Source organism: Acidiphilium sp. MT5 (genome assembly GCF_054767495.1).
Genome location: NZ_BAABMR010000004.1, coordinates 57672 through 171449 on the forward strand (window position 1 = coordinate 57672; position 113778 = coordinate 171449).

Annotated in this window: 104 protein-coding genes and 4 tRNA genes (2 of these 108 running past the window's edge); 53 read left to right on the top strand and 55 right to left on the bottom strand. The window is 61.3% G+C overall.

The window, feature by feature from the left end; all coding sequences use genetic code 11:
- From ACYUCQ_RS05760 to thiE, 9 genes are all read left to right on the top strand, one after another.
- A protein-coding gene (locus tag ACYUCQ_RS05760) for a hypothetical protein (RefSeq protein WP_460253561.1) crosses the window boundary here: on the top strand, window positions 1-1316 show its final stretch. The gene continues 1369 nt to the left of window position 1, outside the view; 1316 of the gene's 2685 nt are visible here — the last part of the coding sequence; its start codon lies off the left edge, out of view; the stop codon is at window positions 1314-1316.
- A gap of 183 nt (window positions 1317-1499) precedes the next feature.
- Window positions 1500-3821 (top strand): xanthine dehydrogenase family protein molybdopterin-binding subunit, encoded by a 2322-nt coding sequence (locus ACYUCQ_RS05765; protein WP_460253562.1) that lies wholly within the window; start codon window positions 1500-1502, stop codon window positions 3819-3821.
- Window positions 3818-4240: a DUF1489 family protein gene (locus tag ACYUCQ_RS05770; RefSeq protein WP_460253563.1), complete on the top strand. Its 423-nt coding sequence runs from the start codon at window positions 3818-3820 to the stop codon at window positions 4238-4240. The genes ACYUCQ_RS05765 and ACYUCQ_RS05770 overlap by 4 nt, the downstream gene beginning before the upstream one ends.
- Before the next feature lie 9 nt (window positions 4241-4249).
- A complete protein-coding gene (locus ACYUCQ_RS05775) occupies window positions 4250-5098 on the top strand; it encodes a S49 family peptidase (protein ID WP_460253564.1) in 849 nt (282 codons plus the stop codon).
- Window positions 5099-5307: 209 nt separating this feature from the next.
- Window positions 5308-6669, top strand: a complete 1362-nt coding sequence (locus ACYUCQ_RS05780; RefSeq protein ID WP_460253565.1) for an ammonium transporter — start codon at window positions 5308-5310, stop codon at window positions 6667-6669.
- 141 nt (window positions 6670-6810) lie between these two features.
- Window positions 6811-9225 carry a DNA translocase FtsK gene (locus ACYUCQ_RS05785; protein WP_460253566.1) on the top strand — a complete coding sequence of 805 codons (2415 nt, stop codon included), beginning with the start codon at window positions 6811-6813 and terminating at the stop codon, window positions 9223-9225.
- A gap of 31 nt (window positions 9226-9256) precedes the next feature.
- Window positions 9257-9652 (top strand): hypothetical protein, encoded by a 396-nt coding sequence (locus ACYUCQ_RS05790; RefSeq protein ID WP_460253567.1) that lies wholly within the window; start codon window positions 9257-9259, stop codon window positions 9650-9652.
- A gap of 146 nt (window positions 9653-9798) precedes the next feature.
- Window positions 9799-10713 (top strand): class I fructose-bisphosphate aldolase, encoded by a 915-nt coding sequence (locus ACYUCQ_RS05795; protein ID WP_460253568.1) that lies wholly within the window; start codon window positions 9799-9801, stop codon window positions 10711-10713.
- On the top strand, window positions 10710-11342 hold the full coding sequence (thiE, locus tag ACYUCQ_RS05800; protein WP_460253569.1) for a thiamine phosphate synthase: 633 nt from the start codon (window positions 10710-10712) through the stop codon (window positions 11340-11342). The genes ACYUCQ_RS05795 and thiE overlap by 4 nt, the downstream gene beginning before the upstream one ends.
- On the opposite strand, the gene ACYUCQ_RS05805 is transcribed toward thiE, so the two are convergent.
- The 11 genes from ACYUCQ_RS05805 to ACYUCQ_RS05855 form a co-directional block, all read right to left on the bottom strand.
- The gene (locus tag ACYUCQ_RS05805) at window positions 11320-12450 is read right to left on the bottom strand and encodes an NAD(P)/FAD-dependent oxidoreductase (RefSeq protein ID WP_460253570.1); all 1131 of its coding nucleotides are present in this window, start codon (window positions 12448-12450) and stop codon (window positions 11320-11322) included. The genes thiE and ACYUCQ_RS05805 overlap by 23 nt on opposite strands.
- 61 nt (window positions 12451-12511) lie before the next feature.
- Window positions 12512-13219: a methyltransferase domain-containing protein gene (locus tag ACYUCQ_RS05810; RefSeq protein WP_460253571.1), complete on the bottom strand. Its 708-nt coding sequence runs from the start codon at window positions 13217-13219 to the stop codon at window positions 12512-12514.
- Window positions 13220-13245: 26 nt separating this feature from the next.
- Window positions 13246-14328, bottom strand: coding sequence for a type III polyketide synthase (locus tag ACYUCQ_RS05815; protein ID WP_460253572.1), 1083 nt, complete (start codon window positions 14326-14328; stop codon window positions 13246-13248).
- A gap of 127 nt (window positions 14329-14455) precedes the next feature.
- The gene (locus tag ACYUCQ_RS05820; protein WP_460253573.1) at window positions 14456-16318 is read right to left on the bottom strand and encodes a beta strand repeat-containing protein; all 1863 of its coding nucleotides are present in this window, start codon (window positions 16316-16318) and stop codon (window positions 14456-14458) included.
- A gap of 94 nt (window positions 16319-16412) precedes the next feature.
- Window positions 16413-17378, bottom strand: coding sequence for an agmatinase (gene speB, locus ACYUCQ_RS05825; protein ID WP_460253574.1), 966 nt, complete (start codon window positions 17376-17378; stop codon window positions 16413-16415).
- Window positions 17375-18751: a glycosyltransferase gene (locus ACYUCQ_RS05830; RefSeq protein WP_460253747.1), complete on the bottom strand. Its 1377-nt coding sequence runs from the start codon at window positions 18749-18751 to the stop codon at window positions 17375-17377. Before ACYUCQ_RS05830 ends, speB begins: the two co-directional genes overlap by 4 nt.
- 16 nt (window positions 18752-18767) lie before the next feature.
- The gene (locus ACYUCQ_RS05835) at window positions 18768-19637 is read right to left on the bottom strand and encodes a hypothetical protein (RefSeq protein ID WP_460253575.1); all 870 of its coding nucleotides are present in this window, start codon (window positions 19635-19637) and stop codon (window positions 18768-18770) included.
- Window positions 19638-19725: 88 nt separating this feature from the next.
- Window positions 19726-22608, bottom strand: a complete 2883-nt coding sequence (locus ACYUCQ_RS05840) for a glycosyltransferase (protein WP_460253576.1) — start codon at window positions 22606-22608, stop codon at window positions 19726-19728.
- A gap of 5 nt (window positions 22609-22613) precedes the next feature.
- Window positions 22614-24413: a tetratricopeptide repeat protein gene (locus ACYUCQ_RS05845; RefSeq protein WP_460253577.1), complete on the bottom strand. Its 1800-nt coding sequence runs from the start codon at window positions 24411-24413 to the stop codon at window positions 22614-22616.
- A gap of 37 nt (window positions 24414-24450) precedes the next feature.
- Window positions 24451-25956, bottom strand: coding sequence for an HlyD family type I secretion periplasmic adaptor subunit (locus tag ACYUCQ_RS05850; protein WP_460253578.1), 1506 nt, complete (start codon window positions 25954-25956; stop codon window positions 24451-24453).
- Window positions 25922-28150, bottom strand: a complete 2229-nt coding sequence (locus ACYUCQ_RS05855) for a peptidase domain-containing ABC transporter (protein WP_460253579.1) — start codon at window positions 28148-28150, stop codon at window positions 25922-25924. Before ACYUCQ_RS05855 ends, ACYUCQ_RS05850 begins: the two co-directional genes overlap by 35 nt.
- 343 nt (window positions 28151-28493) lie before the next feature.
- Between ACYUCQ_RS05855 and ACYUCQ_RS05860 the strand changes: the two genes are divergently transcribed.
- Window positions 28494-28994: a GNAT family N-acetyltransferase gene (locus tag ACYUCQ_RS05860; RefSeq protein WP_460253580.1), complete on the top strand. Its 501-nt coding sequence runs from the start codon at window positions 28494-28496 to the stop codon at window positions 28992-28994.
- A 25-nt stretch (window positions 28995-29019) separates the two neighbouring features.
- Here ACYUCQ_RS05860 and ACYUCQ_RS05865 read toward each other — a convergent pair whose 3' ends face one another.
- A complete protein-coding gene (locus tag ACYUCQ_RS05865; protein ID WP_460253581.1) occupies window positions 29020-29700 on the bottom strand; it encodes a YqgE/AlgH family protein in 681 nt (226 codons plus the stop codon).
- Window positions 29701-29841: 141 nt separating this feature from the next.
- Here ACYUCQ_RS05865 and ACYUCQ_RS05870 point away from each other — a divergent pair, with 141 nt between their 5' ends.
- From ACYUCQ_RS05870 to panB, 7 genes are all read left to right on the top strand, one after another.
- Window positions 29842-30327, top strand: coding sequence for a redoxin family protein (locus ACYUCQ_RS05870; RefSeq protein WP_460253582.1), 486 nt, complete (start codon window positions 29842-29844; stop codon window positions 30325-30327).
- Window positions 30324-31445, top strand: a complete 1122-nt coding sequence (locus ACYUCQ_RS05875) for a glycosyltransferase (RefSeq protein WP_460253583.1) — start codon at window positions 30324-30326, stop codon at window positions 31443-31445. Before ACYUCQ_RS05870 ends, ACYUCQ_RS05875 begins: the two co-directional genes overlap by 4 nt.
- On the top strand, window positions 31400-32878 hold the full coding sequence (locus ACYUCQ_RS05880; RefSeq protein ID WP_460253584.1) for a glycosyltransferase family 39 protein: 1479 nt from the start codon (window positions 31400-31402) through the stop codon (window positions 32876-32878). Before ACYUCQ_RS05875 ends, ACYUCQ_RS05880 begins: the two co-directional genes overlap by 46 nt.
- Window positions 32879-32971: 93 nt before the next feature.
- Complete coding sequence (locus tag ACYUCQ_RS05885; RefSeq protein ID WP_460253585.1) at window positions 32972-34096, top strand: flagellar motor protein MotB; 1125 nt, start codon at window positions 32972-32974, stop codon at window positions 34094-34096.
- 15 nt (window positions 34097-34111) lie between these two features.
- Window positions 34112-34981, top strand: a complete 870-nt coding sequence (gene motA, locus ACYUCQ_RS05890) for a flagellar motor stator protein MotA (RefSeq protein ID WP_460253586.1) — start codon at window positions 34112-34114, stop codon at window positions 34979-34981.
- Between the two features lie 197 nt (window positions 34982-35178).
- On the top strand, window positions 35179-35382 hold the full coding sequence (locus tag ACYUCQ_RS05895; protein WP_460253587.1) for a hypothetical protein: 204 nt from the start codon (window positions 35179-35181) through the stop codon (window positions 35380-35382).
- Window positions 35379-36167 (top strand): 3-methyl-2-oxobutanoate hydroxymethyltransferase, encoded by a 789-nt coding sequence (panB, locus tag ACYUCQ_RS05900; RefSeq protein WP_460253588.1) that lies wholly within the window; start codon window positions 35379-35381, stop codon window positions 36165-36167. Before ACYUCQ_RS05895 ends, panB begins: the two co-directional genes overlap by 4 nt.
- Before the next feature lie 93 nt (window positions 36168-36260).
- Here the strand turns inward: panB and rpsD are convergent, their stop codons facing one another.
- The 3 genes from rpsD to ACYUCQ_RS05915 form a co-directional block, all read right to left on the bottom strand.
- Window positions 36261-36875, bottom strand: a complete 615-nt coding sequence (rpsD, locus tag ACYUCQ_RS05905; protein ID WP_460253589.1) for a 30S ribosomal protein S4 — start codon at window positions 36873-36875, stop codon at window positions 36261-36263.
- A 168-nt stretch (window positions 36876-37043) separates the two neighbouring features.
- Complete coding sequence (locus ACYUCQ_RS05910) at window positions 37044-41504, bottom strand: Hint domain-containing protein (protein WP_460253590.1); 4461 nt, start codon at window positions 41502-41504, stop codon at window positions 37044-37046.
- Between the two features lie 134 nt (window positions 41505-41638).
- Window positions 41639-42841 (bottom strand): pyridoxal phosphate-dependent aminotransferase, encoded by a 1203-nt coding sequence (locus ACYUCQ_RS05915; protein WP_460253591.1) that lies wholly within the window; start codon window positions 42839-42841, stop codon window positions 41639-41641.
- 148 nt (window positions 42842-42989) lie between these two features.
- Between ACYUCQ_RS05915 and ACYUCQ_RS05920 the strand changes: the two genes are divergently transcribed.
- From ACYUCQ_RS05920 to ACYUCQ_RS05930, 3 genes are all read left to right on the top strand, one after another.
- Window positions 42990-43064, top strand: a tRNA-Gln gene (locus tag ACYUCQ_RS05920).
- A 51-nt stretch (window positions 43065-43115) separates the two neighbouring features.
- Window positions 43116-44042, top strand: coding sequence for a patatin-like phospholipase family protein (locus tag ACYUCQ_RS05925; protein ID WP_460253592.1), 927 nt, complete (start codon window positions 43116-43118; stop codon window positions 44040-44042).
- Entirely contained in the window at window positions 44032-45459 is a 1428-nt protein-coding gene (locus ACYUCQ_RS05930; protein ID WP_460253593.1) for an ATP-binding protein, read from the top strand. The genes ACYUCQ_RS05925 and ACYUCQ_RS05930 overlap by 11 nt, the downstream gene beginning before the upstream one ends.
- A gap of 40 nt (window positions 45460-45499) precedes the next feature.
- On the opposite strand, the gene ACYUCQ_RS05935 is transcribed toward ACYUCQ_RS05930, so the two are convergent.
- The gene (locus ACYUCQ_RS05935) at window positions 45500-46729 is read right to left on the bottom strand and encodes an NADP-dependent isocitrate dehydrogenase (RefSeq protein WP_460253594.1); all 1230 of its coding nucleotides are present in this window, start codon (window positions 46727-46729) and stop codon (window positions 45500-45502) included.
- Window positions 46730-46826: 97 nt separating this feature from the next.
- On the opposite strand from ACYUCQ_RS05935, the gene ACYUCQ_RS05940 reads away from it, so the two are divergent.
- Window positions 46827-47555: an orotate phosphoribosyltransferase gene (locus ACYUCQ_RS05940; protein WP_460253595.1), complete on the top strand. Its 729-nt coding sequence runs from the start codon at window positions 46827-46829 to the stop codon at window positions 47553-47555.
- 62 nt (window positions 47556-47617) lie between these two features.
- On the opposite strand, the gene ACYUCQ_RS05945 is transcribed toward ACYUCQ_RS05940, so the two are convergent.
- The 13 genes from ACYUCQ_RS05945 to ACYUCQ_RS06005 all read right to left on the bottom strand — a co-directional run bounded on the left by ACYUCQ_RS05945 (window position 47618) and on the right by ACYUCQ_RS06005 (window position 58636).
- Window positions 47618-48265 carry a hypothetical protein gene (locus ACYUCQ_RS05945; protein ID WP_460253596.1) on the bottom strand — a complete coding sequence of 216 codons (648 nt, stop codon included), beginning with the start codon at window positions 48263-48265 and terminating at the stop codon, window positions 47618-47620.
- A 130-nt stretch (window positions 48266-48395) separates the two neighbouring features.
- Window positions 48396-49358, bottom strand: a complete 963-nt coding sequence (locus ACYUCQ_RS05950) for a hypothetical protein (RefSeq protein ID WP_460253597.1) — start codon at window positions 49356-49358, stop codon at window positions 48396-48398.
- Between the two features lie 300 nt (window positions 49359-49658).
- Entirely contained in the window at window positions 49659-50252 is a 594-nt protein-coding gene (locus tag ACYUCQ_RS05955; RefSeq protein ID WP_460253598.1) for an RloB domain-containing protein, read from the bottom strand.
- A complete protein-coding gene (locus ACYUCQ_RS05960) occupies window positions 50249-51481 on the bottom strand; it encodes an AAA family ATPase (protein WP_460253599.1) in 1233 nt (410 codons plus the stop codon). Before ACYUCQ_RS05960 ends, ACYUCQ_RS05955 begins: the two co-directional genes overlap by 4 nt.
- Before the next feature lie 163 nt (window positions 51482-51644).
- Window positions 51645-52130, bottom strand: coding sequence for a hypothetical protein (locus ACYUCQ_RS05965; RefSeq protein ID WP_460253600.1), 486 nt, complete (start codon window positions 52128-52130; stop codon window positions 51645-51647).
- 2 nt (window positions 52131-52132) lie between these two features.
- The gene (locus ACYUCQ_RS05970; protein WP_460253601.1) at window positions 52133-52549 is read right to left on the bottom strand and encodes a GFA family protein; all 417 of its coding nucleotides are present in this window, start codon (window positions 52547-52549) and stop codon (window positions 52133-52135) included.
- Window positions 52546-53046: a PaaI family thioesterase gene (locus ACYUCQ_RS05975; RefSeq protein WP_460253602.1), complete on the bottom strand. Its 501-nt coding sequence runs from the start codon at window positions 53044-53046 to the stop codon at window positions 52546-52548. The genes ACYUCQ_RS05970 and ACYUCQ_RS05975 overlap by 4 nt, the downstream gene beginning before the upstream one ends.
- Before the next feature lie 34 nt (window positions 53047-53080).
- Entirely contained in the window at window positions 53081-54343 is a 1263-nt protein-coding gene (locus ACYUCQ_RS05980; RefSeq protein ID WP_460253603.1) for a glycosyltransferase, read from the bottom strand.
- Entirely contained in the window at window positions 54306-54641 is a 336-nt protein-coding gene (gene grxD / locus ACYUCQ_RS05985; protein ID WP_460253604.1) for a Grx4 family monothiol glutaredoxin, read from the bottom strand. The genes ACYUCQ_RS05980 and grxD overlap by 38 nt, the downstream gene beginning before the upstream one ends.
- Before the next feature lie 36 nt (window positions 54642-54677).
- On the bottom strand, window positions 54678-54911 hold the full coding sequence (locus ACYUCQ_RS05990; protein ID WP_460253605.1) for a BolA family protein: 234 nt from the start codon (window positions 54909-54911) through the stop codon (window positions 54678-54680).
- A 36-nt stretch (window positions 54912-54947) separates the two neighbouring features.
- The gene (gene purL, locus ACYUCQ_RS05995) at window positions 54948-57146 is read right to left on the bottom strand and encodes a phosphoribosylformylglycinamidine synthase subunit PurL (RefSeq protein ID WP_460253606.1); all 2199 of its coding nucleotides are present in this window, start codon (window positions 57144-57146) and stop codon (window positions 54948-54950) included.
- Window positions 57143-57838 carry a phosphoribosylformylglycinamidine synthase subunit PurQ gene (purQ, locus tag ACYUCQ_RS06000; protein WP_460253607.1) on the bottom strand — a complete coding sequence of 232 codons (696 nt, stop codon included), beginning with the start codon at window positions 57836-57838 and terminating at the stop codon, window positions 57143-57145. Before purQ ends, purL begins: the two co-directional genes overlap by 4 nt.
- A 63-nt stretch (window positions 57839-57901) precedes the next feature.
- Entirely contained in the window at window positions 57902-58636 is a 735-nt protein-coding gene (locus ACYUCQ_RS06005) for an isochorismatase family protein (protein ID WP_460253608.1), read from the bottom strand.
- 77 nt (window positions 58637-58713) lie between these two features.
- Here ACYUCQ_RS06005 and ACYUCQ_RS06010 point away from each other — a divergent pair, with 77 nt between their 5' ends.
- Together ACYUCQ_RS06010 and ACYUCQ_RS06015 are read left to right on the top strand one after the other, a co-directional pair.
- Window positions 58714-59496, top strand: coding sequence for a COG4705 family protein (locus tag ACYUCQ_RS06010; protein WP_460253609.1), 783 nt, complete (start codon window positions 58714-58716; stop codon window positions 59494-59496).
- 94 nt (window positions 59497-59590) lie between these two features.
- A complete protein-coding gene (locus ACYUCQ_RS06015; protein WP_460253610.1) occupies window positions 59591-61000 on the top strand; it encodes an APC family permease in 1410 nt (469 codons plus the stop codon).
- Window positions 61001-61023: 23 nt separating this feature from the next.
- Here the strand turns inward: ACYUCQ_RS06015 and ACYUCQ_RS06020 are convergent, their stop codons facing one another.
- On the bottom strand, window positions 61024-61644 hold the full coding sequence (locus tag ACYUCQ_RS06020; protein ID WP_460253611.1) for a class I SAM-dependent methyltransferase: 621 nt from the start codon (window positions 61642-61644) through the stop codon (window positions 61024-61026).
- Window positions 61645-62004: 360 nt separating this feature from the next.
- On the opposite strand from ACYUCQ_RS06020, the gene ACYUCQ_RS06025 reads away from it, so the two are divergent.
- From ACYUCQ_RS06025 to ACYUCQ_RS06035, 3 genes are read left to right on the top strand one after another with little or no spacing between them, the layout of a single operon-like run.
- Entirely contained in the window at window positions 62005-63000 is a 996-nt protein-coding gene (locus ACYUCQ_RS06025) for a helix-turn-helix domain-containing protein (RefSeq protein WP_460253612.1), read from the top strand.
- Window positions 62993-63289, top strand: a complete 297-nt coding sequence (locus tag ACYUCQ_RS06030) for a hypothetical protein (protein WP_460253613.1) — start codon at window positions 62993-62995, stop codon at window positions 63287-63289. The genes ACYUCQ_RS06025 and ACYUCQ_RS06030 overlap by 8 nt, the downstream gene beginning before the upstream one ends.
- A gap of 5 nt (window positions 63290-63294) precedes the next feature.
- On the top strand, window positions 63295-63792 hold the full coding sequence (locus ACYUCQ_RS06035) for a hypothetical protein (RefSeq protein WP_460253614.1): 498 nt from the start codon (window positions 63295-63297) through the stop codon (window positions 63790-63792).
- A gap of 130 nt (window positions 63793-63922) precedes the next feature.
- Here ACYUCQ_RS06035 and glnA read toward each other — a convergent pair whose 3' ends face one another.
- Both glnA and ACYUCQ_RS06045 read right to left on the bottom strand, forming a co-directional pair.
- Window positions 63923-65353, bottom strand: a complete 1431-nt coding sequence (glnA, locus tag ACYUCQ_RS06040; RefSeq protein WP_460253615.1) for a type I glutamate--ammonia ligase — start codon at window positions 65351-65353, stop codon at window positions 63923-63925.
- Between the two features lie 167 nt (window positions 65354-65520).
- Window positions 65521-65859 carry a P-II family nitrogen regulator gene (locus ACYUCQ_RS06045; RefSeq protein ID WP_460253616.1) on the bottom strand — a complete coding sequence of 113 codons (339 nt, stop codon included), beginning with the start codon at window positions 65857-65859 and terminating at the stop codon, window positions 65521-65523.
- 341 nt (window positions 65860-66200) lie between these two features.
- Between ACYUCQ_RS06045 and ACYUCQ_RS06050 the strand changes: the two genes are divergently transcribed.
- The 8 genes from ACYUCQ_RS06050 to ACYUCQ_RS06085 all read left to right on the top strand — a co-directional run bounded on the left by ACYUCQ_RS06050 (window position 66201) and on the right by ACYUCQ_RS06085 (window position 70849).
- Complete coding sequence (locus ACYUCQ_RS06050) at window positions 66201-67409, top strand: aminotransferase (RefSeq protein ID WP_460253617.1); 1209 nt, start codon at window positions 66201-66203, stop codon at window positions 67407-67409.
- A gap of 13 nt (window positions 67410-67422) precedes the next feature.
- Window positions 67423-67498, top strand: a tRNA-His gene (locus tag ACYUCQ_RS06055).
- A gap of 18 nt (window positions 67499-67516) precedes the next feature.
- Window positions 67517-68104, top strand: coding sequence for an NTP transferase domain-containing protein (locus tag ACYUCQ_RS06060; RefSeq protein WP_460253618.1), 588 nt, complete (start codon window positions 67517-67519; stop codon window positions 68102-68104).
- A 1-nt stretch (window position 68105) separates the two neighbouring features.
- Window positions 68106-68741: a MarC family protein gene (locus ACYUCQ_RS06065; RefSeq protein ID WP_460253748.1), complete on the top strand. Its 636-nt coding sequence runs from the start codon at window positions 68106-68108 to the stop codon at window positions 68739-68741.
- Between the two features lie 125 nt (window positions 68742-68866).
- Window positions 68867-69202: an integration host factor subunit beta gene (locus ACYUCQ_RS06070; protein WP_460253619.1), complete on the top strand. Its 336-nt coding sequence runs from the start codon at window positions 68867-68869 to the stop codon at window positions 69200-69202.
- An 11-nt stretch (window positions 69203-69213) separates the two neighbouring features.
- Complete coding sequence (locus ACYUCQ_RS06075; RefSeq protein ID WP_460253620.1) at window positions 69214-69501, top strand: lipopolysaccharide assembly protein LapA domain-containing protein; 288 nt, start codon at window positions 69214-69216, stop codon at window positions 69499-69501.
- Window positions 69501-70220 (top strand): orotidine-5'-phosphate decarboxylase, encoded by a 720-nt coding sequence (pyrF, locus tag ACYUCQ_RS06080; RefSeq protein WP_460253749.1) that lies wholly within the window; start codon window positions 69501-69503, stop codon window positions 70218-70220. Before ACYUCQ_RS06075 ends, pyrF begins: the two co-directional genes overlap by 1 nt.
- Complete coding sequence (locus ACYUCQ_RS06085; RefSeq protein WP_460253621.1) at window positions 70217-70849, top strand: phosphoribosylanthranilate isomerase; 633 nt, start codon at window positions 70217-70219, stop codon at window positions 70847-70849. Before pyrF ends, ACYUCQ_RS06085 begins: the two co-directional genes overlap by 4 nt.
- Here the strand turns inward: ACYUCQ_RS06085 and mutM are convergent.
- The gene (gene mutM / locus ACYUCQ_RS06090; RefSeq protein ID WP_460253750.1) at window positions 70825-71652 is read right to left on the bottom strand and encodes a bifunctional DNA-formamidopyrimidine glycosylase/DNA-(apurinic or apyrimidinic site) lyase; all 828 of its coding nucleotides are present in this window, start codon (window positions 71650-71652) and stop codon (window positions 70825-70827) included. The genes ACYUCQ_RS06085 and mutM overlap by 25 nt on opposite strands.
- A 28-nt stretch (window positions 71653-71680) precedes the next feature.
- On the opposite strand from mutM, the gene ACYUCQ_RS06095 reads away from it, so the two are divergent.
- Genes ACYUCQ_RS06095 through ACYUCQ_RS06110 form a run of 4 tightly spaced genes read left to right on the top strand, consistent with a single transcriptional unit; the run spans window position 71681 to window position 74288 of the window.
- Window positions 71681-72433, top strand: a complete 753-nt coding sequence (locus tag ACYUCQ_RS06095; RefSeq protein WP_460253622.1) for a class I SAM-dependent methyltransferase — start codon at window positions 71681-71683, stop codon at window positions 72431-72433.
- Window positions 72421-73638, top strand: coding sequence for a bifunctional phosphopantothenoylcysteine decarboxylase/phosphopantothenate--cysteine ligase CoaBC (coaBC, locus tag ACYUCQ_RS06100; protein ID WP_460253623.1), 1218 nt, complete (start codon window positions 72421-72423; stop codon window positions 73636-73638). Before ACYUCQ_RS06095 ends, coaBC begins: the two co-directional genes overlap by 13 nt.
- Window positions 73635-74102 carry a dUTP diphosphatase gene (gene dut / locus ACYUCQ_RS06105; protein WP_460253624.1) on the top strand — a complete coding sequence of 156 codons (468 nt, stop codon included), beginning with the start codon at window positions 73635-73637 and terminating at the stop codon, window positions 74100-74102. Before coaBC ends, dut begins: the two co-directional genes overlap by 4 nt.
- A 60-nt stretch (window positions 74103-74162) precedes the next feature.
- Entirely contained in the window at window positions 74163-74288 is a 126-nt protein-coding gene (locus ACYUCQ_RS06110; RefSeq protein WP_460253625.1) for a hypothetical protein, read from the top strand.
- Window positions 74289-74360: 72 nt separating this feature from the next.
- On the opposite strand, the gene thrS is transcribed toward ACYUCQ_RS06110, so the two are convergent.
- From thrS to ACYUCQ_RS06125, 3 genes are read right to left on the bottom strand one after another with little or no spacing between them, the layout of a single operon-like run.
- Window positions 74361-76283: a threonine--tRNA ligase gene (thrS, locus tag ACYUCQ_RS06115; RefSeq protein ID WP_460253626.1), complete on the bottom strand. Its 1923-nt coding sequence runs from the start codon at window positions 76281-76283 to the stop codon at window positions 74361-74363.
- A gap of 11 nt (window positions 76284-76294) precedes the next feature.
- Window positions 76295-77233 (bottom strand): glycosyltransferase family 9 protein, encoded by a 939-nt coding sequence (locus ACYUCQ_RS06120; RefSeq protein ID WP_460253627.1) that lies wholly within the window; start codon window positions 77231-77233, stop codon window positions 76295-76297.
- Complete coding sequence (locus ACYUCQ_RS06125) at window positions 77230-78369, bottom strand: glycosyltransferase family 4 protein (RefSeq protein ID WP_460253628.1); 1140 nt, start codon at window positions 78367-78369, stop codon at window positions 77230-77232. Before ACYUCQ_RS06125 ends, ACYUCQ_RS06120 begins: the two co-directional genes overlap by 4 nt.
- Window positions 78370-78424: 55 nt before the next feature.
- Between ACYUCQ_RS06125 and ACYUCQ_RS06130 the strand changes: the two genes are divergently transcribed.
- From ACYUCQ_RS06130 to ACYUCQ_RS06160, 7 genes are all read left to right on the top strand, one after another.
- The gene (locus ACYUCQ_RS06130; RefSeq protein ID WP_460253629.1) at window positions 78425-79165 is read left to right on the top strand and encodes an alpha/beta hydrolase; all 741 of its coding nucleotides are present in this window, start codon (window positions 78425-78427) and stop codon (window positions 79163-79165) included.
- Window positions 79166-79251: 86 nt separating this feature from the next.
- Window positions 79252-79920 (top strand): hypothetical protein, encoded by a 669-nt coding sequence (locus ACYUCQ_RS06135; RefSeq protein WP_460253630.1) that lies wholly within the window; start codon window positions 79252-79254, stop codon window positions 79918-79920.
- Between the two features lie 252 nt (window positions 79921-80172).
- Window positions 80173-81426 (top strand): ABC transporter substrate-binding protein, encoded by a 1254-nt coding sequence (locus tag ACYUCQ_RS06140; RefSeq protein WP_460253631.1) that lies wholly within the window; start codon window positions 80173-80175, stop codon window positions 81424-81426.
- 101 nt (window positions 81427-81527) lie between these two features.
- The gene (locus ACYUCQ_RS06145; RefSeq protein WP_460253632.1) at window positions 81528-82412 is read left to right on the top strand and encodes a branched-chain amino acid ABC transporter permease; all 885 of its coding nucleotides are present in this window, start codon (window positions 81528-81530) and stop codon (window positions 82410-82412) included.
- 13 nt (window positions 82413-82425) lie between these two features.
- Window positions 82426-83370, top strand: a complete 945-nt coding sequence (locus tag ACYUCQ_RS06150; protein ID WP_460253633.1) for a branched-chain amino acid ABC transporter permease — start codon at window positions 82426-82428, stop codon at window positions 83368-83370.
- Window positions 83360-84067, top strand: coding sequence for an ABC transporter ATP-binding protein (locus tag ACYUCQ_RS06155; RefSeq protein WP_460253634.1), 708 nt, complete (start codon window positions 83360-83362; stop codon window positions 84065-84067). Before ACYUCQ_RS06150 ends, ACYUCQ_RS06155 begins: the two co-directional genes overlap by 11 nt.
- Window position 84068: 1 nt before the next feature.
- Entirely contained in the window at window positions 84069-84770 is a 702-nt protein-coding gene (locus tag ACYUCQ_RS06160) for an ABC transporter ATP-binding protein (protein ID WP_460253635.1), read from the top strand.
- Between the two features lie 148 nt (window positions 84771-84918).
- Here the strand turns inward: ACYUCQ_RS06160 and ACYUCQ_RS06165 are convergent, their stop codons facing one another.
- On the bottom strand, window positions 84919-86166 hold the full coding sequence (locus tag ACYUCQ_RS06165; RefSeq protein WP_460253636.1) for a beta strand repeat-containing protein: 1248 nt from the start codon (window positions 86164-86166) through the stop codon (window positions 84919-84921).
- A gap of 363 nt (window positions 86167-86529) precedes the next feature.
- Window positions 86530-87558: an NAD(P)H-quinone oxidoreductase gene (locus ACYUCQ_RS06170; protein ID WP_460253637.1), complete on the bottom strand. Its 1029-nt coding sequence runs from the start codon at window positions 87556-87558 to the stop codon at window positions 86530-86532.
- A 56-nt stretch (window positions 87559-87614) separates the two neighbouring features.
- On the opposite strand from ACYUCQ_RS06170, the gene ACYUCQ_RS06175 reads away from it, so the two are divergent.
- Window positions 87615-88808, top strand: a complete 1194-nt coding sequence (locus ACYUCQ_RS06175) for an ABC transporter substrate-binding protein (RefSeq protein ID WP_460253638.1) — start codon at window positions 87615-87617, stop codon at window positions 88806-88808.
- On the opposite strand, the gene ACYUCQ_RS06180 is transcribed toward ACYUCQ_RS06175, so the two are convergent.
- On the bottom strand, window positions 88792-89511 hold the full coding sequence (locus ACYUCQ_RS06180) for a c-type cytochrome (protein WP_460253639.1): 720 nt from the start codon (window positions 89509-89511) through the stop codon (window positions 88792-88794). The genes ACYUCQ_RS06175 and ACYUCQ_RS06180 overlap by 17 nt on opposite strands.
- A 32-nt stretch (window positions 89512-89543) precedes the next feature.
- On the bottom strand, window positions 89544-90200 hold the full coding sequence (locus ACYUCQ_RS06185; protein ID WP_460253640.1) for a DUF1345 domain-containing protein: 657 nt from the start codon (window positions 90198-90200) through the stop codon (window positions 89544-89546).
- A gap of 65 nt (window positions 90201-90265) precedes the next feature.
- Here ACYUCQ_RS06185 and ACYUCQ_RS06190 point away from each other — a divergent pair, with 65 nt between their 5' ends.
- Window positions 90266-91327, top strand: coding sequence for an ABC transporter ATP-binding protein (locus tag ACYUCQ_RS06190; protein WP_460253641.1), 1062 nt, complete (start codon window positions 90266-90268; stop codon window positions 91325-91327).
- Here ACYUCQ_RS06190 and pyc read toward each other — a convergent pair.
- Window positions 91307-94771 (bottom strand): pyruvate carboxylase, encoded by a 3465-nt coding sequence (gene pyc / locus ACYUCQ_RS06195; RefSeq protein ID WP_460253642.1) that lies wholly within the window; start codon window positions 94769-94771, stop codon window positions 91307-91309. The two genes, ACYUCQ_RS06190 and pyc, sit on opposite strands and share 21 nt — an antisense overlap.
- A gap of 120 nt (window positions 94772-94891) precedes the next feature.
- On the opposite strand from pyc, the gene ACYUCQ_RS06200 reads away from it, so the two are divergent.
- Both ACYUCQ_RS06200 and ACYUCQ_RS06205 read left to right on the top strand, forming a co-directional pair.
- A tRNA-Arg gene (locus tag ACYUCQ_RS06200) sits at window positions 94892-94968 on the top strand.
- A gap of 148 nt (window positions 94969-95116) precedes the next feature.
- Complete coding sequence (locus ACYUCQ_RS06205; protein WP_460253643.1) at window positions 95117-95647, top strand: DUF4142 domain-containing protein; 531 nt, start codon at window positions 95117-95119, stop codon at window positions 95645-95647.
- Window positions 95648-95725: 78 nt separating this feature from the next.
- Here ACYUCQ_RS06205 and ACYUCQ_RS06210 read toward each other — a convergent pair whose 3' ends face one another.
- From ACYUCQ_RS06210 to ACYUCQ_RS06240, 7 genes are all read right to left on the bottom strand, one after another.
- On the bottom strand, window positions 95726-96208 hold the full coding sequence (locus tag ACYUCQ_RS06210; protein ID WP_460253644.1) for a MaoC family dehydratase: 483 nt from the start codon (window positions 96206-96208) through the stop codon (window positions 95726-95728).
- Window positions 96209-96211: 3 nt separating this feature from the next.
- A complete protein-coding gene (locus tag ACYUCQ_RS06215; protein WP_460253645.1) occupies window positions 96212-97717 on the bottom strand; it encodes an MFS transporter in 1506 nt (501 codons plus the stop codon).
- Window positions 97718-97840: 123 nt separating this feature from the next.
- Window positions 97841-98812: a transporter gene (locus ACYUCQ_RS06220; RefSeq protein ID WP_460253646.1), complete on the bottom strand. Its 972-nt coding sequence runs from the start codon at window positions 98810-98812 to the stop codon at window positions 97841-97843.
- Between the two features lie 140 nt (window positions 98813-98952).
- Window positions 98953-100425, bottom strand: coding sequence for an ATP-binding cassette domain-containing protein (locus ACYUCQ_RS06225; protein WP_460253647.1), 1473 nt, complete (start codon window positions 100423-100425; stop codon window positions 98953-98955).
- A complete protein-coding gene (locus ACYUCQ_RS06230) occupies window positions 100422-101342 on the bottom strand; it encodes a branched-chain amino acid ABC transporter permease (RefSeq protein WP_460253648.1) in 921 nt (306 codons plus the stop codon). The genes ACYUCQ_RS06225 and ACYUCQ_RS06230 overlap by 4 nt, the downstream gene beginning before the upstream one ends.
- Window positions 101342-102217, bottom strand: coding sequence for a branched-chain amino acid ABC transporter permease (locus ACYUCQ_RS06235; RefSeq protein WP_460253649.1), 876 nt, complete (start codon window positions 102215-102217; stop codon window positions 101342-101344). The genes ACYUCQ_RS06230 and ACYUCQ_RS06235 overlap by 1 nt, the downstream gene beginning before the upstream one ends.
- A gap of 73 nt (window positions 102218-102290) precedes the next feature.
- Window positions 102291-103532 carry an ABC transporter substrate-binding protein gene (locus tag ACYUCQ_RS06240; protein WP_460253650.1) on the bottom strand — a complete coding sequence of 414 codons (1242 nt, stop codon included), beginning with the start codon at window positions 103530-103532 and terminating at the stop codon, window positions 102291-102293.
- A 123-nt stretch (window positions 103533-103655) separates the two neighbouring features.
- Here ACYUCQ_RS06240 and paaI point away from each other — a divergent pair, with 123 nt between their 5' ends.
- Window positions 103656-104159: a hydroxyphenylacetyl-CoA thioesterase PaaI gene (gene paaI / locus ACYUCQ_RS06245; RefSeq protein ID WP_460253651.1), complete on the top strand. Its 504-nt coding sequence runs from the start codon at window positions 103656-103658 to the stop codon at window positions 104157-104159.
- Here the strand turns inward: paaI and thpR are convergent.
- A complete protein-coding gene (gene thpR / locus ACYUCQ_RS06250) occupies window positions 104129-104677 on the bottom strand; it encodes an RNA 2',3'-cyclic phosphodiesterase (RefSeq protein ID WP_460253652.1) in 549 nt (182 codons plus the stop codon). The genes paaI and thpR overlap by 31 nt on opposite strands.
- A gap of 96 nt (window positions 104678-104773) precedes the next feature.
- A complete protein-coding gene (locus ACYUCQ_RS06255) occupies window positions 104774-106483 on the bottom strand; it encodes an aminopeptidase P family protein (protein WP_460253653.1) in 1710 nt (569 codons plus the stop codon).
- Window positions 106484-106629: 146 nt separating this feature from the next.
- On the opposite strand from ACYUCQ_RS06255, the gene ACYUCQ_RS06260 reads away from it, so the two are divergent.
- A complete protein-coding gene (locus tag ACYUCQ_RS06260) occupies window positions 106630-106908 on the top strand; it encodes a DUF1127 domain-containing protein (protein WP_460253654.1) in 279 nt (92 codons plus the stop codon).
- 11 nt (window positions 106909-106919) lie between these two features.
- On the opposite strand, the gene ACYUCQ_RS06265 is transcribed toward ACYUCQ_RS06260, so the two are convergent.
- Genes ACYUCQ_RS06265 through metF form a run of 3 tightly spaced genes read right to left on the bottom strand, consistent with a single transcriptional unit; the run spans window position 106920 to window position 110847 of the window.
- Entirely contained in the window at window positions 106920-107816 is an 897-nt protein-coding gene (locus tag ACYUCQ_RS06265) for a 50S ribosomal protein L11 methyltransferase (protein ID WP_460253655.1), read from the bottom strand.
- On the bottom strand, window positions 107813-109984 hold the full coding sequence (locus tag ACYUCQ_RS06270) for an ATP-dependent helicase (protein ID WP_460253656.1): 2172 nt from the start codon (window positions 109982-109984) through the stop codon (window positions 107813-107815). Before ACYUCQ_RS06270 ends, ACYUCQ_RS06265 begins: the two co-directional genes overlap by 4 nt.
- A complete protein-coding gene (metF, locus tag ACYUCQ_RS06275) occupies window positions 109981-110847 on the bottom strand; it encodes a methylenetetrahydrofolate reductase [NAD(P)H] (RefSeq protein WP_460253657.1) in 867 nt (288 codons plus the stop codon). The genes ACYUCQ_RS06270 and metF overlap by 4 nt, the downstream gene beginning before the upstream one ends.
- Before the next feature lie 321 nt (window positions 110848-111168).
- Between metF and rpoN the strand changes: the two genes are divergently transcribed.
- Together rpoN and hpf are read left to right on the top strand one after the other, a co-directional pair.
- Window positions 111169-112614, top strand: a complete 1446-nt coding sequence (rpoN, locus tag ACYUCQ_RS06280; protein WP_460253658.1) for an RNA polymerase factor sigma-54 — start codon at window positions 111169-111171, stop codon at window positions 112612-112614.
- A gap of 64 nt (window positions 112615-112678) precedes the next feature.
- Complete coding sequence (gene hpf, locus ACYUCQ_RS06285; RefSeq protein ID WP_460253659.1) at window positions 112679-113290, top strand: ribosome hibernation-promoting factor, HPF/YfiA family; 612 nt, start codon at window positions 112679-112681, stop codon at window positions 113288-113290.
- Between the two features lie 37 nt (window positions 113291-113327).
- Here hpf and ACYUCQ_RS06290 read toward each other — a convergent pair.
- Together ACYUCQ_RS06290 and ACYUCQ_RS06295 are read right to left on the bottom strand one after the other, a co-directional pair.
- A tRNA-Leu gene (locus tag ACYUCQ_RS06290) sits at window positions 113328-113414 on the bottom strand.
- Window positions 113415-113471: 57 nt separating this feature from the next.
- On the bottom strand, window positions 113472-113778 hold the end of the coding sequence (locus tag ACYUCQ_RS06295; protein WP_460253660.1) for a tetratricopeptide repeat protein. Its footprint extends 551 nt past the window's final position; 307 of the gene's 858 nt are visible here — the last part of the coding sequence; the start codon falls outside the window, past its right edge — the gene reads right to left on this strand; its stop codon occupies window positions 113472-113474.

Here is a 113778-nt window from a genome sequence, read left to right on the forward strand (position 1 = left end):
TGCCGATCGTCCCATTGATCGTGGCCTGGTATCATGCGGCACCAGACTTGCTGGGATTTGGCATGATCGCCTGTTCGATTGATCTAATCAGCGCGGTCCTGGTGCTCCGATTGCTGACCCGCGCGCCCAGCCCGGCTGGACGCAGCCTGATGGCCGCCATCATGATTGGCGATGCGATGTTAGGACTTGGGTCGGGCCAACTCTCGGCGGTTCATGATGCGCATTTGCATCAGACTGGCGTGGCGTGGTTGAAAAAACATCAAGGTTTGTCAAGAATTTTTACCACATTACCGTTCGCCGCGAATTATCCGTCGGCCTATCGCATCGCTTCGATTAATTCCAATCAGTTGCCGATTGATCAAGCTTGGATGAATTTTGTTTTTAACCAGCTTGGCTCGCCCAAAGATATGGTGCCGACGGTTGGGCAGCTCAATCGCTATGTGCGGCAGCGGGAGGCGGCCTATCAGTCGGTGGGAGTGCGCTATGTGCTGACATTGCCGGGTAGCGACCCGTTCCGCCGCAAACCAACCCCGAGCTTTGTTGCGAATGCCACGCACGCCTCGTTGCTCATCGGTCATCACAGTTTACGCGGTATTGCGCCCATCGCCGCAATACCCAAGAGACCCATCATTGCGGTTGATGTGCTGATCGGCACCTATGCAGGCGCCTCGACCGGCCCACTTTCACTGACCCTTTGCGCCGGAACGGACTGTGCCCAGGGCAAGCGCGATCTTGCCGGGGTTCCTGACGACCAATTTTTGAGAATAACGCTTAATCATCCGCTCCAAATGCACCCACCCGATCGTCTTAGCTATAAACTTCAACATCAAACGGGCAACGCTGTCGCGATCTGGACCGGCTCCACCACAACCGGGCCTCTCGCGGATCTGCGCTTAATCAGCGCACCAGCTTCTGATCATGTGCAAACGGTCTTTCGCGGCAAGGCCATGACGATCTATCAACTCCCGCACCCGGCGGCCATTTTTGCCGCTCGTGAATGCCAACTCACACCCGATGGCTGGAATAGCGTGTCGGCCCAATGCCGAGCACCCAGCTTGTTGATCCGACGGGTCGCATGGTTCGCCGGTTGGCATGCCAGGATCAACGGATTGGTCGCGCCAGTCGGACGCCATGGACCTTTGTTTCAATCGGTCGCACTGCCTGCCGGACCCAGCCATGTGCGGTTTTTTTATCGGCCACGCGGCACCATTCCGTCCGTTATGATCGCGCTCGCTGCTCTGGTGCTCCTGTTGTTGGCATATCGACCGAGGACTCAAGCATTTTCCATCCGTATGGGTTCACGGACGAAGCTCTAATCCATTGTTCTGGCGCGTGTTTTGGCGCGTAACTATATCGGAACAGATGATCCCATCGGATGAAATGTTGCTTGGCGACACCACCATGGGCGCCGATGGGCCAACCGGCCAGCCTCCATGACCCAGCTTGTATTTTCCTGATCAACGCATATCCTGGAGAGAGAAATAATGGGGATTGCAAACATGGTAAAATTTGGAATGGCGCAGCCGGTCAAGCGCGTTGAGGATGTACGGTTGCTCAAAGGTCATGGCACCTACACGGATGATGTGAACCAGCCCGGTGCTTTGCATGTGGTTATTTTGCGCTCGCCGCATGCGCATGCCACGATCAAGGCGATTAATACCAAAGCTGCTTTGGCGCTGCCGGGGGTGGTGGCGATTTACACGGCGTCTGATCTGGATGCGGACAAGGTGGGGCCAATCCCCTGCATGGTGCCGATTACCAATCAAGACGGCTCCGCGCGCGCCGATGCGCCGCGACCGATTCTCGCCAAGGGCACGGTGCGCCATGTGGGCGAGGCGGTGGCCATGGTGGTGGCCGAAACCGCCAGCGCCGGGCGCGATGCTGCCGAGGCGATCATGGTCGATTACGACACCAAACCCTCAATCACCGCCCTCGCCCAAGCGCGCGATCCGGCAGCACCGCAGGTGCGTGCGGATGTGCCCCGCAACACGGTGTTTGATTGGGCCACCGGCGATAAAGACCAAGTTGACGCCCTGTTCGCCCAAGCCGCGCATGTGACCGCGATCAAAATTGTGAATAACCGCATCGTGGTCAATGCCATGGAGCCACGGGCGGCCTTGGCCGATTTTGACACCGAAACCCAGCGCTGGACCCTGACCTCGAACACGCAGGGCGGCTGGCTGCTGAAAAATATTTTGAGCCAGGCGGTGTTTCAGGTGCCCGCAGATCGGTTCCGAGTGATCACGCCGGATGTGGGCGGTGGTTTTGGGATGAAATTATTCGTCTATCCGGAACATGCGATGGTTTGTTTTGCTGCACGCAAGCTGGGCCGCCCGGTGAAATGGACGGCGGAGCGCGGCGAATCGTTTCTCTCGGACACTCATGGCCGCGATCACGTTACCGAGGCCGAATTGGCCTTGGACGCCGATCATAAATTCCTCGCGATGCGGGTGCGCAATATCGCCAATATGGGTGCCTATTTATCGAATTTCGCGCCTTATATCCCGACCATGCTCGGCACCAAGGTTCTCGCCTCGGTCTATGATTTCAAGGCGATCCACGCGCAGGTGTTTGGCGTGTTCACCCATACCGTGCCGGTCGATGCGTATCGCGGGGCGGGGCGGCCCGAGGGGAATTATCTGGTCGAACGGCTCATCGATGCGGCGGCGCGTGAGCTGGGCGTTGATCGGGCGGCGTTGCGGCGCGCCAACATGGTGCCAGCCAGCGCCATGCCATACTTGACCGCGATGCAGCAAAATTATGATTCCGGTGACTTCATCCAGGTGATGGATCGCGCCTTGGAAATGATTGACTGGGCGGGATTCCCGGCCCGCAAGGCGGCATCACGGGCGGCGGGCAAGCGGCGCGGCATTGGCATGGCCTATTATTTGGAAGCGACCGGCGGCGCGCCGGAAGAGCGTGCGGAAATTTGCTTCACCCGCGATGGCTATGCGGATGTGTATGTCGGCACCCAATCGAGCGGTCAGGGCCACGAGACCGCCTATGTGCAAATCACCGCCGACCGGCTTGGCATCGATCCTGACCGCATCCGGATCAAGCAGGGCGACACCGACCGGATTCCGGTGGGCGGCGGCACCGGCGGCGCGCGCAGCCTCTATTCCGAAGGCCAGGCGATTTTGGTGACCACCACCAGCCTGATCGAAAAAGCCAAAAAGGCGGCGGGCGAGGCGCTGGAAGCGGCTTCAGCCGATATCGAATTTGCCGATGGTGCCTTCAAAATCATCGGCACCGACCGTTCGATCACGCTGATGGATCTGGCCGCGACGCTGCATGATGACGCGACCGACGGCAACGCGCTCGATACCGCCGAAATCGCCACCATCGCGCATCACACCTTCACCAATGGCTGCCATATCGCCGAAGTCGAGATCGATCCGGAGACCGGCACGATTGCGGTGCAGCGCTATTTGGTCTGCGATGATGTCGGAAAAATCGTGAACCCGATGATCGTGCGCGGTCAGGTCCATGGCGGCGTCGCCCAAGGGTTGGGGCAGGCGCTGATGGAAAACACCGCCTATGATCCGGAATCGGGCCAGCTCATTGCCGGCAGCTTCATGGATTATGCCTTGCCACGTGCGGATGACATGCCCGATATTGAGGTTGAGTTCCTCGAAATCCCCTGCACCACCAATCCGCTCGGGGTGAAGGGTGCGGGCGAGGCCGGGGCGGTTGGCTCGCCGCCGGCATTGATTAACGCGGTGCTCGACGCGTTGGCCGAGGATGGCGTGCGCCATATCGACATGCCTGCGACCCCTGAGCGCGTGTGGTCAGCCATTGCTGAGGCGCGCCAGGCGGCATGATCCATCTGGTCAAACTCGCCGTCGGCGTGCGCGATATTGGCCATCTGGCTGAAATCCAACGCCGACGGATGGAGAATGACCCGCCTTTGCGCCATCAGACGCGCTCAATGCCCAAGCGCGCCGAGGAACTGACCCAAGGCGGCTCGCTCTATTGGGTGATTACCGGCGCGATTTTGGTGCGTCAGCGCGTGATCGACGTGATTGAGGATGTGTGGGATGATGGCTCGCCCTGTGCCGGGCTGGTGCTTGATCCCGCCTTGGTGCGGGTGGTGGCGCGCAGCACCAAACCGTTTCAGGGCTGGCGCTATTTGAAGCCCGAAGACGCACCTTCGGACCTCGCGGCGGGCAGCACCACCATTGCGGATGATTTGCCGGTGCACTTGCTGCGCGCCCTCACCGAACTCGCGCTCCTGCCATAAGGATCACCCATGCTCGATGCTCTGCGTTCCCGATTGCCCGAGTCTTGGCGCCGGTTTGTTCCGGCGAAAATGCCGTGGAGCCCGACCACGGTTCCGGTGGTGCGCCTGACCGGGGTGATCGCCGCGCGCGAGGGGGCAATTAATCTTGATCGGTTCGCGCCGCTGCTGGATCGCGGCTTTGCGCAGGCGAAACAGGGCCAAAAATTATTGCTCCTCGCGATTGAAAGCCCCGGCGGCTCGCCCGTGCAATCGGACCTGATCGGGGCCTATATCAGGCGCAAGGCCGCCGAGACCGATGTGCGGGTGATTGCGGTGATTGGCGATGTCGGCGCGTCCGGCGGCTATTGGATTGCGTGCGCGGCGGATCAGATTTTTGCCAATCGGATGAGCATTGTTGGCTCGATCGGGGTGATTGGCGGCGGCTTTGGCGCGGTGGATTTGCTCCGGCGCATCGGCGTTGAGCGCCGGGTGGTGACGGCGGGTGCCAATAAGTTGCGCAATGATCCGTTCAGTCCAGAGCGGCCCGATGATGTCGCGTTCAATCGGGATTTGCTCGATGATATTCACACCCAATTCAAGGATTGGGTGCGCGAGCGGCGCGGCGCTTCCATCGAAAACCACGAAGATGCGGTTTTTGACGGGTCGTATATGCTGGGCAGCAAGGCGCTGCGCCTCGGTCTGATCGATGCGCTGGGCGATGTGCGCAGCATCATCCATGCCGAAGCGGGCAAGGATGCGAAGCCCGCTTTCATTGGCCCCCGGCGCAAATTCAGCCTCGCGCGCCTGCTGGGCGGGGCCGGCAGCGCGATGCTGAACACGATCGAGGCCGAGGCCTGGCACGGGCGCGCCCCGAAATAACTGCCTAAATTTTACCCAAAATTCGATAATAATTCGCGCAACCTCACGATTTAGGGCGGTTGATATCGCCCTAGCGGGTGATTTTGCCCCAATATTGCGCGCCTGACGGCGGTTGGCACGATCCCTGCTTAGCTCTCTCCGGTGCAGTTTGCTGCCTCGGGTTCGCTTGGACCCGCAACATAGACGGCTGGGAAATACGGAGAAACCGAATGTCGCTTGTACCTTCACCGAGTTGGCTCAATACGGGTGATAACGCTTGGCAATTAACCGCGGCAACCCTGGTCGGGTTGCAGAGCGTGCCAGGGTTGGTTGCGCTCTATGGCGGCGTCGTCAAGAAAAAATGGGCGATCAACTCGGCCTTTATGGCCTTGTATGCGTTTGCCATTGTGCTCGTGGTTTGGATGCTGTGGGCGTATAATATGTCGTTCGGCAAGCCATGGCTGGATGTTGGCAAGCTCGGCGCGTTCATCGGCCATCCGGGGCAGATTACCTCGGCCTGGAACGAGGAAAAACAGGCGATCATTCCGGCGGCGGCGGGCGGCATGCCGCCTTTGGGCTATGGCATGGCGACGCTGGTTTACTTCCAGTTCGTGTTCGCCGCGATCACCCCGATCATTCTGGCCGGCTCCGTGCTCGGGCGGATGAATTTCAAAGCCTGGATGATTTTCGTCCCGCTCTGGACGACGTTCGTCTACTCAATCGGCGCATTTTCACTGTGGGCCGGTGGCTGGCTCGGTTCGCTCGGCGTGGTCGATTACTCGGGCGGCTATGTTATTCACTTGGCGGCGGCGGCCTCGGGCTTCACGGCGGCGGCGGTGATTGGTCCGCGCCTGAAGCGGGATCGCGAAGTGTTCCCGCCCAACTCGCTGCTGATCACGCTGATTGGTGCCGGTTTGCTCTGGCTCGGCTGGTCCGGCTTTAACGGCGGCGATCCGTATTTTGCCAACGCCGATGCCGGTGCGGCGGTGCTGAACACGCATTTGACCACCGCTGTTTCGCTCCTGGTCTGGTTGATGCTGGACGTGTTCGCCTTCGGCAAACCCTCAGTGCTGGGTGCGGTGAACGGCATGATCGCTGGCTTGGTCGCGATTACCCCGGCGGCGGGCTATATTAACGGCCTCGAAGCCATCGTGCTTGGCGTGTTCTCCGGCGCGCTGCCCTGGCTGACTTGGAACAAGCTCGGCAAAACCAAGCTGTTTTCCAAGGTCGATGATACGTTGGGCGTGATCCACACCCATGGCGTCGCGGCGCTGGTCGGCGGCATCGGCGTCGGCGTGATGGCCGATCCGAAAATGATCGAGTATCTCGCGACCGGCAAAGACAGCGTGGTGAATGTGACCGGCTGGCTCTACGGCAATTTCCACCAAGTGGTGCTGCAATTCTATGGCGCAGCCTTCATCATCGTGCTGAACGTGGTTGGCACCTTCATCCTGCTCAAGCTGATCGGCTTGGTGGTGCCGCTGCGCATGGATGACGAAATGCTGGCCATGGGCGATGAAGCGGCGCACGGCGAAGAAGCCTACGCGATCTTTGCCGATGGCGCGCGCGGCGTGCCGGTCATGGGCGACTGATTTTTCCACCTGCCCCGGCCCGCTTTTGGGCCGGGTTTTGCCGCAATCAGCCGGACCTTCGCGGGTCCGGCTGATTTGTTTTGTGGAATCAGGCGGTTTTGGTATATAGTTCGTGCAAGATCGTTCGGAGAGAAGTTTCTGATGTCCGTGACCACTCAATCCCGTCCGTTTTTATCGCCGGCGCTGAAAGCGCGGCTGGGTCGGCGGGCTGCGGAAATTCTGGCGCTGATCTTGACCTTGATCGGGCTGACCTTGCTGATTGCCCTGGTCAGCTACCATCCGAGTGATCCGTCCTTCAACACCGCCTCCAACCTGCCGGTGCGCAATTTGCTCGGGTCGCCCGGTGCGGCGCTGGCGGATGGGTTGCTGCAAGGTTTCGGTATTTTTGGCGCCCTGCCCGCTTTGGTGCTGTTCGGCTGGTCATTTGTGCTGGTCAATCGCGGCGTGCTGCGCCGCTGGCGGTTGCGCGCGCTCGCGACGCTGATCGCCATGCCCTGCCTCGCCGGGGCGATGGGCGCGTGGCACGCGGCTTCTTCCCTGCATTTTCCCGCCTATGCGGGTCCGGGCGGGGTGGTGGGCGCGTTGCTCGGCGCCGCACGGTTCGGCCTGTTCGGCTCGTTGGCTTCCATCATCGTGCCGGTGCTGTGCCTCGCGATCGGGCTGCCCACGGCGCTCTATGCGATTGGCCTGACCTTTGGCGAATGGCGGGCAGCGGGCTCGCGCGCGGCGCGGATGGCGCGCGGTTCGGTGCGCGGCGCGCGCGGCGGGGCTGGCAATGTTTCGGCCTGGCTGGCACCCGTACTCGCGAATCCGCCCCTGGCCCATCAAGCTCGGGCGGCCAGCGTCGATGCGATGGAAGGAAACCCTTTATCGGCAACGCGGGGGATCGAAGCGAGCTTGTTTGATCCGCCCGACCAGCCCATTGCCCCGGCCTTGCGCCCAACCGAGCGGACGGCGGAGCGCGATGGTGGATCGAAAGTGCGGTTGACCCGCGCCGCGCCGGTGAAAAAGGCGCCGCCGAAGCAAGAGCGTTTGCCCCTGCCGGATGCGCATTGGCGTCTGCCGCCGCTGGAATTGCTGCGCACCGCCCCGCCGCGCGGCGAGGTTGGCCCGTCAGCCGAGGCGTTGCAGGCCAATGCCCGGCTATTGGAAACCGTGCTCGCCGATTATGGCGTGCAAGGGCGCATCGTGGAAATTCGCCCCGGCCCGGTGGTGACGTTGTATGAGCTTGAACCGGCCCCCGGCATTCGCTCGGCGCGGGTGATCGGCCTTGCCGATGATATTGCGCGCAGCCTATCGGCACTCGCCGTGCGCATCGCGACCGTGCAGGGGCGCAATGTGATTGGCATTGAGGTGCCGAACGCCAAGCGCGAGACGGTGTTTCTCTCCGAATTGATGGAAGTCGCGGAGTGGGACAATCATTCCGGCAAGCTCGCCCTCGCGCTGGGCAAGGATATTGGCGGCATTCCGGTGATTGGCGATTTGTCACGCATGCCGCATTTGCTGATCGCGGGCACCACCGGCTCGGGCAAATCGGTCGGCATCAACGCGATGATCCTTTCGCTCCTCTATCGGCTCTCGCCGGAAGAGTGCCGCCTGATCCTGATTGATCCAAAAATGCTCGAACTCTCGGTCTATGAAGGTATTCCGCATCTGCTCGCCCCGGTGGTGACCGAGCCGGCCAAAGCCGTCGCCGCGCTGAAATGGGTGGTGCGGGAAATGGAGCGGCGCTACCGCTCGATGAGCCAGCTCAGCGTGCGCAATATTGCGGGCTATAATGAACGGGTGAATGAGGCGCTGGCGCGCGGCGAAGTGGTGACGCGGCGGGTGCAAACCGGGTTTGACGAGGAAACTGGAAGGCCGATTCTCGAAGACCAGCCGATTGCGCTGCAAGCGCTGCCGCTGATCGTCGTGGTGATCGATGAAATGGCAGACCTGATGATGGTCGCCGGCAAGGAAATCGAAGCCGCCGTGCAGCGCCTCGCGCAAATGGCGCGCGCGGCGGGGATTCACGTGATTATGGCAACCCAGCGCCCCTCGGTCGATGTGATCACCGGCACGATCAAGGCCAATTTTCCAACCCGCATTTCGTTTCAGGTGATCAGCAAGTTCGATAGCCGCACCATCCTCGGTGAACAGGGGGCGGAGCAACTGCTGGGCATGGGCGATTTGCTCTATATGGTCGGCGGCGGGCGGATCACCCGCGTGCATGGCCCGTTCGTGACCGATCGCGAAGTTGAGGATGTGGTCGCGTTTTTACGCGAGCAGGGCGAACCTGACTATGTCGAGGCGGTGACCGAAGCGGTCGATGAAGACACCCCTGCCCTGCCCGGTCTGGCGGCAGCCGAATCCGGCGAGGGCGGCCTCTATCAGCAGGCGGTTGCCGTGGTGGCACGCGAAGGCAAGGCCAGCACCAGCTTTCTGCAACGCCATTTGCAAATTGGCTATAATCGCGCCGCAAAATTGATCGAGCAGATGGAAAAAGCCGGGGTGGTCAGCCCGGCCAATCACGTGGGCAAGCGCGAAGTGTTGATTGCGGTGGATCGCGATCAGTAGGGCCGCACCAGCGCCGGCACCGCCCGCGGTGATGGTTGATGATCAGCACAGCATCGCCCGTGCGCTGGCCCCTGGATTGCCGGTGACATTGCTCTCACCGCCCGGCTTCGCGCTTTATGCTGGCGCGCCCTGGTGGCTTGCCTTGCTCGCCAGCGCGTCTTTCACCGGCTTTTCGCTCCTTGATTGCGGCGATGCGGCCGGGCGGGCGCTGGAGGCACTCCGTATTGGGCTGCGCGGGATTATCCTATCGGCGGAACCACTCATTTTTGATCAAATCGCCGCGATTGCTCGCGAAACCGACGCAGACTTATGGCATGCGGCACCACCAGCGTTCGATGCGACCGCAAACAGCGACGATGCTGAATTGCGCCATTGGCTTACCAATCCTGAGCTAACCCGCGCGGGGCTGACGGGCGCGCAAAACTAGGCTAGATCAATATTGGCCGAGTTCGAATCGAGAGATACGAGCTAAGCCAATGAAATTGATCGGCAAATTGGGCCTAGAGCGCGATTGATGATAAGCAATCACGCTCTAGACCCGGCCCGCAACATCTGAGCGAACGGGAGAATTCCATGCGCGTTACCCAACGGGTCAAAAAAATCCTCAGCTGGTACGAAAGCGACAACCCTGGCACCAAGGGCAACCTCGCCCGCATTCTGATGCAGGGCAAGCTGGCGGGATCCGGCCATCTCGTTATTCTTCCCGTCGATCAGGGCTTTGAGCATGGGCCGGCGCGCAGCTTTGCCTCGAACCCGGCGGCTTATGATCCGCATTATCATTTCCAACTGGCCCTCGATGCCGGGCTTTCGGCCTATGCCGCCCCGCTCGGCATGCTCGAAGCCGCCGCCGATAGCTATGCCGGGGCGATTCCCACCATTTTGAAAATGAACTCCTCCAACAGCTTAGCGACCGAAAAAGACCAAGCCATGACCGGCTCGGTCGCGGATGCGCTGCGGCTTGGCTGTGCGGCCATCGGCTTCACCATTTATCCAGGCTCGGAATATCAGTTCGAGATGATGGAGGAATTCCGCGAACTGGCCGAGGAAGCGAAGGCCGCCGGCTTGGCGGTGGTGCTGTGGTCTTATCCGCGTGGTCCGCTGATCGACAAGGCTGGCGAAACCGCCATCGATATTTGCGCCTATGCCGCCCACATGGCCGCTTTGCTCGGCGCGCACATCATCAAGGTCAAGCCGCCGACCGCCCATATCGGCCTGGATGCCGCGAAGAAAGCCTATGAAAAAGTCGATATTTCCACCCTGCCCAAGCGTATCGAGCATGTGGTGCAATCCTGCTTCGCCGGCCGCCGCCTGGTGGTGTTTTCCGGCGGCGAGGCGACCGATGAAGCAAGCCTGCTGACCACCGTTCGCGCCCTGCGCGATGGCGGCGCCACCGGCTCGATCATTGGCCGTAACGCCTTCACCCGTCCGCGCGATGAGGCGCTGGCGCTGCTCGCGCAGGTGATTGCGATCTATCAGGGCAAGGCTTGAGCGAACTCTATCTGATCACCCCGCCGCAGCTCGATCTGGCGCGGTTTCCAGACGAGCTGGCGGCGGCGCTTGATGCCGGACCCATCGCCTGCGTGCAGCTTCGCCTAAAAGAGCAGGATGACGCGCAATGGCGGCGCGCGATTGCGGTGCTGCGCCCGATCGTGCAAGCGCGCGGGGTTGCGTTTTTGTTGAATGATCGGGCCGATTTGGCCGTCGCGACCGGGTGCGATGGCGCGCATCTCGGCCAAGAGGATCTCGGGCCGGGCGGTGTTGCCGCCGCCCGTGCCTCCTTGGGCCAACGCAGCCTGGGTATTACCTGCCATGATTCCCGCCATCGCGCGATTGAGGCCGCCGATGCCGGGGCCGATTATGTCGCGTTCGGCGCGTTTTTCCCAACCCGCACCAAGGACGCGACGCCGGCGCGGATCGAAACCCTCGCTTGGTGGTGCGAGACGATGGAGGTGCCCGCTGTGGCCATCGGCGGCATTGATGCGCAAAATTGTGGTCCGCTGGTGCGCGCGGGCGCCGAATTTCTGGCGGTGATCGGCGCGGTTTGGCACCATCCGGACGGTGCGGCAGCCGGGGTGCGCGCGATGCAGGACGCGATCAGCGCGGCCCGGCAGGGCTGAGCCGCGCCCGCGCGCGCAGCGGCACGCGGGTATGACGGGCGATCCAGCGCAGCGCGAACGGGGCATAGTGAGCCAGCGCAAACAAAGCCTGCTGCGCGGTGGCCGATTGCTGGGCGCGATAGAGCAACGAGGCGCGAGCGATTTGCCCGGCAATATCGCGCCGCAAACGCCGATGATAGAGGCTGGAGGACGCCCCCTCGGCAATGGCGGCAGCGGCCAGAGCCGCACTATGCAGCGCAATCGCCATGCCATCGCCGGTGAAAGAATGAATCACCCCGGCCTGATCGCCTAGGCGAAACAGCCGCGCCGGGTCCGCCTCGGTCGGGCGATGCACAAAACCATACGGCACCCGCGCAATGGTCAACGCCTGATCGAGCAGCGGCGTCGCGCCAACCAACCGCTCGGCCAGCAGCGGCGTTTCGCGCTGCAAATCCGCCAGCAGCGCTGGCCAACCGCCGCCCGACGCGGCAAGGCGTGCGCGTGAGACCAGCAGGCACAGATTGGCGATGCCCGCTTCCACCAACTGCAACCCGGCATAGCCGCGATCATATAAAAACAGCTCGATATGACCCGCGATTTGCGCCTGTGCGGCAGGGCTGAGGCGGTAATACATTTTAAAACCAACCAAATCGCTCGGCGCGGCGGCGGGCCGTGCGGCCCCGCGCAGCTCTTGCTTGCCGGTGGCGAGCAGCAAATTGGCCGCCTCCAGCCGCGTGCCATCGGCCAAATCCAGCGCGAGCGCGCCTTGGATATCAACCCGGCGGATCGCGACACCGCGCCGAATTTTCGCGCCGGCCCGCGCCGCGTGATCGAGCAGGGCGGCATCCAGCGATTTGCGGGTCAGCCCCAGGCCGGTGAAGGGCAAATCAACCGCGATGGCGGCATCACGCCGGATCACACGCAGACGATGGATCGGATGGCCGCCGAGCGACGCGACATCGAAACCCAGGCGCGATAGCGATTCCTGCGCCTCGATCGACAGAAACTCGCCACAGATTTTGTCCGAGGGTGCGGCATCCCGCTCGATCACGGTGACATCGCGCCCCGCTTGCGCGAGCGCACAGGCCGATGCGGCCCCGGCAAGCCCGCCGCCCGCGACGATAATCATGACGCCCCGATTATGGGCCAGATCATGGACCAGATTATGGGCCAGATTACCGGAAGGTGGCTCATGGATCGGGTGGGGCGGTGATCAGATAGCGAAAGGGCAGGCTCCAGCGGATCGATGCAGCAACGCCGGCGTCGGCCAGGGCCTGCTGCCAATCGGCGCGGCGGAAACTGCGCGCGATCGAGGCGGTGCCATCCAGCCGCACAATGGCATGCCAGCCAAACAGCCGCGCCAGCCAGCGAAACCCGTAATAGGGGATCAGATGCCGGTGCAAATCAGCGATCAGCCAGCCATGCTGCGCGGTGGCATCGATCCAGCGCAGCAGCGCGACCAGTTGCGCCTCGTCCAAATGATGGGTGAATTGCGAGGTGACAATGAAATCGGGGCGTTGCGCCGGAGCGAAGCTGAACACATCGCCGGTGTGATAGATGATGTCCAAATCGGGTGGCGTGGCTGCGCGGGCGGCGATGGCGCTGCGCGGGTTCAAATCCACGCCGCTCAATTGCGCGCTATAGCCGCGCTTGGCCGCCCAGCGTGCAAGGGCGCGCAGCAAATCACCATCGCCATAGGCCACATCGAGCAGGGTGAAAGGCTTGGTTTTCGGCCAATCGCGCAGGGCGCGGGCGAGCCATGCACGGGTGGGCCGATGGGTCATGGTCACTTGGTTGACTTTGGCGAGATCGGCGATGCAGCGTGCGTAAATCGCAGGGTCGAGTGCGGGATCATCCATCACCTCATCGAGCATTTGCCGACGCGACAAATCGATCATGGCCCGTTCTCAGACATGAACCGTCCTCAGAGCGTGGCGAAGCGAAATGTTTCCGCGACCATGCCGGGGCCGAACGCCATCGCCATGCCGCGCGCGCCTGGTGCTGGTGCGCGCTTGTGCTCAGCCATGATGCGTTTGAGCACGAACATCACCGTCGCGGAGGACATATTGCCGTGATCGGCCAAAACCGCGCGCGAGGGTGTGAGCGCCGTCGGCGCGAGCGCGAACCCGGATTCCACCGCATCGAGCACGGTGCGGCCCCCCGCATGCACGGCCCAGAGATCGATGGCCTGGGTGCCCGCGCCACGCAGCAGCCCGTCCGCATCGCCGCGCTCACGCTCGGCGCGCAAAGCCTGCGCAATCGCCGCGGGAACGCCGCCCGAAAGATGCATCAGGAAGCCCTGCGTGCCGATGCGCCAGGTGATTAATTCTTCAGTATCCGGAATGGTGGCCGAGCGAAAATCGCCAAGCGCCAAGCCACTCGGCGCGGCACTGACCAAGCTCGCCGAGCAGCCATCGCCAAACAGCAGGAATGTCAGCGCGGTCTCCAAATCCTCGGTTTCTTGCAAATGCAGCGTGCAGAGTTCCAAATTGATCACCAGCACCCGCGCCGCCGGATCGGCCAGCACCGCCTGCTGGGCGAGGCGCAAGGCGGGAATGGCGGCGGAGCAGCCCATAAAGCCAACCAAGGTGCGCTGCACATCGCGCCGCAATCCCAGCCGGGCAACCAAATGCTGATCGAGGCCCGGCGCGGTGAAGCCGGTGCAGGAGGCGACGATCAGATGGGTGACGCTGGTCAAATCCGTGGCCAAATCCGCAATCGCCCGCTCGGCGAGGCCGGGTGCGGCGCGCTCGAACGCTGCCATGCGAACCCCAGTATCGGGGAACGCGCCGGGGCGGTAAAAATCTTGCGCATCGGCACCACCCTCTGGCAAATCCCCAAGGGCGAGGGTGGAATAGCGCCGCTCGATGCCCGCGCGCTGCGCCATGCGGGCAAATAACCTTCCATCGCGGGCCGCGAGCTGACGTTGCGCGTAGCTGACGAAGCCTTGGTGAACGTCATGATCGGGCACGGCGGTGCCGATCTGGTTGAGATATGCGCCGGTCATCGCGCGCAAGCGGTGAATTTGCCCATGACTGACAAATGAGCGGTGTGCGGCGCTTCACAAGCGCACCGCGTCTAAATGATCGGACATAAACCGGCAGCGCCAAGCGCGCCGCCGGTCCCAGATGGGCTTAGGTAATGGTGGTGATCCCACCGGCGGCGGTTGCCGAGTTGATCTGCGAGCTAAAGCCGAACAACTCAATCGAGCCGCCATTCGACAATGCGAGCGTCTGGTTACCAGACGCTGGCGTGATGCCGGTGACGGTAAGCCCGTCCTGCAACACAATCGAGCTATTGGTAGCTGAAAAGCCACTAATGGTCGCAGAACCCGATGCCAATGTGCCGAACAGAAATGCGTTCGTCGAACCGGCAACCGTGCTCGCCATCATCGATTCCGCACCGGCAGCGCCGACCATGGTGGTGGCGCCACCGCCAGCCTCAAGCGTGGAGTTACCGGAGGCCGCAAGATAATTGGACCCGCCGCTCCCGCCAATCAGCACATTGCTGCCGCTAGTGCCGCCATACAAGGTGGCCGAACCCGCACCCGCATTAATGGTCGCTGAGCCTGCGCCCTGGTTGGCAACGATGGCGCCAGTTCCATTATTGATCAGGACCACATTGCCGCCACTTTCATAGATGGCCGCCGTGGCGGTGCCCGTAACCGTTGCGTTTATCGTGCCGCCAATATCAAATAGGGCAGCATTCGTGCCGCCAATTGTGACGCTGTTACTGTTACTATAGCTGGCAACCAGATTATTACCGCTGGTCACCACCGAATCACCATTTATCCCAGCCGTCGCGGTGCCGCTCAGATTGATCAGATTACCGGCATTTTTGCCGCCCAACGCCATATGCGTGCCACCCGAGGCATAGAACGTGCCGCCCGTCACCGTGCCCGTGGCGATCACTGAGCCGGAAATACTGACCACATTGCCCGAGCCATCGGCATAAACCCGCCCGGAATTCGAGGCCGACAACGTCGAATTATTGCCATATTCGTAGGTCAACCCGCCGCTCATCGACACCAGATCATTGGTGCCGAAATCCGCGACCGGGGCACCCGCACCACCAACAATGGTGTTGCTCGACGCGCTTGGGCCTACCAACACATTGCCAGCCGCTCCAACAGTGACGCTATTGGCCTTGCCATTCACATAAACACGGCTCCCCGCACCGATGTTCAATGCATCAACGACATCGCTGGTGCCATTGACGTTGACGGTCTGGTTGGCTCCCGAAGCTGTCACTGACGCTCCGGTCTGCACCGCGTTTAGACCAACAAAGCTATTCGCTCCGGACGCGGTGATCACCGCGTCATTGGCCAGCGCAAAAATCGAGTCGGCGCCTGCCGAAGAAACCGTATCCTTGCCCGCATTCAGCCTGATAATATTATTACCTGCATAGGTAGTAATGCTGTTGAACGTCGCTGTGCCGGTGGAACCGTAATAGCTGTCCGCCGACACCGTATTGTTGCCGCCGGAGAGCAACACCGTATAATTTTTGGAGTCGAGTGTAAGGTTATTATTGCCACCGCCACCGATGATGGTGCTGGCACTCGGTGGCCCCCCTTGCGGATCAAACGTCACGTCGCTCTCGGCGCTTAGCAGGACTGAGCCCGCTTTAAATGCACCGCCATTGACGGTGATGGCACCCGCGACATCGACGATCATGCCGGAGTAACCGGAGCTTGTGACCACGTTCTCGGCAGGCAGATTAACCGTGGCACCTGCCGCACCCGTAATATAAACATAATTTTGCTGACCCGCCACTGAAATATTAGGCGCGGTGATGGTTTGGCCCGAGGTAACAACAATACCCTCGACGGCGGCAGAAGCCTGCCCCGGGCTACCATTCACGATCAAACGATCAATCGCGTTCAACAGCAACGACGCTGCTGAACCCACCGCGCCCCCAACCGTAATGCTTGCCGTGATTGTCTCAGCGACACCATTCACGGTTGCAAGGCCTGTATCGAAAGTTATCGTTGACGACATCGCTTTGTCCTTTGTTCGTTCACGCGGGCGTTTTGTCTCACATGTCTCTTAGATTGAGATTTACCAAAAATTTAGCAATATGCAAGCCGGATGATCAAGTCGGGTCGTGACGTTTTGGGGTCGGCATGACACAGAGAATTTCATAGAGCAGGTTGGCCGCAATCAGCGCGGTGGTGCCGGCCATGTCATAAGGTGGTGCAACCTCTACGAGATCAGCGCCGACCAGATCGAGGCCAGCACAGCCCCGAATAATCTCGAGCGCCTGAATTGTGGTCAGGCCGCCAATCTCCGGTGTGCCGGTGCCGGGCGCAATCGAGGGGTCGAGACTATCAATATCGAAACTCAAATAAACCGGCCCGGCGCCGAGCTGTGCGCGAATTTCCGCCATCAGCGGCGTCAGCGAGCGATGCCAGCAGGCTTCGGCCTGGATCACCCGAAAGCCGCGCGCACGCTGCCAATCAAAATCATCGGCAGCATAGCCGGTGCCGCGCAGGCCGATTTGGACCGCCCGAGCCGGATTAACCGCCCCATCCTCAACCGCGCGGCGAAACGGCGTGCCATGGGCGATCCGCTCGCCAAACATCGTATCATTCACATCAGCGTGCGCATCGACATGAATAAGCCCGACCGGCCCGTGCTGGGCGGCCATGGCGCGCAGCACCGGATAGGCCAGCGTATGATCGCCCCCCAAAATCAGCGGCGCGCACCCTGCCGCCAAAATCGCGGCAATTCCCGCTTCGATCAGCGCGACCGATTTTTCCAAACTATACGGGTTGGTGGCAATATCACCGAGATCGGCAACCCGCAGCCGCTCAAACGGCGCGGCTCCGGTGGCCATATTATAGGGCCGCAGCATCACCGACTCGCTGCGAATCTGCCGGGGGCCAAACCGGGTGCCGGACCGGTTGGAGGTGCCAATATCCATCGGCACCCCAACAAACCCGACATCAAGCCCCGCCGCCGATGCGGCCAAAGGCAGGCGCATCATCGTGGCAATGCCGGCAAAGCGCGGCATTTCGTTGCCCCCCAACGGTTGATTATAGCCCTTTGCATCACTCATGGCGTGGCTCTCCGCTGGTTGGCGCGCGGCCCCGGCGCTACTGATGGCCCTGCTGATAGCGCTGCTGGCTTTGATCGGCCTTTGGCTGGACCCTTGCTCACCGGGGCCGCGCGGGATGGGGATGATGATCGCGGGTTGGGTTTATCCGCGAGGGATTTGCCGGTGATGCGCTCGATTTCCTGGCAATAAAACGCCAAATATTGGTTCAAATCGAGCGTTGCCTCGGCAAATTGCCGTGCGTTCGCGCCCAGCTTCTGGGCTAATTTTCGGTCTTCCAGCAAGCCCAAAACCGTCTGCGCGAGCGCTGCCGGGTCCAAAGTCGGGGTGACCAAGCCGGTTTCGCCCTGTTTGACAAATTCCGTCACCGTCGCGGTATCGCCACCAATCACCGGCGCGCCGACCGCCAAAGCCTCGCGCAGGCTCCAGGACGCAACGAACGGATAACTCAGATAAATATGGGCGTCCGAGCGCTGCAGCAATCGCAAATGATCCTCATACGCAACCTTACCCATGAAATGCACGCGCGACAGATCGATCCCGGCGCCGACCTCCTGCATCATCACGCTGCGCCAGTTGCCTTGCGCCGGTGGCGCGCCATAGCTGATGTCATCGCCGCCGACGATCGACACCACCACATCCTTGCGCGCCGCCAAAATCGTGGGCAGTGCGCGCATCAAGACATGAAAACCGCGATACGGCTCCAAATTGCGCGCAACAAAGGTGATTAATTTCTGCTTGGGTGTCACGCTCAACGGGCCGACGCTCAGTGTTTGCTTGCGCAAAGCCGGATTGGGCGCGCAGCGCTGCAAATCGACCCCTTCGCGGATGATCGACAAGCGTGAACGCGCCCAAGCCGGATAGGTGCTCCATTGCCATTCCGTCGGCGTTTGGCCGAACTGCTCCAGCCCGATGGCCAAATGATTGACGCCATTTTTCGCCCGCACCGCGCCGAAACGCTCAGGCGGCATGGGAAATTCCGGATCGAAATTCACATCCGTGCCATCGATCCGATAATAAAACTCAAAATAGCCCAAAATCGGCACACCCGGGTAAATATCTGGCAAATTCAGCAATTCGCCCCAGCCGTGATGGCCCAGAATAATATCCGGCTCAAACCCCAGCGCTTTGATTTGCTTAGCCCCATGATAGGCCGATTCCGCCCGGCGCATCGCGACATCAAATTCCCGTGCGCTCGGAAACACCGCCTGATGCGTGGCGGGCGGGCGCGCATAGGTCACTTTGCGCACGCCGGGAATTTCGTTCTGGTTCGGCTCGGTCATAAACACGATGTCATGACCGCCATCGGCCAGCAAATGCCGAACCAAATGCAGATATTGCCCCGGAAAATTCTGATGAACGAACAAAAAGCGCATGGCCGCGCCTAACCGCTCAGCGCCGCGCTTTGACCGCCCGGCCACGGCGCGGCTCCAGGGTGATTTTCACCGCTTCCAACGCCGCCAGACTATCCGCCTCGCATGTCTCATCGCTGCCGACCGGCCCCACCCGTGACCCATCGACAAAGCTCGCCTCGATCTTGAGGTCAAACTGCTCCGCCGCCTCACCCTGCAAACGCATCCGCAAGCCCAGCAACGGCAGCGCCATCCCGCGCGAGCCGCAATAGGCACCAGCCTCCACCCAGGGTGACAGCCAGCCACGGCCCAACACGCCTTGATACGAAATATCCGCCGCCGCAATCCCGTCAGGGGCCGCCACCGCAATCCCCTCGATCCAATGGCCCGAGCCAGGCTCACCCAACCATTGATCGAATTTCGCGCCGATATCGCCGCGGGTTTGAATATGCGCGAGCACATCCATCACCTCCGGCGCACCCTGGGCCACAGCCGGGGTAACGGGCGCCGCAGCCGGTGCTGCGCTGCCGGCAAGGCGCATCACCTGTAAGCGCGGCGCGGCTTCCGGCGCATTCGGGCGTTGATACACCGTGACCAAAATTTGCGCGGGGCCGCGATGCACCCGCACCAAAGCCGCATCACCCGATCCTGCGAGCCACCCATCCGCACGAAAGCTGGTTACCTCCAGCGCATCACCCGCCAGCGGCGCCGGGGTGATCCGCACCCCTGGAAAGCCGCCGGACAGGCCAGCCCCCGGATTGGCCTCATTGACGATACAGAACAACCCGCCATCCAGCGTCATCAGATGCGCCGAGACTTTTAATTCCTGGACCTCGCCGGAACGCGGCTGGTTCTCGGCGACAACCGGCATTTCGGCCTCAGTTTTCACGGCGGTGGCGGTTTTCGACATCGAAGCAATCTCCGTTCAAGCAAGGTGGCGCAGGTTATCCGAGAAAATAGTTAACAAAAACTTTGCAACGGTGTTTGCATCAGGATTTTCAGCCCGGCAAGGGCGTCCAGCGGATCGGCGAGAGATTGCCCAAATCCGGCTGCCACGCAAGCAAGGCATCGTTGATCCGCCCCGCCGGCAGGCCCAGCGGCAACACCATGCCCCGCCCGCTCGCCCGCACCCGGTCGGCTGGCGCGCCCAGGTCAAACACCACCGTATGCAACCCGGCGCGCCACGCCTCGCTCAGCACAAAGCACCAGGTTTCCGGCCAAATCGAGGGGATGAACGCCAAATCCGCCGCCATCTGCGCGGCCAAGGTCGCGCCGCTACCCTCTGGATAGGGGCCGGTGATGCGCACGCGCCCGGTTTCCAACAACACACTATCGCGCTCGCTCGCACCGACCAGCACAAAATCCAGCGCCAGATTGCGCGCGGCGGCATCCAGCGCGCAATCGCGCAGCACATCAAACCCCTTGGCCGGTCCAATCCCGCCTAACACCGCGACACGCCGAGGGAGACGGCGCGGCACGTGCAACGGTCGCACCGGCCGGTCATCCTCCCAGGGCTGAATCATGGTGGTCACGGCGGGGAAATGCCGCCGCAATCGCCGTGCGACGTCCGGCGATGGCACAATCACCTGCTCTGCCGCGCGCAATTCGCGCGCTGAGCGCGCCCGCAGCGCCGCCGGTGTAATCGGATCGGTGGATTCGCTCCCCTCGCTGGCAAGGCAGCGCGCACAGCCCGCCGCATCCGGCTCGCCGCAATAGCGCCGCCCCGGACCGATCAGATGAAAGCGCTTACAAAACACCCCGTAATCATGGATAAAAAATCGCACCGGCACCGCAAGCGACGCTGCCAGCTCATGCAGCAAATGATGATGACCCAAATCATGATGGAACTCGACGCGCTGCACCCGCGCCGCCCGCAACAGCGCGAGCAGGCCGCGCCATTCCTGCGGCAGATGATACCGCAAATTCGGGAAATCGCGCCCGATCCGATCACCCAGCCGCACCGCGCCAATCAAGCTGGCGCGGGCCTGCGGATCGGTGAAATCGGGCTGGAGCAAAATTGGCCGATAGCCCTCATCGCGCAGCGCCGCCACCCGCTCCGCCACCACGCGGGCAATGCCGCCGCCATGATCATGGGTGATCAGCGCCACCGCCGGTTTTTTTGGCTCCGTGCGCAAAAACCGCGCCCGATCAAGCCGCCGCCGTGCGGGTGCCAACGGGTCCGCCGCCTGGAACGCCGCGACCTGAGCGGCATAATCTGGATGCAGCCGATCGAGCAGCGCCAAATTCCGCTCCAGCAACGCCCGCCCCGCCGCGCCGAACGACGCACCCCCGCAATGCGCCACAAACACCCCGCTCGCGGCCATATGCCGATAGCCAAGGGCTTGCGCGCGCAAGCACCAATCATTCTCCTCGCCATAGCCTTGCGCAAACACATTCGCCCGCAAACGGCCCGTCGCGGCCAGGCAATCATGGCGGATCGCCATGCAAAACCCCACCGCCGTCGGCACCGGCGTCAGCGCCGCACCATTCACCCGCCACGCCAACGCGTTCAGCGCCGTGGTTGCTTCCAGGTCCGGCGCGCGATTGCCACCGCTTGGGTCCGGGTAACTCATAATGGTCGCCTCGTTGGACAGCGGCGTCACGCTGCCAATGTCCGGCGCGTGATATAAAGCCGCCTGCAATCGCGAAAGCGCACCATCCGGCACCAGCGTATCGGCGTTCAACAGCACAATATCGCAGCCCGGCCGATGCCGCGCCGCCAACGCCAAACCGCGATTAACCGCGCCGGGAAAGCCACGATTGACCCGCAGCCGGTGCAGAATAATCGCGCCCGCCCGCGCGCGCTGATTAACCACTTCGCGCAGCGCCGGTTCCGGGCTCGCATCATCGATCACCATTATCATCACACCGGGTGCTGATTGCGCCAATGTGTCTAACGCGGCCTTGGTGCGCGCCGCATCGCGATAAACCGGCATCACCACCACCAGACCCGCGCGTGCCGGCACGGTTGTCGGTGCAGGTGTTGGGGCTTTGCGCCGAACCCGTGCAGGCCGGAGTCGACTCAGCCGAGCGGGGTCAATCGGCGTGCCGTATAACGCCTCCCCCGCCGATGAGGTGACCGCAAAAGGCGGGGTCAGACCCGCCAATTGGCCCGCGCGCACGCGAAAGCCAAAGCGCGCATGGAACGGGGCTTGCTGCACCGGCGGCAAGGCGGCACCAAGGCGCACCCGCTGCTCAGCCCCAGTCGCATCGCGCAGCACCAAAATAGGGCGCAGGTCCGGCGCCGCCCGGCGAAACGCCCAGCCGACCAGATCGCCACCCTCAGCCGCCACCACCCCCTCGACCCGGCGCAACGCGGCGAGATTGATCGGCGAGCCCAGCAGATCGATGCCCCCGATCTGCACTGCCAATTGACGCCCCTGCCGCGCCGCCTGCGCATCGAACCGGGCGATCCGCTGACCATCCAGCCGCAACATTGGTGGCCCCCGCAATGCGCCCAGCCGCAATCGCCCGTCCGCGCGCAGGGCGCACCAACCCGCCGCGCTTGCTTGCGCGACAATCGCATCGGCGAGCGGTGCGACATCATCCGGCGCGACATGCCGGGCGCATAATGCGTGCAGCGCCGCCGCAGCACCCGCGCCATCACCCGCCAGCCAGCGCAACCGCGCCAGTGCGAGCCAGGCCGTTGCGCACTGATCATCACTTGCGATGTCCGCGAGGCGCATCTGGGCATCGGCCACACCGATCGAGGCGGCCACCAAAGCGGCCTCCAGCGCCGGGCGCGGATCATCGGGCGCGAGGCGCGCCGTGCGTTCCAGCCAAAATAAAGCGTCGTGAGCCTCCTGCGCCGCCCGCCCACGCGCCCAAGCGTCGGCGGCATCCGCTGCACGACGCGCCTGCACCGCGTCAGGCTCGGCCATCACGGTCAATCGCCGGCAGCGCGATGCGGCGCAGACTCCAACGATGGATCAAAGGCCGCTTCGTCCAATTCCGCAAGATCGGTCTTGGCCTCAACGATCCCCTGCGCGACCGCCCGTTGAAACCATTGGCGCGCCGCCGCCCTATCCGCCGGCCCGGCCAGACCACGCGCCAAATACCGCCCCAGCATCATTTGCGCGATGGGATGATTGGCCTCCGCCGCGCGCTGGAACCAACCCAGCGCCACCGCGCGATCCATCGGCACGTCATGCCCGCCGCCATAGAGCGCGCCGAGCGCAAACATTGCCCCGGCATGACCCGCCTGCGCCGCGCGATGAAACAAGGCCGCCGCCCCTTCGTGATCGCGCGGACCACCCCGGCCATTTAATTTCATATCCGCGAGCGTGACCACCGCCTCGACCATGCCGGCATCGGCGGCCAAGCCAATCCAATGCGCCGCCGCCGCCGGATCGGCTTGCATGCCGCGCCCTTCGAGCAGCATGCGCCCATACCAATATTGCGCGTTGACGATTTTCTCCGCCGCCCGCTTCAGCCAAATCGCCGCGCGCGCATCATCGCGCGGCATGCCAATGCCTTCGGCCAGACAGACGCCGAAATTGAACGCGCCGATCAAATCGCCCGACTCCGCCGCCCGCTCGAACCATTGATGGATCGGCAAGCCATCGAGCGCCACGGTGCGCGCCTCGCCGCTGATGAGCAAATTGCCCAAATCCGCCTGAGCCTGGGCATCGCCTTGCTCGGCGGCGCGGGCCAACCACCGGGCGGCCTCATCCGGATCACGCGCCACTCCGGCCCCGGTTAAATACAACATGCCCAACGCGCGCGCGGCGGTGCGATGCCCGGCTTCCGCCGCCACGCGAAACCAAATCGCCGCCTCGGCATAATTGGGGGGCAACGCGCCCCCGCGCGCGTATAAATCACCCACCAACGCCGCTGCTTCCGGATCACCCGCCAGGGCCGCGCGCCGCAGCCAAGACTCGCCCTCAATCGGGTCCGGCGCACAGCCTTGGCCGGCGATCAGCATGGCACCCAGCTTCGCCTGCGCATTGCGTATCCCCTGGATCGCCGCCTTGCGATAATGCACCAAGGCGCGCGCCGGGTCCGGCAGTGTGCCAACCGCTTGCTCGTGGATCACCCCCAGCAAATAATGCGCCGTCGGCAAATCCGCTTTGACCGCCAGCTCAATTTGCGCCTTGGCCGCGAAGGTTTTCTCGGCGGTATCCGCACCACGCATCAGCAACGTGCCTAAGCCCAAATGCCCTTGCGGCCAGCCTTGATCGGCAGAGCGCTGATAGTAATGCAACGCCGCGTCAGGGTCGCGCAGAGACTCCGGCCCGTTCGCCAGAATATAGCCCACAATCGCTTGCGCATCGGCGGACCCCGCCTCAGCGGCCTTGCGCGCCCATTGCAGCGCCAAATCAAAATCCGCCCCGACCTCGGCGGGCGCCGCCGATGGCTTGGCAAATAACGATGCGTTGGCCTGCAAACGCTCGCCATCAATCCCATGCAAATAAAGGCTCGCCAACCGGCATTGGCTTTCGACATGACCCGCATTCGCGGCCCGCAAATACCAGCGCGCCGCCTCCTGCAAACTCCGCACCTGGCCGGTGCCCGCCAAATAACATTCGCCAATCCGAAATTGCGCGTCAGGCAGCCCCGATTCTGCGGCAATCGCGAACAAAGCGGTGGCCCGCTTCCAGTCACGCGCCGCCGCCGCCTCGATCCCGCGGCTGAGGGCGCGCTGTGGCGTGCGCGCCGCCAAGCGATCAAGGAGCGTCAGTGCCATCGCAACCCAATCGCGCCCGTGCGTTTACATCCAAGCGTCACGGCTCATGCAAACTATCAGTCGCCACCGGCATAATTTTGGTGACGAAATACGAAATCACCGAGCGTCGACCCACCTTGATATCGGCTTGCAGCGGCATGCCGGGCACCAGCCGGAAGCCGGGCGGGGTGTTGTGCAGCAGCAACTCACCCAGCGAAATCTGGGTCCGATAAAACAGGCTGTGCGGACGGCTCGGCAGTGACGACCCGCCCTCGGAGGGCGGCGTTTCCGGGCTGAAACTATCCGCACTCACCGAGGTCAAAATCCCCTTCGCCGATCCATAACGCAGCGAATCCAGCGTATCGAATTTCACCGTTACCGGATCGCCAACATGCAGATACCCCGATTCCGACCCGCTCACATCCGCCTCAACCGTCAACGGCGCATCAATCGGCACCAGCGAGATGAATTTCTGCCCGGTTTCCAGCACCGATCCGACCGAGACATGCGCCACCGTCAGCACCACCGCATCACGGGGCGCGCGCAGCACCACCAGCTGATCCTGCAATTGCGCTTTGGACAAATCCTGCTGCGCGGTGACCAATTTCGCCGTGGTTTGCGCCAATTGTTCGGAGACTTGCGCGATCCATTTCTTTTTATAGGCGTCGCGCTCGGCAATCTCAGCCGCCAAATCACGCTCGCCCGCCGCCGCCGTCGCAATCGACCCCGCGAGCGAGCTAGAGACCGACAAGCGATCATTCAGCGCGATCAATGAATTAAGCTTGCTGCCCACCTGCAATTTTTGCAGTTGTGTGCGCATATTCTCAACCGCCTGCGCGACATTGACCCGCTTTTTGTCATAGCCCGCCTCGCCTTCGCTTTTCGCGACAATCATGCGCAGTTCAGCGATTTTTTGATTGTAATTCTCGATCGTGTAGGTGCGTTCAGCCTGTCGGCTGGCAAAAATTGCGGCTTGCAACGAAGCCGCTGGGGAGGGATGAGCCGGCGCGTACGTGGTGTCGTTCGCCTCCGCCTCCAGCCGCGCCTGCTCGGCTGACAAGGCGACCACCTGGCTGCGCAACGCGGTTAAATCGGCGCGGGCATAGGTTGGGTTCAGCTTGGCCAGCAACTGACCTTTGCGGACGATCTCGCCCTCATGCACATAAACCGCTTGCACAATCGAGGTATTGAACGGTTGCAGCATGATGGTCGGCGCGGTGGAAACCAACCGCCCCGGCGCGGTGACCACTTTGCTCACCTTCACCACCGCCGCGATGATCAGCAGCAAAGCCACCATCACGGTAACGACCAGCCCGGTATAGCGCGAGCTGGCCGGGATCGGCGTAGCGATGACAGCCGCCGTCGGGGACTGGAATTCGAGCAAAGCCACCGGAATTTCGCCGATCTGCGCGCCCGTTGCCAAAGCGGTCGCGGTGCCGCCGCCGCCAATACCATCGCCCACGGCGGGCTTGGCCTGCATGGAACGGTCGCCGCTGCCCTCTTGGGTTGGTTTGCGACCGAAGCGGTCGTTAATCGCCCTGAGCCAGTGCCGGAGTTGGTCCATGGCGCCCTCCTTCCGGGTTCATATGACGGTTCTGTTGCAGCCAGAGATGACGATAAATCGCGCAACGCTCGACCAGTTCATCATGCTTGCCGAGATCGACCACCTCACCCGAATCCATCACCAAAATCTGATCACAATCGATCAATGAGGCCAGACGATGCGAGATGATCACCATCGTGCGATTGCGCGCAATGCGCAGCAAATTGGCGTTAATCAGCGCCTCGCTTTCTGGATCGAGCGCGCTGGTCGCTTCATCGAGCAGCAAAATGCGCGGATCGGCAATCAAGGCCCGCGCAATCGCAAGGCGCTGCTTTTGCCCGCCTGAAAGATTGGGCGAATTTTCTTCGATGAAGGTTTCATAGCCATGCGGCATCCGCTCGATGAATTCCTCAGCCCCTGCCAAACGCGCCGCCTGGATCGCGTCTTCAAAGCCAAGTCCTGGGCGACCCGCGATGATATTGTCGCGCACCGAGCCGCGGAACAAGAAATTATCCTGCAACACCACGCCAAAACTCTTGCGCAAATGCCGTAAATTAATCTCACGCAGTTCCGTGCCATCCACCTTGATCGCGCCGGTATATTCGGTGTTGATGCCTTGCAGCAGTCGCGCCACGGTTGATTTGCCGGACCCGGACCGCCCAACCACGCCCAGCATCGTGCCCTCCGGCACTTTGAAACTCACCTTGTTCAACGCGGGCGATTTGGTGCCTTCATATTGGAAGGTCACCGAATCAAACTCAATCGCCCCGGCAAAGCGGGGCCGCAGCCCGGTCATCAACGCCCGCCGCTCGGTGGGCCGGTTCAGCACCGCGCCAACAATCGCAAAAGCCGCCCGCGCTTCCTGCGCATCCTGGATCAGCCGCGCAAACGATACGAGCGGCCCAGCCACGCGCCCGCCCAGCAGCATGAACCCAACCAGCCCGCCAATCGCGAGCGGATTATGCGAGGTGAGCGCGATATAGCCGCCCAACAGCAACACACCGCCCTGGGCATAACGCTCGAACGGCAAAGACAACACCACCGGCCAGTTCGAGAGCAAACCCATTTGCATGTTCAACCGGCTGGTTTCCGCCACCCGCGCATCCCACAACTCGCCGCGCACCCGCTCCAGCGCCAAGGATTTCACCGTGCGAATCCCATAGACGCTTTCCACCATCACCGCGCCCTTATTCGATTCGGCCTCGATGATCTTGCTGGTCAAGCGGAACATCGCCGGCAAAAACGCGGTGATGATCAAGGCGATGATCGCCGCCGCGATCAGCACCGTCCATGCCATAAACGCGTTGAGATAAAACAGGATCGGCAAAATCAACGCGATCATGAAAATATCAATGAAGGTCGAGAGCAGCCGCCCGGTGATAAAATCGCGCACCCGGTAAATTTGCTGGATTTTGTACGCGGTTTCACCGGCTCGATTGCGCTCGAAAAATGTCAGCGGCAGCGTCATTAACCGCTCGAAAATCATCAAATTCAGCCGCGCATCAATCCGGGTGGACAAAATCACCAACATTAATCGTCGGCCCCAGGTCAACATCGCCTCGAAAGTGATGGCCACCACAAACACCAGCGTAATCAGGATCAAGGTGTTGATACTGTGGAACACAATCACGGTGTTGAGCACCACCATGATCATCAAAATCGGCAAAACCTGCAAAATCGTCAGGGTGATCGAGCTGATCGCCACGTCACGCAGGATTTTTTTCTCAAGCATCACCATCCGGATCAGCAAGCCGAAATTAAACACCGGCTCCACCGCCTCGCCAGACCGCTCGGCGCGGATCAGCAGCGTCGTGCCGTCCCATACTTGGCGCATTTGCAATTCATCAACCGGCATCGGCGCCGCACTGAACGGGGCGCGTGGATCGCGCACAAACACCACGCCGCGCTCACGGTCCTGCGCCACCATCAGCGCCGCACCGCCATCATTGAGCAGCAAAATCACCGGCGCATTGGTTTCCACCTTCAGCAATTGCCGGAAATTCATGTGAATCGCCCGCGCCCACAAGCCACTTTCACGCGCCCAATCAACCAGATGCGGCGAGGATGGCGGGCCACCCGTCGGCTCCTTGCGCAACGTATCGAGGTCCAGCGTCACGCCATGAAATTTTGCCACCGACTGCACAGCGGCAATGCGGACATGGATTTCAGGCTCGCTTGGCCGCTCCGGCGTCGCGTTATCGACAAAATCGTTCATCGGAGGTTCGACCTTTTTTCACGCGCTATGACATTATCCAAACAAAATCAAACGCTTCTACCAAAATTGTTCCATCGCTCCGCACCATAAACAGATTATCGCTCGCCTTGGCAAGAGAGTGATCTTCCGGTCCATACCGCCTTAAGGTTAACATCCTATTGCAGCGCACACTACATTAATTTTCAGCACCCCGGTTTCCGGCCCCCTATTGGCAAGCCGGTTCGCACCGCGTGATCTTGCCAGCGCCGCGCCAACCATCAACACTCGGCCCGTCGCGGTTGGTGCCAAATCGCCGGATTCGCGACCAAAAGCTGAGATTACCAACCGCTCCGGAGTGAGATTGATGGATATTCGCCCCGCCACCCTTGCCGATTTGCCCGCGTGTCAGGCGATCTATGCCCATCATGTGCTCAAAGGCACCGGCACGTTCGAGGAAATCCCACCCTCGCTCGAAGACTTAACCGCCCGCCACCGCGCCATCACCGCCGCCGGGCGCCGTTGGATCGTCGCGCACGATGCCACGGGTGTGCTCGGCTTTGCCTATTTCGATCAATATCGCTCGCGCTCGGCCTATCGCTTCACCGCTGAAGACAGCGTCTATGTGCGCGAAGATGTGCGGGGGCAGGGCGTGGGCAAGGCGTTGGTGGCGCGCCTGCTCATCGATGCGGCAGAGGCCGGGTTTCAGCAGATGCTCGCCGTGATTGGCGATGCCGAAAATATCGGATCGATCGGCATGCATGCCAGCCTCGGCTTCCAGCGCGTCGGCCTGCTGCGCGATGTCGGCTTTAAATTTGGCCGCTGGCTTGATGTGGTGATCATGCAGCGCAGCCTGCGTGCTGACTAATTATGGCCCCCACCCACCGCCCGATTCAGGCGTGACCGCTCTCGGTGGATAATGCGGCAGGGTCAATATCGATCTGCCCCAGGGCGCGGCGCCATTTGGTCTCAAAGCGCGTGTCGAACAAAATCGCGGGCGTCGCTGGCGCCACCAGCCAGCTATCGCTGCGCAATTCAGCATCCAACTGGCCGCTGCCCCAACCGGCATAGCCCAGCGCCAAAATCGAGCGCGCCGGCCCCGCGCCGATGGCCAAGGCGCGCAACACATCAATGCTGGTGCTCAACGCGCTGGCGGCATCGATGCGCAGCGTGTCCTCGCACCGCCAATCGGGTGAATGCAACACAAAGCCGCGCGTCTGTTCCACCGGTCCGCCGGCGCAAATGCGAATATCCTGCGGGATCGCCGCTTCGATATCCAATTGCTGAATCAAATCCACAAAACGCGGTTCGGTCAGGGGCCGGTTCAGCACCAGCCCCATCGCGCCATCGTGATTATGCGCGCAAATAAACACCACCGTCTGCGCAAAGCGCGGATCGGCCAAGCCCGGCATCGCGATCAATAATTGCCCGGCCAAGCTCGCACGCAGAGGCGCCAAGCGCCGCCGCCCCCGGGAAACCCCGCCAGCCACAGGCGGGCGCGCCAAAGTCCGCTCAGGTGAACGCGCGGTCGGGCGCTTGCCGGTTCGGGTCGGACGATCAGTCGAATGAGCCATCGCGGTACTGTCCACAAAATCCGGCGGTGACGCAAGCGCCTTTTGCCCGGCTTCACCATCAAGCCGCGATCCTGTAGGAACCGCCATCGATCACTATTTTTTCGTGACCCACCGCAACCCTGACCGACAAAGGACCGCCTGATGATCAAAGTTGGAGACAAGCTCCCCGCCATGACCTTGATGACGCCCACGGCCACCGGCCCCGAGCAAATCGACACGGGTGCGTTCTTCGTCGGCAAAACCGTGGCGCTGTTCGCCGTGCCTGGCGCGTTCACCCCCACCTGCAGCGTGCGCCATCTGCCCGGCTTTCTCGATCATGCGGACGCGTTCCGCGCCAAGGGCGTCGATGACATCGCCTGCCTCGCGGTCAATGACGTGTTCGTGCTCGATGCCTGGCAGAAAAACCAAAATAGCGCCGGGCGCATCACCATGCTCGCGGATGGCTCGGGTGACTTCACCAAGGCGCTCGGCCTCGAATTTGACCTGACCGCCCGTGGGCTGGGCGTGCGCAGCCAGCGTTTCGCGCTGGTCGCGCGCGACGGCGTGGTCACCCATCTGGCGGTCGAAGCGCCCGGCGGGTTCGATGTATCAAGTGCCGAAGCCGTGCTGGCCGCCTTGAGCGCGTGAGCAATCCCGCCTCCGATCAATCCGCGAGCGCGCCGACCTGGCCCACGCTCGCGGTGATCGTGCCTTGCTATAACGAAGCGCCCAACGTCGCCCCGATGGTCGCCCGGCTGGATCGAGCGCTCGCCGGCATCGATTTCGAGGTGATTTTCGTCGATGATAACAGCCCGGACGGCACGGCTGAGCAGGCGCGCGCCATCGGCGTGCAGGATCATCGGGTGCGCTGCCTCAAGCGCGTTGGCCGGCGCGGCCTGTCCTCGGCGGTGATCGAGGGCGCGCTCGCGACCTCGGCAGCGTTCATCGCGGTGATCGATGGCGATTTGCAGCATGACGAAACCGCCCTGCCCGCCATGCTCGCTGCCCTGCGCGGCGGCGCGGACCTCGCGGTGGGCAGCCGCCATGTCGAAGGCGGTGATGCGGCGGGCCTCGCGTCGCCGTTTCGCACCTGGCTCTCGCGCACCGGCACGCGGCTGGCCCAGAGCTTGTCGCGCACCACGCTGAGCGATCCGATGAGCGGGTTTTTCATGATCAGCCGCGCCCAATTTGAGCGTTTGGCGCCCGCTTTGAACGGGCAAGGCTTCAAAATCCTGCTCGATCTGGTGCTGGCCGCCGATGGCCGCCTGCAAATCGCTGAAATTCCCTATAAATTCCGCCCGCGCGTGGCCGGGGAAAGCAAGCTCGATGCGCTGGTGCTCGCGCAATTTGCCGGGCTGATGATCGATAAAACCCTGGGCGGCGCGCTGCCGCTGCGATTTCTCGCCTTCGCTTTGGTGGGCGGCTTTGGCATTATCGTCAATCTGGCGGTGATGGCCGCGCTGCGCGCCGCTGGGCTCGATTTTTTCTCCGCCCAAACCCTTGGCACCATCGCCGCGATGGTGGTCAATTTCGAGCTGAATAATCGGCTGACCTATCGCATCGTGCGCCTCAAAGGCCCGCTTTATTGGCGCGGCCTGATTTTGTTTCTGCTGGTCTGTGGCCTAGGCGCGATTGCCAATATCGGCATTGCCCGCACGCTTTACGCTGAAAACACCGCAGGCCTGCTCGCCGGGGCGGCGGGAGCGGTGATTGGCGTGGTGTGGAATTATGCCGTCTCGGCCACCTTGGTCTGGCGCCGGGCGTGACCGGGCGGCGCGGCCTGCTGCTCCTGCTCGGCCTGACCGCGCTGCGCCTCGCCCTCGCGGCGATCCTGCCGCTCACCCCTGACGAAGCCTATTATTGGCTCTGGTCGCGCCATCTGCAGCCCGGCTATTATGACGATGCCCCGTTGATCGCCGTTTGGATCCGGGCGGGCAACACCTTATTCGGCGCCACACCGCTCGGGGTGCGGTTATTCTCGCCGCTCGGCGCTCTGGCCGGCTCGCTGCTGCTCTGGCAGGCGGGCAATGATTTTTTCTCCAACCGCACCGATCATCCGGGCTTGGTGGCGGCGCTGCTGCTCAATGCGACCCTCCTACTCGGCGCCGGAGCCATCATCACCACGCCCGATACACCTTTGCTCCTGTTCTGGACCGCGACGCTGGCCGCCCTCGCACGCTGGCACAAAACCGGCGATGATCGCTGGTGGCTGGCCGCCGGGGCGACAGGCGGCTTGGCGATGGATGCCAAATATACCGGCTTGCTGATTTTTGCCGCCGCCGGTCTTTCGCTCCTGCTCGATCAACGCGGGCGGGCGGCGTTGCGCCGACCCTGGCCTTGGCTTGGCATGCTGATTGGCTTGGTGCTGTTCATGCCGGTCTTGATCTGGAATGCGCGCCATCACTGGGTCAGCCTGCTCAAACAAGGCGGGCGCACCGCGCATTTCGATCTGAGCCATGCTGGCCTGCATCTGGCGGACCTGATCCTGGGCCAATTCGGCCTCGCCACACCGTTGATCGCGATTTTACTGGTGCTCGGCACCCTCCGCGCGATCCGCGCGGGCGATGCGGGCCTGCGCCTCTTGGGGCTGAGCGTGGTGCTCCCGGCGCTGATTTTTCTCGAACATAGCCTCTCCGGTGTGGTGCAAGGCAATTGGCCGGCCATTCTGTATCCCGGCGCGGCGCTGGCCATTGCGGGCACGCTGGGCGCGCGGTCACGACGCTGGGTGGCCCCGGCTGGTTGGCTCGGCTTTGCCATCACTGCGCTGGTTTATGGGCAGGTTTTGACCCGCTTCATTGCGCTGCCCCCCGCGCGCGACCCGATTGCGCTGCAAATGCGCGGCTGGCGAGCTTGGTCCGCCGAGGCCGCGCACCAGGCCCATGGCGATCCGATCATCGCCACCGATTACGCCACCATCGCAGAGCTTGACTGGAACCTGCCCGCGCCGAACCGGCTGATCGCTGCCGGGCCGCGCTGGCGCTGGTTCGCCCTGCCCCATCCGCCACCGACGCGCAGCGCCTTGCTGATCCAATCAAACCGGCGCGGCCCGCCCTCGCCCGCTTTGTTCAGCGCCATCACCAAGCTCGGCCCGCTCGATCGGCAAAGTCGCGGCGTGACCGTGCAGGCCTATACGCTGTACCGCGTGACCCTGCGCGCTCACGCGCCGGCCGCGTTGCTCCGCCGTCCGCATCGCCGGTAATTTTTTGCCGCCCTCCCTTCATCCTTTTTTAACCCCTGCCCGCGATACTCCGCCCATCACCACCCCATACCGATCAAGGGCGATCAGCACATCATGGCGATCAAGGGCAAACGCGGCGGCAAGGCAGGGTCGGAACGGCCGAACCTGATTATCCGCAAGGAAGAAATCATCGAAGGCGGCGGCCATGGCGGCGCATGGAAAGTCGCCTACGCGGATTTTGTCACCGCGATGATGGCGTTTTTCCTGCTCATGTGGCTGATCAACGCCACCTCCGAGGTGCAGCGCATCGGCCTGTCGGATTATTTCAGCCAATCGAACGTGTTGAATGATGGGCATTCGGGCGAGGGTAAAATTTTCGGCGGCAGCACCCCCAATGATAAAGGTGCGCTGTCGTCGGATCGCGGCGCGATCCAGGTGCGCCCGGGCAATATGCCGATCTCGATCCGCGCCCTACCCTCGCCCAAAGGGATCACTCCGCAGCCCACCGCCGCCAGCGGCCAGCAATCGCGCGGCGAGCATCACGCCCGATCCGGTCAGCGCGCCAACACCCAAACTCAAACACCCCAACATATCACCATCAGCACCGGCCCCGGCACCACCCAAGCCGTGGCCACCACCGCCGAAATCGCCGCCGCGCGCAATTTCGCAACCGCGATCCAGACCATGCAACAGGCAATCCGATCAGACCCTGTGCTATCCGGCCTTGCCAATCAGGTGCGCATGCGCATCACCCGCCAAGGGCTGCGCATCGACATGATGGACACCAACAAGCGGCCCATGTTTCCCTTGGGCTCGGTCAAACCGAACGCCACCACCCGCCGCCTGATCGCGACCATTGCGCCGGTTCTGGCCGCCATGAGCGATCCGATCCAGCTTAACGGCTATACCGATGCACGGCCCTATCTGGTCCCTGGCTATAGCAACTGGGATCTCTCGATCGGGCGGGCCAATGAAACACGCCGCCTGTTGCTCGCGGCGGGCCTCGACAAACAACGCATCGCCTCGGTAACCGGCTATGCGGATCGCGGCTTGTTAGTCCCCGATAAGCCGCTCGCCGCCGCCAATCGGCGCGTCTCCATCCTGGTGGTGCATCCCTTGCCGCGCGCCGCGATTACGATCGCCCTGCAACGGGCGATGCTCCCCAACATCCTGCCAAAAAGGCCGGTTTCAGGATCCGCTCTGTCGCCTCCGCCCCAGACGCATCCAACACCACGCTAGCCTCACGGGTGCCTCATGCTCGCTATCGGCGGTATCGCCTTTCTGCTCCTCTGCGTCTTTGGCGTGTTTGCCGCCACCGGCGGCGCCATCGGCCCGCTCATGCAAGCGCTGCCGTTGGAATTCGTCACCATCGGCGGTGCCGCGATTGGCACGCTGATCGCGGGCAATTCGATCCATGATGTCAAACACACGCTCAAAGATTTCAGCAAAATCATCAAAGGCGGGCGGTTTCACAAAACCGATTATGTGGATTTACTGGGCTTGCTGTATTTTTTGGTGCGCCTGGCCGCCACCAAAGGGGCGATGTCACTCGAAGCCCATATCGAGCGGCCCGATGAAAGCCCGGTATTCAAACATTTTCCGAAAATTCTGGCCAATAAGCGCGCAACCTACATTATTTGCGATTATCTGCGCATGGTCGGCATGAATGTCGATGATCCGCACCAGGTCGAAGACGTGCTGGCGCGTGAGCTGCGCAAATCACTGATCGAGGATTTGCATGGCGCCCATACGCTGCAAGTGATGGCCGATGGGCTGCCCGCCCTCGGCATTGTTGCAGCCGTGCTCGGAGTGATCAAAACCATGGCGCATATCGCCCAGCCGCCCGCCATTTTGGGCGAAATGATCGGCGAAGCCCTCACCGGCACCTTCCTCGGCGTGCTGTTGGCCTATGGCGTTGTCGGCCCCTGGTCGATCCGGTTGCGCGCGGTGGTCGAGGAGGATGCGAAATTTCTCGAAGTGATCCGCGCCGTGTTGGTGGCGCATTTGCATGGCAATGCCCCGCAAGTCAGCGTCGAGGTTGGCCGTAAAATGGTGCCCAATATGCATATGCCGGATTTTTTCGAATTGGAGGAATCCATCCAGAGCCTGCAAATCCCCGCCTAGAGCGCGATTGATTATAATCAATCACGCTCTAACCCTTGTTTGCCGCTCAATTTCATTGGTTTAGGGTGTATCCCTCGATTCAACCTAAACCAATATTGATCTCATCGCCGCTATTTGCTCCACCCTGTCGGCCTTGCTAATCATGTTGCGTTGCAACGTCGAACGGCAACGCCAGTGGAGACAGGGCAAAGCGCAGCATGGACGAGCTGATCGAAGGCTATCACCGATTTCGTGCGCGTCGCGGGCCCGATGAGCGGGGCCTGCGCGGATGCCCCTGGGTGGCCGCCGCCTGCGCCGCAGAAAAACTCACCATTCTCGGCTTTTACTTCGATATCAGCACCGGCATTCTCAGCCAGGTCGAAGCCGATCACGTCACCCCTATCGATGAGGTAATCGCATGAACACGCGCAAATCGCTCTCCGGCTGGGACCGCGCCAAGCGCGAAGGCCAACGCCGCGTGTTGATCACCGCCTATGATTACCCGTTCGCCCGCCTTGCCCAAGATGCCGGGATCGATGGCGTCTTGATCGGCGACTCACTCGGCATGGCGGTCCAAGGCGGGCATGACACGCTGCGCGTCAGCCTTGAGCACATGATCTATCATACCGAAATGGTCGCGCGCGGCGCCCCGGAGTGCCTGATTATGGCGGATCTGCCCTTCGCCAGCTTCGAGGCCAGCCCCGCCCAAGCCTTCACCGCCGCCGCCGCCTTGATCAAAGCGGGAGCCGACATCATCAAGCTCGAAGGCGGCGCGCCGATGATCGAAACCGTCGGGTTTCTTTCCGCCCGCGCCATTCCGGTCTGCGCGCATATCGGCCTGACCCCGCAGCATGTGCGCCAGTTTGGCGGCTTCAAGCGTCAAGGCAAAACTAACGCCCAAGCCACGCAACTCACCGCCGACGCCCAAGCCCTCGCCCAAGCCGGCGCGCGCATGCTGCTGATGGAGGCAATCCCCACGCCGCTCGCCACCAGCATCACCCAAGCCCTCGACATCCCGACCATCGGCATCGGCGCTGGTCCCGGCACGGATGCCCAAATTCTGGTGATGCATGATGTCCTCGGCCTCAACGCCGCCTATCTGCCCGGCTTCGCCAAGCGCTATCTCGATGGCGCGGCCCTGATCACCCAAGCCATCGGCACCTACGCCGAGGATGTGCGCCAACAGCGTTTCCCCGCCTCTGAGTAGCGGGTCTGAATAACCGCACCCCCGATCCCGCCCATAAAAAAGGCTTATGCACCGCATGGCGCATAAGCCTTTTTTGATTGGAATGGTTAGAGTTTAGCGCGAATAATATTCGACCACCAAATTCGGTTCCATCTGCACCGGATAGGGCACATCCGCGAGCTTCGGCGCGCGAATGAACCGGCCCTTCATCGCCCGGTGATCGATTTCGATGTAATCAGGCACATCGCGCTCGGCGGTCTGCGACGCGTCGAGCACCACGGCGAGTTGCTTGGATTTCTCGCGCACCTCGATCACATCATCATCGCGCACCTGGAACGAGGGAATATTGACCCGTTTGCCATTCACCAAAATATGCCCGTGGCTAACCAGTTGGCGCGAGGCGAACGGGGTAATCGCGAACTTCATCCGATACACAACAGCATCCAACCGGCGCTCGAGCAGCTCGATCAGATTCTCCGAGGTATCGCCCTTGCGGCGGCCCGCCTCTTCATAATAGCGGTAGAATTGCTTTTCGCTGATATTGCCATAATAGCCGCGCAATTTCTGCTTGGCCATCAGCTGCACACCGTAATCGGACGGCTTCTTGCGCCGCTGCCCGTGCTGGCCGGGGCCATATTCGCGCTTATTGACCGGCGATTTCGGCCGGCCCCACAAATTCACGCCGAGACGGCGGTTAATCTTATACTTGCTCGCAGTGCGCTTGGTCACGGCGATCTCCTTCGCATGTTTTTGCCGAACCGAACCCGGCCCGATCCTGTTGTACCGGTAGGCTGATGCACAAAGCGCGCAACAGCGGGCGCAGGCCCCGAAGGCCCGTCCACGTTCCCAGCAATTTTTCGCTCCTATTCCTCCGCTCCTCGCTTGTCAATTGATCGCTCACCCGCCGCCGATGCAGCCATGATCGGGGCGCAGCCAGCGCGGCACCCGGCCCACCACCTCAATACGCACCCGCCGCCCGGCCCGCGGCAACCGCATCTGCGCCCAAGCGCCGCTCCACACGCCGCGATCATCGCGCGCCCGCGAATACCAGCCCGCGCCCAACTCCGCCGCGACGGGCCGCCCGTCCACGCGGACCGCCCCGGCGCAAAACCCCAGCTCCCGCCGATCCTCTGACGCCGGATCGGTCTCCGCCGGGATGGCGGCGCGCATGCGCAGCACCAGCCGATCAATCTTGGTGGGCGGCTCAAAACACACCCAGCCCCGCCGCAGCCGCCCCGCAATGACCGCATCGCCAATCAACGCCTCGCCAACCAAAGCCTCGCCAACCAAAGCCTCGCCAACCAAAGCCTCGCCAACCAAAGCCTCAATGGCGAGACCATGCGCTATCCGATAGCCCAGCCGCTCGGCGCGCTGATGCAAATCCGCCCGCAGCGCCGCGAGTTTGGCGCCGCCGGTCAGCAACGGCAGGCAGGCGGGCAACACCCCCTGCGCCACGCCCCGCCCTTGCGTAAACCGCGCCCGGTTGCCGGTATCGCGATAGCTCTCGCACGCCAGCCCTTCGGCGAGCAGCACATCATGACCGCTCAACTCGATATGAAAATAGGTCACGGTCAGCGCCTGATCATCGCGGGTGATGGTGGCGCCATTCACCAGCAGGCAAGCAGGCACCAACGCCCCGGCCATCGCAATCGCATGCAGCGGCGAAACCCGCAGATCGCGGCGCGGTACACAAGGCGCAAACGCGCCGCGCGCAATAAAAATCGGTCGCAGCACCGGCGAGGCGGTGGCCAAATCCAAACTGCGCCACCCCACCCATGCCACCGCCCGCACCCGCCCGCTCGCCGTGACCAACGCATCACCCGGCGCGATGGTTTCCACCGCGCGATAGCCATTCGGGGTCAATAAGCCGGTGCCCCGGACAAAGCAGGGCATCGGCGCCGTATCGGTAATCAGGCTGCCACCCGCCCCATCACTGCTGACAACAGCCGGGCCTGACGCCACGCCGAGCGCGAACGCCGCCGCCCCGGCAATACTCACCGTGCCGCCATTGATCTGCACCGATCCGGGTGCCACGCCGCGCAAATCGATCGCATCGCTACCCGCCAGCCCGACCACCGCATCATGCTGCACGGTCGGAGCGCTGAGCGATAACAAACCGGCCATGCCGCCAAACGCAATCGTCCCCTGGCTCGCCGCCCCCGCCAAATCCAGCGTGGCCGCCTCGGCAATGGTGGCACCACCCAGCAGGGTCGCGCCAATATCCAGCACCCCGCCCACCGCCGTCAGCGCGCCTTGATTATCCAACATCGCCAAGCCAACGCCCGCCGCGCCAATCTCGCCATAACCCGACAGGCTCGCGCCCGATGCGATGCTGAGGGTGCCGAGCGTGAGCGACCCATCGTTCAAAGCGAGGCTGCCGCCCGCCTGCAGGCTTAGTCCATCCACCAGGGTGGTGCGCGCACTCGCCTCATCCAGCAGCCCCGCCACCGCGAGGGTTGCCGCCGAGAAACTCGCCACCGGCCCGATCGACAGCAACGCCCCGGCATTCAGGCTGAACGCCCCGGCAACCTGCAAGCTCGCATCCTGCGTGACCCAAACCGCTCCCGCCGCCTCATCAAATACCGAGGCCTGCAACAAGGCCGAACCACCCAGCGCCATCGTCGCGTCGCTCGCGGTTACCGCGCCCAAATCCAGCACCGCTTGGCCGGTCGCCGAACAAATCGCAACCGCTCCCACCCCACGCGCCGCACCGCCCAAGCTGGCGCTGCTGACACTCAGCGTGCCGCTGATCCCCACTTGCGCGGGCCCTGCATCGCCCAGCACCAAGCCGCCGGCGGAAACCGAGCCGGTCAATTCCAGCCAGCCTTGATCGATGGCGAGAGTTTGCCCCGGCGCGCTCACCGCACCCGCGAGGCCCAGCGTGCCGCCGCTCACCTGCGCGCTACCGCCCAGCGTGACCACCGCATTCGCATCGAACAACGCAAACCCGCTCGGCGCGACGCTCAGCGCCACGCCCGCAAGACCGGGCAGCACAAAGCTTCCCGCCAGATCAAAGCCGCCTTGCACCGCCAGCGCGCCCGCCTCGCCCGGCCCGGTGAGCAAAATCGGCGCGCCTTGATGCGAGCCGAGCACCGCCAGATCGCCATTCGCCGGCGCCGCACCCGCGAGCCAAGTGCTCGCCGCATCAAACACTGCATCAGTGCCACCGGCGAAAAACAAGGTGGCGGCGGGTGCAATCGTCACGCCGATCGCCGCCGTCAGTCCGGCCAACCCCGTGCCGCCGATGAAATTCAGCACATCGCCGCTGCCCGCACCCTCCGGCGTATAAACCAAGGCGGCCAACTGATCATCCAGCGCCAGCGCCGAACTCGCACTCAAGGTCAGGCTGCTGGATGCTGTCGTCGCGCTCGCCAGCGCCACCGCGCCATGATCCGCCGTGATGGTCAGGATCATCCCGCCGCTCGGATTGACCGGCACTTGCAGCCCCAACCCGATAATGGTTTCACCAAGCCCGATCCCGGCGGTCTCCGCCGCATCGATCAAGGCTTGATTGGCCGGTGTGTCATTCAAGCTGAGCGCCGGGGCGCTGGCTCGCAGGCCGATCACCGATTGCCCGGCCTGATCGGTTTCCACCACCGGCAAGGTGCCGGGCGGCAAACTGGTACTGATGGTGATAATTTCGCTGGCGCCGGACGGATCGATGCCGGAGACCAAAAATGAGTGGGCGCTCACATTGAACACAGTGAGCGAGGTCAATGTCGGCAGCACGATCCGATCCCCGGCGACGAAGCCGCTGAAGCTCGCCGCGAAATCCAGCGGATCATCGATCACCAAAACCCCGCCCTGCTCACCGCGCGGGCTGGCGAAGCCACCTTGATTTTGCGCGGGGCTGGCACCCGGCGCGAAGCTGATGGTGGCATCACTGCCCACGGTAATCGGCGTTGGATTGAACACGCCATAGAGCGGCGCCACCGGCGCCAATTCCAGCACCGCCCCCGGCTCGATCAGCAAATTCACCCCGCCGCCAATGGAACCGGCATCCAGCGTGAGCGGTGCCGGGCCGAGCGCCAGCACGGTTCCCGGCCCGGCCAAAATGTCTGATTGGCTGAAATTACCTGCGAGCAGCGCGCCCGCCCCCGCGAGTACGGCATTCGCCGCGAGGCTGATCGCGACCAGGGTGGTGGTGGGTGCTGCAGCACCGGCTTGCAGCACCCCGGCAAAATCCACCGTGCCGCCCGCCGCCACCGCCAGCGGGCCGGCCAGCGTGCCGCCGCCGGGCAGCAGCGCCGTTCCCACCCCATCCAACCCATCCAGCGTGAGCGCGCCAAAATCCGCGAGCCAAGCACCCGATTGCACCACCGCACCGCCCGCCGTGAGCGCCGCACCGGCATCGATCATCAGATCACCGCCAACCCCGCCAAGCGCGAGCGATCCGGCCACCGCCACCGAACCCGTCAAATCGAGCGTGGCTCCTGCTGCGATGGTGAGGGCGGCGGCAACCCCATCCCCGGCAATGGTCGCGGACCCGGCCATGGTGACATCGCTGGCGAGGTTCGGCACCGTGCTGGCCGACCAGAAATTGCTCTCCTGCCAGTCCCCCGCACCGCCCAGCCAGGTCGCGCTGCTCGGCGTGAGCGTGCCGCTCGCGCTGACAATCAGGCTGCCGGAGGTGATCTGCGCGGGCAGCGCGCCGCCCGATTGCCGCGCAATATACTCAACCGTGCCGTTACCGGCTTCATTCAAGCTGATCCCGGCCAAAACCGCATCGAACGCCGCCATGTCGGCGGCGTTGCCAACCAGCACCAGCGTTTCGCTTCCAGCACCGCTGATATCCAGTCCGGCGACGGCGGCAGGGAGCAAAAACACCCCATCAGAGGCCATCAACGTAACCGCCAGCGTCACCGCCGCGCCGGGGCCGAGTGCGACGGCAGGATCATCAGCCAGGGTCAGCGGCAAAGGCGTGGCGATGCCGGCGCTGAGTGCAAGGCTTGCCGGCGGTGCGATGAAAGCGGGCGGTGTGTCGGCCACCGCCGTAACGCTGAGTGTCTGCAGCAAAGGCGGCCCGGTGAGATTGGTGCCGGCCAGCAGCGGCACGCCCGCCACCGCGATGGTCAACGCCGCGGTGCCGGTGAAATTCGCCTCGATCAGCAAACTGGCGAGCGCCTCATTCACCGCCGCCAGCGCACCGCTCAGCGTCAGCGCGCCCGACGCGCTCGATATCGTCGCACCGCTCGCCGCCCCCACCGACAAATCCAGCGTGCTGGTCAGGGTTAATGTGACCGACGATGCTGTAGCCACCACGGCAATGCCGCCGGGCGGCGCCAGATCAAGCGAGAGCAAAACACCATCGACCGCGATGATCGATCCCGGCGCAACCAAGCTTAGCGAACCACCCACCCGACCTCTCCATTACGGAGCTGGACGGTAATTCACAATCTCTGGTCGTTCAACGTGTATTTTTAATTTATGGTTGTATCAGATCGATATTGGTTTAGGTTGATGAGCCAGATCCAACCTAAACCAATCACCCTCTACCGCAAACCCGCGCAAAATTTCTGAATCCGCGTGCAGGCTTCGCGCAAGGTTTCGGTATCGGTCGCGTAGCTGACGCGGAAATGCCCTGGAAACACGAAGGCCGTGCCGTGGACCGCCGCCACCCCTTGTTCTTCGAGCAAAGCCGCGACGAAATCGGCGTCATCCTTGATCAAGGTGCCGCCAGCGCTGGTTTTGCCGATACAACCCGCGACCGAGGGAAACACGTAAAACGCCCCTTCCGGCGTCGCACAGGTCAGGCCGGGCGCCTGATTGAGCATCGCCACCACCAAATCACGCCGCGCTTGATAGGCTTGGCGCATGGTCTCGATCGCGTCTTGCGGGCCGGTGAGCGCTGCGACGGCGGCGGCCTGGCTGATCGAGGAGGTGTTGGAGGTGGATTGGCTCTGCAATTTATCCATCGCCTTGATCAGCCGCGTCGGCGCGCCGCAAAAGCCGATACGCCAGCCGGTCATCGCGTAGGCTTTGGAGCATCCATTCATCGTCACCGTGCGGTCACGCAGGCGCGGCTCAACTTCGACGATGGTGGCAGGCTTGAACCCATCATAGGTCAGCTTTGCATAAATATCATCGGTAAAAATCCAAACATCCGGATGCCGGAGCAAAACATCGCAAATTGGCCGCAAATCGGCCGCTGAATAGGCCGCGCCCGTTGGGTTCGAGGGGGTGTTGAGGATCAACCATTTGGTGCGCGGCGTGATCGCGGCTTCAAGGTCTTCGGCGCGCAATTTGAACCCGGCATTCGGACCACACGGCACAAAAACCGGCTTGCCTTCAGCGAGTTGCACGATATCAGGATAGCTCACCCAGCACGGCGTTGGGATGATCGCCTCGTCACCCGCTTCGATGGTTGCGAGCATGGCGTTGAAAATCACCTGCTTGCCGCCGGTGGAGACAATAATTTCATCGGGGCTGTAGGTAATGCCGTGATCGCGCAGGAACGAGGCCGCGACGGCTTGGCGCAGCGCCAATGTGCCCGCGACATCGGTATATTTGGTCTCGCCCCGCTCAATCGCGGCAATCGCTGCCTGTTTGACATGGGCGGGGGTGTCAAAATCGGGCTCACCCGCGGACAGGCTGATAACATCGCGCCCCTCGGCTTTGAGCTGCCGCGCCTTGGTCGAAATCGCAATGGTCTGGCTGGGGCTGATGCGGTTGAGGCGGGCGGCGATCAAATCCATCGTGTTTTCTCCGATTTTCGCCCTCGGTGTAGCGTGGATTATCAGCAGCGACCACTCCATATTTTCACGAAACCAGCGTTGCTACGCACGCGGGTCTTTACCTTCGCCGCCGAAACCCATATCAGACGGGTATTGAGAGGTCAGCGATTGGGGTGTAGCCAAGCGGTAAGGCAGCGGATTTTGATTCCGCCATGCGGAGGTTCGAATCCTCCCTCCCCAGCCACTCGAATTCCCCCGCGCTATGATGGCTCTGCGCTCTGTGCCACACTCGCTCATGACCAATTCTGAACGCGATCACGTTGCCCTCGCTTTGCAAGGCGGGGGTTCCCATGGGGCTTATAGCTGGGGCGTGCTGGATGCGTTGCTGGAACGCGGGTTCCGCTTCGATTCGGTGTGCGGCGTATCCTCCGGGGCGATTCTGGCCACCATGGCGGTGCAAGGGCTGGTGCAAGGCGGGGCTGAAGGCGCGCGAGCGCAGATGACACGCTTTTGGGATCGGGTGATGGCCAGCGATTGGTTCGCGCCGATGATGGGGGCGTTGGATCGCTGGGTGCCGGGCTTCGAGATTGGCCGGGGCATGTCCAATGCTTTTGCCATGCAGGGATTATCGGCGATGAGCAGTTTTTTCGGCCCGCTCTCGGTCAATCCGCTCGGGCAAAATCCGCTTCGGCCAATTCTCAATGATTTGCTCGACCGCACCGCATTGGCCGACCCGGCAGCGCCCGCTTTGTTTGTGGCGGCGACGGCGGTGGAATCGGGCAAGCTGCGCATTTTCGCCAATGGCGCCATCACTGTCGATGCGTTGCTGGCCTCGGCTTGTTTGCCGGCGGCGTTTCCGGCGGTGATGATCGAGGGGGTGGCTTATTGGGATGGGGCCTATGCTGGCAATCCACCCCTGGCCCCGTTGCTGGCGCGCAGGCCGGAGCGCCTGGTGCTGATCCGGGCGCAAAGCCGGTTTCGCAAAGGGGTTCCCGAGCAGCCGAGCGATATTTTGAACCGGGTGCAGGAGCTGGCGTTTCAGGCGGCGATTGAGGCGGAACTGGCCTATGTGCCCGCTGAGACGCGCTTGATCGATTACAGCGCCGATACCGCGCTGAATGGGCTGAGCGCCGAATCGCGCGCCAGCACCGATCGCGGGTTTTTGGATAAATTATTCCGCGCTGGCCGTGCGGTGGGCCAGACTGAGCCGCATGGCGATTGATCGGTCCCCTCGCGCGCGGGTGCGCAGCCTGTCCGCACGGCTGCTGCGGCTGACGGTGCTGGTGACCTTGCTGGTCGAGGTGATGATCCTGCTGCCGAGCCTGGGGCTGGAGCGCAATGCCTGGCTGCTCAACCGGGTGACCGATGCGCATTTGGCGGCGATTACCGTGGCCTCCTCGCCCGATGGGGTGGTGGCGCTGTCCACCCGCGATGAGCTGCTGCGCTTGTCCGGCACCTTGGCGATCAGTTTGGTGACCAAGGGCAAGACCTTGATGGTGATGCCGCCCACCCGACTGCGCCCGCCCGATGCGACGGTGGATTTGACGCATGAGAGCCTCGTGGCCTCGATGGTTCGCGCCTTGCGCGCGGTGGTGGGGCTGGCGCCACGCTCGACCATGGTGATCGCGCAAAGCCCGTTGCGGCCCAATGTCACGGTGGAAATTATTGTGCGCAACGCGGCGCTGACCCGGCATTTGCGGCGCTATGCCGAACATATCGCCGCCCTCTCGCTGGCGATTGCGCTGAGCACCGGGCTGGTGGTGTATTTGGCGCTCGATCGGCTCTTGGTGTTGCCGATCCGCCGACTGACCGCGAGCATTGCCGCGTTTCGCGCCGACCCGGAGCGGGCGGCGCCGATTGATCTCGCGGCGGCGACCGGGTTTCGCGATGATGAGATCGCGATGGCGGCGGGGGAGTTGGCGCAAATGCAAACCGAGTTGCGCGCCGCGTTATGGCGCAATGCGCGGCTGGCGGCGCTGGGCACGGCGGTGGCGAAGATCAGCCATGATTTACGCAATATTCTCGCCTCGGCGCTGCTGGTGGCGGACCGGCTCGCGGGGAGCGAAGACCCGGTGACCCAGCGCGCGGCGGCGACGCTGGTGGGGGCGGTGGATCGGGCGACGGCGCTGGTGACGCAGACGCTGAGCTTCGCGCGCGAGGGACCGCCTTTGGTGCTGCGGGCAGAGACCGCGCTCGGCGCTTTGGTGGATGATGTCGCCGAGCAAATTCGGCTGCTGACGCCGGGGGTGGAGATTAACAGTGCGGTGCCGGGCGATTTACGCACCAGGCTGGACCGCGATCAGTTTCACCGGGTGTTGCTCAACCTGTTGCGCAATGCGGTGCAGGCGGGTGCGACCCGGCTGGAGGTGCGTGCGGCGATTGAGCCGGCGGCGGCGGGGGATGTGGCCGGGGCGTTGATTGTTGAGATTGAGGATAACGGGCCGGGTCTGCCGGAGCGGGCGCGGGCAAATTTATTTCGGCCCTTTGTTGGCTCGGCGCGGCGCGATGGCACCGGGCTGGGGCTCGCGATTGTGCGCGATTTGATCCGGGCGCATGGCGGGGAGATTGAGCTGGTGCGCACCGGGCGCGAGGGGACGCTGTTTCGGATTATGATACAGGATGAATTGCTGATGAGCTGAGTCGGGTGGCGCCTTATTCGCCGCCACCCGGTTGCGATGATCAGGCGGCTTGGCTTGTCGCCATGGCGGCTTGGAGATTTTCATCGAGCTTGGCCAGGAATTCCTGGGTGGTGAGCCAGGGTTGGTCGCGCCCGATCAGCGAGGCGAGGTCTTTGGTCATGAAGCCGGATTCGACGGTTTGCACGCAAACGCGCTCCAGCGTTTCGGCGAATTCGGTGACCTCGGGTGTGTCATCGAACTTGCCGCGATAAGCGAGGCCCCGGGTCCAGGCGAAAATGCTGGCGATGGGGTTGGTGCTGGTGGGTTTGCCTTTTTGGTGATCGCGGTAATGGCGGGTGACGGTGCCGTGCGCCGCTTCGCTCTCGACGGTTTTACCATCCGGGCTGAGCAGCACCGAGGTCATCAGGCCGAGGCTGCCGAAGCCTTGGGCGACGATGTCGCTTTCCACATCGCCATCGTAGTTTTTGCAGGCCCAGAGATAGCCGCCATTCCATTTCAGGGCGCTGGCGACCATGTCATCGATCAGGCGATGCTCATAGGTCAGGCCTTTGGCGGCGAAGGCCTCTTTGAATTCGGCGTCGAAAATCTCCTGGAACACGTCCTTGAACATGCCGTCATAGGCTTTCAGGATGGTGTTTTTGGTGGAGAGATAGACCGGGTAATTGCGCAGCAGGCCATAATTGAAGCTGGCCCGGGCGAAGCCGGCGATTGAGGCTTTGGTGTTGTGCATACCAAGGGCCACGCCGGGGCCTTTGAAATCATGCACATCGAGAATGATCGGCTTGCTGCCATCGGCGGGGATGTAGGAAAGCTGGACCTTGCCGGGGCCGGGGATTTTGGTTTCCACGGCGCGGTAAATATCGCCATAGGCGTGACGGCCAATCACGATCGGCTCGGACCAATGCGGGACCAGGCGGGGGACGTTTTTGCAAATGATCGGCTCGCGGAAAATGGTGCCATCGAGAATGTTGCGGATGGTGCCGTTCGGGCTGCGCCACATTTGCTTGAGGTTGAATTCGCGCACGCGCGCTTCATCGGGCGTGATGGTCGCGCATTTGACCGCGACGCCATATTGCTTGGTGGCCAGGGCTGATTCAACGGTGACCTTGTCATCCGTCGCGTCGCGATGTTCGATGCCAAGATCGTAATATTTCAAATCGACGTCGAGATAAGGCAGGATCAGCTTGTCTTTGATGAAGCCCCAGATGATCCGGGTCATTTCATCGCCGTCCATTTCGACGATGGGATTTTTTACCTTGATTTTGGCCATCGAGTGTTCCTTTACCGGCTGAGGGGCTGACCACACAGGTTACGGTGTTTACGCGAAGGGTGAGGCGCGATACGAGCGCCTGAGATGGAGGTCTGATATGACAAGTAGCATGGGTCACGCAACTGACTGGGACCGGGACGCCGCGCTGACCACGGCGCGCATCCTGCTGGAGATCAAGGCGCTGAATTTCCGCGCCGATGAACCTTACACTTTTACCTCCGGCTGGAAGGCGCCGGTTTATATTGATTGCCGGAAAATTATTTATTTTCCGCGGGCGCGCGCCAAAATTTGTGAGCTGGCGGTGGAAAAACTGACCCGGCATGTTGGGTTTGAAACCATCGAAGCGGTGGCCGGCGGGGAGACGGCGGGGATTCCCTATGCCGCGTGGATTGCCGACCGGATGGGGCTGCCGATGTCTTATGTGCGCAAAAAACCCAAGGGTTTTGGCCGCAATGCACAGATTGAGGGCGATGTGCCGGAGGGCAAGCAGACCTTGCTGGTGGAGGATTTGACCACCGATGGCGGCTCGAAAATCCAGTTTGCCAACGCGCTGCGCGACGCGGGCGCGATTTGCGACCATGTGTTTGTGGTGTTTTTCTACGGGGTGTTTCCGGGCAGCCTCGCCAAGCTGCAAGAGATGGGGATTTCGCTGCATCATCTCTGCACCTGGTGGGACGTGCTAGAGGCGTGCCGCGAACGCGACTATTTCCCGGACGCGACACTGGGGGTGGTGCGCAAATTCCTGGAAAACCCGGTTGGCTGGTCCGCCGCGCATGGCGGTGTCGCGAGCGCCGAAGAAGCCGCCGCCCGCAAGGCGGCTGGCTGATTTTTTGCTCCTTTCGCTCCTTTTAATTTTGAAAGTGCAACGACTTGGGCGCAATTTTGCGCCTAGCGCTCGAAGTTGATTTTTGCGCGGGCGGGGGGTGCGTAAATATGGCCGGACAAAGTGGGGCATGGCGGAGCGGGAGGGTATTTTTGGAGAAAATATTCGTAGAGCGTTGGCTCTGGTTTTTTGCTCCGCCGCGCCGGTTTGCGCGCCGGTTTTTGCTCCGGTTTGCGGGGTTTACGCGGTAATTTGAGGTAATCGGGGAGCGGGATCGCGAGCATGTGGCAGATTGGGCGCAGCACGCGACCGATGCGGGGATTTTCGCCGTGGAGGAGCGATAAGTCGGGGTCTTCGAGGAAGCGGATCAGATGACCCCGGACATAGGGGATGTGGTGGCCGGGGAAGGTTTGCAGCAGCCAGCCCTTTTGCTCCGGAATTTCGCGCCTTTTTGCGCCGGTTATGGGAGCTGACGTTGGCTCCGGGACGGTTTGAGCTTTGGGCTGTGGTTTCCGTTCGCGGATGGGGCGTGGGTTCAGGGAGAGAGAACGGAAACGGCGGGAGAGGAGCGAAATACGGTGCCAGACGGCCCATTTAAGGGCGAGATTAAAGCGGGCATAGTCGGGGGCGCCGAGGGTTTTGCGGAGCATGTGCGCGATCGCTGTGAAGCGGTCGGCGAGCAAAAGCGCGAGGGGGTTAGTGACCTGCTCCATGGCTCTAACATGGCACAGCAGGGGGTGGTTGCGAAAGGGGAAAATGAGTGAAGATTTTTGCGGGTGATACGACACTTGATGGGGCAATGACCGGGATGATAGGCCAGTGATTGGCGCGATTTCGGATTGGTCATTTGGGGCTGATCCAGGGATTTTTTAAGGTTCTGTCTTTTGCTCCAAAACGAATGTGCGGGAACCAGTAATTGTCACGATAAGCAATCTGCAAGGCCCAATTGGCCATGATGTGGGCCTGCTTTGGTGAAAGCCGGAATTTACGCTCATAATAATATTGCAATTCGATCGCGGCTTGCGGATAGACATACTTGATTTCGGCGTAAAGATGCGCCGTGTCAGGTCCGGCTTTCGACCATGCCAGCAAATCTTTCTCCAGCGTTTTCCTCGAATTGGTCGGAGTGTAATCTGGTCCTATGATGGCCCATGGTCGATAGGCAACCTTGATCCACAACCCTTGCTCGTCTTGGCGCAAGTTCGCACGATATCGTATCTCTCCTTCCGCTGGATCTGGCGTGTGGGAACCGAGCGATTCATCTAACAGGCGGGCGAAGAGTCTAACTTTTTCGGGCAAAACGTGCGGTGATGTTGCCGTCCCGAGTTGGGGCCAGAGATTAATCTGACAGGCCATTTTGTAGCCTTGCGGTGTTGGCAAGTAGATGCTCCACCGGCCATTCGTGCCTTGCGCGTGTGGATCGTCAATGAGCCACAATTCTTTATCACCCTTCGACATCATAAGATTTGTTGATAGGACGCTTCCAAAGAGAAGATTTGCGTTAGGGGGCAGAGGATAAATATAATTTAATTTAACGAATTTTTTGGCAAATTGGTTCAATGAGATCGTATTTCTAAGATCAATATATGAATATATTTGCGGATGCCATCCGTATTGTTGCGATAGAATGACTAATCGTCCGGCTTGAGAAGGGTTTTTCTGCCAATAGATGATATTACTATATTTTTGGATTACTATTTTTTTAAATAAAATTGAATTTTTTTGATAATCGACCTGGCGGTAATTTGATTTTTTAATTTGATTTGATGGACGATCTGGTGGTGGTAACATTTCTTTATTGGCCAAAGCAAATTCGTACTTGCATTCCGGTCGATTGATCTGGCCTGAAATGGTCGGGGCGGCGCGAGCAACGCCGACGCCACCGCACGCTGTTGCTAGACAACTGACGAGAGCACGCCAAAAAAATTGTTTCAGCGGAACCTCCTGCGATTAGGGCGTTATGGTGTCGGCAGCATTGCCCGGATTGTGAATAAGAAGCACGATTATAGCGCAATTTATCGATGTCGTTGCAACAAGAATACGTGATCGCTTTGCTTGATGGGAGTGAGAAATGGTGGGATGCTCAAACGCACCCCACCTTAAGGGCTACGAACTGTTCCGATGATTTAAATTTCGATCCTGCAACAGCCCGATTATTCTCAAAAAATTTTGAAATTCTAGCAGATTTTGCGCAACGCGCCGTGCGCCATCCAGACTGAGCGTTTGGCCGATTTGTCGGACTGGCATATTTTTTTGGTAGTCTGGCCAGATTTTTTTTAATTGGGTCATTGCGTGGTCACTTGTCGCGGGAAGATGGTTTTCACGGGGTGTAAAATGGCGAAGCAAAAATGATTCGTGGCAGGGACGTTGCCAGATAATGATTAATTTACCGTTTTTTGTGGCCTTGTCTTTGCAGGCTTGTTCTTCATGCTGATTTTCTATTTTGTCAGCGTCTAATATTAGAAATTTATGTTTGTATTGTTCGCGGTTTTCTTCTTCATGTCTGATTTTTCTTGCTGCCATTTCGATGCGGTTTAGGGAATTTCCCCCGCGACCGAGATCGTGAATATCAAGTTTAACAGGGATATTTTTATCCCGGCACAAATCACTGAGCCATTTGACATAATTACATTCGGAGGCCCCTTCGCCGCCGACGAAAATCCGTTTCCGTTGTGGTATTCGGCGGTGGATTTGTGTCATCCGATTTGTGGGACCGCGCCATAGATGCCTGACAGATATTTGCTGCGCAAATTGTCAGAGCGGCGGGCGATGTCGCGTGCTCGGAACAGGGAGGTTCGGCCCTGACGATCTTTCTCGCAGAATATGATTTCTTCCATCGATAGATCGTCCATTAAGGTTGCCGCGTGGCCGCTGAACCATAATTGCGCGTTCTTTGGATTCCGTTCGACGTCCCGAAACCAACCCAGAATCTCGTTTACTATTGCCGGGTGCAAAGCGGAACCTAACTCATCGATAACAGCGACGCCCCCGGTTTCGAGTGTTTTGGCGATTAGTGGATAAAGGCGGATGAAAGCACGCGTGCCATGGCTTTGGCGGTCCCAAGGCAATCCATGCTCCATACCGAGGTGCTTGAAACTAACAGAAAATCCATACTCATTCCTTTCGAGACACACATGTTCAATGCCAACATCAATTTTTTGAATAACAGCGTTTAATCCATTTAATAAAGCAGAATTCTGATAAATTGATCGTATCAGGGTTCCATCAAATAAGGATGGCTCTCTTTCAATCATAAAATTAATTGATGTTGCGATTTCTCGCCAGTATTTTGCGCCAGGATGGTTAAAATTGGCATAGTTGGCTATAATTGACGCGCGCGGATCGAGTGTATTCAAAAGATGCTCGAACCCTTTGATTGGAAATGACAGCGAGCCTTTTACGTTGTTGTTGCCATCACGCTCGAAAACACGCTGCCATTTGCCACGATCATTCGGACGCTGATGCAGGCTTTCGTGAGACACGGCATTGATCACGCCGTTAACCATGGTCAATTCCAGCTCATAACGACACGTGCCAAAGAGAACGTGTTCACCACGAGACACTCGCGCACCGAGTTCCGCGGTTGCGTTCATGATCGCTCCGAATTCCAAGGCGAATTTTATTGGACGGGATTTCGAATCGGGATGATTGAACTGGTCGATATAGGCATACTCTTGCCCAAGCAGTTCCTGCGACAATGCGTGGCGCTGAATAAAATTTACGACAAAGGCCAAAGCCATCAGAACATTGGTTTTTCCCGAAGCGTTTGCGCCAAACAAGGTCACGATTTTTGGGGCGCGGGTTGCCGATTGCGGAAAGATGGGCGCAAATCGATCGAAATCGTCAGGAACCTTTCCGGAAACGCGGAGGTCGATGACCTGGCGATCCTTGATCGAAAAAAAATTTTCGATCTCTATTTGATAGATCATTTTACGGCTCCGAAAGTCGATTATCGACGAAAAATTGTCGATAATCCGAATATAGGTGCAATTTTTTTCGGTTTCAACCACTTGTTGTCATGCATGGTTGGGTGATGAGGGGTCGCCGCGTTTGGGTGGCGCGACATGGTGGGATGCTCAAGCGCATTCCACCCTACGGGATGGGGGCCGATTCGTGGGATTGCAGGCGGAGCGAAAAGCGGGTGCAGCCGGGGAACTGGATGGTGCCGGTGAAGATGGCGCCGCCGTCGTTGGAGAAGCCGGTCATGGGGACCATGGCGTAGAAGGGTGGGCGTTTGAGCCAGTTGCTGGGGGTTAGGCGCAGGATGCCGAGCATGGGGTTGATGGTGCCGTGCATGAAGTAGACGCCTTGGGGGTGGGCGGCGGAGCCGTGATGGGGCGGCCAGAAGATGAAGGCGGCTTGTTGGTGGTTGGGGTGGTTGGGTTGTGTGAGGATTTTGAGATCAAGCTCGGTCAGGCCTTGGGCGCAGACATAGCTGCCGACATAATTGCGGACGGGGTACGGCGTGGGGGATTGGGCTTGGGCGGCGGGGGTGATGGCGGCGGGGGTGATGGTAAGCAGCAGGGCAGCGAGGCGGAGCGAAAAATGGGTGGGTCCGGGTTGGGTTGGGGGGAGCAAAATTAAAACCAGAGGTCGCGGACGCAGCGGCCATCTTTGGGGAGGTCTTGGAAGGTGTGGAGGCCGTCGAATGTGTCGATGGGGAGGTGGGCGACGGTTTCGGGTGGGGCGAGGCGGATATTGACGGCGATGCGGCGGCGGTTGGCTTCGTCGGACTGCAGGGCGCGCCAAGCGAGGACGTTGGCGCAATGGGAGCAAAACAGGATTTCGAGGCTGGGGTTGGGGGTATCGCTGCGGATATAGCGGCGGGTCGGGCCGGTGACGTGGATGCGTTCATTTTCGTAATCATAGGCCCAGAGCACGCCGTAGCAGCGGCAGAGGGTGCAGTTGCAGGCGGTGATCGAGCCGGGATCGCCTTCGAGGGTCCAGTGGCATTGGCCGCAATGGCAGGTGCCGGTGAGGATTTGGGGTTCGGTCATGACGGGGTTTTGGGGGTGGGCGGCGGCGCGAAAGAATCGGGCATGCGGACGGCGACGACTTCGCCTTGGACGGTTTCGATGCCGTTGACGAGGATGCTGGAGTGGATGGTGATTTTGCGGGGTGATTGGCTGATGATGCGGCCCCGGATCAAAAGTTCGGGGCCGAGGGGGGTTGGTTTGAGGTAGGTGAGTTTGAGGCTGCCGGTGACGAAGCGCAGGGCGGGCAGGCTGTCCATAGCGCGGGATTCGGCGCGGTAGGCGGCGGCGGCGGCGGTGCCGGTGCTGTGGCAATCGATCAAGGAGGCGAGCAGGCCGCCATAGACGAAGCCGGGGACGGCGATATGTTCGGGCAGCGGGGTGAAGCGGGTGATGGTTTCATCGCCATCCCAATAGGTTTTGATTTGGTGGCCTTTGGCGTTGGCGCGACCGCAGCCATAGCAATGGGCGGTTTCGTCTGGGTAGTAATCCTGGAAGGCGCGGTGCGGCGGGGTGAGCATGGGTTGATCCGTGGGTGAGGCCGAGGCGGGAGACTCAAGGTTCGGTGAGGAGGGCATCGAGCGGCGCGAAGATATGGGCGGGGCCGTAATGGTTGGTGATGTAGGCGAGGGCGCGCAAATCGCTGGGCGGGGTGGCGAGGTTGGCGAGGATGGCGCGGATGAAATCTTGCGGGGTGGTGGCTTGGATGAAGGGGCTGGCCGGGTCGGCGGCGAGGCCTTCGAGGGCGGCGGGGCTGGCGATGGTGGTCAGGCCGTGGCGAGCATAGTCGAGCAGTTTGATTTTCAGGCCGGAGCCGGCGCGCAGCGGTGCGATGGCGAGGCTGGCGCGGTGCAGGATGGGGGCCAGATCCGGCACGCGGCCATGGCGGTGGACGCCGCGTGGCAGCGGGCTGAGGGACAGGGCGCAATCGCCCACCAGATCGAGCCGCAGGTCAGGCCGGCGGGCGTGCAGGCGGGGCCAGATGGATTCGAGGAACCAGCGCAGACCATCGAGATTGGGCAGGGAGGCGCTGCCGAGAAAGACCAGGGAGGATAGGTCGCGCAGGGTGCCGGGGACGCGCGGGATGGCGGTGGCGGGCATGGGCACGGTGATGACTTGGCGATCCGGGCACATGGCGGCGATCAGGGCGGCTTCGTCCGGCTGGATGGCGACGATGCTGGAGGCTTTGTTCAGGAGCAGGGTTTCATCCGCGCGGGTGAGGTGTTCGGGGCGGAGCGACAGGCCGGCGAGGCTGAGGGCGGCGTGGCGGCGATGGAACAGATCATGGGCGATCAGGATGGATTTTTTGCCTTGCAGGGCCGGGTGATCGAGCAAGGGCGCGCGGAAGATGGTGTCGATAATGATCGCGTCCGGGTTAAGGGCGGGGAGGCGTGTGGCGATCCAGTGCGCTTGGCGGATGGTGATTGGCGCGCCGAGGGTGGCGCGGTGGGGGGCCGTGCTGGCGCGGCGCGGCAGGGTGCGGCGGATCAGGTTGGCGATGGTGCGCGGTTCGGCGGCGATCAGGTGCTTGCCGATTGAGAAGAGGCGCGGGCCGAGCACCGGGATGTTCGGGCGGGGCACGATCAGGCGGTTCAGGCGCGGGCGGGTGAGGAACAGGGTGATGTGATGGCCTTGGGCGCGCCAATGGCTGATCAAAGCATGGTTATAGGCGAGGTGGCCGGCGCGACCGGGGGCGGGCAGTTCATCGGTGATGAAGGCGAGGTTGAGGGTGCGCGCCCGCGCAGGGATGCGGGCGCGCGATGGCGAGTTGATGAGGCGATCAGGCGGCAGGAGAGGTCGCCACGCCGGCTTGTGCAAGGAGGGTTTGCAGCTCGCCGGATTGGAACATTTCGGTCACGATGTCACAGCCGCCGACGAATTCGCCTTTGACGTAGAGCTGCGGCACGGTGGGCCAGTTCGAGAATTGTTTGATGCCTTCGCGCAGGCCGTCATCCTCGAGCACGTTCGCGGTTTTGAACGGCACGCCCATATGGGTGAGGATTTGCACCACGCGGGCGGAGAAGCCGCATTGGGGGAACATGGCGGTGCCCTTCATGTAGAGCATGACATCGTTGCTGGTGATGTCGGACTTGATGCGATCTTCGGTGGTGGACATTTTTGCTCCTTGGCGGGTGGCCAATCGGTGGAAGGATTAATCGGGGGCGGAGGTTTGCAAGGCGAGGGCGTGCAAGGCGCCGCCCATGCGGCCTTGCAGGGCACTATAGACGAGCTGGTGTTGACGCACCCGCGACAGGCCACGGAAGGCGGCGCTGACCACGGTGGCGGCGTAGTGATCGCCATCGCCGGCGAGGTCTTCGACCGTGATGGTGGCATCCGGGAGGGCGGCTTTGATCAGGGCTTCGATGTCAGCGGCCGCCATGGCCATGATGGGGGTGTCCTTGGATCAGGGTTGGCTGCGAGATCAGGCGAACCATTCGGTGAAGAAACGCTGATTCGCTTCTCGCAAGGTTGTTATAGATATGGCTTTGCCATCGGGCAGTGTCAAATGGCCCGACGCGGCGTGATGGGGCGGTTCGACATGGCCGATTTGTGTTGCGGGAATGGAGGCGGCGGCGGCGGCGGCGAGCAAGGGCGCGGGGTGGGGGGTGGCGATGATGTAGCGCGCTTGGTCTTCGCCGAACCAGAAAGCGTGGGGCGGCACGGTGAGCGGTTGGTGGGTGAGGGTGAGGCCGATATTGGCAGCGAGGGCCATTTCGGCGAGGGCGATGAGCAGGCCGCCATCGGACAGATCGTGGCAGGCGCTGACATGGCCGTGGGTGATTTGGGTGCGGACGAAATCGCCATGGGTGCGTTCGGCGTGGTAATTGAGGCTTGGGGGTGCGCCTTGCTCCTGGTGCAGGATTTCGCGCAGCCAGAGTGATTGGCCGAGCTCGCCGGTGGTGGCGCCGATCAGGATCAAGGTGTCGCCGTGGCGGGGCGCGATGCCGACGGCTCTGGCGGCATGGTCGATCACGCCGAGGCCGCCGATGGCGGGGGTGGGCAGGATCGGCTGGCCTTCGGTTTCGTTATAGAGCGAGACATTGCCGGAGACGATGGGGAAATCGAGCGCGCGGCAGGCTGCGCCCATGCCGCGAATGGCGGCGACGATTTGGCCCATGACTTTGGGCTTTTCCGGGTTGCCGAAATTGAGATTGTCGGTGACCGCGAGGGGGGTGGCGCCGGTGGCGGTGATGTTGCGCCAGGCTTCGATTACGGCTTGCGCGCCGCCTTGTTCGGGGTCGGCGGCGCAGTAGCGGGGGGTGCAATCGGTGGTGAGGGCGAGGGCGCGGTGGGTGCCGGGGATGCGCACGATGGCGGCATCCGCTTGGCCGGGGCGTTTGATGGTTTGACCGCCGACGGTGGCGTCATACTGGTCCCAGATCCAGTTTTTCGCCGCGAGATCCGGGCAGGCGAGCAGGCGCAGCAGGGCGGCTTCGAGGCCGACCGGGTCGTGCGGGACGGCGAGCGGTTCGGGGCGGGTGGGGAGCGTATAAGGGCGTTCGTAGAGCGGGGCTTCGTCGGCGAGGGGTTGGAGCGGAATATCGGCTTCGATGCGGCCTTGGTGGCGCACTTTGATGCGCCCGGTATCGGTGATGTGGCCGATGACGGCGAAATCCAGCTCCCATTTTTCGAAAATGGCGCGGGCCATGGCTTCGCGGGCGGGGTTGAGCACGATGAGCATGCGCTCTTGGGATTCCGAGAGCATCATTTCATAGGCACTCATGCCGGTTTCGCGCTGGGGCACGGCGTCGAGATCGAGCTCGATGCCGACGCCGCCTTTGCCGGCCATTTCGACCGAGGAGGAGGTGAGGCCGGCGGCGCCCATGTCTTGGATGGCGACGATGGCGTCGGTTGCCATTAATTCGAGGCAGGCTTCGATCAGGAGTTTTTCGATGAACGGGTCACCGACTTGCACGGTGGGGCGTTTTTCCTCGCTGTCGGCGGCGAATTCGGCGGAGGCCATGGTGGCACCGTGGATGCCATCGCGCCCGGTTTTCGAGCCGACATAGACCACCGGGTTGCCGATGCCGGCGGCGGCGGAGAGAAAAATTTTGTCTTGGGCGGCGATGCCGACGGTCATCGCGTTGACCAGCGGGTTGCCGTTATAGGCGGGGTGAAAATTAGTCTCGCCGCCGACGGTGGGCACGCCGACGCAATTGCCGTAGCCGCCGATGCCGCGCACCACGCCATCGACCACGCGTTTGGTGACGGGCAAAGAAGGATCGCCGAAGCGCAGCGCGTTGAGATTGGCGATTGGGCGCGCCCCCATGGTGAAGACATCGCGCAGGATGCCGCCGACGCCGGTGGCAGCGCCTTGGAACGGCTCGATGAAGCTGGGGTGGTTATGGCTTTCCATTTTGAAAATGGCGGCGAGCCCTTCGCCGATATCGACCACGCCGGCATTTTCGCCGGGGCCGTGGATCACCCAGGGGGCGGTGGTGGGCAGGGTTTTCAGCCAGATGCGCGAGGATTTGTAGGAGCAATGCTCGGACCACATGACCGAGAAAATGCCGAGTTCGGTGAGGCTGGGGGTGCGGCCCATGATGGTGAGCACGCGCTGATATTCGGCGTCTGACAGGCCGAAGGAACGGGCGAGGTCGGGCGTGATGGGCTGGGTCATGCGGTGATCCCGATGCTGGCGAGGCTGTCGAACAGAGGTTTGCCGTCGGTGCCGCCGGTGAGCGGATCGATCAAATTCTCAGGGTGTGGCATCAGGCCGAGGATGCGCAGATTGGGCGAGAGGATGCCGGCGATATTGCGTGCGGAGCCGTTCAGATTGGCCTCGGGGGTGACGGCCCCGTCGGGCGTGACATAGCGGAGTGCAATCAGGTTTTCGGCTTCGAGCTGGTCGAGTGTCGCGGCGTCGGCGATGTAATTGCCATCGCCATGGGCCATTGGGGCGCGGAACACGGCGCCGCGCTGATAATGGTCGGTGAAGACCGTATCGCTCCGCTCGACGCGCAAATGGCAATCCATCGAGAGAAAGCGCAGCGATTGGTTGCGCAGCAAGGCGCCGGGGAGCAATTGGGCTTCGGTGAGGATTTGAAAGCCGTTGCAGACACCCAGAATATAGCCGCCGCGCGCGGCGTGATCGGCCACGGCGCGCATGATCGGCGATTGGGCGGCCATGGCCCCGCAGCGCAGATAATCGCCATAGGAGAAGCCGCCGGGGATCACCACCAGATCGATCCCGGTGAGGGTGGTTTCGCGATGCCAGATCAGCTTGGGTTTGTGGCCGAGGCTGGATTCCAGCGCGATGGCGATGTCACGCTCGCGATTAATGCCGGGGAACAGGATGATGGCTGCTTGCATAAGGACGCTCCGATTCCTGCGCGTCTTGCCCGGCAATGCGGGCGGACGCAACTCTTGGCTGGGTTACCGGAAATGAATTTCGCCGAGCGTGGTCAGGGTGGTGCGGTTGCTGAGGAACGGCGCGTGGAGAAAATCCCAGATTGTGTATTGCTCGGCGTAGCGATGGGCGGCGGAGAGGCCATCGGCGGGGAGGATGACACGGTAGCCGCGATAGGCGGCTTCGCTGCCGGTGGCGAGCACAGCGCCTTCGGCGGCGGTGCCGGTGACGATGACGGTGCGGATGTGATCGGCGCGCAGCAAGGCCGCGAGGTTGGTGTGCAGGAATTTATCCGGTCCGGATTGGACCATTTTCGCTCCGGGGCGCGGCGCGAGGGCGGGGTTGATGTCCGCCGGGTGGCCGCTGAGGACGTAGGAATAGATGATGGTTGCGTGCGCGGCGCGGGCGCGGGCGAGCAAGGCGGCGGTGGGTTTGAGGGTGGCGAGGCAGCGCGGGCGGTGGGTGGCGTTGCAGGTTTGCGAGACGAAATCGAGCAGCAGCAGGGCGGTGGTTTTGGGGTTGAGGGTGACGGCGACCGGCTTGGGCGCGGCGGGGGGTTTGATGCTCGACCAGGTGTTGAGGACGCTGTGCGCCTGGGCAGTTGAGGCGAGGGCGGTTGAGGCGGGGGCGGTGAGCAGCAGGAGGGCGAGGGCGGTGCGGGTGGGGCGGGACATTTTTGCTCCTGGGGCGGTGGGGGCTGGTGTGGGGGCGGCTGGTGTGGGGGCGGCTGTTGTGGGGGCGGCGGGCGGCGCGACAATCACGTTGGCGCGAGCATCGGTTGAATTCGCGGTTTGGTTTACCCAAACGAGGGCGACTATTCCAGTGAGGAGCGATGCTGATGATCCGAGCCATGACCCGGTTTGCTGCGCGGCGCTATACTGAGAGCAAGGTGCCGGAGATCAGCTTGGCGTTTTGGGTGGCGAAAATTCTCTCGACCGCGATGGGCGAGGCGACATCCGATTTTCTGGTGTTTCATACCAACCCCTATGCGGCGGTAGCGGCGGGGGCGCTGGGGTTTTTGGCGGCGCTGGGGCTGCAAATGGCGCAGCGGCGCTATCGACCCCTCACTTACTGGTTGCTGGTGGTGATGATCAGTGTGTTCGGCACGATGGTTGCCGATGTGATCCATGTGGTGCTGGGCGTGCCTTATATGGCTTCGAGTGCCGGGTTTTTGCTGGCGTTGGGGGCGATTTTGCTGGCCTGGTATCGGAGCGAGGGCACATTATCGATCGATTCGATCCGCTCGGCCCGGCGCGAAGGGTTTTATTGGGCGACGGTGATGGCGACGTTTGCGCTGGGCACGGCGGCGGGGGATTTGACCGCCTCGACGTTTGGGCTGGGCTATTGGCCCTCGGCGCTGGTGTTCACAATGCTGTTTGCAATGCCGGGGCTACTTTATGCGGCGGGGCGGTTGAATGCGATTGCCGGGTTTTGGACGGCCTATATTCTGACGCGACCGATGGGGGCCTCGTTTGCCGATTGGGTCGATAAGCCGGTGGCGATGTCTGGGCTGGGCTATGGCACGCCGTTGACCAGCGCGGTGCTGAGTGCGGCGGTGGCGCTGGCGGTGGGGTATATTATGCTGCGCTATCGGCGCGGGAACCTGCAGGCGTTAGCGTGAGCGGTGGGCTGGTTGCTGGCGCTGAATAAAGTGATTGGCAGGATGCGGAGGATCGATTAAGCTCATTACGAAAATTAATAAAAGGGGGTTTCGGATGAGCATCGTTCCGTCGCAGCATCGGCTGCAATCTGGTGCGCTGGGGTTGCCGCAGATTGTGGCCTCCACGCTTGCGAATATCGCACCGGCCATGAGTTTTTTCTTTGGTTTTGGGCTGATTGTCAGCGGGGCGGGGGTTGGCGCGCCGCTGACGATTTTGGTGGCGATGGTGGTGATTTTATTTTTGACCAACACGCTGGCTGAATTTTCCCGTTATCGGCCTTCCACCGGCAGTTTTGTGACGTTTATTGGCATGGCGTTCGGACCGGTGGCGGGGGCCGCGGCTTCGGTGTTTGTGGTGTTTGGGTATTTGGTGGCGGCGGCTTCGGTGGTTGCGATTTCGGGTGGGTGGGCGCATGACACGCTGAAATTGTTTCTGGGTGTTAACATTCCCTGGCAAGTGCTGAGCGTGGTGGCGACCGGCATTGTCGGGCTGTTGGTGGCGCGGGGGATTGCGCTTTCCACCTTGTGGGCGGCGGTGTTTTTCTATTTTGAGTTGGCGCTGTTGCTGGTGGGCGCCGTGGTGATGCTGGTGGTGAACCGGGCGCATTTGACGCTGGCGCCGTTTGAATGGAGCCATCTTTCCGGCGGGTTGAAGGGCATTGGGCTTGGGTTTCCGATTGCGATTTATCTGTTCATTGGCTGGGAAAATTCGGCGACATTGGCGGAGGAGACTCGCGATGCGCGGCGCAATATTCCCCGCGCGCTGATTATTGGCACGCTCTCGATCGGGATTTTGTATATGATGTTGGCGTATGCCACCGAGATTGCGTTTCATAATAATGCGGTGGCGATTGGTAAATCTGATATTCCGTTTGTGGATGCATTTAAAAGCTCGGCGGCGGCGTTTTTGATTGTGGCGTATTTGGCGGGGTTGACCAGTATTTTTTCATCGTTACTGGGACTGACCAATAGTCAAGCGCGGATTTTGTTCAACTCCGGGCGAGAGGGATTGCTGCCGGTATTTTTTGGCAAGATCCATCCGCGCCATCGCACGCCCTCGGTGGCGATGTGGAGTTTTGTGTTATTTGCGCTGGCAATTGTGTTGGTGTTTGGGATTGGCGTGAAGCCGGTTGATTTGTTCGGCGAGACCGGATCGCTCGGTACAATTCCGGTGATTATCACCTATTTGGTGACGAATTTGGCGTTGCCGGTTTATATGCTGCGCTATCATCGGGAGGCGTTCAACCCGATCAAACATTTAATTATTCCGCTGGTGGGGACCGGGTTGATGCTGTTTCCGCTGTGGGGTTTGGTGCAGCCGGGGCAGCCGAAGCCGTATAATTTGTTTCCGTATATTGCGCTCGCGATGTTGGTGGCCTCGATTATGTATGGGCTGGTGCTGAATCGGCGTGATCCGGCTTTGGTGCAGAAAATCGGCTCTTATGTGGCCGATGAGGAGGTTTGAGCGGGGATGGCGGCGGGGGTGGATCAGGGTTTTCGGGCGATCAGGTCGATCAGGGCGGAGGGGCCGTGATGGGCGGTGCCTTCGGCGATTTCGGCATCATGGCTGTGGAGATGGAGGAGTGTCAGATCCGCGAATTCGGTGCGGAGCAGATCTTCGGTGTAGCAATGGGCGGGATCGCTCGGGCCGCCGGTGCCGTTGGCGATTTGTTCGGGGCGGTAGCCTTGCAGGAGCAAAATGCCGCCGGGGCGCAGGGCGGCGACCATGTTGGCGAAAAAGGCCGGGCGGGCGGCGGGTGGCACGAATTGCACGAAAATGGCGACCACGGCATCGTAGGCGGCGACCGGCCAGGTCCAGCGCAATAAGTCGGCTTGTTCGCTATGGAGCGCGACGCCTTGGGCGGCGGCGAGCTGTTGCGCCCTCGCGATGGCGGTGGCGGAATATTCGACGGCGTGAACCTGATGGCCGCGTGAGGCGAGAAAGACGCCGTTGCGCCCTTCCCCATCGGCCACGGCGAGGATTTTTGCGGCGGGGGGAAGATGGGCAGCGGCCTCGACCAGGAAGCGGTTGGGCTCGGTGCCGAACAGATAGGTGCTGGTTGCGGCGTATCGGGCTTCCCAGCGGGCTTCGGGCGGGAGATCGGTCATTGTGCGGATTCCGGGGGTGAGCGATTTTGCGCTGTCGGAGACAGCATTTGATATATGGTATTTGTGGAATGGGACGCGGTTGTCAATTGATGCGCGGATGGGGGGTTCGGCGCTCGCGCAGAGGGTTGGTTTGAGGGCGCTGGACATTGCGTCGCGCGATCGGCGGAACAATGCATTGACGGACGCATAAATGCGTCGACCAAACTCGTCGCGCACACTGAATTGGTCCCGACGGTCTATTTTGGTCCAGTTATTTTTTGGTGAATCAATAAAAGGCGGATCTTCTGGACCAAAAAAGACCCTATATTATCTTTCAATATATATTATTTTGGTCTAAACCAATTTCGAAAGGAAGCCGCCATGGTTAACAGGATCGATAAAAACGCGCTGAAGCAGGCTATGAACGCCAAACGGATGGCGCCGAAAGTTCTTGCTGAAAAGAGTGGTCTTTCGCCAAAGACGATTGGAAGATTGCTTGATCCGCCGGCAGGCCGCGGGAAGCGACCACAACACGTTGAAACCGTCATGGCGCTGGCCGAGGCGCTCGATGTGTCTCCAGATTTTCTCACCGGAGAGATCAGGCGGAACAGTTCCGCGCCGGTTCCGTCAAAGGAGGGGGCCGATAGTTGGTGCTCGCCGCATTCGCAAATCAATGTTCGGATCGACCACGCTACGCGGAACGCAATCCATATTATTGCCGCTCGCTATGGGGTTAAAATTCAGCAGATCGTCAAGTTGGCACCGTTATTGTTTTTATGCGTTGCAGAGCAAAGCCTAGCGCAGCGGCAGACTAGACTTGAAGCTTTGGCGCAAAATGAACAAGAGGCCTTTGAGATTGGGAAGGGACTGCGGCATTTATCGAATCTCATCTGGGCGAATCCTTACCGAGAAGAAATAACGGAGTGTGAGCGCGCGTCAATTGATAAACGCGACATATTTGCGCGTGATTTATTTGAAAAAACGGATGAGGTTTGCTCTCAATCGTTTTATGATAACGAATATTCTGGAAATCCGTTTGCAATTTTCCTAAAAGATTTTGCTCGAGGCTCTACGCCGCTCATCCAAGTTGATCAATGCGGCCCAGATGCCGATACGACAAGTTTCACAACAGAAAAACTATTCGCAGAACTCTATCCGGACGATCCAATTTTAGCCAGGGGACTAGCGAACGGAACGGTCGGACTACATGAAATTCCTACAGAAATCAGAGGTAGCGAATCCGTTAAGAAATGGTTGCGCGATAAGATAGAGGAAAGAGTGGAAGAAATCAAAAAATCGATGAAGAATACAGAACAAATTATAGCGCCCGGAATTCGGCGATCCTCTAACTCGCTTGTGGAGAACGATCATGAGTGAATTAATGTATACTGATCATGCGCAAACCCGCACCGGACAACGAGGAATGTCGTATGCCGATGTGGAACTGATTACCAGGCATGGCATTGAGGTTGAGCGGGGTTTTATGCTGACCGAAAAGGCAGGGCGCGCGTATATCGATACGTTGAAACAGCAAATCCGACAAATGGAACGTCTCATCGGGACACGTGTTGTTTGCGACGGCACCATAGTTATTACGGCATATCGTCCAGGAAGACGTAAATCTCAATCGTTGTTGAGGCGCAGCCTTCGTCGAGATCGGAGGTAATTGAGATGAAGATTGAAATCAACGCCGAAGGGTATCATCCTGTGACCATTACGTTATCTCCGATTGACGCCAAGCTTCCCGATGTCGAAGCTGAACCTGATAACGAAAGTTGTGAGGATCAGGCAGAAACGCTTGCTGCAGGGGGCGCTCAGATTGCTGCTCCAGCCATCGGCGGTAAGCAGTTTGCATTTTGTATGCTTGGTGAGACTCATACAGCAATTAACGAAACAGACCGATTTGTCAAAATACTGAGGTTTCTAGCCGAACTTGCTCCTGAGAAACTGCCCGCTCTTTCCGATTTGTTGCTTGGTTCCAAGCGGCGCACCATAGCAAGTAGTCCGTCCCTGGTTTACTTGAAAAAGCGGCAGTATGGACGCGCCCACAAGATTGCCGCAGGATGGTATGTCGACACCAATATGGATTCTGCTCGCAAGCGTTCGCTGCTCAAAAAGATCAGTGATTTTCTCGGGCTAGAATTTGGACGTGATATTTTATTGTTCTGATTGCTATATCACTTAGTTATCTGCCGCGAAGCTTTGCGACCAAGCTACGTGTACGGGTGAGTAGTAATGAAATAAAAAACCGGCCCCATGGCTGGGACCGGTTTTCGTTAGTGCCTGTTCGGCGCGAAAATTAGGAGGAATAATACATTTCAAATTCGACGGGGTGGGGGGTGTGTTCGAAGCGGTAGACTTCGCCCCATTTCAGTTCGATGTAGCTTTCGATTTGTTCTTTGCTGAACACGTCGCCGGCGAGGAGGAAGTCGTGGTCGGCGGCGAGGGCGCCGAGGGCTTCGCGGAGGCTGCCGCAGACGGTGGGGATGCCTTTGAGTTCCTCGGGCGGCAGGTCGTACAAATCCTTATCCATCGGGTCGCCGGGGTGGATTTTGTTTTTGATCCCATCGATCCCGGCCATCGCGATGGCGGAATAGGCGAGGTAGGGGTTGGCTGTCGGGTCGGGGAAGCGGACTTCGACGCGTTTGGCTTTGGGGTTGGTGGTGTAGGGGATGCGGCAGGAGGCGGAGCGGTTGCGCGCGGAGTAGGCGAGCAGCACGGGCGCTTCGAAGCCGGGGATTAGGCGTTTATAGCTATTGGTGCTCGGGTTGGAGAAGGCATTGATGGCTTTGGCGTGTTTGATAATGCCGCCGATGAAATAGAGGCAGAGTTCGGAGAGATCCGCGTAGCCATTGCCGGCGAAGAGCGGCTTGCCGTTTTTCCAGATTGATTGGTGGGTGTGCATGCCGGAGCCGTTATCGCCATAGATGGGCTTGGGCATGAAGGTGGCGGTTTTGCCGTAGGAATGGGCGACGTTGTGGACGCAGTATTTGTAAATCTGCATCTGGTCGGCCATTTTGGTCAGTGAGTTGAAGCGGGTGCCGAGCTCGTGCTGGCTTTGGGCCACTTCGTGATGGTGTTTTTCGATGGGCAGGCCCATTTCGCCCATGGTGGCGAGCATTTCGGCGCGCAGATCGCTATCGCCATCGACCGGCGGGACGGGGAAATAGCCGCCTTTGACGCCGGGGCGGTGGCCCATATTGCCTTCCGGGTAGTCTTTCAGCGAGGAGCCGGGGCCTTCCATGCTATCGACCTGGTAGGTGCCGAAATTGCCGCCGGTGCCAAAGCGGACGCTGTCGAAAATGAAGAATTCGGCTTCGGCGCCGACCACGATGGTGTCACCGATGCCGGTGGATTTGAGGTAGGATTCGACGCGCTTGGCGGTGCCGCGCGGATCGCGGGCGTAGCCCATGCCGGTGGAGGGTTCGATGATGTCGCAGAACAGGATCATGCTCGGCTTGGCGGCGAACGGGTCCATCACGGCGGTTTCGGGGTCGGGCATCAGGATCATGTCCGACTCATTGATGGCTTTCCAGCCGGCGATGGAGGAGCCATCGAACATAATGCCGTCGCGGAAGGCATCGGCGTCCATGGTGGAAACATGTTGGGCGGTGTGCTGCCATTTGCCGCGCGGATCGGTGAAGCGGAGATCGACATATTCGACGCCGTTCTCCTTCATCATGTCCATCGCCTTGCTGATCGCATCGCCGGTTGCGGGCTTTTTCGCCATTCGAAGTCTCCCTGAGGGTCGTGAAGCGGCGCCGCCCCGTGCGACGCCGCTGTGATCGGGTTAAGGCACAATTCCGGGTGGGCCGGAAGGTGCGGGTGGATGAAATCTGACTGAGACCGAGATTGGGTTGGATGAAATCGGTCTTGGGTCAGGGTGTGAGAGCAATATTAGATCGCCGCCTCGCCTTTTTCGCCGGTGCGGATGCGGATGACTTCCTCGATGTTGGAGACGAAAATTTTGCCATCGCCGATGCGACCGGTGCGCGCGGCGTTGGTGATGGCTTCGATGGCGCGCTCGGCGACGGCATCTTCGCAAATCACTTCGATTTTCACCTTGGGGAGGAAATCGACCACATATTCCGCGCCGCGATAGAGCTCGGTATGGCCTTTTTGCCGACCAAAGCCTTTGGCTTCGGTGACGGTGATGCCCTGCAATCCGACTTCGTGAAGGGCTTCCTTCACTTCGTCGAGCTTGAACGGTTTGATGATCGCTTCGATTTTCTTCATCCGCTCCTCGCCCTTGTGCCGGGCGGCCTCCTTGTTGCGCAGCTTTGATCCAATTTTCTCGCCGCCAACCCGCGAGAGCGCGATTGAGCGACGAGCAGTAAGGTGGGGTGGTTCAAGGTCAGTCTGGTTCGTGGTTAAGGTATAGCATAGGCCGTGCCAAGACCATGGGACGGGGTTTTTTGCGGGTTGAGCGGCGTGATCGGCGCGAAAACGGGCAGGTTGTGCCTATCAAATAATCAGCGCTTGCCGATCGGGCGGGGCGGGGCGATATTGGCGGTTCGCGGTGAGCGGTGCGCGGGGCGTGGTTCGGCGTTGGGCCGGTTGGGATACGGAGCAGAAATATGCGCGCGATGAATTCGCTGTTGGAGGCCACGGGGACCACGATTTTTACCGTGATGTCCGCACTCGCGGTGCAGCATGGCGCGATTAATTTGGGTCAGGGATTTCCCGATGAGGACGGGCCGGATGCGGTGGTGATGGCGGCGGCGACGGCACTGCGCGATGCGAGCCTGGGGCCGACGCGCAATCAATATCCGCCGCTGACCGGTGTGCCGGTGCTGCGCGAGGCGGTGGCGGCGGCGAACCGGCGGTTTTATGGGTTGGAGATTGACCCGCAGAGCGAGGTGGTGGTGACATCGGGCGCGACCGAGGCGTTGACCGCGTGTTTGATGGCGCTGCTCAATCCGGGTGATGAGGTGGTGCTGCTGGAGCCGACCTACGATATTTATGTGCCGGTGGTGAAATTGCTGGGGGCGGTGCCCAAGCTGGTGCGCCTGGAGCCGCCGGGCTGGGATTTGCCGCGTGCGGCGCTGGCGGCGGCGTTTTCGCCCCGGACCAAGCTTTTGCTGCTGAATTCGCCGATGAACCCGACGGGGAAGGTGTTCGGGGTGGAGGATTTGGATTTCATTGCCGATTTATGCGTGCGGCATGACACCTATGCGGTGTGCGATGAGGTTTATGAGCATTTGGTGTTTGATGGGGCGGCGCATATTCCGCTGATGACGCGGCCAGGGATGCGCGAGCGCTGTGCGCGGATTGGCAGTGCTGGCAAGACATTCAGCCTGACCGGCTGGAAGGTGGGGTATGTGAGTGCGCCCCGGGCGATGGCATCGGTGATTGCGAAGGCGCATCAGAATTTGACCTTTACCACGCCGCCGCATTTGCAGAGGGCGGTGGCGGTGGGGCTTGCGCAGGGGGATGATTATTTTGCGGCGATTGGTGCGCGGTTGGCGGCCAAGCGCACGCGCTTGGCGACCGGGCTGGCGGCGGTGGGGTTTGTGCCGCTGGAGACGCGCGGCTCGTATTTTGTGACGGCGGATTTTTCCAAGTTGGGGTTTGACGGCGATGATCAGGCGTTTTGCCGCTTTATGGTTGAGCAGGCGGGCGTGGCCGCGATTCCGGTTTCGGCGTTTTATGCGGGTGAGGCGGCGCCGCGCGATTATGTGCGGTTTGCGTTTTGCAAGCAGGATTCGCTGTTGGATGCCGCGATTGAGCGGTTGGCGCGGCATTTTGCGCCTCAGCGATTGACGCGGAGCGCGCAGACGGCCTAAATCGGCCTTGGTGGCGGACGTAGCTCAGTTGGTAGAGCGCCGGTTTGTGGTACCGGTTGTCGCGGGTTCGATCCCCGTCGTTCGCCCCATTTTCCTCCGGTTTAAATATGGTTGATCAACGCTGCATTGGACTGATTCTTGCGGGCGGTCAGGGCCGGCGGATGGGTGGTGCGGATAAGGCGTCACTCATGCTGGGCGGGCGCACGCTGCTGGAGCGGATGATGGCGCGGCTGGCACCGCAGGTGGATCAGATCATGGTGGCGGCGGGGGCTGATCCAAGGCGGATCAGGCGGCGATATCCCGGCGTGATCGCGCTTGATGACGGGGAATTTGCCGGGTTCGGGCCGCTGGCGGGGATTTTGGCGGGGTTACGTGCGGCAGAGAGGGCCGGGATGGCGCAGGTTTTGAGCGTGCCGGTGGATACGGTTTTTGTGCCCATGGATTTGCGGATCAGGCTGGGGGCGGCGCCTTCGGTGGTTGACCATGGCGGGCGGGTGCATCACTCCATTGCGATGTGGCCGCGTGCGGCGGCGGCGAGCTTGGCTGGTTTTCTGGCGGCGCCGGGGCCGCATCGGGTACGGGATTTTGCAGCACTGATCGGGACGCGGCGGGTTTGGTTTGACGATGCGGATGATCCCTTCATGAATATTAACGCGCCGGAGGATTTGGCGGCGGCGGAGCGACGCGTTGAGTAATATGCTGACCAGCGGGATTGGTGATTTTTTATACGCGGTGGTGGCGCTGTTCGTGATCATTGATCCGATTGGCACCGGCATCGTGTTTGCCGCGCTGACGGTGAATGATGCGCCGGCGAAATGCCATGCGATGGCGCGGCGGGCCTCGATTGTGAGTTTTGTGGTGCTGCTGGTGTTCGGCATTGCCGGTGAGGCGCTGTTGCGGGTGCTGGGGATTGGGATTCCGGCGTTGCAGATTGCTGGCGGGGCGCTGTTGTTTCTCTCGGCCAAGGACATGGTGACGGCGAAGCATGAATTGCGCTCGACTGATGAGGAGCGCGCGGCGGTGACGGCGACCGGCGAGGATATTAGCGTGTTTCCGCTAGCGATTCCGCTGATTGCCGGGCCGGGGGCGATGACCACGATGATCTTGCTGCACGCCAAGGCGGGGTCTGATTTAGTCGCGATTATTGCGGTGACGCTGGCGTTGGCGGCGCTGATTATCGGCACCTTCATGGCGATGCGCGCCTCGCGGCTGCTCGCGCATTTGACCGGGGCGACCGGGGCGAGCGTGATGGGGCGGGTGCTGGGAATTTTGGTGGCGGCGCTGGCGGCGCAATTTATGATTGAAGGGTTGCGCACCGCGCTGCATCTATAACCCTGCGTTGTGGTTTAGCGGTTTTTGTATGCCAATTCGATGATTTATCAAGGTGATGCAGATTAACATTTTGTTGACCGGCGCAAAAATCTGCGGCAGACAGATGGGCTTGGAGGAGCATGAGTATGACCCGATCCGAACTTGTGGCGGCGTTGGCGGAAGAGCATCGGCATTTGACCCTTGGCGATATTGAGCGGGTGGTCACGGCGATTTTTGACGAGATGACGGCGGCGTTGGCGGAAGGCGGACGGGTTGAGCTGCGCGGCTTCGGGGCGTTTTCGGTCAAGCGGCGGCGCGCGCGGGTCGGGCGTAATCCGCGCACCGGGCAGACGGTGGACGTGTCGGAGAAGAGCGTGCCGTTTTTTCGGGCGGGGCGGGAATTGCGCGAAATGGTCAATGAGGGTAGCCCGGCAAAGGCCCGCTCATCCCGGCCGGCCTCGCGCGATGGAGTTTCCCCCTGAAAACCGTTCGATTGATTTTTGGCGCGCTGGTTATTTTGCTGCTGGCGATATTTTTGCTCTCCAACCGCGAGGCGGTGCCGGTTGGGTTTTGGCCGCTGGGCACGCTGGCGGAATTGCCGCTCAGCGTGGTGGCGCTGGTGGCTTTGGTGCTCGGCGTGCTGGTGGGGCTGCTCTGGCATTTGCCCGCACGGATGGGGGCGACGCGGCGGGCCAAGCGCGCTGAGAAGCAGATTGCCAGCATGCAGGCGGCCAGCCTTGTGAAGCCTGTGGAGATCCCGCCGGCGCGCCCTGGCGCGTGATGCCGCCATCCCGGCTGATTGCTGCGATTGATACGGCGGATGCGGTTGAGGCTGTGCGGCTGGCGACGATGCTGCGCCCGCATGTGGGGCTGATCAAGCTGGGGCTTGAGGTGTTTTGTGCGCATGGACCGACCTGCCTGGACTGGGCGGCGGGCGCGCCGGTGTTTTTGGATTTGAAATTGCACGATATTCCGAACACCGTGGCCGGGGCGGTGCGGGCGTTGCTGCGCCGCCCGCCGGCGATGCTGACGCTGCATGCGCAGGGCGGGCCGGCGATGATTGCGGCGGCGCGCATGGCGGCAGAAGCGGCGGGGGCGGCGCGACCAATTTTGCTCGCGGTGACGGTGCTGACCAGCCTGACCGGCGCTGATTTGGCGACGACCGGGGTGATGGCGACGCCACGCGAGCAGGTGTTGCGCCTAGCCGGGATGGCGCTGGAGGCGGGGGCGGACGGGCTGGTGTGCAGTGCGGCGGAGATTAGCGCGATCCGCGCAGCGTTTGGCAGCAAGCCGATTTTGGTGGTGCCGGGGATCCGGCCTGCAGGGTCAGCGCTCGATGATCAGGCACGCACGGCGACGCCGGAGGCGGCGATGGCGGCGGGGGCTGATTATTTGGTGGTGGGGCGACCGATCACGCAAGCGGCGGACCCGGCGGCGGCGGCTTTGGCGATCGCATCAGCCCTGAACGCTGCGATGGGATCGGCGGGTGCGGGGCGATGATTGCGGTGAAGATTTGCGGGATTAATAACGAGGAATCGTACCGGGCGGCGGTGGGTGCCGGGGCGACTTGGCTCGGTTTTAATTTTTTCACCCGTTCACCGCGCCTGGTCACGGCGGCACAGGTGGCGGCGATGGCCGGGGCGGATTGGGCGCCCCGGGTGGGTTTATTTGTCGAGCCGGAGGATGCGGCGATTTGTGCGGTGCTGAGTGCCTGCCGGTTGGATGTGTTGCAGCTTTATGCCAGCCCGGCGCGCTGCCGGGCGGTGCGCGAGGCGTTTGGCGTGCCGGTTTGGCGGGCGGTGGGCGTGAGTGCGCCGGCGGAATTACCCCAGGATGATGAGGGGTTGGACGGGTTTGTGATTGAAGCGAAGCCGCCCGCCGGGGCGGACCGGCCTGGTGGCAATGGGGTGCAGCTTGATTGGGCGATGCTGCGCGGCTGGCAATCGCCCGCACCGTGGCTGTTGGCGGGCGGGCTGACTATTGCGAATGTTGCGCAAGCGGTGGCCGCGAGTGGCGCCCATGCGGTGGATGTGGCGTCCGGGGTGGAAACCGCGCCGGGGCAGAAATCCGCAGCACTGATTGAGGCGTTTGTGGTGGCGGCGCGTCAGGGCTGCGAGCGCGGGCAGTAATAGGTCGCGCGGTTTGACTGCACGATGCGGGTGATGCCGGGGCAGCGCGGCGGGCCGGGGCATTGGGCGCAGGGTTGACCGGCGCGGTCATAGACGCGCCAAGCATGTTGGAAATAGCCAAGTTCGCCGGACGGCTGGGCGTAGTCACGCAGGCTGGAGCCGCCTGCGGCGATGGCATCGTTGAGGGTTTCGCGGATGGCGGCGATCAGGGTGGTGAGCTGTTTGCGGTTGAGCTGGGATGCGGGGATGGTGGGGTTGATGCGCGCCCGGTGCAGGGCTTCGCTCGCGTAGATATTGCCGATGCCCGCGATCAAGCCTTGGTCGAGCAGCGCTATTTTGATGGGGGTGGGTTTGCGGGCGAGGGCGCGACCGAGATAGGCCGTGGTGAGGCCGGGTTCCAGCGGTTCGGGGCCGAGTTTGGCGAGCAGCCAATGCTGATCCTCGGCCTCGGTCGCCACCAGATCGAGCGCGCCGAAGCGCCTTGGATCGACAAAGCCGATTTGGCGGCCTGAGCCGGTGCGGAGCGTCAAATGCTGGTGGGGTTGGGGCGCTTGATCGATGGTCATGCGGCCCGACATGCCGAGATGGATCAACAGCGAAAAACCGCGATCAAGGCGGAGCAGGATATATTTGCCGCGCCGGCGAAAGCCCTCTATCCGCGCGCCGATCAAGGCTTGGACCAGCCCCTCGGGCACCGGCCAGCGCAAATCGCTGCGGGCCAGGGCGGCGTGGGCGATGATTTGGCCGGTTAAGGCGACATCCAGCCCGCGCATGACGGTTTCGACTTCGGGGAGTTCCGGCATGATGGGTTTGGGGCTATAGACTGGGATGATGAGCGAGACCAGCACGAGCGATATTGTCGATTTTGGCTTCTCCACGGTGCCGCGTGCGGAAAAATCCGCCCGGGTGCGCGATGTGTTCGACAGCGTGGCGCGGCGCTATGACATTATGAACGATTTGATGTCATTGGGCGTACATCGGCTGTGGAAGCGCGATTTTGTCACCGCGCTGGGGCCGCGCGCGCATTTGCGCTTGCTGGATTTGGCGGGCGGCACGGGGGATATCAGCTTTCAATGGCGCCGGCGCGGCGGCGGGCCGGTATTGCTGAGTGATATTAATGGCTCGATGCTGTCGGTGGGCCGGACGCGGGCGGAGAATCGCGGCTTGGTTGAGGGGATTTCCTGGCTGGTGACTGATGCCGAAGCGCTGCCGCTCCCTGATGGCGCGGTGGACCGGGTGAGCATGGCGTTTGGCCTGCGCAATTGCACCAATAAGGAACGGGTGCTGGCCGAGGCGAGGCGGGTGCTCAAGCCGGGCGGGCGGTTTTTTTGTCTGGAGTTTTCGAAATTGCAAATTGCGGTGGCGGCACCGCTTTATGAGCGTTGGTCGTTCAAGGCGCTGCCCGAGATTGGCGCGCTGGTGGCCAAAGATCGGGATAGTTATCAATATTTGGCTGAGAGCATCAGGATGTTTCCCGATCAAGACACATTGGCTCAGATGATGCGCACGGCAGGGTTTGCGCGGGTGAGTTATCGGAATTTGAGCGGGGGGATTGCCGCGATCCATGCGGGTTGGCGGCTGTGAGTGCGGAATCTGATTTAGACGGCAAGCGGATTTTATTGATTATTGCGGGCGGGATTGCCGCCTATAAGGCGCTGGAATTGATCCGGCTGTTGCGCCAAGCCGGGGCGCAGGTGCGCGCCGTGCTGACGCGGGGTGGGGCAGAGTTCGTGACCGCGTTATCGGTGCAGGCATTGTGCGAAGACCGGGTTTATACCGAGCTATTTTCGCTCACCGAGGCGAGCGAGATGGGGCATATTCAGCTTTCGCGCAGTGCGGATGTGCTGGTGGTGGTGCCGGCCTCGGCGGATATTTTGGCGAAAATGGCGGCGGGGCTTACCGATGACCTCGCCAGCACCCTGCTGCTCGCGACCGACAAGCCGGTTTTGGTGGCCCCGGCGATGAATGTGCGGATGTGGCAGCATGCGGCGACGATGCAGAACATGGCGCAATTGCGGGCGCGCGGCGTGCAGGTGGTGGGGCCGGATGAGGGGCCGATGGCGTGCGGCGAATTTGGGCCGGGCCGACTGGCAGAGCCTGCGGTGATTTTGGAGGCGATTGCGACTTTGCTGCGCCCGGTGGGAAAACTTGCGGGTTATCATGCGGTGGTGACCAGCGGGCCGACGCATGAGCCGATTGATCCGGTGCGGTATTTGGCCAATCGGAGCTCGGGGCGGCAGGGCCACGCGATTGCCGGCGCGCTCGCGGCGTTGGGCGCACGGGTGACGCTGATTTCCGGGCCGGTAACGATGGCGGACCCGCCCAATGTCAGCGTGGTGCGTGTGGAGACGGCGCGGGAAATGTTCGCCGCCGTGCAAGACGCGATGCCCGCGGATATTGCGGTATTTTGTGCGGCGGTGGCGGATTGGCATGTGACGCCGCTGCCCGCGAAATTGAAGAAAACGGCGGGGACGCCGGTGTTCCAGTTACAGGAAAACCCCGATATTCTCAAGGAAATTTCGATGTTAGCGGCTGGGCGACCGCGCTTGGTGGTGGGGTTTGCGGCGGAGACCGAGCGGGTGGCTGAGCAGGCGGCCCAAAAAAGATTGCGCAAGGGCTGTGATTGGATTGTGGCGAATGATGTGAGTGCGGAGAGCGGGATTATGGGCGGGGCGGAGAATGAGGTGGTGCTGGTGACGGCGGCGGGGAGCGAAACTTGGCCGCGTGCGCCCAAGGAAGCGATTGCGGCGCGGCTGGTTGCGCGGATTGCCAAGGAATTTTCGGCATGATTGAGGTTGTGATCAAGCGCTTGCCGCATGGTGCTGATTTGCCGTTGCCTGGCTATGCGACGGCGGGAGCGGCGGGGATGGATATTTGTGCGGCGGTCGCGGATCAAATGGTGTTAGCGCCGGGGGCGCGGGCGTTGATCCCGACCGGGTTTGCGATCGCGCTGCCGCCTGATTATGAATTGCAGATCAGGCCGCGATCGGGCCTTGCGCTGAAATCGGGCATTATGGTGGTGAATAGTCCGGGCACGATTGATGCGGATTATCGGGGCGAGGTGCAGATTTTGCTGCTCAATGCTGGCGCCGAGCCGTTTGTGGTGACGCGGGGGATGCGGATTGCGCAGGCCGTGTTAGCGCCGGTTTATCGGGCGGTGTGGCGCGAGAGCGAGACGCTGGAGGCGAGCGGGCGCGGCGCGGGCGGGTTTGGCAGCACGGGGCTGGGGTTTGTGCCGCCGATGGGGGGATGAATGGTGGTTCGAGATTGTAAGACGCAAGGCAGAGCAGAGTAGCGAGGAGACTTCTTTTTTGTGAACAAAAAAGAAGCAAAAAAAACTTTGCTCCGCTGGGTCGGTGCTGGCATCGACGCCACTGCACAAACTAAAGGAAGTTTTTTGCTGCTTTTTTTCAAAAAAGCAGCTTTTTCTTTTCGTTAGCGACATCGCAACAACGATCATCCGATACGCCGACCAAATCAGGCTCAGGCAGTCGCCGGGTTACGGCGGGGATTACTGCAAATCCGGCGGGATCGCCTCGGTTTTCAGGCGGGTGACCAAGTCGTCGAGGGCGAGGAGGAGCGAGTCAGTGGAGCCGAGGCGGCGGAGCGAAACGGTTTGTTGCTCCGCCTCGCGGCGTCCGACGACGAGGATGTTGGGGACTAGAGCGAGGCTCAGGTCGCGGATTTTGGCGTTGATTTTTTCGTTGCGGGTATCGGTGATGACGGACAGGCCTGCGGCTTTGAGGGTGGCGGCCACGTGGTCGGCGTAGTCATTCGCGTCGGTGACGATGCTGGCGACGGCGACTTGGGTGGGGGCGAGCCAGAGTGGGAAGCGGCCGGCGTAATGTTCGATCAGGATGCCGATGAAGCGCTCGAAGCTGCCGACGATGGCGCGGTGGAGCATGACCGGGCGGGCACGGCTGCTTTCGGCGGTGATGTAGCTGGCATCGAGCCGGTCGGGGAGCACGAAATCGACTTGCAGGGTGCCGCATTGCCAATCGCGACCGATGGCATCGCGGAGCACGAATTCGAGTTTCGGGCCGTAGAACGCGCCTTCGCCGGGGTTGATGGTATAGGTGACGCCGGCTTGGGCGCAGGCGGCTTTGAGGGCGGCCTCCGCGCGGTCCCAGACTTCATCGCTGCCGGCGCGGGGGGTGGGGCGGTCTGCGAATTTAACGGCGAAATCGGCGAAGCCGAAATCGCGGTAGGTTTCGCGCAGCATGGCGACGAAATTGACCGTTTCGGCAGCGATTTGGTCTTCGGTGCAGAAAATATGCGCGTCATCTTGGGTGAAGGCGCGCACGCGCATGATGCCGTGCAGGGCGCCGGAGGGTTCGAAGCGGTGGCAGGAACCGAATTCGGCCATGCGGAGCGGGAGTTCGCGGTAGCTTCGCAGGCCGTGATTGAAGATTTGCACATGGCACGGGCAGTTCATCGGTTTGACCGCAAGCACCTTGTCTTCATCTTCGATGGTGGCGATGAACATGTGGCTGCGGTAATTGTCCCAATGGCCGGATTTTTCCCAGAGGGTGCGGTCCACCAATTGCGGGGTTTTGACTTCTTGGTAGCCGAACGCTTCTTGTTTGCGGCGCATATAGGCTTCGAGCGTGCGGTAGAGGCGCCAGCCTTTTTCGTGCCAGAACACGCTGCCCACCGCTTCGTCTTGCATGTGGAACAGATCCATTTGCCGACCAAGTTTACGATGATCGCGGCGTTCGGCTTCTTCGAGCTGGTGCAGATGCGCATCCAGCTCTTTTTGGTCGCGCCAGGCGGTGCCGTAGATGCGCGAGAGCATGGGGTTGCGGTGATCGCCGCGCCAATAGGCGCCAGCGACTTTGGTGAGTTTGAAGGCGGTGCCGACATCGCCGGTGCTGCGCAGATGCGGGCCACGGCAGAGATCGAGCCAGTCGCCTTGGCGGTAGATGGAGATGATTTCGCTGGCCGGCAGATCGCGGATTAGCTCGGCTTTGAAGCGCTCGCCCCGCGATTCGAAGAAGGCGATGGCGTCATCGCGCGGCCATTCTTCGCGGGTGAAGGGCGCGTTGGCGGCGATGATGTCGCGCATTTTGGCTTCGATGGCGGCGAGATCATCCGGGGTGAACGGCTCGTTGCGGAAGAAATCGTAATAAAAGCCGGTCTCGATGGCGGGGCCGATGGTGACTTGGGTGCCGGGATAGAGCGCTTGCACGGCTTCGGCCATGACGTGGGCGGCATCATGACGGATCATCGGTAAAGCGTCCGCATCTTTGCGGGTGATGAAGCGGACATGGGCGTTTTCGGTAACGCTGGTGGCGAGATCGACCAGTTTGCCATTCAGCTCCATTGCCAGGGCGGCTTTGGCGAGGCCGGGGCCGATGGAGGCCGCGATCGCGGTGCCGGTTACGGCGCCCGGATAGTCGCGGACGGAGCCGTCTGGCAGGGTGATCGCAGGCATTTTTCGCTCCTTTAGAAGATTAAGGTTGGGTTGTTATGCCGGTCCGTCAGGGCGCTAGCAACCCGGTCCACCGACAGATCGGCTAGATCGGGGGCGCTGAGCACACGCGGCCAATCGCCGTTCGGGTAGCGCGGGGCGGTGAGGCTGGGGTCGCTCGCGCTGGCGAACAGGACTATTGAGGGCACGCCGAGGGCGGTGGCGAGATGCATGGGGCCGGTATCATTGCCGATGGCAAGGGTGGCGCGGGAGAGAACGCGGGCGAGGCTGAGCAGGCTGGTGCGTCCGGTGAGATCGATCGCGTCGGGGGCGCGGCGGCGGATTTCGGCGGCGAGGGGGGCTTCGGCGGCACCGCCGAGAATGACGATGGGGCCGGGCAGTTGGAGGGCGAGGCGCGCGAAATGGCTGGCGGGCCAGCGCTTTTCGGGCCGGTGCGGGGCGGCACCGGGGATCAGGGCGGTGAAATGAGCGGGCAGGTCCGGGCCGTCGGGGAGCGGGGCGGCGCGCAGCCAGGTGAGGTCAGGGGTGGGGAGTGGGCGGTTAAAGCCGGCCTGGGCGAGCTGTTCGGCGAGGCGTTCGCGCGTGTGCAGGGCGTTGCGGGCCGGGTTGCTGTGCGGGGCGCTGCAGCCGGGCGCGATGCCGGACCAGGGCGGGCGGCCGGCCAGACGGAAATAACGCGAGGAACGCTGCGAGGTTTGCAAATCATAGACAAAATCAAAACCGATCAGCTTTTGGCGCAGGCGCCATAGGCCGGGTAGGTCGAAGACGCGTGGTTTCGGGTCGATCAGGATTTGATCGAACCAGGGTGCGGCGGCGAGAAAATCCGCGAACGGGGCGGTGGTGAGCAGCGAAATGGCGGCGGCTTGGTGGGCGGCGCGGATGGCGGCGAAGGCGGGGAAACTCAAGACGATGTCCCCCAGCGCGCCGTGGCGGATGATCAGGATGCGTTTCATCCGAGGAGTTCGTGATAGGCGGCGAGATTGCCGGTTTGCATGGCGGCGATGGAATAATGGGTGGCGACGAAATCCCGCGCGGTGGCGCCCATGGCCATGCGGGCTTGGATGTCGAGGTCCAAGGCGTGATCGATGCTGGCGGCGAGGGCAGCGGCGTCGCCGGGTTTGGTGCGCCAGCCGGTTTGCCCATCGCGGATGGTTTCGCGGGCGGCACCGTGATCGGTGGCGATGACGAGGCGGCGCATGGCTTGGGCTTCGACGATGGTGCGCCCGAAGGCTTCGGGATCGGTGGAGGCGTTGACCACCACATCGGCCAATTTATAGGCGGCGGGCATGTCGGTGCAGTCACCGATCATGCGGATGCGCCCGGCGACGCCGAGACGATCCGCTTGTTGCCAGAGGCTGCGGACATAATCATGGCGGCCTTGCGCGGCGCCGACCAGGAGCAGCAGCGCATCGTGATGGCGCAGCTTGGCCAGGGCATCGATCATCACCCCCTGCCCTTTCCAGGCGGTGAGCCGGGCGGGCAGCATGATGGTGGGCGCGCCATCGATCAGGCGCCAATCCTGCGCGAAGCGGATCATGCGGGTTTCGTGGACGCTATCGGGGTTGAAGCGGGCCGGATCGACGCCGCCGGGGACGATGCGCAGACGATCATCGCCGATTTGATGCCGCTCGCGGATCAGGTCAGCGATATAGGCGGAGACGGCGATGACGCGCTGGCCGGAGGCCATGACGCTGTTATAGGCGCGTTTGAGTTTACTGCCCTCGCTATAGGCACCGTGATAGGTGGTGACCAAGGGAATGGCGCAGGCGGCGGCGGCGGCGCGGGCGGCGAAGGCAGGGGCGCGGGAATGGACGTGGACCAGCGAGATGCGCTCGGCTTTGATCAGTTTGATCAGGCGGCTGGTGTTGGCGCGGCGCGAGAGCGGATTGCGGGTATCGAGCGGGAGGGCGCGGAAATGGCCGCCTGCGCGTTCGACCTGGGTGACGAGGCGGCCTGGGGCGGCGGCGACCATGGCGCGCGCGCCGGTGCGGGCGATGGCTTCGGTGAGTTCGACCACGACTTGTTCGACCCCGCCGGTTTCCAGACGCGGCAGAACCTGTAAAACCGCATAGTCGCGCGCACTGCCCATTATCCTGCCTTTCGGGTTGGGCGGTTAGCACAACCGGCATGGAAGGGGAATCGGCGTGACCATTCAGCGCATACGGCATCAGGGGACCGAGCTGGCCTATCAATTGCTGGCCGGGGCGGACCCGGTTTTGGTGTTTCTGCCGGGCTTTGGCTCGGACATGGCGGGGACCAAAGCGTTGTTTTTGCATGATCATTGCGCAGCGCGGGGGCAGGCGATGCTCCGGCTCGATTATTCGGGGCATGGGGTGTCCGGCGGGGTGTTCACCGAGGGATGCATTGGACGCTGGGCAGGGGATGCGGCAGCGGTGATTGAGGCCGCAGTGCCGGGGCGGCGGCTGGTGCTGGTTGGGTCATCGATGGGGGGGTGGATTGCGGCTTTGTTGGCGCGGGATTTGGCCGCGCAATTGCATGGGTTGGTTGGCATTGCGCCAGCGCCGGATTTTACCGAGGATTTGCTGCGCCCAGCGCTGGATGCGGCGGCTTTGCAGGATTTGGCGCGCGCGGGGGTGACGATGATCCCCAATGCCTACGGGCCGCCGACGCCGATTACCCGGCTGCTGTTGGCGGATGGGGCTGAGCATTTGGTGTTGCGCGCGCCGCTGGCGATTCAGGCACCGGTGCGGCTGATCCATGGGATGCGCGATGCGGAGGTGCCGTATCAGACCAGTTTGCGCCTCGCAGAGCGGATCACCGGGGCGAATGTGCAGATCACATTGGTCAAGGATGGCGAGCATCGGCTGTCGCGGGCGGAGGATTTGGCGCTGCTCGCGCAGATGTGTGACGCTGTCACGGATTGATACCGGCGCGAGGCACCGCTGTTACAAAGCGGTGCGATAGGAGCGAAACCGGATTGGCGAGCAATCCGGTTGTGATGGAGATCAACATGACCAAAGCGAAGATTTTGCTGCTTGCCGCGACGTTGTTGGCGGGCAGTGCTGGCGTGGCGTTGGCTCAGCCGATGATGGGTAAATTGCGGGGCAAACCGGTATCGGTCACGGGCACGGTGCAACATTTCACCCTGACGCCGTTTGGCGCGATTGTTGGATTGCAACTGAGCAACGGCGCGCAGGTGCTGGCACCGCCCTTTATGTCCACGCAAATTGCCTATGCGGTGAAGCTGGGCGATCAGGTGACGGTGCAGGGTGTTTCGATGGGGGCGGTGACGCGGGCGCTGCGGATTACCGATGCGACCAGCCACCAGAGTGTCACGCTGCCCAAAAGGCCGTTCCGGCATCATGGCGCGGCGGCGGCGACGGTGCAGGGCACGGTGGTGAGCCTGATTAATGGGCCACGGATGAGGCATTTCGGGGTAATGCTCAATAATGGCACGCAATTGGCCCTGCCGCCGACCGCGTTTGACAACGCGGCGCTGCGTGGGTTGCTGAAACCCGGCGCACAACTGGTGGCGAGCGGTGCGGAACAGGCGAGCGCGCTGGGCACGGTGCTGAAGGTGCAGGAAGTGGGTGCCGATTCCAGCCATTTGACGGCGGTGACGTGGCCGCATTGGCATCACCGCCGTGCTGGGGGACATCCGAAGCCCGCCGCGCAATAATCGGCTAAAATCCTCTCCGGATTGTGTAATTTTTTCATCACCCGGCCCTTGCGCCGGGTGAATTGTTTGGTTACACGGTTTTCTCCGAACATGAATTTCTTGTAAACTATTTACGGAAATTTGGCGGTTCGAGCCTGATCGTTTTGTCATCTCGCACGCTGTTTGGGTGTGCGGAGAAGAAGATGTATCAGGATTATGATTTGTGGAATTTCGGCGCGGAATGTCTCTGCGCCGACTCTGGGGAGAGAAACAATGCGGCGAGCATTATCAGTGACAGGTTTGGCGGGGTCGATCGGCCTTGGTTTGGCCGTGGCGGCGACGGCGGTGGCCGGTGTGGCGCAGGCGGCGACTGCACCCGCGCAAATCAAAATCGGCACGCTCTATGCGAGCAGTGGTGCGTTCGCGGTGGCCTCGCAGGGGCAGTATAAGGGCCTGCAATTCTGGGCTGCCGAGGTCAACAAGGGCGGCGGCTTGTTCGTGAAGGCGTTCAACAAGAAAATTCCGGTGAAGATTGTCGCTTATGACGATCAAAGCTCCACCGCGACGGCGACCACCTTGTATAATCAGTTAATCACGCAGGATAAGGTTAATCTGTTGGTGGCTGATTTCGGGTCGGTCCTGACCTCGGTGGCGGTGCCGATTGCGGCGGAACATCATATGTTGCTGATCGACCCGACCGGGTCGGGGGCGAATTTCTTCACCAAGAAAACGCCGTATTTGGCTGACGTGTCGATCCCGTCTTCGACGGTGTGGCCGCTGCCGCTGGCGCATTATTTGCTGCAGCAAAAAATCAAGCGGATTGCTGTGGTGTATGGCTCGAATGATTTCGATGCGTCGCAGGCGTCAACGCTGAAGGATGTGTTGGCGAAGGGCGGGGTGAAGCCGGTTTATTATCATGCGGTGCCGACCACGGAATCCAATTACACGGTGCTGCTGCACACCATCGCGGCGCATCATCCGGATGCGGTGATCGAGATGGGCTATCCGCCGAATGATATTGCGTTCCTGCGGGCGCTGAAATCGAGCGGGCTGCATTTCAACATGACCTTCACGATTTTCCCGGGTCAGTTGATTGATTTGATCACCAAGAATGTCGGCGCGAAAGGGTTGGCTTATACCTATACCTACCCGACGCCGCCTTTGGTGAAGTTCAAGACCGTGACGGACGGGATGAATACGGCGCAATTCGTGCAGGCTTTCACCGCAGCCGATAAGGCGGCGCCGAATTTCTTGGATGCGGCCGGCTATAATACCGGGATCATCATGCAGAAAATGGTGGCGACAGCGCCGAGCTTTACGCAATTGGCGTTTGATAAAGCGTTGCTCGACATGTCTGGCAAGACCAAGACGGTGCTGGGCAAGTTCGTGATGACCGATCATGGCGCGCAGCTTGGCGAGTTGCTGCCGGTGGCGCAGCTAGTGCCCGCCGGGGCCAGCAACAAGATTGTCGTGGTGTACCCAAATGATAAAGCGACGGGTAAGGCGGTTTATCCGGCGCCGAAATAAGATCGTTTGCCGCATGGCTGAACCGGGTTCGGGGCTTGGCCCTGGACCCGGTTTTATCGAGACCGACTATCACCACAGACGAGATAACCAAGGCATGATGGATGCTTGATTTAATCGAATACGCCGTTGTTGGCGGGATTTTGTATGGGGTTTTTTTCAGCCTCATCGGCATTGGCCTGAACCTGGTGTTCGGGGTGATGAAGATTATCAATCTGGCGCATGGCCAGTTCATCATGCTGGGTGGGTTTGGCGCGTTTATCATGGTGCAGTATTTGCACCTCAATCCGCTGGCCGGGATTCCGCTGGCGATTTTGGGGGCGGCGGTGATTGGCTGGCCGCTTTATTATGCGGTGGTGCCGCGCCTGCAGGCGAGCCGCGACCCTGAGATGCTCTCATTTATTTTGTTTTTCGGGATTGCCCAGATGATTGAGGCGATCACTGGGTTGGCGTTTGGTGCGGACCAGCGCTCCCTGCCCGGCTCGGCGTTGGGCGACGGGAATTTGGCGGTGCTGGGGCAGAGCTTTCCCGATAGCTGGTGGGTGGCTGATTTGGCGAGTGTGCTCGCGATTGGCGGGCTCTATTGGTATTTTTCGCGCACCAAGCTGGGCTATGCGACGCGCGCGATCATGGCGAATCGGGAAGAGGCGCGGGCAACCGGCATTGATGTTGACCGGGTTTCGGTGATTGCCTTCGTGATGGGGCTGGCGCTGGCCGGGATTGCCGGGGTGTTTGTGCCGTATTTGCTCGGCTCGGTCTCGCCGGATATTGGCGACACGCTGACCACGACCTCGTTTGCGATTGTGATTATCGGCTCGCTGGGCAATCCGCTCGGCACGGTGATTGGCGGCTTGGTGTTTGGGCTGGGGACGATGATGATGCAGACATTTTATTCCTCCTGGTCAAATATTGTGCCTTATGCGTTGCTGATGGTGATTGTGCTGATCCGCCCGTCCGGGTTGCTCGGCAAGGCGGCCCGGGTTGCCTGAGATGAGCCAAGCCATGACAAATTCGCCGCGTGCTGCCGGTTGGCGCCGGTTGATCCCTGGTGCCGGGTTGCTGCTAGGGCTGCTGGCAGCATCCGCCGTGCTGCCGCATGTGATTGGCAACCAATCGCTGCTGTTCACGCTGGTGACCTATATGGTGCTCGCGCAGGGCTTGAACCTGCTCTACGGGTTCACCGGCTATTTGCCGTTTGGCTATGTTGGGTTTTTCGGGTGCGGCGGCTATGCGACGGCGCTGCTGGTGTTGCACACGGATTTGCCGGTGTTGGTTTGTGTGCTCGGCGGTGGCGCGGCGGCGGTGGCGATGGCGATTTTGTTAGCGCCGTTGCTGCGGCTATCGGGGGCTTATTTCTCGATCGCGAATTTGGCAGCCTCGCAGATTTTATATTTCGTGGTGGCCAATCCGCATTTGAAAGACATCACCGGCGGGCCTTACGGATTGAAAATCGAGCGGGTTTATGACCCGGCGGCGAGCTATGCGACGATGGTGGCGGTTTTGTTAGTGGCGACCGGCGTGGGGGTTTATTTTCGGACATCGCGGTTTGGTTTGGCGCTGCGGGCGATGACGCAGGATGCGGTCAGTGCCTCGATGGCCGGGCTGGATGTGGTGCGGGCGCGCGCGATTGTTTGGCTGATTTCGGCCTTGGTCGCGGGGCTGGCCGGTGGGGCTTATGCGTGGAACCTATCGGTGTTTTATCCGGATGCGCTGTTTACCTTGCAGATTTCGGTGTTTGCCATTGTCTTTGCGCTGTTTGGCGGCGTGGGCACAGTGGTGGGACCGCTGCTGGGGGCGGCGATTTTGTATAGTTTTTATGCGGTGATCGGGATTTCGACGCCGCAATATTTCGAGCTGATCTATGGGTTGCTGATTGTGTTGCTGGTGCTGTTTTTGCCGAACGGGGTGATGTCGCTGCTGGCGCGTTGGAGGAAAAATGGCGTCTGAACCACTGCTGCGCCTGGAGGGCGTGGGCAAGAAATTCGGGCTGCTCACCGTGTTGAACGAGGTGAGTTTCAGCGTGCAACCGGGCGAGATTGTTGGATTGGTGGGGCCGAACGGCTCCGGCAAGACCACGACGATCAATGTGATTTCCGGGGTGCATCAGGCCAATTCGGGGCGGGTTTTGTTCGAGGGGCAGCCGGTGCAGCGCCTGCCGATTTTCAAGCTGGCGCGGCTGGGGATCAACCGCAGTTTTCAAGTGCCCAAAGTGTTTCACGACCTAACGGTGCGCGAGAATATCGACGTGGCGGCGACGATTGGACGCGCACGCGGGGCTGATCCGGCGGCGATATTGCGCGAGATTGGCTTGGCGGACCAGGCGGAGACGCTGGCGGGATCGCTCACGGTCAATCAGCAGAAAATGCTGGATTTGGGCCGCGCTTTGGTGACGGGGCCGAAATTATTGTTAGTTGATGAAATCGGCGCGGGGCTTAACCCTTCGGAATTGGGCGGGATTGCGACGCTGCTGACGGGGCTTGCGGCGCGCGGCATTGCGCTGATTGTGGTTGAGCATTTGCTCGATTTTCTCGGCAAGATTACCGAACGGGTGATTGTGCTGGGGGCGGGCAAAATGCTGTTTGAAGGCTCGTTACAAAACGCCTCGCGCGACCCGGATGTGGTTGCGGCATTCATCGGAGGCTGAGATGTCTTTATTATCATTGCGCAATGTGACCTCCGGCTATGGACGGATGCAAATTCTGTGGGGCATTGATCTGGATGTGGCACCAGGCGAGACGGTGTTGCTGCTGGGGGCCAATAGTGCCGGCAAGACAACGTTGCTGCGCAGCATCATTGGACTTTTGCCGTGCTGGGCTGGATCGATCAATTTTGATGGTGCCTCGATTGGCGGTGAAAAACCCGATCAGCGCATCCGGCGGGGCATTGCGTTCATGTCCGAGTTGGGTGTGTTTCCGTCCTTGTCGATTGAGGAAAATATTCGGCTGGGCGGTTATTTTCTCTCCGGTGCGGAAGTGAAGCGGCGGAGCGAACGGCTGTTTGAGCTGTTTCCGGCCTTGGCGGCGAAAAAGCGCGATGCGGCGGGGACATTGTCAGGCGGGCAGCGCAAGATGTTGGGGATTGCCAAGGTGCTGATTTCCGAGCCGAAATTATTATTGATGGATGAGCCGTCGTCTGGGCTGGCACCGGTTTTTGTTAAGCAGGTGATCGAGGTGTTGAAATCGACGATTGGGGCGGGTACGGCGTTGTTGATTGCCGAGCAGAATGTTGCGTTTTTGGCGCTCGCGGATCGGGGCTATTTGATCGATCATGGGCAGGTGAAGCTTTCGGGCACGCGGGCGGCGCTCGAGGCGGATGATGCGGTGCGGGCGGCTTATTTCGGGCTTTGATCGCCCGACGCGGGCGACAATGCTGGTGGGTTTATACATACCCCTGGGTCCTGGTGATCCGGGGGTTTTTCGTGGGGATGGGGCGCGGTTTGCTCATAAAAAAACCCCGAACCTTGCGGTTCGGGGTTCGAGCGGAGGTCCGTAAGGATTAGATGAACGAGCCGCCGGCATAGACCGAGGCTTGCGCGACGGTGATGCCCTGCATCGTGATTTGCGTGCCATCCGACAGGCTGACCAAGACGCCCGGCGTGCCATTGACGGCTGAGCCAGTGACCGAGGTGATGTTCGTGCCATCAACAGCGAACAATTTGTCAGTGTTCAGATTGAAGTCGGTGATCACATCGTTACCACCGGTGTTGCCGGTTGCAGAGCCGAAGAAGTAAACATTGACGGCGCCCGTGACGGTTGATCCCGTCATCGTCGCGGAGCCGGAGCTACCGAAGAAGAACTGATTACCCGACCCACCCGAGGAGATGACGTCCACGCCGGCACCCGCCAGGAACAGGTTGCTGCCGGTTGCCGAGCTGGCTTGCAGGGTTTCGTTGCCGGAACCCGCATAGAGATAATTAGTGCCGTTGACCGTGGGGGACGCGGTTACACCATCCGCGTTAAAGCCAGCATCCAGAACATCACCATTGCCAGCGCCTACCAAGACGGCCGCACCTGACCCTGCGATCAACAGGTTATTACCCGCCGTGCCGCCCGTGAAGTGGCCACCACCTGCGCCGCCGAATACGGTCAGTGACCCCGAATTGCCAGCGACCAGGACTGAGCCTGCGCTGTTGTTCACAAAATCCATTGAGCCAGCGTAGCCCTTTACGACGGAGGCAAAGACCGAGCTACTGCCGGTGGCGACAACAGTGGAACTGCCAGAGTAGGTTTTCACGCGCACATCGCCAGCGCTGAGCACCGCAGACTGCGTGCCTTGAAGATTGAGCGTGTCGTTACCACCCGCCGCGATCACTGACCCTGTCCCAGTGCCGGTGAACAGATTGACATTGCTGGTCGCGCCGAGAACGAAGGTTTGACCGTTATTGTTCGACGCGTTGACCGTTTCGGTGCCCGGCGCCTCAACCACGACGGTGCTGAACGCGGAACCAACATTGTAGCTACCGGTCGATGATGCGCCGGTTGGCGCAGACCCAGGGAATTGCTGGTCGCTAATAACAAACAGACCACCGGTCGCGGAGGTTCCGGTTATCAAGGCCGTTGCGCCGGTTACCTGGTCGACATTGGTAAATGACACGGTTCCAGCCGAGACTTGGTTGCTGATCGCGGTGAGCGCGCTTTGCAGCGCTGCTTGGGCCGTGGAGGTCACGCCGGTGAGGGGCACGGAAATCAAACCGCTCAGCGCATTTCCGTTGACACCGCCAACTACTGTTACCGTCGAACTCATTAGGGGACCTCCAAATACTTAATTTATGGTTACCGTCTAGCGGGTTCGTTAATGGTAAGCAAGAGAAAATTCGGCGTGGTTGGTTAATTTTATTGAGTTCAACCAAAAGTTGGTATGAGCCGCGCATTCAACGGTTGAATCGAGCATTTCCGCCAAAAATTTTGCATCGACTTTTGATACTGCTTTATATTTTGGTATTTTTGTATGATTTTATGAGGCAATATGACAATTGTAAGTCAGTTGTCGCGGACCTTTGAGGAGGGTCATCCGAACGTCATCATTAACAATTTAACCGATTATCAACAATGTTTTCAAAATGGTTTTTGGCGGCGCGAACGCCAGATTCGCGTCGGGTAAGGTCGATCAGTGAGCGGTGAAATCGAGGATTATTTTGCCAATATGGGTGCTGGTTTCCATCAGGCGATGGGCCTCTGCGGCGGCGGCGGCTGGCACCACCTCATGCACCACCGGCTTGACCCGGCCTTGTTCCAGCCAGGGCCAGACCATGCGGTGCAGGGATTGCGCGATTGCGCCTTTTTCGGCGGTGCTGCGCGGGCGCATGGTGGAGCCGGTGATGCTCAGGCGCTTGAGCATGATCGGCAGTAGATCGAGCTTGTCGGCGATATTGCCCTGCATGAAGGCGATTTGCACCAGCCGGCCATCACGTTTGAGCAGCTGCAAATTGCGCGCAATGTAGGGGGCGCCGACCATGTCCAGCACCACATCGACGCCAGAATTGTTGGTGAGGCGCTGGAGGGCGGCGGCAAAATCCTCATCGTGATAATTAATCGCGGCGGTCGCACCGAGGGCGGTACAGGCGGTGCATTTTTCGGCTGAACCGGCGGTGGCATACATGTCCGCGCCGAAGGCCGCGCCGAGTTGGATGGCGGTGACGCCGATTCCCGAACTGCCGCCATGGATCAGCACCGATTCGCCCGGTGCCAAGCGGCCCAGATCGAACAGATTGGCCCAAACCGTGAAATAGGTTTCGGGCAACGAGGCGGCTTCGATCAGGCTGAGGCCGCGCGGCACGGGCAGGCATTGGGCGGCGGGGACGGCCACGTAATCGGCATAGGCACCGCCATTGCAGAGGGCGGTGACTTCATCGCCCAGCGACCAGGCGGTGACGTTTTTGCCGCGTGCGACCACGTGGCCAGCCGCTTCCAGGCCGAGAATCGGGCTGGCACCGGGCGGCGGCGGGTAGGCCCCCTTGCGTTGCTGAATATCTGGGCGATTGACCCCGGCGGCGGCGACGGCGATCAGCACCTCATCATCGCGCAGCATCGGCAGATCGGTCTCGCCCAGCGCGAGAACTTCCGGCCCGCCGGGCGCAGCCATGGCGACGTAGCGCATGCGCGTGGGCAGGGCAGAGGCTGCGGACGGGTTGGCCATATTTTCGCTCCTTGGGGTTGGCACAGCCCATATAGAGTGCAAGACGGAGCAAAACCATGCCGAACCTTTTATCGCGCCGATTGTTTTCGCTCGGTTCTGCCAGCCTTGGTGCGGCGGCGCCTTTTGGTGCGCGGGCGGCGGCCCCGCGTGCGCCGGTGGGGCCGACGCTGGTGGGTGTGATTCTGCCCACCAATGGCCGGTTGGGCTTGGTGGGGGACGAGGCGTGGCGCGGGATTGCGCTGGCTTATGCGGCTTTGCCGCCGACGCAGCGCCCCTCCTTGCTGCTTGTGACTGCCGAGACGACCCGCGATGCGCAGCGCGCGGTTGGGGTGCTGCATGATAAAAATGCGGCGCTGATTTTGGGCACGGCCTCATCCACCTTGTCATTCGCCGCGACCGAATCCGCCGAATTGGCCAATATCGCTTATTTGGAGCTAGATGCGCCGGCTGATGGGATCACCAAGCGCGGGTTTCGCAGCTTGCATCGCTTCGGCACCACGAGCCGCGATGCGGCGTCGGCGGTGCGGGCGGCGATCATTGGCGTGATCGCGCCGGGCTGGCGGATCGCGCCGCAGGATCTGCGCATCGGCGTGCTGTTTGACATTGGCGCGACCGATGGCGCGTTTGCCGCAGCGATGCTGAGCGCGCTGAACGACGCCAAGATCACGCCGCTGCTGCCGATGGCCACGGCCACTGGCCGCGATGACCTTGATGAGCCGGTGCGGCGGATGAAGCGGGCGCAGCTTGATTTGGTGATCCATGCCGGGCAGCCGGACGGCGCGGTGTTGTTTTATCAGGCGATGGCGCGGGCGGGGTGGCGGCCCCGGATGGTGATTGGCACCGGGGCGGGCTATGCGCTGGATACGCTGCCTGCGCTGATCGGCGCTGGGTTTGACCGCACGATGGTGGTGGCCAGCCCGAATTATGGCCCGGCGGCGTCATTGATTGCGCGGGCTTATCAGCGTCGCTACGCGACCAAGCCGCGCGGGGCGGCGAGTTTACAGACCTATCTGGGCGCGCATTTGGCGTTTCAGGCGCTGCAGGCCAGCACCGCCAAAACCGGGATCGCTGCGATTTTGGCGGCGATGACGCTGCCCGTCGGGAGCTTGGCCAATGGCTGGGGCGTGCAGTTTGACGCTGACGGGCAGAACCAGCGCAGCTTTAACCGCTTGCAGCAATGGCAGGACAGGGTGCTGCGCCCGATTGAGCCGGGTCAACCGGGCGCGGTGGCGCCTATCCTGGGTTTTTAGCCCCGGTTTTGGCGTTCGGGGCCGGAGGAGCTGCGGGTGATGCGGCGGCGGGTGCGCCAGGGGCGGGGTTGGGCGAGAGGGCTGCGTAATAGGCGGTGACGGCGGTGATGTCCGCCGGGCTGAGTTTGCGCGCAATATGACGCATCAGATGCAAAGGGGTTTCGCCGCGTGTGCCTTTTTGCCAAGCGACCAGTTGCGCCGAGAGATAGGCTGCCGACTGTCCGGCGAGGCGCGGGAAACGCCCCTGCCCTAGCCCGGCATCGCCATGACAAGACGCACAGGCCGGAACCGCGTGCGGCGTGCCGGTATTCAAGCCCTGCATCGCGATTTGAGCACCCAGGCCGCTCGGCGCGGGATCAGGCTCGGCCACCGGCGGGACCGGCAGGCTCGCGTAATAGGCCGCGATTTTGGCGCGGGTGGCGGCGTTGAGGCCGGCTCCCATGGCATTCATCATCGCGTTCGCCCGGGTGCCGTGTTTGAAGGCATAGAGCTGCTGTTCGAGATAACCGGCATGCAGGCCCGCCAAGGCCGGAAAGCCGGCGGCTGGGTTGCCCATGCCATTGGCGCCATGGCAACCTGCACAGGATGCAACCTCCGGCGGGGCGGCGGCGATGCCGATGCCGACGGTGCCGCTGATCGCGATGGCCCCGATCGCGACGGTAAGGGCGGTGGCTGCAAGCCGGTGGCGAAAGCGATTGGTCATTATCGAACGCTCCTTCATGTCAAAATGACGGTTCAAATCAACCCTGAGGCGATATTGATCGTCAGCGCCAGAATAACAGTGTTGAACACATAGCCAATGAGGCCTTGCACCGTGGCGATGCGGCGCATGGTGCGTGCGGTGATTTCCACGTCCGAGACCTGAAACGTCATGCCGATCACGAAGGCGAAATAGATGAAATCCAGATAATCCGGGCGCTCTTCCTCGGGAAAACGCAAGCCTCCGGCGATTGCCCCGCCGGGCCGCTTTTCGTAATATTCATGGGCATAGCGGTAGGCGAAGGTGACGTTGGTCATCAGCCAGGATGCCGCCAACGTGATCGACACCAGCGCCAGATACAGCCCGTCATGGCCTTTTTTCACATTCAGCCCGGAGAAAATGACGATCACCAGAAAGCTCATCAGCGCGCCGAACAGGGTGATCGCGAACAAGGTCCACTCGCCTTCTTCCTGGCGGGCGGCATCGGCCTGGATGTCGGTATGATCGGCGCCGATGAAGTGGAACACCACCAGCACCAGATGGGCGACGACCATGGCATCCCAGCTCAGCGCAACCCGCGTCATTGCGGGCAGGGCGGCGGGGAGCAGCGGGAAGGCCGCGAGGCCGCAGACCAAGCCGGCGAACAGGCGCGGGCGACCGCGAATGATTTTATAGGGCAGCCAGGTCTTCATGTGCCCCTGATAGCCGAGGATGCGCGGCCCTGGAAGCCATGGGGGAAATCAGATACGAGCCACCGATGGCGCGGATTTCGCTCACCCATGTAACGCAGCGTGTTGGCTCAACCGACCGGCTCAGTGATATCACGCTCGACATTGCGGATCGCGAGTTTTTGGTGGTGGTGGGCCCGTCCGGCTGTGGCAAGACCAGCTTGCTGCGGCTGATTGCCGGGCTCGACCCGGTGACCCATGGCACGATCAGCATTGATGGCGAGCCGGCCAATGCGGTTCCAGCGGAGCGGCGCGGGCTGGCGATGGTGTTTCAGAGCCATGCGCTATACCCGCATTTGACGGTCGCCGATAATTTGGGATTTGCGCTCCGCATGGCGGGGGCTGATCGGCAGAGGCTGGCGGAGGCGGTGCGCCGGGCGGCGGCGCTGCTGGAGCTTGAGCCTTTGCTTGCGCGCAAACCGCATGAACTTTCTGCCGGAGAGCGCCAGCGGGTTGCGATTGGCCGGGCGATTGTTGCAGCACCGCGTGGCTATTTATTTGATGAGGCGCTCGCGAATTTGGACGCGGTACTGCGCGCCCAATTGCGCACCGATTTGGTGCGGCTCAATCGGGCGTTACAGACCACGATGATTTACGTCACCCACGATCAGACCGAGGCGATGATTATGGCGGATCGGATTGTGGTGTTGAATGCGGGGCGGATTGAGCAGATTGGCACGCCACGCGACGTGCATGATCGGCCGGTCAATCGGTTTGTTGCGGGGTTTATTGGCGCGCCGGGGATGAATTTTTGTCAGGCGGTGGCCACCGAGACCGGGTTTTTACTGGCGCAGGGCGCCTGGTTCGCGGCGCCGGCGCGGTGTGCGGCCGGGCAACAGGTGACGCTGGGGGTTCGGCCTGAACATGTGCGGATTGATCCGGCGGGCCCGCTGCGCGGGCGGGTTGAGCGGATTGAGCATGTTGGGTTTGAGGCGCATGTGCATCTGCAGACCGATGATGCGGCCCTGATGATGCGCGCACCACCCGATTGTGCGCTGCGCGCCGGGGAGATTGTGCCGCTCGCGTTCGATGGCGCGCAGCTGCATGTGTTTGGGCCTGACGGTGTGACGTTAGGGAGAAAGCTCGACTAACAAATCCTTCGCCTCGACCGCATCTCCGGGGCGCACATGCACGGGGCCGATGACGCCCGCGACTGGGGCGTTGATCCGGGTTTGCATTTTCATCGCCTCAATCGCGATCAAGGGTTCGCCGATCGCGATGGTTTGACCCTCGCGCACCAACACGGCGACGATGGTGCCGGGCATCGGCGCGCCGATTTCATGGGCGCGTTGCTCATCGGCCTTGCGGCGCAGGGGCCGGGCTGGGGTGGCGGAGCGGTTTGGCACTTTGACCACGCGCGGCTGGCCGTTCAGCTCGAAAAACGCCCGAACATTGCCCTCATCATCGGTTTCACCCAAAATTTGTAGGCGCACATTGAGGGTTTTACCTGGCTCCAGACTGATGGCGATTTCATCACCGGGGCGCATGCCGTAAAAATAAACCGGGGTGGGCAAGGTGGCGACCGGGCCATAGGCCTCGCCGGTGGCGCGGAATGCGGCATAGACATCGGGATACATGGCATAGGACGCTAACGCCTCGTCATCGAGCGGGCCGCCGCAGCGCGTTTGCGCTTGCGCACGCAGGCTGGTGAGATCAGCCGGGGCGAGCAACGATCCGGGGCGCACGGTATAGGGTGTTTGGCCCTTCAGCACTTTGCGCGAGAGGGCTTCGGGCCAGCCGCCGGGCGGTTGGCCGAGATCACCGCGCAGCATATCCACGACCGATTGGGGAAATGCGACTTCTCTGGTCGGATCAAGCAAATCGGCGGGCGAAAGGTCTTGCGAGACCATCATTAATGCAAGATCACCCACGACTTTGGAGGAGGGCGTGACTTTCACAATGTCACCGAGCACCATGTTCGCATCGCGATAGGCGCGGGCAATCTCGTGCCAGCGCGTCTCCAAGCCGAGCGAGCGGGCTTGCTCGCGCAGATTGGTGAATTGACCGCCGGGCATTTCGTGCAAATAGACTTCGGAGGCCCCGGCCTGTAAATCGCTCTCGAAGGCGGCATATTGGCTGCGCACCGCTTCCCAATAGAAGCTCATTTGCCGGATCGATTCCGGATCAAGCCCGCTATCGGCCTCGGTATGGCGCCAGGCTTCGACCAATGAGCCGAGGCAGGGTTGGGAGGTTAGTCCGGAGAGCGAATCCATGGCGGCGTCGATTGCATCGGCACCGGCGGCGATGGCGGCTAACAAGGTGGCGCCGCCAATGCCGGACGTATCATGGGTGTGGACATGGATCGGCAGGCCGATTTCGCTTTTTAAGGCGGAGACCAGCACGCGGGCGGCGTTTGGTTTCAGCACGCCCGCCATGTCTTTGATCGCGAGGATATGGCAGCCTGCGGCTTCGAGCTGTTTGGCAAGATCAATATAGTAGTTCAGCGCGTATTTGGCACGATTGGGATCGAGAATATCGCCGGTATAACAAATCGCACCTTCGGCGAGCTTGCCTTCGCTGCACACAGCATCGATGGCGATACGCATGTTATCGACCCAATTGAGGCAATCGAAAATCCTGAACAAATCAATCCCGCCCGCCGCAGCGCGACGGACGAAAAATTGCACGATGTTATCGGGGTAGTTGGTATAACCGACGCCATTGGCACCGCGCAGTAACATTTGCAGCAGAATGTTCGGCACGGCGGCGCGGATGGCGGCCAGGCGCTCCCAAGGGTCTTCGGCGAGGAAGCGCATGGCCACATCGAACGTGGCACCGCCCCAGCATTCCAGCGACAACAAGCCGGGCAGACCCGCACTATAGGCCGGTGCTGCGGCCAGAATATCGTAACTGCGCATGCGCGTTGCTAACAACGATTGATGCGCATCGCGCATGGTTGTATCGGTGATCAGTACCGATTTGTTATCGCGCATCCACGCGGCGAATTCGGTAGGGCCTAACCGATCCAGCTTTTGGCGCGTGCCTTCGACCGGCGGGGCGGACAGGACGGGGGCGATGGGCACGCGGCCATGGGCCACGGGTTTGCGTTTGCCACGGGTTTCGGGGTGGCCGTTGACGCTCACATCCGCGATGTAGCGGAGCAGTTTGGTCGCGCGGTCTTGCCGGCGCGGTAGGCTGAGCAGTTCGGGCGTTTGATCGATGAAGCGGGTGGTGTAATCGCCGGACCGAAAAGCAGGATGGGTGAGCAGGGCTTCAAGGAAAGCGAGATTGGTGGTGACGCCTCGGATCCGATATTCGCGCAACGCCCGCACCATGCGCGCGATGGTTTCCTCGGGTGTGGGCGCCCAGGCGGTGACTTTTTCTAACAGCGCATCGTAAAACCGGGTGACCACGGCGCCGGAATAAGCAGTGCCGCCATCAAGGCGGATGCCAAAACCGAAGGCGCCGCGATAGGCTGAGATGCGCCCGTAATCGGGGATGAAATTATTCTCGGGATTCTCCGTGGTGATCCGGCATTGCAAAGCGTGGCCATCAAGGCGGATTGCGCTTTGCGCGGGAACGCCGGTGGCTGCGAGATCGCCGATGGCGCCACCGCTGGCGATGCGGATTTGGGCTTTGACAATATCGATGCCGGTGACCATTTCAGTAACGGTATGTTCTACCTGAATCCTTGGATTAACTTCGATGAAATAAAACTCACTGGTCGCGTCATCGAGCAGGAATTCGACCGTGCCGGCGTTTTGATAAGCGGTGGCGTGGCCAATGCGCAAAGCGGCCTCGCACAAGGCCATGCGGGTTGCCGGGTTGAGGAAGGGCGCTGGTGCGCGCTCGACTATTTTCTGATGGCGCCTTTGGATTGAGCAATCACGCTCATAGAGATGCACGAGATTGCCATGGGTATCGCCGAGCAATTGCACTTCGATATGCTGCGCGCGGCGCACCAGTTTTTCGAGATAGACCTCGTCATTCCCGAAGGCGGCGAGGGCTTCGCGGCGAGCGGCGGCGATTTCATCGAGCAGGCGATCTTCATGTTCAATCGGGCGCATACCGCGCCCGCCGCCGCCCCAGGAGGCTTTGAGCATCAGCGGATAGCCGATTTGCGCGGCGATGCGCTGGTTTTCCGCAGGGTCATCACCAAGGGGGGCGCTGGCCGGCATAACCGGGACATTGACGGAGGCGGCCAGATGGCGCGCCGCGACCTTGTTGCCGAGACGCCGCATGGTTTCGGGCTGCGGGCCGATGAAAATAATCCCGGCGGCGACGCAGGCTTCGGCAAAATCGGGGTTTTCGGAGAGAAAACCATAGCCAGGATGAATGGCGTTTGCGCCGGATTCGCGGGCGACGCGCAGGATTTCATCGATCGATAAATAGGCTTCAATTGGCCCGAGCGGCTTTTGGCCGGGTTGGCGACCGATCAGATAGGCTTCATCGGATTTGAAGCGATGCAGCGATAATTTATCCTCTTCGGCATAAACGGCGATGGTGGTGATGCCGAGTTCCGAGGCGGCGCGAAACACCCGAATGGCGATTTCTGAGCGATTGGCGACGAGAAGACGTTTGATTTGCTGGGTCACGCCAAAATCCATCTGAGGGTTCGCGCACAGGATGGCGGGCGGGTGGTGCGACGTCAAGAAAAACTGTGCGGTGCAGCATCGGTCTGGTCGGCGGGCGCGTTTTGCGGCATAATCGAGCGAGGCCCCGTAGCTCAACCGGATAGAGCACCTGCCTTCTAAGCAGGTTGTTGCGTGTTCGAGTCACGCCGGGGTCGCCATGGACGGTGAATCGTGGCTACTGTGTCACGTGCAAGCATTATTCTGCCGGTTAGGCTGATTTATCTCTTCACGGCAGCCGCTTAATTTGGCAGAGTGTTTTACGTTACTTCGCTTAAATCAAAATCGTCGAAGGGGAGATCCACCATTATGATTAAATTGTCTCGCTATGGCGCCTTGGCCGGCATTCTGGCGCTGGCTGGCTGTTCAACGGTGGCGCAGGCGCCTGCAACCAGCAATATTACGCCGCAAGATTTGGGCTTTATCACGACGGCCTATCAGCTGGTGCATTTTGACCTGGCAGCCTGCGCTTATGTGCAGAAGGGTGGTTTGACCCCGACAGTGGTGCCGGTGGCCAACAAGATTTGCGCCGACGCCGCGAAATATGCGCCGCAAATTCAAGCGCAGGCAAAGGCCAACGGCGTGACTCTGCCTGGCACCTTACCGCTCGACCTGAAAGCGCAGTTGGTGGCGTTGTCGTATCATCCATCGCCGAGCCTCTCGGTTGCGTTCCTGCGCGATGAGATTTCGAGCCATGAGAGCGCAATCGCCGTGTTCCAGGACGAGGCCCGCAATGGCACGTCGCCCGAATTCAAGCAGGTTGCGATTGAGACCACGCCGCTGCTTGAGCAGAATCTGGACATGCTGCGTGATGCTCTGCCCAAGAATATGGGCGAGTAACATCACCTCATTAAAAAGCCGCCGGGTCTTGCGATCCGGCGGCTTTATTGTGCGCGGGTCGCGCGGTGCGATGTGACGTTAGATGGTGCCGGGCCCCGGCACCAGCAGCGAAAGCCATGTGGCGCTGAGGGCGGGTTTGGGTTCTCCCTCGATTTCGACGGTGACATCTTGGCGCATTTGAATGCGGCCCGAGGCTTGGAGTTCCAGATGTTCAAGCTTGAACACGCCGCGAATTCTCGCGCCTGAGCGCACGGGTGCGACGAAACGCACGCGATCAAACCCGTAATTGATGCTCATGATCAGGCCTTCGAGGCGGGGTAGCACCTGCTGGGCAAAATGGCTGAGCATCGAGAGGGTGAGAAATCCGTGCGCGATGGTGCCGCCGAACGGCGTTGCGGCGGCGCGCACCGGATCGATATGGATATATTGTCGATCTTGAGTGACGCCGGCAAACCGGTCGATCATTGATTGATCGATTGTGAGCCAGGCGGATGCTCCGAGTTCTTGGCCGATTTTGGCGCGCAGATCGGCGAGCGTAATCGTATTGATCGGCTGGTCCATAGGCTACTCCGCCGCTTGACCGGCTTGGAGCTGGGCGAGCTCCTTGCTCACCAGCGCATCATGCGCCTGCTCGTCGGCGAGAGCCGCTGCGGGGCTCCAGCGGCCCCGCATGAGAAAGACGGTGAGCAGGAACAGCACAATGCCGCCTTCGCAAATCCAATACCAATGTTTCCATTGAATGGGGGCTGCGGCGGCAGCTTCTTTGATGGCGCCGAGCGCGGCCAGCAAGGACGGCGGCGGCGCCACATGAGCGGCGAGTGCGTGTTTATAGGCCGCGATCACATAAGGTGCCGCAAGCAGGGTGTTGACCGAACGCACCACCAGTGGGAAGCCGAGGAAACATACGGTGACCACCACGCGCAACATCCACCCCCAAATCGCCAAGCCCGTTGCGGTGAGGGCGGGATTGCGCGCTTCGACCGTTTCGGTGAAGCTCGCCATCCACGTGACGTAAGCAAAGCCGATAAAGAAGGATTGGCCAGCGACCAGCATGGTGAGCACGGAGAACGGGGCGTGGGTGCCCGCGAGGCGGAGAAAGAAGAAATTCAGCACCAAGCCGCCAATGCCACCAAAAATCATGAACGGTTTGCGCACGCGCAATTTGTCCGACAGGATACCGGCGATGATTAGGGCGATTGCGTTCGTGCCCCAGTTCCAATTGGCGAGGATATTGGCCTGCTGGACTGAATAGCCGAAGACGGTGACGAAATAAATCAGACCGAAAGCGACGGCGGTATAGTAAAACAGCAGCATGACCGAGACGCCGAAGGCGGAGGCGAGAATATCGACATGGAGCATTTGGCGCCACGGGTTGCGCAGGCTGGCTTCGATATCAAGGCCTTTGGCTTTCAGCTCGATCAAGGTGCGGTCGCGTAAATTGACCATCATTTGATCGCGCAGCGAGGGGGCGAGTTCTTTGAGGAACAGGAAAGCCAGTACGAACACCGCGAGCACGGCGTAGCCGCAAATCTCATAGGCGCTCTGCCAGGTTTTGAAAATCGGCAAGGTGAGTGTGGTGACAACGCTCACGGTGAGACTGCCGAGCACCGGGCCGATGGTCCAGAATCCCATGGCGGTGGCGCGCCCGACCTGCGGCGAGAAATCGCGGATCAAGGCGGGGGTTGCGACCAGGATGATGCCTTCGACGAAGGACACCACAAAGAAAGTGATGCCCCAGGCGCGGGCGGTGGTGACGTTGGGCATGACGAAGGCGATCAGCAGGCCGACGATTAACAGGCCATAGACCACCAGATTGGCGCGACCGAAACGGTCAGCGAGGCCGGCCAGTAATGAGGCGAAGGCACCGATGAGATTGCCGAAGGCGAGGATATAAACAAAATCGCTGAAGGGCAGTTTCAACCCGGCCAGCAATAACGGCGCGACGCCGCCGCCTGCATAGAGCGCGTAATAAAGCGCAATGGTAATCAGCACGACCAGGAGCAAGTAAAGTTTACGCGGCCCTTGATCGGGGTAATGCGCGAGACTGCGTTGCATGGGTGAAAACGCCATGGACGACCCTCCTGATGTAATGATGCGGCGGTGATGGCTGGGGCGGACGGCTTATTAAGAGCAGCGTTCCGGAAGCGACAAACCGACGGCCCACAGGGGACCGCCGGTTGTTCGGGATGAAAATTAAAAGACCTTGGCGACTTGGACGAGGAACGTCACGTCATTTTTGACGCCGCCGCGCACGCGCACATCGGTAGTCAACTGGGTTTGCAGCGCAACGGTGGGCGAGACGAAGGAACCGGCGATGAGGCCGACCTGGGTGACATCGTTCCGATTGCCGGTATCTTGGTAGAATGATGGAAGGCTGGGTATTGTCAGATACTGCTTACCACCAAATGTCTGCTCAAAGGACAAACCAATATATGCGCCGGTTTGCGGATGAAAGTAATACGGCAGATAAGCAAGGATTTGCTCAACTGGCTGTGTATGCTCAACAATCTTAGGACCACCGGAGTTTGGGTCAACGCCGTTATTATTGCTATAAATGTATGAATCGAGCGCGATGTCAAAATCGAGGTGGGGTGTTTTTGGCGTCCCGGTGACAATATGACTGTATAACACTTCGAAGTTGTTCACATAATTATTCGTCCCCGCATTTAACAAGTAGTTCGGGTTGTAGGCGCCGGTCGGCGGGCTGAAGAAGTAGGCGAGCGTGACCACCTGATCATCGGCTGGGTCGTTATAGACTTTCAAGAATCCGGAAAGCAGCGGTTCGGCGAAGCCGCTATTGCGCGAGAGGGACGCGCCGCCAACTTCAGTATTGCCGAGGAACGCCACATAAGGCTCGATCACCTGCACGCCCGGGAGCATGCCATCAATCGGCGAGAAAGTGTGAACGATGCGGATAATCGGCACATCCGTCGCGACATGGGTGTTGCCGACTTCTGTGCCATTCGCGGTGTAGAAGCTGCTGCCGCTGGAGAATTGGTTATAGAACTGCGCCACGGTGATGTTGGGCGGCGGCGTTGGGAAATCATAGGGCAGCGGCGCGTCGGCTTGGGCGACACCTGCGAGGCCGAAGCAGGCGAGACCAGCACCGACGGCGAGCGCGAGGCGGGCAATAAAGGGACGCTTGGACTTGGTATTCTTCGACATCGATCAGACTCCCCATAGATTTTACTTATGATTGGACGATACACGAGTTATTGTGGCATTCAAGTAAGAACGTGCAATATCCTGCGCGGTCCTGTAAAATTTTAATGATAGCGTTGCTTGAACGACACAGACGAATTGCGTCATAGGTAGTTTTTTCCTGCTTCTTCAGCGAATCGGGCAGGTGTGCCCTGCCAAACCAGCCGCCCATGTTCGATCAAATAAACGCGATCAGCGTGGGGCAGGGCAAAGGTGATATTCTGCTCACCCAAGAGCAGCGTGATATCGGTGGTTTCGCGCAGCACCCGCAAGGCATCCGATAACTGGGCGAGGATGACCGGTGCGAGGCCCAATGTTGGTTCATCGAGGATCAGCAGGCGCGGCTTCATCATCAAAGCGCGGGCGATGGCGAGCATTTGCTGCTCGCCGCCCGACAAGGTGCGGGCTTGTTGCTCACGCCGGGATTTGAGAATGGGGAATAATCCAAAGAGCCAATCTTGCCGCGATTTTTGCTCGGCGGCGGGAAGCCGTTGCGCTGCCAAATCGAGATTATCGGCGACACTCATGGTGCCCAGCAATTCGCGCGTCTCCGCGCACTGCACCAGGCCTGCGCGGGCGATGGCCGCGGGGTCGGTTTTGCGGCGGATTTCGCCATCCCAACTGATCGTGCCTTGATGGGCAACGAGGCCGGACATGGCGTTGAATAACGAGGTTTTTCCCGCGCCGTTGAGGCCGACGACTGAGACGAACTCGCCTTGATGCACTTTCAGCGAGATTTGATCGAGCGCTTGGGCCTTGCCGTAAAACACGCTGAGATCAGCAACATCAAGCAGCACTTGATGCGCGTTAATCTCGGCCTCGGGGCGCTCATGGGTTTCAATGGCGCCGCCAATATAAACGCGGCGGACGGTTTCATCGCGCATCACATGGTCAGGCGTGCCTTCGGCGATTTTTTCGCCGAGATAAAGCGCCAGCACGCGGTCGGCCAGGGCGGCGATGCTTTTGACATTGTGATCGACCAGCATCACCGCACGGCCTTGATCGCGAAAGGCCCTGATCAGGGCTGCGAAATCCTCGACTTCATCGCGCGCGAGGCCGGCGAACGGTTCATCGACCAGGACTACGCGCGGATCCCGCGCCATCACTTTGGCCATTTCCATGCGGCGTAAATCAGCGAATGGCAGGCTCGCGGGCGTGCGGTCCAGCACTTTATCGAGGCCGCAAAGGGCTGCGATTTCGCGCGCCCGATCGAGCGCGCCAGAGGGCGGGCGCAGCCGGGTGAGACTATCGGGCAGCAGGCCGAGCAGGATGTTTTGCAGCACGGTTTGCAAACGCAGCGGGCGGGCATGTTGAAACACGAGGCCAACGCCGGCGCGCGCGATTTGATGGGTTGGCCGGCCAGCCAGATCGACCCCATCGAGCAAAATCCGCCCGGCGGTGGGTTTAACCACGCCCATGACCATTTGCATGGCGGTCGATTTACCGGAGCCATTCGGGCCGATCAGCCCAAGAATTTCGCCGCCATAGAGCGAAAAATCGAGCGATTTGACCGCGACCAGCCCGCCAAATCGTTTGGACAGACCTTCAACCACCAAGCGTGGTGCTGAATCCTTCATGAGCGCCGCCGCGCCGCGATCATGCCCAGCAGGCCATCGGGGAAAAACATGATGACGCCGAGCGCCATCAAGGCCACGACGAAGGAGGAAAGTTGGCCAAGGGGCCTGAGCAGTTCGGCAGCGACAATCAGGAAAATCGCGCCGATGGCACCACCAATGATGGTGCGCCGACCGCCCATGACAGCGGCGATGATCACGCGGATGCCGATGGCGAGATCAACCACGGCATTGACCGAGGCGGTACCGAGATAAAACACCAGCAACGCCCCGGCGAGGCCGGAGAAAAAGGCCGAAACCGCGAAGGCGAGAATTTTATGCCGGGTGACATCAAAGCCCAGGGCGGCGGCGGCGACGCGATCTTGCCCGGCGGCTTGCAGGATCATGCCGAGCGAGGACCGGGCGATGGTGAGCAGAATGGCGCCACTGATGATCATGAAAATCAGGGCATAGGCGTAATTGATTTTACTGCTGATCGAGAGCACCGAGGGAACGGAAAGGCCGATTTCACCGCCGGAGACGCCCGCGAAAATCACAATGGCTTGTTGCAGGAGCAAAACGGCGACCAGGGTGATTAATCCGAGATAGGGCCCGCTGAGTTTCAGCGCCGGAATCGCGAGCGCGACGCCGCCAATCACAGCGACGGCGGTGCCAAACAGCACGGCAACCGGCAACGGCATACCGAGCAAGGCATTGCCGATGCCCGCGCCATACGCCCCAAGACCGATCAGGAAGGTGGGGCCGAAATTTACCTCGCCAGCATAGCCAAACAGCAAATCCCACGACATGGCGAACACGGCGAAGTAAAAAGCGGTGGTGAGCACGCCGAGCACATAGCTGCCCGCGCCGAAGGGCAGGACGACCAAAATCGCGAGAATGGCTGCGAGAATCAGGATGTTTCGGGTTTTGAACGCCTGCATCAACGTTTGCCCAGCAGCCCCTGCGGGCGGACATACATCACGGCGATCAGCAATAACAAAGCGGGGACTTCGCGCAAGGCTGGCGACACCAGATAGGCCGTGAGCGTTTCGATATAACCCACGATATAGGCGGCGATGAGCGTGCCGGAGACCGAGCCGAGACCGCCGAGCACGACGATGGTGAAGGCGCTGCCGGTGAGGCCCGCGATATACCCGGAGCCGGAGCCTAAAAAGCTGCCGATCAGCACCCCGGCAATGCCGGCGAGCAGGCCATAAATCAGCCACGCGACCAGATAAATACGCTCAAGGTCGAAGCCGAGCAGCGTGAGAGCGCGCGGATTGATCGCGGTGGCGCGTAGCCTTTTGCCAATATCGGTGCGATTGACTAACAGCCAGAGCAAACCCATCACCGCCCAGGCGATGGCGGCGGTGAGAAATTCATTGATCGGCGTGCGCACACCCAGAAAATTGACCGTGCCGGAGAGCAACGGCTTGACCGCCACCGGCGTGTCGGAAAACCAGTAATCGAGCAGCTCTTGCAGCATCACCCCCCATAACAAGGTTGCGGTGAGCACAAAGAGTTCGCGCTCGGCGCCGGGAATGGCCCGCGAGCGCTGCACCGGGCGCACCACCGCGCCATAGGAGACCAGCGTGACCGCGAGGCCTGCGCCGATGCCCACACCAGCGCTAACCCAGGCATTGGCGCCGAGGGCAGTGCCGACATACCAAGCCGCCATGGCCGAGACGACGAGCAAGCCGCCATGGGCCAGATTGAGCACGCCGCTCACCCCGAAGATCAAGGTAAAACCAAGCGCTCCCAGGGCGTAGAGCGTGCTGATCGCGAAACCATCGATAAGAATCTGTAGCGCGAGCAAGAATTTTCGCTCCTCAGGGAACGTTAGAGAAAGCCGGCCGGGTGCGCGAACACCCGGCCCGTGCGCGAAATTCTTATTTCGCCGACGTGACAAATGATGGGAAAACCACTTTCGCATTGGCCAATTTCAACGGCCAGACGCATTTTTGCACGCCATTTTGCCACTGGATGGCAACGCCGGTGATATAGCCAGGGCCATAGCGCAGCGCATGGGTAAATTTGGCCGCTTTGCCTTGGAATTCGAGGCGGCCTTGGGTGCCGACCATATCGGTTTTTTCCAACCCGGCCACGATGGCGTTGGGCTTGGTTGATTTTTCCCGCTTGATCGCATCCGCGAGCGCATACATCGCGTCATAGGTCGAGTAGGCCGAATAGGCCGGTTCCGAGCCGAACTCCTTGCTATAGGCGTTGGTGAACGGGATGGTCTTCGGTGTGATCGCGACGCCGGGGGCGGAGGTGTTGCCGGTCAGCACCCCTTCGGTTGCGCCATTAGTGGCTTTCCAAAACAGCGAGGACCCGGCTTGCGCGTTGATGCCGACCAAGGCGACCGGCACTTTTTGTTCGGCCCATTGCACGGTGGGTTGCACACCGACATGCGCCCAGCCCGCCATGATCATGGCCGGGTGCATCGCCTCGATTTTTTGATAAATCGGGGTGAAATCGGTGGTGTTGGGATCAAAGCGAATATTATCCAAAACTTTGACGCCAATTTTGGGCAGGCATTTATCGTAGCCGGCATCGAGCGGCTTGGTCCATGCGGCGTCTTCGCTGAGCACCACAGCGGTGGTCATATGCATCGGCACCAGCAAATCCTTGGTGGAATCGCAAACCGCTTGCGCGAGATAGGCGGCGGGCAGATAGGCATGGAAAATATATTTCCGCTGCGCATAATCGGCATGGACATATTCGGCGAGCTTGTTGGAAGCAGCCCCGGTGATCAGGAACGGCTCATGCAAGCGGGCTGACCAGGGTTCGAGCGCCAAGGCGACTTCGCTGGTAAACGCACCGAGAATCGCAACCGCGTGATCCTGGCGGGTCATGCGCTGGAACGAGCGGATCGCATCGGTGGTCGAGACGTGATTATCTTCGATGATCAGCTTGATCGGCCGACCATTAATGCCACCCGCCGCGTTGATTTGCTGGACGGCTAAGGTCGCGCCGTTGGCAATCGCCTTGCCCGGAATGGTTGCCATTTCAGCGGTAACGCCGATGACAATCGGCTTCTGTGCGGCCTGAACCGCGACGGTGGAAACGCCGGCCGCCAAAATTGCTGCCAAGGCGATCCCAGCCCCCCGCTTGATGTTGGGTTTGGACATTCTTCTCTCCCCTCAATACTGTGCGTGTTGCGCGCAGGGTCTTGTTTGGCCCCGGCACAATAATGCCACAAGCTACGTAAACGGCAAGGGGCTGAGTCAACCTATTTGCATAAGGATTGATATATGCATGAAACTCTAATTATTGCAGCGCAACATCGGGCCGAGCGCCGGGCGGCGCAGATGCTGGCTTCCGACGCGGCCACGACCGGGTTGGGGATGGTTTTGCAGGCGATTGCGCCGGGGGCGGCGACGCTGCGCCTGACCGTTACCGGCGCGATGGTGAACGGCCATGGCACCTGCCATGGTGGGTTTATTTTTGCCCTCGCTGATAGTGCCTTCGCCTTCGCCTGTAACTCGCACGGGGATGATGCGGTGGCGGCGCATTGCACGATTACCTATCTCGCACCGGCGCGGATTGGCGATGTGCTGGAGGCCCGCGCGACCGAGCTTGAGCGCTTTGGCCGCAACGGGATTTATGACGTGGTGGTGACCGCCGACGCGCCGGGCGGGCCGCGCAGGATTGCGCAGTTTCGCGGCCATTCGCGCGTGATTGGTGCGGCTCAGGCCGAGGCTCAGGCCGAAGCTCAGACCAAATCTCAGACTGGCGCGGGAGGTGCCAGGGCGTAATCCATTTCGGCGGTGTAATCAGGGACATCGCCGCCGAGATGCGAGCTGAACAAAGTGATATGCTCAATCGGAAACGGCGGTGAGCGATAGAGATTGCGCGCCTGGACAAACTCAACGAGGCGCGGCGTGACCGGCTGATCCATCCGCGCCAGCGTGACATGCGGGGCGAAGCGCCGCCGTTCGGCAGTAAGGCCCGCTCGCCGCAGCGCGGTTTCGATTTTGGCTTGCAAATGCAGCAATGCCTCGTTGCGCACCACGCCGATATATAGCGTGTTGGCGCGGCCCGCCTTTTCAAACCAGCCTGCGCCGGCGAGGGTCAGTTCGAAGCCACGGGCGCGCACGGCGGCCAACGCGTGATCGATCTCTTCGGCTTGCAGCCGGTTGGCTTCGCCGATGAACCGGAGCGTGAGATGCATGTTCTGCGCGGGCACCCACCGCGCACCGCTCAGATTAATCGCGAGCGCGGCGAGCGCCTGCTTGATCTCCCACGGCAAATCTAGGGCGACAAATAATCGCATGGCATGATGTTGCCGCAATGCAGCGCGCTTGCCAATCCGGCGATGCGCGACCGGTGACCAAACTACGATCCAATCGACGTGCTCGCCGATTAGGGTCTAGCCGATCAAAGCGCGCACCTGCGCTTGGTAATCAGCAAGCCAAGCCTGCGAGGGCCGATCCAGGAGCGATAGATCGATCAGCCGGTCATCATAGGGAACCAGCGTGAGGGTTTCGAAACTGAGGAACCGGCGCGGGGTGGAAAATTTGGTGCAGTTTTTGACCAGCAGCAGATTTTCGATGCGGATGCCATAGGCCCCCTCCTGATAAAAGCCTGGCTCGTCAGAGAGGATCATGCCGGGCTGTAACGGCACGGGCTTGCCCGCACGGCTGATGCCGGCAGGGCCTTCATGCACCGACAGATAGGAGCCGACGCCATGGCCGGTGCCGTGATCGAAATCCAACCCGACTTCCCAGAGCGGCGCGCGCGCCAGGGCATCGAGCTGCGGGCCGGTGGTGCCCTCGGGGAACACCGCGCGGGCGATGGCGATATGGCCGGCGAGCACTCGCGTGTAGCGCTCAATGATCTCGGGCGGTGGCGCATCCGGCCCGGTCCAGAGGGTGCGGGTGATATCGGTTGTGCCATCGGGATATTGGCCGCCGCTATCGATCAGATAAAGCTCGTTGGGCTTGATGGGCCGATTACTGGCGGGGGTGGCGCTGTAATGGATGACCGCGCCATGCTCGCCGGCACCGGAGATGGGCGCGAAGCTCTCGGCGCGAAATTCGGGGGCCTGGGCGCGAAATTCCCGCAATTTCGCGGCAGCAGATAATTCATCGAGATCGCCGCGCGGCGCTTCGCGGGTGAACCAGGCGATAAAGCGCGTCATCGCCAGCGCATCGCGCCGATGGGCGGCGCGCGCCCCCTCCTGTTCGACCGGGTTTTTCAGCGCGCGGGGCAGCACGCATGGATCATCGCCGGACACGGTGATGACGCCCATATCGCCGAGCATTTGGGTGTAACGGATCGGGGCGGTCGCCGGATCGAGCACGACGCGCTTGCCGCGCAGGGTGCCGAGCGCCTGGGCCATGGCGTTGCGCGACACGACCTCCACCTCGGGGCCGAGATGGGCTGCGACCGTGGCATCGATTTTTTCGGGTGCAATGAACAGCAAGGCACTGCCATCACGCCGGAGCAACGCGGTGGCCAAGGCTAGCGGGGTGTGCGGCAAATCGCCGCCGCGCAAATTCAGCAACCAGGCCACCGCATGCGGATCGGTCAGCAGGGCGGCATCGGCACCGCTGGCGGCGATGGTGGCTCCGATGCGGGCGCGCTTTTCCACGGCGGATTCGCCCGCATAGCGCAGCGGATGCGGCTGCGCTTTGGCCATTGGCGCGGGGGGGCGGTCATGCCAAAACACGTCAATCGGGTTTTCGCTTGGCACCATCACCACCCCGGCATCGCTGAACGCGGCGACGGCATTGGCGCTCATCAACCACGGGTCATAGCCGATGCGCGCGCCAGCGGGGCCATGGGCGGCGAGCCAGGCTTCTGGTTTGGTTTCGATCATGTGCAGACGCTGCCAAATGGCCGGATCGGTCTGCTCGGCCAGTTGAATAGTGTAGCGACCATCGGAAAACACCGCCGCTTGATCGGCAAGCACGATGGCGAGCCCGGCACTGCCGGTAAAGCCGGTGAGCCAAGCCAAGCGCGCATCTGATTCCGGCACATATTCGCCCAAAAACTCATCGTTGCGCGGCTGGATGAACCCTTGCAAGCCGCGTTCTTGCAGCCAGTGGCGAATTTTCTTGACATGATCAGAGCGCATGCAATTTCCCTCATTCTATGCGTTTAACACATGGCTGGGCGCGAAAGAATCCAGCTACCGCCGCGCCCGCAACGCGCTATTTTCCAGCTCATAACACAAGCCGATCAAATTGGATCGGTGAAACAGCTCCCCAAACGAGGTTTCCTATGTCGATCACCCTGAACAACCGGCGTCGTGACGCCGGGGCCGCCATCACCAACGCCGTCGCCGCGCAGGACGAAGCGATTGCCGCGGCGTTTCGCGAAAACGCGCGTCAGGCTGCCAGCCTGTTCGAGCGTGGCCGCCATTTGCTTGCGCAGTTCCGCACCCGGCGCAGCGTGGCGCTGGAATTGAGCCAGTTGAACGACCGCGAATTGGCCGATATCGGCCTGACCCGCGCCGATATTCCGGGCGTGGCCAGCGACGATTTCGCCCGCCGCCTGTAATCGCATCGGGTTTAGCGTTGCCGCCGATCCGGTTTGCGGAGCACCAGGGTGCTCCATGCGCCGGATCGAATGCGCGATTGCAAAACCAAGCCGTGGCGGCGATGGGCGGTGAGCACCCAGCGCTCTTGCACGGTGAGCAGGCCGGCCAGAATGGCGGTACCGCCAGGCGCCAAATGGGTGGCGAGCGTGCCGGCCATGGCAGCCAAGGGCCGCGCCAGAATATTCGCCAAAATCAAATCGAACGGCGCGGCGCGCTTCAGCGCACGGCTTTGCCAGCCATCGGCTTTGGTCACATTGAGCCAAGCGCCCACCCCGTTGCGGCGCGCATTTTCGCGCGCGACCCGCACAGATCGGGCATCAATGTCGGTGGCCAATAGGCGTTGATGCCAGAGCTTGGCGCAGGCGATGGCGAGCACACCCGAGCCGGTGCCCAAATCCAGCATATGCAAGGGCCGACGCTGGCGGTAGCGCTGCTCTAACGCGAGCAGGCAGCCACGGGTTGATTGATGCTCGCCAGAGCCAAAAGCCAACCCGGCATCCAGCGTGATGGTGAGGCGCCCAGGGGCTGGCGGCTCGCTGATATGGCTGCCACGGATGGCGAAGCGGGCGCCGATTTGTTGCTCGGGGAAGCCGGCATAAGAGCGGGCAAGCCAGCCACCGGCGGGGACTTGATCGCGCTCGATGAGGGCGGCGACGCCGGTGATCGCCTCGGCGATCAGCAGGCTATGATCGAGGCCGGTGAGCGTGCCTAGCTCGGCATAGCCTTCGATCACCCAGATATTGCGCGCTTCATCAAGTGTGAAGCTGACCGCTAGGCAATGCGCGGCGATGGCGGATTCGTAGGCTTCCAGCGCATCGGGCGGGACGGTTGCGACCACCCGATCCAGCAATTCCACGCGCGCGGTCATACCGGCTCCACGAAACGATCCAGCACGCGTTTTTCTCCTGCTTGGTCAAAGTCGATATCGAGCCGATCATCCTCAGCATCGCGGACGGTGCCATAGCCGAATTTTTGGTGGAATACCCGTGTGCCCACGGCAATGCGCGTGGCGCGCGCGGGGCGGGCGGGGGTTGACCATTCTTGCGGGCGCAGCGCGAGCACCGGGCGCGCCGTGTGAAAAACCGGCGCGGTGCCGCGCGCGCGTTCCAAAGCTGCCGATCCGGTGACCGCGACCACCTCGGCGGGCAATTCCTCGATGAAGCGCGAGGGAATACTGGTTTGCCAATTGGCAAAAATCCGCCGATTGGCACAATGGGAAATGATCGCCCGGTGGCGCGCGCGGGTGATGCCGACATAGGCCAAGCGCCGCTCTTCTTCGAGCGATTTGGTGCCGCCTTCATCGAGCGCGCGCTGGTTGGGAAACACGCCCTCCTCCCAGCCGGGCAGAAAAACCGTGTCGAATTCCAAGCCTTTGGCGGCGTGCAGCGTCATTAAGAACAGTTTGTCATCATCGGGCGCGTCATCATTATCCATGACCAGCGCGACGTGATCGAGGAAGCCTTCGATGGTCTCGAAATCGGCGAGAGCGCGGACGAGTTCTTTGAGATTTTCCAAACGCCCCGGTGCGTCCGGGGTTTTTTGCTCCTGCCACATGGCGGTGTAGCCGCTATCATCGAGCAGATGCGCAAGCGTGGTCACATGGCCATCACGCGGCAGGGCGCTGCGCCAGCGCTCAAAGCCGGCCAACAGCCCGCGCAGCCCTTCGCGCGCTTTGCCGCGCAGGGTTGATTCCGCATCGATCCGCTGGGCGGCGGCGAAGAGCGGCACCTGATCGGCGCGGGCCCGCTCATGCAGGGCGCGCAAGGCGGTGTCACCGAGGCCGCGCTTGGGCACGTTGATGATGCGCTCAAAGGCCAAATCATCGGTGGGGCGCACCAGCACCCGCAAATACGCGATCGCGTCGCGAATTTCGGCGCGCTCGTAAAAGCGCAGGCCGCCAATGATGCGGTAGGGCAGGCCGATGGTGATGAAGCGTTCTTCAAAGGCGCGGGTTTGAAAGCCGGCGCGCACCAAGACGGCGCATTCGGCGAGGCGGTGGCCGGATTGGCGGAGCGACTCAATACGCTGGGCGACGGCGCGGGATTCTTCATCGGAATCCCAGAAGGCTTGCACCTCGATATTTTCGCCGGTGGCATCGGCACGGCCTGGATACAGGGTTTTACCGAGACGACCCTCATTATGGGCGATCAAGCCGGATGCGGCAGCCAGAATCGGCGCGCTGGAGCGGTAATTCGCCTCAAGCCGGACGATTTTCGCGCCGGGAAAATCATGCTCGAAGCGGAGAATATTTTCGATTTCAGCGCCACGCCAGGAATAGATGCTTTGGTCATCATCACCGACGCAGCAAATATTTTTCTCGGCCTGGGCGAGCAGGCGCAGCCAATAATATTGCACCAAATTGGTGTCTTGATATTCATCGACCAAAATATAGCGAAAGCGGCGATGGTAATGGGCCAGAACCTCAGGATCACGCTTGAGCAAATCCATTGAGAGCAGCAAAAGATCGCCGAAATCCATGGCATTGAGGGCGCGCAGCCGGTCTTGATAGGCGCCATAGAGGATGCGCGCGGGGTGAATGCCGAAATCCTGGTCCTGATCGGCGGGGACATCGGCGGGCAGGAGGCCGCGATCCTTCCAGCGTTGGATCAGGCTCATCAGCACTTGCGGAGAAAATTGTTTCACATCGATCCGGTGCGCTTCCATTACTTGTTTCAGGGTGCGGAGTTGATCGTCCGGATCGAGGATGGAAAAATTCGCCGTGCGATCGACCCGCTCGGCGTAGCGGCGCAGCATGCGGGCCGCGAGCGCGTGGAACGTGCCGAGCCAGAGCCCTTCGGCCGGCTGATCGAGCAGAGCGGCGACACGTTCGCGCATTTCGCGGGCGGCTTTGTTGGTGAAAGTGACGGCGAGAATTTGGTTCGGGAAGGCACGGCGGGAGAGCAGAATATGGGCAAAGCGCGTGGTCAGCACGCGGGTTTTGCCGGTGCCAGCACCTGCCAGCACCAGCACCGGGCCATCGATGGTCTCGACAGCCTCACGCTGGGCTGGATTGAGGCGGGCGAGATAATCGCTCACGCGCGCGGCTTCACGCCGAGGATGCGGGCGATGGCATAGGTCAGATCGGCGCGGTTGAGCGTGTAGAAATGAAATTCGGTAACGCCATTGGCTTGCAGCAAGCGAACCTGTTCGGCGGCGATGCTGGCAGCGACCAATTGCCTGGTGTCAGGCTCGTCATCGAGCCCCTCGAACATATCGGCCATCCAGGCGGGAACGCTGGTGCCGCCCATGGCACCGATGCGCTGGGCTTGGGCGAAATTGGAGACCGGCATGATGCCGGGGATGATCGGCGCGGTGATGCCGGCGGCGCGGGCGCGGTTGAGGAAATCCAGATATTTATGGGTATCGAAAAACACCTGGGTAATCGCGTTGCTGGCCCCGGCATCGAGCTTGCGCTTGAGATTATCCAAATCATCGCCAGGGCTGGCCGCTTGCGGGTGGGTTTCCGGATAGGCCGCGACGGAAATTTCGAAATCGCCGATGCGCTTGAGCCCGGCCACCAAATCAGCGGCGAAATGATAGCCCTGCGGGTGCGGCTGATAAGGCCCGCCGCCGGGAACATCGCCCCGGAGTGCGACGATATGGCGCACGCCGGCATCCCAATAGCGGCGCGCCACCGCATCGACCGCCGCGCGCGAGGCCCCGACACAGGTGAGGTGCGCTGCGGGGATCAGGCTGGTTTCCGCGAGCAGGCGAGTGATGGTGGCGTGGGTGCGCTCCTGGGTGGAGCCGCCTGCGCCATAGGTGACGGAGACAAAGCGCGGTTTGAGCGGCTCAAGCCTGCGAATGCAGGACCAGAGCTGCGTTTCCAAGGCTTCGGTTTTTGGGGGGAAAAACTCGAACGAGATAGCGGGCGGTGCGAACAGGCGGTGCGGGTGCATGAGGGATTCGTGGCAGGAACCGGCGGGCGATTCAAGGGTGCGGCGGGGCGATCACCCGATCCGGCAAGGTCCGATTGTCACGCGTTGATGATAACAGGCGGACATTCCAAACCGCGAGGGCTGTTGGGGGCCACATTTGCGGTCGAGTTTGGTTTGTTTGTCCATGGTTTGACGCGCGAGAACTCCGCCGATCAGGGATTGGCATTGCCACAATAGATTGATAATGAACGATTAAGTGTGACGGCGAGAAATTATAAGCAATAATCGGGCCAAATTTCGGTTTGGTCTGGCGTTGGGGCAAAAATTTAGTATAGTGATCGCATGTCGATCGGACCGCGCCTTGATGTCAGGCAGTCACAGAGCCTGGTGATGACGCCGCAATTGCGGCAGGCGATCCAATTGCTGCAATTCACCAATGTCGAAGCGGCGCAGTTTTTGGAAGAAGAGATGCTGCGCAATCCGCTGCTGGTGCGCGAGGGGGCGGGCGCGGTTGGCGAGGTGGCGAGCGGGGTTGATCGGGATGGCGGGGCACTGGCGCCCGATGCGGAGGCGGTTTTGGTGCCGCCCGTGCCACTCGATACCGATTTTTCCAATGTTTATGATCCGGGATTGGGTTCCGATCAGGCTGGGGGGCAAAACCGGTTTGATGATGGGGAGGAGGACGCGACGGGCTGGATTGCGGAGCGTCCAGCGAGTTTGCGCGAGCATGTTGAGCAGCAGGCGCGGCTGACCTTTCACGATGCGCCGACATGGCGGATCGCGCGGGCGCTGATTGCCGCCTTGGAGCCGAGTGGTTGGCTGGCCGAGCCGCCGGAGGCGATTGCGGCGAGTTTAGGTGTGGCGCTGGAGACGCTGGAGGCGGTGCGGCACAAAATGCTGCGGTTTGACCCTACCGGGGTGTTCGCGCGCGATTTGGCCGAGTGCTTGGCGGTGCAGCTAATGGAGCAAAACCGGTTTGATCCGGCGATGGCGGCGCTGATCGGGCGTTTGGATGTGTTGGCGCGGCGCGATTATCGGGCGTTGTTGGCGATTTGCGGGGTGGATGAGGCGGATTTGCGCGATATGATCGCCGAAATAAGGCGCTTGGACCCCAAGCCGGGGGCGCGGTTCGAATCGGAGCCAATGCGGGCTTTGATCCCAGATGTGATCATCCGGCTGGGGCCGGATGGCACCTATAGTGCGGAATTGAACCCGGAGACGATGCCACGCGTGCTGATCCGGCGCGGTTTTCATGCGCGGATGGCGGTGGGGGCGGCGCGTGAGACCAAGCAATTTTTGAACGAGAATTTGCAGGCGGCGAGTTTTCTGGTGCGGGCGCTGGGGGCGCGGGCGCAGACGATTTTGCGGGTGGCGACCACGATTGTGCAATTGCAGGAGGGGTTTTTTCGCGCCGGCATCGCGCAGTTACGGCCTTTGACCTTACGTGATATTGCCGAGGCGTTGGAGCTGCATGAAAGCACGATCAGCCGGGTAACGGCCAATAAATCGATGGCGACGCCGCGCGGAATTTTTGAGATGAAGTTCTTTTTCACCGCGGCACTGGGCGGCGTGGATGGCGAGAATCACAGCGCCTCATCGGTTCGCCATCGGATTGCGGCGCTGATTGAGGGTGAGCCGGCAGGGGCCGTTTTGTCTGACGAGGCGTTGGCCAAAATATTACAAAAGGAAGGCATAGACATTGCCCGCCGAACTGTGGCCAAATACCGCGAGGCGATGCGCATCCCTGGTTCGGCGCAGCGCCGACGGGATAAAGGATTGATGGGGTAGCCCAAATTCATTGATCCGTTCGAGATTCGAACCGGCACCAATCGCTTCGCAAAGGATAGTCGCGATGCAACTTACAGTCTCCGGCAAGCAAGTTGACCTCTCGGACGCGCTGCGCGTGCATGTTTCGCGTCAGCTCGAGACCATTACCGGCAAATATTTTGACCATGCGCTCGAAGCGCATGTGACGTTTAGCCGGGCGCGCAGTTTTTTCACCTGCGATATTAATGTCCATGCCGCGCGCGGGCTGATTTTACGCGGCGAGGGCGAGGCGGGAGACGCGCATGCGGCGTTCGATGATGCGGCGGAGCATATTGCCAAGCGACTGCGACGCTATCGGCGACGGGTGAATGAGCATGCGCGTGAGGTGACGGGGAAGGCGCAGCCGGAAATGGCGCGGCAATTTGTGTTGCGCGAAGTCTATGATCGCGAGGATGGCAGTGAGGAACTGGCTGAGCCGAAAATCAACGGCGCTGCGCCGGAAGTGGGGCCGCATGCGGCAGTGATTGCCGAGCTGCAAACCGAGGTGGAGACGCTGAGCGTGAGCGAGGCGGTGATGCGGATGGATTTGACCGATCAGCCGGTTTTGCTGTTTCGCAATGCGGGCAACCAAGCGCTGAACGTGGTGTATCGCCGCAGCGACCGGCATATCGGCTGGATTGATACCAAGAACGCCTGAGCGGAACATGGCCTGATTGGGAAGCGCGCCGAGAGGGTGGTGCGGGCGGTCGGAATCGAACCGACACTCTGTCACCAGAACCGGATTTTGAGTCCGGCGCGTCTACCAGTTCCACCACGCCCGCAGCGTTACCTTATCAATCAGCGACGCAACGCGCTTTTGCACGGTTGGCGGCGATTGATCAAGAGTGCGGCGCTGGTTTGGCGGTTGGTGCCTGCAAAGGCGTTGCCGTAAGCGTTGGCGTCGAAGCAGGCGTGGGCGCTATGGTGGGCATCGCGGCGGGTTGCTGGCTGGTGGCGATTTGGGCTGCCATGTTTTGGAACTGGGTGATCAGTGCCTGGGCGTCTGCCGGGGACATGTCTTGGGTGAGCACCGCTTGTGCCTGGTTCAGATTGCCGCCGATGGCCAAGGCGGCGGCGTAATCCTGGCGGATACGCGGCGTTGCGTTCGGCGCCATAGCGAGCGGGCCGAGAATCGCTTGGGCTTTT

What these genes read in the sequence shown, in the direction of transcription:
- ACYUCQ_RS06240 (WP_460253650.1), bottom strand. Translation starts at nt 103,532, where the DNA reads ATGTCCAAACCCAACATCAAGCGGGGGGCTGGGATCGCCTTGGCAGCA.
- ACYUCQ_RS05815 (WP_460253572.1), bottom strand. Translation starts at nt 14,328, where the DNA reads ATGACCGGCGCATATCTCAACCAGATCGGCACCGCCGTGCCCGATCAT.
- ACYUCQ_RS06135 (WP_460253630.1), top strand. Translation starts at nt 79,252, where the DNA reads ATGACCAAAGCGAAGATTTTGCTGCTTGCCGCGACGTTGTTGGCGGGC.
- ACYUCQ_RS06160 (WP_460253635.1), top strand. Translation starts at nt 84,069, where the DNA reads ATGTCTTTATTATCATTGCGCAATGTGACCTCCGGCTATGGACGGATG.
- ACYUCQ_RS05960 (WP_460253599.1), bottom strand. Translation starts at nt 51,481, where the DNA reads ATGATCTATCAAATAGAGATCGAAAATTTTTTTTCGATCAAGGATCGC.
- motA (WP_460253586.1), top strand. Translation starts at nt 34,112, where the DNA reads ATGCTCGCTATCGGCGGTATCGCCTTTCTGCTCCTCTGCGTCTTTGGC.
- ACYUCQ_RS05780 (WP_460253565.1), top strand. Translation starts at nt 5,308, where the DNA reads ATGTCGCTTGTACCTTCACCGAGTTGGCTCAATACGGGTGATAACGCT.
- ACYUCQ_RS06190 (WP_460253641.1), top strand. Translation starts at nt 90,266, where the DNA reads ATGGCGCGGATTTCGCTCACCCATGTAACGCAGCGTGTTGGCTCAACC.
- ACYUCQ_RS06225 (WP_460253647.1), bottom strand. Translation starts at nt 100,425, where the DNA reads ATGAAGGATTCAGCACCACGCTTGGTGGTTGAAGGTCTGTCCAAACGA.
- ACYUCQ_RS06150 (WP_460253633.1), top strand. Translation starts at nt 82,426, where the DNA reads ATGACAAATTCGCCGCGTGCTGCCGGTTGGCGCCGGTTGATCCCTGGT.
- ACYUCQ_RS06175 (WP_460253638.1), top strand. Translation starts at nt 87,615, where the DNA reads ATGCCGAACCTTTTATCGCGCCGATTGTTTTCGCTCGGTTCTGCCAGC.
- ACYUCQ_RS05810 (WP_460253571.1), bottom strand. Translation starts at nt 13,219, where the DNA reads ATGATCGATTTGTCGCGTCGGCAAATGCTCGATGAGGTGATGGATGAT.
- ACYUCQ_RS06120 (WP_460253627.1), bottom strand. Translation starts at nt 77,233, where the DNA reads ATGAAACGCATCCTGATCATCCGCCACGGCGCGCTGGGGGACATCGTC.
- glnA (WP_460253615.1), bottom strand. Translation starts at nt 65,353, where the DNA reads ATGGCGAAAAAGCCCGCAACCGGCGATGCGATCAGCAAGGCGATGGAC.
- ACYUCQ_RS05805 (WP_460253570.1), bottom strand. Translation starts at nt 12,450, where the DNA reads ATGATTATCGTCGCGGGCGGCGGGCTTGCCGGGGCCGCATCGGCCTGT.
- ACYUCQ_RS06060 (WP_460253618.1), top strand. Translation starts at nt 67,517, where the DNA reads ATGGTTGATCAACGCTGCATTGGACTGATTCTTGCGGGCGGTCAGGGC.
- ACYUCQ_RS06260 (WP_460253654.1), top strand. Translation starts at nt 106,630, where the DNA reads ATGTCGATCACCCTGAACAACCGGCGTCGTGACGCCGGGGCCGCCATC.
- ACYUCQ_RS05975 (WP_460253602.1), bottom strand. Translation starts at nt 53,046, where the DNA reads ATGCTCACCCCGCCGCACCGCGCCTTCCAGGATTACTACCCAGACGAA.
- ACYUCQ_RS06165 (WP_460253636.1), bottom strand. Translation starts at nt 86,166, where the DNA reads ATGAGTTCGACGGTAACAGTAGTTGGCGGTGTCAACGGAAATGCGCTG.
- ACYUCQ_RS06020 (WP_460253611.1), bottom strand. Translation starts at nt 61,644, where the DNA reads ATGACCGATCTCCCGCCCGAAGCCCGCTGGGAAGCCCGATACGCCGCA.
- dut (WP_460253624.1), top strand. Translation starts at nt 73,635, where the DNA reads ATGATTGAGGTTGTGATCAAGCGCTTGCCGCATGGTGCTGATTTGCCG.
- thpR (WP_460253652.1), bottom strand. Translation starts at nt 104,677, where the DNA reads ATGCGATTATTTGTCGCCCTAGATTTGCCGTGGGAGATCAAGCAGGCG.
- ACYUCQ_RS06010 (WP_460253609.1), top strand. Translation starts at nt 58,714, where the DNA reads ATGATCCGAGCCATGACCCGGTTTGCTGCGCGGCGCTATACTGAGAGC.
- ACYUCQ_RS06215 (WP_460253645.1), bottom strand. Translation starts at nt 97,717, where the DNA reads ATGGCGTTTTCACCCATGCAACGCAGTCTCGCGCATTACCCCGATCAA.
- ACYUCQ_RS05930 (WP_460253593.1), top strand. Translation starts at nt 44,032, where the DNA reads ATGGCGATTGATCGGTCCCCTCGCGCGCGGGTGCGCAGCCTGTCCGCA.
- ACYUCQ_RS05915 (WP_460253591.1), bottom strand. Translation starts at nt 42,841, where the DNA reads ATGGATTTGATCGCCGCCCGCCTCAACCGCATCAGCCCCAGCCAGACC.
- purQ (WP_460253607.1), bottom strand. Translation starts at nt 57,838, where the DNA reads ATGCAAGCAGCCATCATCCTGTTCCCCGGCATTAATCGCGAGCGTGAC.
- ACYUCQ_RS05820 (WP_460253573.1), bottom strand. Translation starts at nt 16,318, where the DNA reads ATGTCGTCAACGATAACTTTCGATACAGGCCTTGCAACCGTGAATGGT.
- ACYUCQ_RS05940 (WP_460253595.1), top strand. Translation starts at nt 46,827, where the DNA reads ATGACAAGTAGCATGGGTCACGCAACTGACTGGGACCGGGACGCCGCG.
- ACYUCQ_RS06125 (WP_460253628.1), bottom strand. Translation starts at nt 78,369, where the DNA reads ATGGGCAGTGCGCGCGACTATGCGGTTTTACAGGTTCTGCCGCGTCTG.
- ACYUCQ_RS06070 (WP_460253619.1), top strand. Translation starts at nt 68,867, where the DNA reads ATGACCCGATCCGAACTTGTGGCGGCGTTGGCGGAAGAGCATCGGCAT.
- hpf (WP_460253659.1), top strand. Translation starts at nt 112,679, where the DNA reads ATGCAACTTACAGTCTCCGGCAAGCAAGTTGACCTCTCGGACGCGCTG.
- ACYUCQ_RS06015 (WP_460253610.1), top strand. Translation starts at nt 59,591, where the DNA reads ATGAGCATCGTTCCGTCGCAGCATCGGCTGCAATCTGGTGCGCTGGGG.
- ACYUCQ_RS05990 (WP_460253605.1), bottom strand. Translation starts at nt 54,911, where the DNA reads ATGGCCATGGCGGCCGCTGACATCGAAGCCCTGATCAAAGCCGCCCTC.
- ACYUCQ_RS06085 (WP_460253621.1), top strand. Translation starts at nt 70,217, where the DNA reads ATGATTGCGGTGAAGATTTGCGGGATTAATAACGAGGAATCGTACCGG.
- ACYUCQ_RS06220 (WP_460253646.1), bottom strand. Translation starts at nt 98,812, where the DNA reads ATGTCGAAGAATACCAAGTCCAAGCGTCCCTTTATTGCCCGCCTCGCG.
- ACYUCQ_RS05885 (WP_460253585.1), top strand. Translation starts at nt 32,972, where the DNA reads ATGGCGATCAAGGGCAAACGCGGCGGCAAGGCAGGGTCGGAACGGCCG.
- ACYUCQ_RS05790 (WP_460253567.1), top strand. Translation starts at nt 9,257, where the DNA reads ATGGTTGATGATCAGCACAGCATCGCCCGTGCGCTGGCCCCTGGATTG.
- ACYUCQ_RS05870 (WP_460253582.1), top strand. Translation starts at nt 29,842, where the DNA reads ATGATCAAAGTTGGAGACAAGCTCCCCGCCATGACCTTGATGACGCCC.
- ACYUCQ_RS05840 (WP_460253576.1), bottom strand. Translation starts at nt 22,608, where the DNA reads ATGGCCGAGCCTGACGCGGTGCAGGCGCGTCGTGCAGCGGATGCCGCC.
- metF (WP_460253657.1), bottom strand. Translation starts at nt 110,847, where the DNA reads ATGCACCCGCACCGCCTGTTCGCACCGCCCGCTATCTCGTTCGAGTTT.
- ACYUCQ_RS06255 (WP_460253653.1), bottom strand. Translation starts at nt 106,483, where the DNA reads ATGCGCTCTGATCATGTCAAGAAAATTCGCCACTGGCTGCAAGAACGC.
- ACYUCQ_RS06185 (WP_460253640.1), bottom strand. Translation starts at nt 90,200, where the DNA reads ATGAAGACCTGGCTGCCCTATAAAATCATTCGCGGTCGCCCGCGCCTG.
- ACYUCQ_RS05835 (WP_460253575.1), bottom strand. Translation starts at nt 19,637, where the DNA reads ATGTCGAAAACCGCCACCGCCGTGAAAACTGAGGCCGAAATGCCGGTT.
- rpoN (WP_460253658.1), top strand. Translation starts at nt 111,169, where the DNA reads ATGTCGATCGGACCGCGCCTTGATGTCAGGCAGTCACAGAGCCTGGTG.
- ACYUCQ_RS05970 (WP_460253601.1), bottom strand. Translation starts at nt 52,549, where the DNA reads ATGACCGAACCCCAAATCCTCACCGGCACCTGCCATTGCGGCCAATGC.
- purL (WP_460253606.1), bottom strand. Translation starts at nt 57,146, where the DNA reads ATGACCCAGCCCATCACGCCCGACCTCGCCCGTTCCTTCGGCCTGTCA.
- ACYUCQ_RS05795 (WP_460253568.1), top strand. Translation starts at nt 9,799, where the DNA reads ATGCGCGTTACCCAACGGGTCAAAAAAATCCTCAGCTGGTACGAAAGC.
- ACYUCQ_RS06265 (WP_460253655.1), bottom strand. Translation starts at nt 107,816, where the DNA reads ATGACCGCGCGCGTGGAATTGCTGGATCGGGTGGTCGCAACCGTCCCG.
- ACYUCQ_RS06210 (WP_460253644.1), bottom strand. Translation starts at nt 96,208, where the DNA reads ATGGACCAGCCGATCAATACGATTACGCTCGCCGATCTGCGCGCCAAA.
- ACYUCQ_RS06095 (WP_460253622.1), top strand. Translation starts at nt 71,681, where the DNA reads ATGAGCGAGACCAGCACGAGCGATATTGTCGATTTTGGCTTCTCCACG.
- ACYUCQ_RS05955 (WP_460253598.1), bottom strand. Translation starts at nt 50,252, where the DNA reads ATGACACAAATCCACCGCCGAATACCACAACGGAAACGGATTTTCGTC.
- ACYUCQ_RS06035 (WP_460253614.1), top strand. Translation starts at nt 63,295, where the DNA reads ATGAAGATTGAAATCAACGCCGAAGGGTATCATCCTGTGACCATTACG.
- panB (WP_460253588.1), top strand. Translation starts at nt 35,379, where the DNA reads ATGAACACGCGCAAATCGCTCTCCGGCTGGGACCGCGCCAAGCGCGAA.
- pyrF (WP_460253749.1), top strand. Translation starts at nt 69,501, where the DNA reads ATGCCGCCATCCCGGCTGATTGCTGCGATTGATACGGCGGATGCGGTT.
- ACYUCQ_RS06180 (WP_460253639.1), bottom strand. Translation starts at nt 89,511, where the DNA reads ATGACCAATCGCTTTCGCCACCGGCTTGCAGCCACCGCCCTTACCGTC.
- ACYUCQ_RS05855 (WP_460253579.1), bottom strand. Translation starts at nt 28,150, where the DNA reads ATGAACGATTTTGTCGATAACGCGACGCCGGAGCGGCCAAGCGAGCCT.
- ACYUCQ_RS05860 (WP_460253580.1), top strand. Translation starts at nt 28,494, where the DNA reads ATGGATATTCGCCCCGCCACCCTTGCCGATTTGCCCGCGTGTCAGGCG.
- ACYUCQ_RS05845 (WP_460253577.1), bottom strand. Translation starts at nt 24,413, where the DNA reads ATGGCACTGACGCTCCTTGATCGCTTGGCGGCGCGCACGCCACAGCGC.
- ACYUCQ_RS05765 (WP_460253562.1), top strand. Translation starts at nt 1,500, where the DNA reads ATGGTAAAATTTGGAATGGCGCAGCCGGTCAAGCGCGTTGAGGATGTA.
- ACYUCQ_RS05770 (WP_460253563.1), top strand. Translation starts at nt 3,818, where the DNA reads ATGATCCATCTGGTCAAACTCGCCGTCGGCGTGCGCGATATTGGCCAT.
- ACYUCQ_RS06025 (WP_460253612.1), top strand. Translation starts at nt 62,005, where the DNA reads ATGGTTAACAGGATCGATAAAAACGCGCTGAAGCAGGCTATGAACGCC.
- paaI (WP_460253651.1), top strand. Translation starts at nt 103,656, where the DNA reads ATGCATGAAACTCTAATTATTGCAGCGCAACATCGGGCCGAGCGCCGG.
- ACYUCQ_RS06030 (WP_460253613.1), top strand. Translation starts at nt 62,993, where the DNA reads ATGAGTGAATTAATGTATACTGATCATGCGCAAACCCGCACCGGACAA.
- ACYUCQ_RS06155 (WP_460253634.1), top strand. Translation starts at nt 83,360, where the DNA reads ATGGCGTCTGAACCACTGCTGCGCCTGGAGGGCGTGGGCAAGAAATTC.
- ACYUCQ_RS05945 (WP_460253596.1), bottom strand. Translation starts at nt 48,265, where the DNA reads ATGGAGCAGGTCACTAACCCCCTCGCGCTTTTGCTCGCCGACCGCTTC.
- ACYUCQ_RS05925 (WP_460253592.1), top strand. Translation starts at nt 43,116, where the DNA reads ATGACCAATTCTGAACGCGATCACGTTGCCCTCGCTTTGCAAGGCGGG.
- ACYUCQ_RS06230 (WP_460253648.1), bottom strand. Translation starts at nt 101,342, where the DNA reads ATGCAGGCGTTCAAAACCCGAAACATCCTGATTCTCGCAGCCATTCTC.
- ACYUCQ_RS05850 (WP_460253578.1), bottom strand. Translation starts at nt 25,956, where the DNA reads ATGGACCAACTCCGGCACTGGCTCAGGGCGATTAACGACCGCTTCGGT.
- ACYUCQ_RS05775 (WP_460253564.1), top strand. Translation starts at nt 4,250, where the DNA reads ATGCTCGATGCTCTGCGTTCCCGATTGCCCGAGTCTTGGCGCCGGTTT.
- speB (WP_460253574.1), bottom strand. Translation starts at nt 17,378, where the DNA reads ATGAGTGATGCAAAGGGCTATAATCAACCGTTGGGGGGCAACGAAATG.
- ACYUCQ_RS06170 (WP_460253637.1), bottom strand. Translation starts at nt 87,558, where the DNA reads ATGGCCAACCCGTCCGCAGCCTCTGCCCTGCCCACGCGCATGCGCTAC.
- ACYUCQ_RS05785 (WP_460253566.1), top strand. Translation starts at nt 6,811, where the DNA reads ATGTCCGTGACCACTCAATCCCGTCCGTTTTTATCGCCGGCGCTGAAA.
- grxD (WP_460253604.1), bottom strand. Translation starts at nt 54,641, where the DNA reads ATGTCCACCACCGAAGATCGCATCAAGTCCGACATCACCAGCAACGAT.
- ACYUCQ_RS05865 (WP_460253581.1), bottom strand. Translation starts at nt 29,700, where the DNA reads ATGGCTCATTCGACTGATCGTCCGACCCGAACCGGCAAGCGCCCGACC.
- mutM (WP_460253750.1), bottom strand. Translation starts at nt 71,652, where the DNA reads ATGCCGGAACTCCCCGAAGTCGAAACCGTCATGCGCGGGCTGGATGTC.
- ACYUCQ_RS06145 (WP_460253632.1), top strand. Translation starts at nt 81,528, where the DNA reads ATGCTTGATTTAATCGAATACGCCGTTGTTGGCGGGATTTTGTATGGG.
- ACYUCQ_RS05830 (WP_460253747.1), bottom strand. Translation starts at nt 18,751, where the DNA reads ATGCGCTTTTTGTTCGTTCATCAGAATTTTCCGGGGCAATATCTGCAT.
- ACYUCQ_RS06140 (WP_460253631.1), top strand. Translation starts at nt 80,173, where the DNA reads ATGCGGCGAGCATTATCAGTGACAGGTTTGGCGGGGTCGATCGGCCTT.
- thrS (WP_460253626.1), bottom strand. Translation starts at nt 76,283, where the DNA reads ATGCCTGCGATCACCCTGCCAGACGGCTCCGTCCGCGACTATCCGGGC.
- ACYUCQ_RS06065 (WP_460253748.1), top strand. Translation starts at nt 68,106, where the DNA reads ATGCTGACCAGCGGGATTGGTGATTTTTTATACGCGGTGGTGGCGCTG.
- ACYUCQ_RS06045 (WP_460253616.1), bottom strand. Translation starts at nt 65,859, where the DNA reads ATGAAGAAAATCGAAGCGATCATCAAACCGTTCAAGCTCGACGAAGTG.
- ACYUCQ_RS06205 (WP_460253643.1), top strand. Translation starts at nt 95,117, where the DNA reads ATGATTAAATTGTCTCGCTATGGCGCCTTGGCCGGCATTCTGGCGCTG.
- ACYUCQ_RS05895 (WP_460253587.1), top strand. Translation starts at nt 35,179, where the DNA reads ATGGACGAGCTGATCGAAGGCTATCACCGATTTCGTGCGCGTCGCGGG.
- ACYUCQ_RS05935 (WP_460253594.1), bottom strand. Translation starts at nt 46,729, where the DNA reads ATGGCCAAAATCAAGGTAAAAAATCCCATCGTCGAAATGGACGGCGAT.
- ACYUCQ_RS06050 (WP_460253617.1), top strand. Translation starts at nt 66,201, where the DNA reads ATGCGCGCGATGAATTCGCTGTTGGAGGCCACGGGGACCACGATTTTT.